The organism is Amycolatopsis sp. WAC 01376 (assembly GCF_003947415.1).
In the GTDB taxonomy this organism is placed as follows: Bacteria; Actinomycetota; Actinomycetes; order Mycobacteriales; family Pseudonocardiaceae; genus Amycolatopsis.
The window spans coordinates 1-111827 of the sequence record NZ_QHKL01000004.1 but is presented as its reverse complement, the minus strand read 5'-3'; the positions used below and the strand labels follow the sequence as shown (position 1 = coordinate 111827).

The 111827-nt window shown below is 69.1% G+C and carries 112 protein-coding genes (1 of these 112 running past the window's edge); 71 read left to right on the top strand and 41 right to left on the bottom strand.

The features are described from left to right. Positions 1–639: the 3' portion of an alpha/beta fold hydrolase gene (locus tag DMH03_RS23290; protein WP_125794140.1), read on the top strand. Its footprint begins 246 nt before the window's first position; 639 of the gene's 885 nt are visible here — the last part of the coding sequence; its start codon lies beyond the left edge, outside the window; its stop codon occupies positions 637–639. Beyond that, positions 636–1256, top strand: a complete 621-nt coding sequence (locus tag DMH03_RS23285) for a VC0807 family protein (RefSeq protein WP_125794139.1) — start codon at positions 636–638, stop codon at positions 1254–1256. Before DMH03_RS23290 ends, DMH03_RS23285 begins: the two co-directional genes overlap by 4 nt. A gap of 4 nt (positions 1257–1260) precedes the next feature. Here the strand turns inward: DMH03_RS23285 and DMH03_RS23280 are convergent, their stop codons facing one another. Continuing rightward, entirely contained in the window at positions 1261–2058 is a 798-nt protein-coding gene (locus DMH03_RS23280; protein ID WP_125794138.1) for a hypothetical protein, read from the bottom strand. A 134-nt stretch (positions 2059–2192) separates the two neighbouring features. Here DMH03_RS23280 and DMH03_RS23275 point away from each other — a divergent pair, with 134 nt between their 5' ends. From DMH03_RS23275 to mshC, 3 genes are all read left to right on the top strand, one after another. Further along, on the top strand, positions 2193–3590 hold the full coding sequence (locus DMH03_RS23275) for a sigma 54-interacting transcriptional regulator (RefSeq protein ID WP_125794137.1): 1398 nt from the start codon (positions 2193–2195) through the stop codon (positions 3588–3590). Further along, positions 3587–5545 carry a VWA domain-containing protein gene (locus DMH03_RS23270; RefSeq protein ID WP_125794136.1) on the top strand — a complete coding sequence of 653 codons (1959 nt, stop codon included), beginning with the start codon at positions 3587–3589 and terminating at the stop codon, positions 5543–5545. Before DMH03_RS23275 ends, DMH03_RS23270 begins: the two co-directional genes overlap by 4 nt. 220 nt (positions 5546–5765) lie before the next feature. After that, entirely contained in the window at positions 5766–7004 is a 1239-nt protein-coding gene (mshC, locus tag DMH03_RS23265) for a cysteine--1-D-myo-inosityl 2-amino-2-deoxy-alpha-D-glucopyranoside ligase (protein ID WP_125794135.1), read from the top strand. 72 nt (positions 7005–7076) lie between these two features. On the opposite strand, the gene DMH03_RS23260 is transcribed toward mshC, so the two are convergent. Both DMH03_RS23260 and DMH03_RS23255 read right to left on the bottom strand, forming a co-directional pair. Beyond that, positions 7077–8684, bottom strand: a complete 1608-nt coding sequence (locus DMH03_RS23260) for an ABC-F family ATP-binding cassette domain-containing protein (protein WP_125794134.1) — start codon at positions 8682–8684, stop codon at positions 7077–7079. A gap of 153 nt (positions 8685–8837) precedes the next feature. After that, on the bottom strand, positions 8838–9314 hold the full coding sequence (locus DMH03_RS23255; protein WP_125794133.1) for a MarR family winged helix-turn-helix transcriptional regulator: 477 nt from the start codon (positions 9312–9314) through the stop codon (positions 8838–8840). A 154-nt stretch (positions 9315–9468) separates the two neighbouring features. Here DMH03_RS23255 and DMH03_RS23250 point away from each other — a divergent pair, with 154 nt between their 5' ends. The 3 genes from DMH03_RS23250 to DMH03_RS23240 are packed head-to-tail and all read left to right on the top strand — an operon-like array spanning position 9469 to position 12122. Continuing rightward, positions 9469–10047, top strand: a complete 579-nt coding sequence (locus DMH03_RS23250; protein ID WP_125794132.1) for a helix-turn-helix transcriptional regulator — start codon at positions 9469–9471, stop codon at positions 10045–10047. Continuing rightward, positions 10044–11282, top strand: coding sequence for an MFS transporter (locus DMH03_RS23245; RefSeq protein WP_125794131.1), 1239 nt, complete (start codon positions 10044–10046; stop codon positions 11280–11282). Before DMH03_RS23250 ends, DMH03_RS23245 begins: the two co-directional genes overlap by 4 nt. A 15-nt stretch (positions 11283–11297) precedes the next feature. Further along, positions 11298–12122 carry a metallophosphoesterase gene (locus DMH03_RS23240; protein WP_125794130.1) on the top strand — a complete coding sequence of 275 codons (825 nt, stop codon included), beginning with the start codon at positions 11298–11300 and terminating at the stop codon, positions 12120–12122. Positions 12123–12314: 192 nt separating this feature from the next. Here the strand turns inward: DMH03_RS23240 and DMH03_RS23235 are convergent, their stop codons facing one another. Continuing rightward, the gene (locus tag DMH03_RS23235; protein WP_125794129.1) at positions 12315–13214 is read right to left on the bottom strand and encodes a PAC2 family protein; all 900 of its coding nucleotides are present in this window, start codon (positions 13212–13214) and stop codon (positions 12315–12317) included. Between the two features lie 178 nt (positions 13215–13392). On the opposite strand from DMH03_RS23235, the gene DMH03_RS23230 reads away from it, so the two are divergent. The 5 genes from DMH03_RS23230 to hisG all read left to right on the top strand — a co-directional run bounded on the left by DMH03_RS23230 (position 13393) and on the right by hisG (position 17313). Continuing rightward, on the top strand, positions 13393–14073 hold the full coding sequence (locus DMH03_RS23230; protein ID WP_125794128.1) for an HAD family phosphatase: 681 nt from the start codon (positions 13393–13395) through the stop codon (positions 14071–14073). A gap of 56 nt (positions 14074–14129) precedes the next feature. Next, positions 14130–15593 (top strand): DNA-3-methyladenine glycosylase 2 family protein, encoded by a 1464-nt coding sequence (locus DMH03_RS23225; protein ID WP_125794127.1) that lies wholly within the window; start codon positions 14130–14132, stop codon positions 15591–15593. A 14-nt stretch (positions 15594–15607) separates the two neighbouring features. Continuing rightward, entirely contained in the window at positions 15608–16099 is a 492-nt protein-coding gene (locus DMH03_RS23220; RefSeq protein ID WP_125794126.1) for a methylated-DNA--[protein]-cysteine S-methyltransferase, read from the top strand. Positions 16100–16171: 72 nt separating this feature from the next. Then, on the top strand, positions 16172–16435 hold the full coding sequence (locus tag DMH03_RS23215; RefSeq protein ID WP_007035378.1) for a phosphoribosyl-ATP diphosphatase: 264 nt from the start codon (positions 16172–16174) through the stop codon (positions 16433–16435). Between the two features lie 32 nt (positions 16436–16467). After that, entirely contained in the window at positions 16468–17313 is an 846-nt protein-coding gene (gene hisG, locus DMH03_RS23210; RefSeq protein WP_125794125.1) for an ATP phosphoribosyltransferase, read from the top strand. Between the two features lie 66 nt (positions 17314–17379). Here hisG and DMH03_RS23205 read toward each other — a convergent pair whose 3' ends face one another. From DMH03_RS23205 to DMH03_RS23195, 3 genes are all read right to left on the bottom strand, one after another. Further along, positions 17380–18315, bottom strand: a complete 936-nt coding sequence (locus DMH03_RS23205; RefSeq protein ID WP_125794124.1) for a ParA family protein — start codon at positions 18313–18315, stop codon at positions 17380–17382. A 67-nt stretch (positions 18316–18382) separates the two neighbouring features. Beyond that, complete coding sequence (locus DMH03_RS23200; protein ID WP_125794123.1) at positions 18383–19168, bottom strand: thioesterase family protein; 786 nt, start codon at positions 19166–19168, stop codon at positions 18383–18385. A 9-nt stretch (positions 19169–19177) separates the two neighbouring features. After that, positions 19178–20071 carry a RecB family exonuclease gene (locus tag DMH03_RS23195; RefSeq protein WP_007035382.1) on the bottom strand — a complete coding sequence of 298 codons (894 nt, stop codon included), beginning with the start codon at positions 20069–20071 and terminating at the stop codon, positions 19178–19180. A gap of 128 nt (positions 20072–20199) precedes the next feature. Between DMH03_RS23195 and DMH03_RS23190 the strand changes: the two genes are divergently transcribed. Then, on the top strand, positions 20200–21351 hold the full coding sequence (locus tag DMH03_RS23190) for a M50 family metallopeptidase (protein ID WP_125794122.1): 1152 nt from the start codon (positions 20200–20202) through the stop codon (positions 21349–21351). A gap of 102 nt (positions 21352–21453) precedes the next feature. After that, positions 21454–22278, top strand: a complete 825-nt coding sequence (locus DMH03_RS23185; protein ID WP_125794121.1) for a tRNA (adenine-N1)-methyltransferase — start codon at positions 21454–21456, stop codon at positions 22276–22278. A 262-nt stretch (positions 22279–22540) separates the two neighbouring features. Here DMH03_RS23185 and DMH03_RS23180 read toward each other — a convergent pair whose 3' ends face one another. Then, positions 22541–22996 carry a hypothetical protein gene (locus DMH03_RS23180; RefSeq protein ID WP_125794120.1) on the bottom strand — a complete coding sequence of 152 codons (456 nt, stop codon included), beginning with the start codon at positions 22994–22996 and terminating at the stop codon, positions 22541–22543. 7 nt (positions 22997–23003) lie between these two features. Further along, positions 23004–23825: a hypothetical protein gene (locus DMH03_RS23175; RefSeq protein WP_125794119.1), complete on the bottom strand. Its 822-nt coding sequence runs from the start codon at positions 23823–23825 to the stop codon at positions 23004–23006. A gap of 362 nt (positions 23826–24187) precedes the next feature. On the opposite strand from DMH03_RS23175, the gene arc reads away from it, so the two are divergent. Then, the gene (gene arc, locus DMH03_RS23170) at positions 24188–25990 is read left to right on the top strand and encodes a proteasome ATPase (RefSeq protein ID WP_125794118.1); all 1803 of its coding nucleotides are present in this window, start codon (positions 24188–24190) and stop codon (positions 25988–25990) included. A 54-nt stretch (positions 25991–26044) separates the two neighbouring features. On the opposite strand, the gene DMH03_RS23165 is transcribed toward arc, so the two are convergent. Then, positions 26045–26956 (bottom strand): DMT family transporter, encoded by a 912-nt coding sequence (locus tag DMH03_RS23165; protein ID WP_125794117.1) that lies wholly within the window; start codon positions 26954–26956, stop codon positions 26045–26047. Positions 26957–27098: 142 nt separating this feature from the next. On the opposite strand from DMH03_RS23165, the gene DMH03_RS23160 reads away from it, so the two are divergent. Genes DMH03_RS23160 through DMH03_RS23150 form a run of 3 tightly spaced genes read left to right on the top strand, consistent with a single transcriptional unit; the run spans position 27099 to position 29054 of the window. Further along, on the top strand, positions 27099–27443 hold the full coding sequence (locus tag DMH03_RS23160) for a hypothetical protein (protein ID WP_125794116.1): 345 nt from the start codon (positions 27099–27101) through the stop codon (positions 27441–27443). Further along, a complete protein-coding gene (locus tag DMH03_RS23155) occupies positions 27440–28393 on the top strand; it encodes an aldo/keto reductase (RefSeq protein ID WP_125794115.1) in 954 nt (317 codons plus the stop codon). The genes DMH03_RS23160 and DMH03_RS23155 overlap by 4 nt, the downstream gene beginning before the upstream one ends. A 55-nt stretch (positions 28394–28448) precedes the next feature. Next, positions 28449–29054, top strand: coding sequence for a hypothetical protein (locus tag DMH03_RS23150; RefSeq protein ID WP_125790000.1), 606 nt, complete (start codon positions 28449–28451; stop codon positions 29052–29054). On the opposite strand, the gene DMH03_RS23145 is transcribed toward DMH03_RS23150, so the two are convergent. Beyond that, positions 29051–29566 carry an NUDIX domain-containing protein gene (locus DMH03_RS23145; RefSeq protein ID WP_125794114.1) on the bottom strand — a complete coding sequence of 172 codons (516 nt, stop codon included), beginning with the start codon at positions 29564–29566 and terminating at the stop codon, positions 29051–29053. The two genes, DMH03_RS23150 and DMH03_RS23145, sit on opposite strands and share 4 nt — an antisense overlap. A gap of 43 nt (positions 29567–29609) precedes the next feature. Here DMH03_RS23145 and dop point away from each other — a divergent pair, with 43 nt between their 5' ends. The 4 genes from dop to prcA all read left to right on the top strand — a co-directional run bounded on the left by dop (position 29610) and on the right by prcA (position 33112). Further along, positions 29610–31112, top strand: a complete 1503-nt coding sequence (dop, locus tag DMH03_RS23140; protein ID WP_076161912.1) for a depupylase/deamidase Dop — start codon at positions 29610–29612, stop codon at positions 31110–31112. A gap of 97 nt (positions 31113–31209) precedes the next feature. Then, the gene (locus DMH03_RS23135) at positions 31210–31404 is read left to right on the top strand and encodes a ubiquitin-like protein Pup (RefSeq protein WP_037319666.1); all 195 of its coding nucleotides are present in this window, start codon (positions 31210–31212) and stop codon (positions 31402–31404) included. A gap of 73 nt (positions 31405–31477) precedes the next feature. Continuing rightward, complete coding sequence (prcB, locus tag DMH03_RS23130) at positions 31478–32314, top strand: proteasome subunit beta (protein WP_125794113.1); 837 nt, start codon at positions 31478–31480, stop codon at positions 32312–32314. Positions 32315–32365: 51 nt separating this feature from the next. Further along, positions 32366–33112 (top strand): proteasome subunit alpha, encoded by a 747-nt coding sequence (prcA, locus tag DMH03_RS23125; protein WP_125794112.1) that lies wholly within the window; start codon positions 32366–32368, stop codon positions 33110–33112. Positions 33113–33434: 322 nt separating this feature from the next. On the opposite strand, the gene DMH03_RS23120 is transcribed toward prcA, so the two are convergent. Then, complete coding sequence (locus tag DMH03_RS23120) at positions 33435–34073, bottom strand: RICIN domain-containing protein (RefSeq protein ID WP_125794111.1); 639 nt, start codon at positions 34071–34073, stop codon at positions 33435–33437. A 284-nt stretch (positions 34074–34357) separates the two neighbouring features. Here DMH03_RS23120 and DMH03_RS23115 point away from each other — a divergent pair, with 284 nt between their 5' ends. Continuing rightward, a complete protein-coding gene (locus DMH03_RS23115) occupies positions 34358–35332 on the top strand; it encodes a helix-turn-helix transcriptional regulator (RefSeq protein WP_125794110.1) in 975 nt (324 codons plus the stop codon). Here DMH03_RS23115 and DMH03_RS23110 read toward each other — a convergent pair. After that, positions 35329–36807 carry a bifunctional phosphatase PAP2/diacylglycerol kinase family protein gene (locus tag DMH03_RS23110; RefSeq protein WP_125794109.1) on the bottom strand — a complete coding sequence of 493 codons (1479 nt, stop codon included), beginning with the start codon at positions 36805–36807 and terminating at the stop codon, positions 35329–35331. The genes DMH03_RS23115 and DMH03_RS23110 overlap by 4 nt on opposite strands. Before the next feature lie 147 nt (positions 36808–36954). Between DMH03_RS23110 and pafA the strand changes: the two genes are divergently transcribed. The 8 genes from pafA to DMH03_RS23070 all read left to right on the top strand — a co-directional run bounded on the left by pafA (position 36955) and on the right by DMH03_RS23070 (position 43195). Continuing rightward, the gene (gene pafA / locus DMH03_RS23105) at positions 36955–38313 is read left to right on the top strand and encodes a Pup--protein ligase (RefSeq protein ID WP_037319655.1); all 1359 of its coding nucleotides are present in this window, start codon (positions 36955–36957) and stop codon (positions 38311–38313) included. 89 nt (positions 38314–38402) lie between these two features. Next, positions 38403–39125, top strand: a complete 723-nt coding sequence (locus DMH03_RS23100; RefSeq protein WP_125794108.1) for a YbaB/EbfC family nucleoid-associated protein — start codon at positions 38403–38405, stop codon at positions 39123–39125. Further along, positions 39125–39448, top strand: coding sequence for a hypothetical protein (locus DMH03_RS23095; RefSeq protein WP_125794107.1), 324 nt, complete (start codon positions 39125–39127; stop codon positions 39446–39448). The genes DMH03_RS23100 and DMH03_RS23095 overlap by 1 nt, the downstream gene beginning before the upstream one ends. Positions 39449–39472: 24 nt before the next feature. Beyond that, positions 39473–40231: a hypothetical protein gene (locus tag DMH03_RS23090; RefSeq protein WP_125794106.1), complete on the top strand. Its 759-nt coding sequence runs from the start codon at positions 39473–39475 to the stop codon at positions 40229–40231. Then, positions 40228–40788, top strand: coding sequence for a hypothetical protein (locus tag DMH03_RS23085; RefSeq protein WP_233611600.1), 561 nt, complete (start codon positions 40228–40230; stop codon positions 40786–40788). Before DMH03_RS23090 ends, DMH03_RS23085 begins: the two co-directional genes overlap by 4 nt. 74 nt (positions 40789–40862) lie before the next feature. Continuing rightward, complete coding sequence (locus DMH03_RS23080) at positions 40863–41906, top strand: oxidoreductase (RefSeq protein ID WP_125794105.1); 1044 nt, start codon at positions 40863–40865, stop codon at positions 41904–41906. A 12-nt stretch (positions 41907–41918) separates the two neighbouring features. Continuing rightward, entirely contained in the window at positions 41919–42260 is a 342-nt protein-coding gene (locus tag DMH03_RS23075) for a helix-turn-helix transcriptional regulator (RefSeq protein WP_125794104.1), read from the top strand. 71 nt (positions 42261–42331) lie between these two features. Next, positions 42332–43195: a TIGR03620 family F420-dependent LLM class oxidoreductase gene (locus DMH03_RS23070; protein ID WP_125794103.1), complete on the top strand. Its 864-nt coding sequence runs from the start codon at positions 42332–42334 to the stop codon at positions 43193–43195. Here DMH03_RS23070 and DMH03_RS23065 read toward each other — a convergent pair. From DMH03_RS23065 to DMH03_RS23055, 3 genes are all read right to left on the bottom strand, one after another. After that, complete coding sequence (locus DMH03_RS23065; RefSeq protein ID WP_125794102.1) at positions 43192–43890, bottom strand: SDR family oxidoreductase; 699 nt, start codon at positions 43888–43890, stop codon at positions 43192–43194. The two genes, DMH03_RS23070 and DMH03_RS23065, sit on opposite strands and share 4 nt — an antisense overlap. A 160-nt stretch (positions 43891–44050) precedes the next feature. Next, positions 44051–44500: an SRPBCC family protein gene (locus DMH03_RS23060; RefSeq protein WP_125794101.1), complete on the bottom strand. Its 450-nt coding sequence runs from the start codon at positions 44498–44500 to the stop codon at positions 44051–44053. Between the two features lie 37 nt (positions 44501–44537). Then, entirely contained in the window at positions 44538–45476 is a 939-nt protein-coding gene (locus tag DMH03_RS23055) for an NADP-dependent oxidoreductase (RefSeq protein WP_125794100.1), read from the bottom strand. 103 nt (positions 45477–45579) lie between these two features. Between DMH03_RS23055 and DMH03_RS23050 the strand changes: the two genes are divergently transcribed. The 7 genes from DMH03_RS23050 to DMH03_RS23020 all read left to right on the top strand — a co-directional run bounded on the left by DMH03_RS23050 (position 45580) and on the right by DMH03_RS23020 (position 50532). Continuing rightward, positions 45580–46011, top strand: a complete 432-nt coding sequence (locus DMH03_RS23050) for a helix-turn-helix domain-containing protein (RefSeq protein ID WP_125794099.1) — start codon at positions 45580–45582, stop codon at positions 46009–46011. A 9-nt stretch (positions 46012–46020) separates the two neighbouring features. Then, positions 46021–47001, top strand: a complete 981-nt coding sequence (locus DMH03_RS23045) for a YafY family protein (RefSeq protein ID WP_125794098.1) — start codon at positions 46021–46023, stop codon at positions 46999–47001. Beyond that, positions 46998–47975, top strand: a complete 978-nt coding sequence (locus tag DMH03_RS23040) for a YafY family protein (protein ID WP_125794097.1) — start codon at positions 46998–47000, stop codon at positions 47973–47975. The genes DMH03_RS23045 and DMH03_RS23040 overlap by 4 nt, the downstream gene beginning before the upstream one ends. 9 nt (positions 47976–47984) lie before the next feature. Beyond that, positions 47985–48194: a bacteriophage holin gene (locus DMH03_RS23035; RefSeq protein WP_125787713.1), complete on the top strand. Its 210-nt coding sequence runs from the start codon at positions 47985–47987 to the stop codon at positions 48192–48194. Between the two features lie 38 nt (positions 48195–48232). Continuing rightward, entirely contained in the window at positions 48233–48565 is a 333-nt protein-coding gene (gene tatA, locus DMH03_RS23030; RefSeq protein WP_125794096.1) for a Sec-independent protein translocase subunit TatA, read from the top strand. A gap of 112 nt (positions 48566–48677) precedes the next feature. Next, the gene (tatC, locus tag DMH03_RS23025) at positions 48678–49649 is read left to right on the top strand and encodes a twin-arginine translocase subunit TatC (RefSeq protein WP_125794095.1); all 972 of its coding nucleotides are present in this window, start codon (positions 48678–48680) and stop codon (positions 49647–49649) included. 7 nt (positions 49650–49656) lie between these two features. Beyond that, on the top strand, positions 49657–50532 hold the full coding sequence (locus DMH03_RS23020) for a diacylglycerol kinase family protein (RefSeq protein ID WP_125794094.1): 876 nt from the start codon (positions 49657–49659) through the stop codon (positions 50530–50532). Here the strand turns inward: DMH03_RS23020 and DMH03_RS23015 are convergent. Next, complete coding sequence (locus DMH03_RS23015; RefSeq protein ID WP_125794093.1) at positions 50516–51103, bottom strand: hypothetical protein; 588 nt, start codon at positions 51101–51103, stop codon at positions 50516–50518. The genes DMH03_RS23020 and DMH03_RS23015 overlap by 17 nt on opposite strands. A 112-nt stretch (positions 51104–51215) precedes the next feature. Between DMH03_RS23015 and DMH03_RS23010 the strand changes: the two genes are divergently transcribed. The 5 genes from DMH03_RS23010 to DMH03_RS22985 all read left to right on the top strand — a co-directional run bounded on the left by DMH03_RS23010 (position 51216) and on the right by DMH03_RS22985 (position 58213). Beyond that, on the top strand, positions 51216–53993 hold the full coding sequence (locus DMH03_RS23010) for an RNA helicase (protein WP_125794092.1): 2778 nt from the start codon (positions 51216–51218) through the stop codon (positions 53991–53993). 498 nt (positions 53994–54491) lie between these two features. Then, on the top strand, positions 54492–55274 hold the full coding sequence (locus tag DMH03_RS23000) for a DUF4333 domain-containing protein (protein WP_125794090.1): 783 nt from the start codon (positions 54492–54494) through the stop codon (positions 55272–55274). 41 nt (positions 55275–55315) lie between these two features. Further along, positions 55316–56515 (top strand): GNAT family N-acetyltransferase, encoded by a 1200-nt coding sequence (locus tag DMH03_RS22995; protein WP_125794089.1) that lies wholly within the window; start codon positions 55316–55318, stop codon positions 56513–56515. Positions 56516–56549: 34 nt separating this feature from the next. Beyond that, entirely contained in the window at positions 56550–56948 is a 399-nt protein-coding gene (locus DMH03_RS22990; protein ID WP_125794088.1) for a DUF4333 domain-containing protein, read from the top strand. 44 nt (positions 56949–56992) lie between these two features. Beyond that, positions 56993–58213, top strand: a complete 1221-nt coding sequence (locus tag DMH03_RS22985) for a GNAT family N-acetyltransferase (protein ID WP_125794087.1) — start codon at positions 56993–56995, stop codon at positions 58211–58213. A gap of 500 nt (positions 58214–58713) precedes the next feature. Here DMH03_RS22985 and DMH03_RS22980 read toward each other — a convergent pair whose 3' ends face one another. The 3 genes from DMH03_RS22980 to DMH03_RS22970 form a co-directional block, all read right to left on the bottom strand. Beyond that, positions 58714–59700, bottom strand: a complete 987-nt coding sequence (locus tag DMH03_RS22980; protein WP_125794086.1) for a pirin family protein — start codon at positions 59698–59700, stop codon at positions 58714–58716. Next, positions 59697–60641 (bottom strand): 5'-3' exonuclease, encoded by a 945-nt coding sequence (locus tag DMH03_RS22975; RefSeq protein ID WP_125794085.1) that lies wholly within the window; start codon positions 60639–60641, stop codon positions 59697–59699. The genes DMH03_RS22980 and DMH03_RS22975 overlap by 4 nt, the downstream gene beginning before the upstream one ends. Positions 60642–60717: 76 nt before the next feature. After that, positions 60718–61254, bottom strand: coding sequence for an NADPH-dependent FMN reductase (locus DMH03_RS22970; RefSeq protein WP_125787725.1), 537 nt, complete (start codon positions 61252–61254; stop codon positions 60718–60720). Positions 61255–61371: 117 nt separating this feature from the next. Between DMH03_RS22970 and DMH03_RS22965 the strand changes: the two genes are divergently transcribed. Genes DMH03_RS22965 through DMH03_RS22940 form a run of 6 tightly spaced genes read left to right on the top strand, consistent with a single transcriptional unit; the run spans position 61372 to position 65359 of the window. After that, positions 61372–61950, top strand: a complete 579-nt coding sequence (locus tag DMH03_RS22965; protein WP_125794084.1) for a transcriptional regulator — start codon at positions 61372–61374, stop codon at positions 61948–61950. Beyond that, positions 61947–63197 carry an MFS transporter gene (locus DMH03_RS22960; protein WP_125794083.1) on the top strand — a complete coding sequence of 417 codons (1251 nt, stop codon included), beginning with the start codon at positions 61947–61949 and terminating at the stop codon, positions 63195–63197. Before DMH03_RS22965 ends, DMH03_RS22960 begins: the two co-directional genes overlap by 4 nt. 10 nt (positions 63198–63207) lie before the next feature. Further along, positions 63208–64350: a Xaa-Pro peptidase family protein gene (locus DMH03_RS22955; RefSeq protein WP_125794082.1), complete on the top strand. Its 1143-nt coding sequence runs from the start codon at positions 63208–63210 to the stop codon at positions 64348–64350. Further along, entirely contained in the window at positions 64347–64799 is a 453-nt protein-coding gene (locus DMH03_RS22950; protein WP_125787729.1) for an Lrp/AsnC family transcriptional regulator, read from the top strand. Before DMH03_RS22955 ends, DMH03_RS22950 begins: the two co-directional genes overlap by 4 nt. A gap of 46 nt (positions 64800–64845) precedes the next feature. Next, the gene (locus DMH03_RS22945) at positions 64846–65073 is read left to right on the top strand and encodes a hypothetical protein (RefSeq protein ID WP_076166772.1); all 228 of its coding nucleotides are present in this window, start codon (positions 64846–64848) and stop codon (positions 65071–65073) included. Next, on the top strand, positions 65060–65359 hold the full coding sequence (locus DMH03_RS22940; RefSeq protein ID WP_005150941.1) for a hypothetical protein: 300 nt from the start codon (positions 65060–65062) through the stop codon (positions 65357–65359). Before DMH03_RS22945 ends, DMH03_RS22940 begins: the two co-directional genes overlap by 14 nt. A 278-nt stretch (positions 65360–65637) precedes the next feature. Here DMH03_RS22940 and DMH03_RS22935 read toward each other — a convergent pair whose 3' ends face one another. Together DMH03_RS22935 and ovoA are read right to left on the bottom strand one after the other, a co-directional pair. Further along, positions 65638–66711, bottom strand: a complete 1074-nt coding sequence (locus DMH03_RS22935) for a GDSL-type esterase/lipase family protein (RefSeq protein ID WP_125794081.1) — start codon at positions 66709–66711, stop codon at positions 65638–65640. Positions 66712–66877: 166 nt separating this feature from the next. Continuing rightward, a complete protein-coding gene (gene ovoA / locus DMH03_RS22930) occupies positions 66878–69148 on the bottom strand; it encodes a 5-histidylcysteine sulfoxide synthase (RefSeq protein ID WP_125794080.1) in 2271 nt (756 codons plus the stop codon). Positions 69149–69347: 199 nt separating this feature from the next. Here ovoA and DMH03_RS22925 point away from each other — a divergent pair, with 199 nt between their 5' ends. Together DMH03_RS22925 and DMH03_RS22920 are read left to right on the top strand one after the other, a co-directional pair. Then, on the top strand, positions 69348–70625 hold the full coding sequence (locus tag DMH03_RS22925) for an ATP-grasp domain-containing protein (protein WP_125794079.1): 1278 nt from the start codon (positions 69348–69350) through the stop codon (positions 70623–70625). Continuing rightward, positions 70622–71833, top strand: a complete 1212-nt coding sequence (locus DMH03_RS22920; RefSeq protein WP_125794078.1) for an MFS transporter — start codon at positions 70622–70624, stop codon at positions 71831–71833. The genes DMH03_RS22925 and DMH03_RS22920 overlap by 4 nt, the downstream gene beginning before the upstream one ends. Before the next feature lie 6 nt (positions 71834–71839). Here DMH03_RS22920 and DMH03_RS22915 read toward each other — a convergent pair whose 3' ends face one another. The 4 genes from DMH03_RS22915 to DMH03_RS22900 all read right to left on the bottom strand — a co-directional run bounded on the left by DMH03_RS22915 (position 71840) and on the right by DMH03_RS22900 (position 75519). Next, positions 71840–72466 (bottom strand): maleylpyruvate isomerase family mycothiol-dependent enzyme, encoded by a 627-nt coding sequence (locus tag DMH03_RS22915; protein ID WP_125794077.1) that lies wholly within the window; start codon positions 72464–72466, stop codon positions 71840–71842. Between the two features lie 151 nt (positions 72467–72617). Next, positions 72618–74051, bottom strand: a complete 1434-nt coding sequence (locus DMH03_RS22910; RefSeq protein ID WP_125794076.1) for a M20/M25/M40 family metallo-hydrolase — start codon at positions 74049–74051, stop codon at positions 72618–72620. Between the two features lies 1 nt (position 74052). Continuing rightward, positions 74053–74880 carry a M55 family metallopeptidase gene (locus tag DMH03_RS22905; RefSeq protein ID WP_125794075.1) on the bottom strand — a complete coding sequence of 276 codons (828 nt, stop codon included), beginning with the start codon at positions 74878–74880 and terminating at the stop codon, positions 74053–74055. A 42-nt stretch (positions 74881–74922) separates the two neighbouring features. Further along, on the bottom strand, positions 74923–75519 hold the full coding sequence (locus DMH03_RS22900; protein ID WP_233611599.1) for a hypothetical protein: 597 nt from the start codon (positions 75517–75519) through the stop codon (positions 74923–74925). Positions 75520–75802: 283 nt separating this feature from the next. Here DMH03_RS22900 and abc-f point away from each other — a divergent pair, with 283 nt between their 5' ends. Further along, positions 75803–77425 (top strand): ribosomal protection-like ABC-F family protein, encoded by a 1623-nt coding sequence (abc-f, locus tag DMH03_RS22895; protein ID WP_125794073.1) that lies wholly within the window; start codon positions 75803–75805, stop codon positions 77423–77425. Here abc-f and DMH03_RS22890 read toward each other — a convergent pair. Continuing rightward, a complete protein-coding gene (locus tag DMH03_RS22890) occupies positions 77409–78674 on the bottom strand; it encodes a family 1 glycosylhydrolase (protein ID WP_125794072.1) in 1266 nt (421 codons plus the stop codon). The two genes, abc-f and DMH03_RS22890, sit on opposite strands and share 17 nt — an antisense overlap. Before the next feature lie 181 nt (positions 78675–78855). On the opposite strand from DMH03_RS22890, the gene DMH03_RS22885 reads away from it, so the two are divergent. Further along, positions 78856–79701, top strand: a complete 846-nt coding sequence (locus DMH03_RS22885; RefSeq protein WP_125794071.1) for an LLM class flavin-dependent oxidoreductase — start codon at positions 78856–78858, stop codon at positions 79699–79701. A gap of 390 nt (positions 79702–80091) precedes the next feature. Beyond that, positions 80092–80667, top strand: a complete 576-nt coding sequence (locus tag DMH03_RS22880) for a CGNR zinc finger domain-containing protein (RefSeq protein WP_125794070.1) — start codon at positions 80092–80094, stop codon at positions 80665–80667. On the opposite strand, the gene DMH03_RS22875 is transcribed toward DMH03_RS22880, so the two are convergent. Next, positions 80656–81408, bottom strand: coding sequence for a PIG-L deacetylase family protein (locus DMH03_RS22875; protein ID WP_233611598.1), 753 nt, complete (start codon positions 81406–81408; stop codon positions 80656–80658). The two genes, DMH03_RS22880 and DMH03_RS22875, sit on opposite strands and share 12 nt — an antisense overlap. A gap of 177 nt (positions 81409–81585) precedes the next feature. On the opposite strand from DMH03_RS22875, the gene DMH03_RS22870 reads away from it, so the two are divergent. After that, complete coding sequence (locus DMH03_RS22870; protein ID WP_125794068.1) at positions 81586–82665, top strand: glycoside hydrolase family 5 protein; 1080 nt, start codon at positions 81586–81588, stop codon at positions 82663–82665. Positions 82666–82737: 72 nt separating this feature from the next. On the opposite strand, the gene sigJ is transcribed toward DMH03_RS22870, so the two are convergent. The 4 genes from sigJ to DMH03_RS22850 form a co-directional block, all read right to left on the bottom strand. Next, entirely contained in the window at positions 82738–83625 is an 888-nt protein-coding gene (sigJ, locus tag DMH03_RS22865; protein ID WP_125794067.1) for an RNA polymerase sigma factor SigJ, read from the bottom strand. A gap of 65 nt (positions 83626–83690) precedes the next feature. After that, entirely contained in the window at positions 83691–85037 is a 1347-nt protein-coding gene (locus DMH03_RS22860) for an FtsX-like permease family protein (RefSeq protein ID WP_125794066.1), read from the bottom strand. A 93-nt stretch (positions 85038–85130) separates the two neighbouring features. Beyond that, entirely contained in the window at positions 85131–86165 is a 1035-nt protein-coding gene (locus DMH03_RS22855) for a (4Fe-4S)-binding protein (protein WP_125794065.1), read from the bottom strand. Beyond that, positions 86162–87343, bottom strand: a complete 1182-nt coding sequence (locus DMH03_RS22850; protein WP_125794064.1) for a thiolase family protein — start codon at positions 87341–87343, stop codon at positions 86162–86164. Before DMH03_RS22850 ends, DMH03_RS22855 begins: the two co-directional genes overlap by 4 nt. A gap of 89 nt (positions 87344–87432) precedes the next feature. On the opposite strand from DMH03_RS22850, the gene DMH03_RS22845 reads away from it, so the two are divergent. Beyond that, positions 87433–87867 (top strand): helix-turn-helix domain-containing protein, encoded by a 435-nt coding sequence (locus DMH03_RS22845; protein ID WP_125794063.1) that lies wholly within the window; start codon positions 87433–87435, stop codon positions 87865–87867. Positions 87868–87940: 73 nt separating this feature from the next. Here the strand turns inward: DMH03_RS22845 and DMH03_RS22840 are convergent, their stop codons facing one another. Together DMH03_RS22840 and DMH03_RS22835 are read right to left on the bottom strand one after the other, a co-directional pair. Continuing rightward, the gene (locus DMH03_RS22840; RefSeq protein WP_125794062.1) at positions 87941–88519 is read right to left on the bottom strand and encodes a DUF2867 domain-containing protein; all 579 of its coding nucleotides are present in this window, start codon (positions 88517–88519) and stop codon (positions 87941–87943) included. Further along, entirely contained in the window at positions 88516–88800 is a 285-nt protein-coding gene (locus DMH03_RS22835) for an antibiotic biosynthesis monooxygenase (RefSeq protein WP_125794061.1), read from the bottom strand. The genes DMH03_RS22840 and DMH03_RS22835 overlap by 4 nt, the downstream gene beginning before the upstream one ends. 93 nt (positions 88801–88893) lie before the next feature. Between DMH03_RS22835 and DMH03_RS22830 the strand changes: the two genes are divergently transcribed. Then, positions 88894–89460, top strand: coding sequence for a TetR/AcrR family transcriptional regulator (locus DMH03_RS22830; protein ID WP_125794060.1), 567 nt, complete (start codon positions 88894–88896; stop codon positions 89458–89460). Positions 89461–89501: 41 nt separating this feature from the next. Continuing rightward, positions 89502–90461: a prolyl aminopeptidase gene (gene pip, locus DMH03_RS22825; RefSeq protein WP_370310847.1), complete on the top strand. Its 960-nt coding sequence runs from the start codon at positions 89502–89504 to the stop codon at positions 90459–90461. A gap of 497 nt (positions 90462–90958) precedes the next feature. Here the strand turns inward: pip and DMH03_RS42365 are convergent, their stop codons facing one another. The 3 genes from DMH03_RS42365 to DMH03_RS22815 are packed head-to-tail and all read right to left on the bottom strand — an operon-like array spanning position 90959 to position 92687. After that, positions 90959–91105 carry a hypothetical protein gene (locus DMH03_RS42365; RefSeq protein ID WP_020635224.1) on the bottom strand — a complete coding sequence of 49 codons (147 nt, stop codon included), beginning with the start codon at positions 91103–91105 and terminating at the stop codon, positions 90959–90961. Continuing rightward, positions 91102–92325 carry a hypothetical protein gene (locus tag DMH03_RS22820; protein WP_125794059.1) on the bottom strand — a complete coding sequence of 408 codons (1224 nt, stop codon included), beginning with the start codon at positions 92323–92325 and terminating at the stop codon, positions 91102–91104. The genes DMH03_RS42365 and DMH03_RS22820 overlap by 4 nt, the downstream gene beginning before the upstream one ends. Further along, complete coding sequence (locus tag DMH03_RS22815; RefSeq protein WP_125794058.1) at positions 92322–92687, bottom strand: hypothetical protein; 366 nt, start codon at positions 92685–92687, stop codon at positions 92322–92324. Before DMH03_RS22815 ends, DMH03_RS22820 begins: the two co-directional genes overlap by 4 nt. Positions 92688–92798: 111 nt before the next feature. Between DMH03_RS22815 and DMH03_RS22810 the strand changes: the two genes are divergently transcribed. The 6 genes from DMH03_RS22810 to mptB all read left to right on the top strand — a co-directional run bounded on the left by DMH03_RS22810 (position 92799) and on the right by mptB (position 101950). Further along, on the top strand, positions 92799–94589 hold the full coding sequence (locus DMH03_RS22810) for a hypothetical protein (RefSeq protein ID WP_233611597.1): 1791 nt from the start codon (positions 92799–92801) through the stop codon (positions 94587–94589). A gap of 290 nt (positions 94590–94879) precedes the next feature. Further along, on the top strand, positions 94880–96766 hold the full coding sequence (locus tag DMH03_RS22805) for an ABC transporter substrate-binding protein (protein ID WP_233611596.1): 1887 nt from the start codon (positions 94880–94882) through the stop codon (positions 96764–96766). Positions 96767–96772: 6 nt separating this feature from the next. After that, positions 96773–97804 carry an ABC transporter permease gene (locus DMH03_RS22800; protein WP_125794055.1) on the top strand — a complete coding sequence of 344 codons (1032 nt, stop codon included), beginning with the start codon at positions 96773–96775 and terminating at the stop codon, positions 97802–97804. Beyond that, positions 97801–98706, top strand: a complete 906-nt coding sequence (locus DMH03_RS22795; RefSeq protein ID WP_125794054.1) for an ABC transporter permease — start codon at positions 97801–97803, stop codon at positions 98704–98706. The genes DMH03_RS22800 and DMH03_RS22795 overlap by 4 nt, the downstream gene beginning before the upstream one ends. Further along, positions 98703–100373: an ABC transporter ATP-binding protein gene (gene nikE, locus DMH03_RS22790; protein ID WP_125794053.1), complete on the top strand. Its 1671-nt coding sequence runs from the start codon at positions 98703–98705 to the stop codon at positions 100371–100373. The genes DMH03_RS22795 and nikE overlap by 4 nt, the downstream gene beginning before the upstream one ends. Before the next feature lie 14 nt (positions 100374–100387). Further along, complete coding sequence (gene mptB / locus DMH03_RS22785; protein WP_125794052.1) at positions 100388–101950, top strand: polyprenol phosphomannose-dependent alpha 1,6 mannosyltransferase MptB; 1563 nt, start codon at positions 100388–100390, stop codon at positions 101948–101950. Positions 101951–102254: 304 nt separating this feature from the next. Here the strand turns inward: mptB and DMH03_RS22780 are convergent, their stop codons facing one another. From DMH03_RS22780 to DMH03_RS22765, 4 genes are read right to left on the bottom strand one after another with little or no spacing between them, the layout of a single operon-like run. Beyond that, positions 102255–102671, bottom strand: a complete 417-nt coding sequence (locus DMH03_RS22780; protein WP_125794051.1) for a TIGR03668 family PPOX class F420-dependent oxidoreductase — start codon at positions 102669–102671, stop codon at positions 102255–102257. Between the two features lie 13 nt (positions 102672–102684). Further along, complete coding sequence (locus DMH03_RS22775) at positions 102685–103311, bottom strand: bifunctional 2-polyprenyl-6-hydroxyphenol methylase/3-demethylubiquinol 3-O-methyltransferase UbiG (RefSeq protein WP_125794050.1); 627 nt, start codon at positions 103309–103311, stop codon at positions 102685–102687. Between the two features lie 48 nt (positions 103312–103359). Next, positions 103360–104247, bottom strand: a complete 888-nt coding sequence (locus DMH03_RS22770) for an LD-carboxypeptidase (RefSeq protein WP_125794049.1) — start codon at positions 104245–104247, stop codon at positions 103360–103362. Further along, positions 104244–106184 carry a prolyl oligopeptidase family serine peptidase gene (locus tag DMH03_RS22765; RefSeq protein WP_125794048.1) on the bottom strand — a complete coding sequence of 647 codons (1941 nt, stop codon included), beginning with the start codon at positions 106182–106184 and terminating at the stop codon, positions 104244–104246. The genes DMH03_RS22770 and DMH03_RS22765 overlap by 4 nt, the downstream gene beginning before the upstream one ends. A gap of 121 nt (positions 106185–106305) precedes the next feature. Here DMH03_RS22765 and DMH03_RS22760 point away from each other — a divergent pair, with 121 nt between their 5' ends. From DMH03_RS22760 to DMH03_RS22735, 6 genes are all read left to right on the top strand, one after another. Further along, the gene (locus DMH03_RS22760; RefSeq protein WP_125678033.1) at positions 106306–106881 is read left to right on the top strand and encodes a DUF3090 domain-containing protein; all 576 of its coding nucleotides are present in this window, start codon (positions 106306–106308) and stop codon (positions 106879–106881) included. Between the two features lie 4 nt (positions 106882–106885). Continuing rightward, a complete protein-coding gene (locus tag DMH03_RS22755) occupies positions 106886–107668 on the top strand; it encodes an SCO1664 family protein (protein ID WP_125794047.1) in 783 nt (260 codons plus the stop codon). After that, a complete protein-coding gene (locus DMH03_RS22750; protein ID WP_125794046.1) occupies positions 107653–108552 on the top strand; it encodes an aminoglycoside phosphotransferase family protein in 900 nt (299 codons plus the stop codon). Before DMH03_RS22755 ends, DMH03_RS22750 begins: the two co-directional genes overlap by 16 nt. Before the next feature lie 50 nt (positions 108553–108602). After that, on the top strand, positions 108603–109418 hold the full coding sequence (locus DMH03_RS22745; RefSeq protein WP_125787763.1) for a DUF3097 domain-containing protein: 816 nt from the start codon (positions 108603–108605) through the stop codon (positions 109416–109418). A gap of 95 nt (positions 109419–109513) precedes the next feature. Further along, on the top strand, positions 109514–109945 hold the full coding sequence (locus tag DMH03_RS22740; protein WP_125787764.1) for an NfeD family protein: 432 nt from the start codon (positions 109514–109516) through the stop codon (positions 109943–109945). 58 nt (positions 109946–110003) lie between these two features. After that, positions 110004–111329 (top strand): SPFH domain-containing protein, encoded by a 1326-nt coding sequence (locus DMH03_RS22735; RefSeq protein ID WP_199749020.1) that lies wholly within the window; start codon positions 110004–110006, stop codon positions 111327–111329. Positions 111330–111827: the final 498 nt, after the last annotated feature.

Genomic DNA, 111827 nt, shown 5'->3' with positions numbered 1-111827 from the left:
GCGGTCGACCTCATCGGCGAACCCGGCCGCAGTGAACAGACCGCCCCGATCCGGGACGGTGTGGACCAAGCCGCTTGGCTGAGTACGGTGCTCGCGGAACTCGACCTGGCGGCGGTGCACCTGATCGGGTACTCCTTCGGTGGCTGGCTCGCGGCCAACCTCGCCGCGCGGGCGCCGGAGCGGCTGAGGTCGCTCACGCTGATCGACCCGGTGCTGACGTTCGGCGGGCTGACCGCGGGACTTGTCGTCCGCGCCACGCTCACCGCTATTCCCGGCGTCAACCGATGGGCCCGGCCGTCGTTCCTGCACTGGATCTCCGGTGGTGCGGAGGTCGACACCACGGATCCGGTCGCGCGGGTGATCGACGAAGGAATGCGGACCTACCGCATCGCCCTGCCGTCACCCAGGTTGATCACCGACGCGCAGTTGCGCTCACTGCGGATGCCCGTGCTGGCCCTGATCGCCGGGCGCAGCGTCATTCACCACCCGGACCGCGCGGCCGCGCGGGCTCGCGAGCTTCTGCCGCGGGGCCAGGTCGAACTGTGGCCGTCGGCGACCCACGCCATCGCGGGCGAAGCGGCGGACGAAGTCAACGCACGGATCCTGGCGTTTCTGGCGGCAGAGGAAACACCGTCGTGACCGGGCACGGCAGGAATCCGACGCTCTCCTTGCTGCTCTGGGATGTCGCGCTCCCGTTGGCCGCGTACTACGGGCTCCGGCTCGCCGGGCAGAGCGAGCAGGTCTCCTTGCTGGCCGGGGCGGTGGTGGCCGCGGCCCGGATCGCCTGGGTCGCCGTCCGCGACCGGTCCTTCGACGGCTTCGCCGCGTTGCTGGCAGGCGTGCTCGGGGTCGGGCTCGTGCTCTCACTGGTCAGCGGTGACGCGAAATTCCTGTTGCTCAAGGAATCCTTCGCCACCGCGACCGCCTCGATCGTGCTGCTGGTGAGCTGCTTCAGCCGCACGCCCATGGTGCTCGTCGCCGTGCGGGCCGGGTCCAACGCGGCCAAACGCGCTGAAATCGACCGCCTCACCGCCGAGGTGCCCGCTTTCCGCCGGGCGTTCACCCGGATGTCGGCGGTGTGGGGAGTGGCGCTGCTGCTGGAGGCCGCGGTCCGTGTGCCGCTGGTCTACACCCTTTCGGCGGACGTGATGAACGCGCTCAGCGTGGTCCTGCTGATCGCGGTCATCGGCGGGCTTTCGCTGTGGTCCGTCCGGTATGCCGAGAAGATCCAGAAAAAGCACTCCGTGACCACGTGAACGGCTACGGGTGCCTGTCCGCCTGCTCGGCGAACTCCCGCACCGCTTCGTTGATCGCCGCGCACCTCGCGTTGCGGACGGCTTCGGTCAGCGGCCGCAAGGCCTCCGCCCGCCGAAGTGCCGCCGACGCGGAGAGCGCGCCGCCCGGATCGTCGGATTCGGCGATGGCGAGGATCGCCGCGATCTCCTGGGATCGCTGGAGCACTCGCAGTGCCCGGCCGGGCATCCCGGCGGGCCAGGGCGCGTCGGTGGCCGCCCGCAGCCGGGCCGAGAGTTCCGCCCGCACCCCCGGCCGTTCGCTGGCGACGTCCAGGGTCTGGAGCGCGCCCGCACTCGCGCGGATCGCGTCGGTCAGGCCGTGCTCGGCCTCGCCGAGCGGGCGGTACTCGAGGACACCCGGCGTGGGCACCGAGTACACGGTCCACCGCATGAGACCTTCGGCGATGGCCTCGGGGACGACGCCGTAGCCGAGATCCGGCAACAGGACGGCCTCGCCGGTCCGAAGCGCGGCCTCGGTGAACTGCCCGCCGCCGCCCAGCCCCCGCACGTCGCCGGGCACCGGGAGCAGCAAGTGCATGCTCTTGGCGCCTTGCGCGCGCAGGGCGAGCAGCAGCTGGACCGGGGTCGCCGCCCGGTTGAACGCGAGCGGCAGGTCGAACGCCTCGGCGGCCGCCGCGTCCGCGGCGACGAAATCGTGGGCTTCGCCCCAGACCTGAAGGGCGTCAAGGATGTCGTCGGAGGCGGCGGCTCCGTTCAGCCACGCCGAAGACCAGACCGCGAGGGTCGCACTAGGACGGCACACTGGACTGATTTTAGTCGTGCTTCCGGCGAAACCCGGAAATGGGCGCGTTATCGAGGGGGAGGGCAGGTGAACGCGCCGGAGCTGGAGTTGCTTCACGTCGACAGAGGCCACGGTCGCGACGTAGCGTCGAACGGGTGAACGATGTTCCCGCAAACCTGCCCCGGACCGCCGGGGACCTCCGCGCGGCGGGTCACCTGCCGCGGTCGGTCAAACAAGAACTGCACGACAACCTGCTCGCCAAGCTCCGCGCCGGGGAAGACGCCTGGCCCGGGATCGTCGGGTTCTCGCGCACCGTGCTGCCGCAGCTGGAACGCGCGCTGCTGGCCGGGCACGATGTCGTCCTGCTCGGCGAACGCGGCCAAGGCAAGACCCGGCTGCTGCGCACCCTCGCGGGACTTCTCGACGAATGGACGCCCGTCATCGAGGGGGCCGAGCTGGCCGAGCATCCGCTCGACCCGATCACCCCGGAATCGCGCCGTCGCGCCGCCGAACTCGGTGATGCCCTGCCGGTGACTTGGCGCCACCGGGACGAGCGCTACACGGAGAAACTGGCCACACCGGACACCTCGGTCGGTGACCTGATCGGCGACGTCGACCCGGTGAAGGTCGCCGAAGGCCGCAGCCTCGGCGATCCCGAGACCATCCACTTCGGACTCGTCCCGCGTGCCCACCGCGGCATCGTGGCGATCAACGAGCTGCCGGACCTCGCCGAGCGCATCCAGGTCGCGTTGCTGAACGTGATGGAGGAGCGCGACATCCAGGTGCGCGGCTACACCCTGCGCCTGCCGCTGGACGTGCTGCTGGTGTCGACGGCCAACCCGGAGGACTACACCAACCGCGGCCGCATCATCACCCCGCTCAAGGACCGGTTCGGCGCCGAGATCCGGACGCACTACCCGCTCGACGTCGAGTCGGAGATCGCCGTCGTCCGGCAGGAGGCGCATCTGGTCGCCGAGGTCGGCGAGCCGCTGCTGGAGGTGCTGGCCCGGTTCGTGCGGAACCTGCGCGAGTCGCCGGTGATCGACCAGCGATCGGGCGTCTCGGCCCGGTTCGCCGTCGCGGCGGCGGAAACGGTCGGCGCGGCGGCACTGCGCCGGTCCGCGCTGACCGGCGAGGAACCCGCCGTGGCGCGTCCGGTCGACCTCGACGCGGTGCCCGCCGTCCTGCGGGGCAAGCTCGAATTCGAGCCGGGCGAGGAGGGCCGCGAGACCGAGCATCTCGTGCACCTGCTGCGCCGGGCGGTCGCGGAGACGGCCCGTTCGCGGTTCGCCGGTCTGGACCTGCTGCCGCTGGCCGACGCCGTCGAGTCCGGGCATCTGGTCTCCACCGGGGAACGCGTGCCCGGCAAGGACGTCCTCGCCGCGCTGCCGGAGCTGCCAGTGCTCCACGACGTCGCCGCGCGCGCCGGCGTCGGCCCGGACGAACCGGCGGGGCGGATCGCGGCCGCGGTCGAACTGGCGCTGGAATCCCTGTTCCTGTCGAGGAAACTCGCCAAGGACTCCGACGACGGCACGACCGTCTACGGCCGATGAGCGCCGCCCCGGAGGGCTACTCGTACGGGCCGTGGCACGACGGTCCGGATCCGCTGGCGCCGCCGGCGGATCTGCGGGACGCGCTCGACGAGATCGGCCGCGACGTCATGGCGGGCGCTTCGCCCCGGTCCGCGCTGGAAGAGCTGTTGCGGCGCGGCACCCCGCGCACCGCCGGGCTCGACGAACTGACCCGGCGGCTCTGGCAGCGCCGGTCGGAGATCCAGCGGCGGCACCGGCTGGACGGCACCCTCCAGGAGGTCCAGCGGCTGCTCGACCAGGCACTGGAGGCCGAACGGCGCGAGCTGTTCCCCGATCCGGACGACGACGCCCGCTTCCGTGAGGCTCAGCTGGACGCGTTGCCGCCGGGGACGGCGGCGGCCGTACGCGAACTCGCCGAGTACGACTGGCGCTCGCGGGAGGGCAGGGAGAACTACGAGAAGATCCGTGACCTGCTCGGCCGTGAGCTGCTGGATTCCCGCTTCGAGGGGATGAAGGAGGCGTTGCGGAACGCCGGACCGGAAGAGGCCGAGCGGGCCAACCGGATGCTCGCCGACCTCAACGACCTGCTGGCCGCGCACGCACAGGGCCGCGAGGACGTCCCGGAGCGGTTCGCGGAGTTCATGCGCGAGCACGGCGAATTCTTCCCGGAGAACCCGAAGAACGTCGAAGAACTGATCGACGTCCTCGCCGCTCGTGCCGCGGCCGCGCAGCGGATGCTCAACTCGATGACCCCGGAGCAACGGGCCGAACTGGCCGAACTGTCGCAGCAGGCGTTCGGCGACCCCCGGCTCGCGCAGCAGCTGTCCACTTTGGACGCCCAGCTGCGCGCGCTGCGGCCCGGCGAGGACTGGACGTCTTCGGAACGGTTCCGGGGCGACGATCCCTTGGGCCTCGGTGAGGGTGCCCGCGCGATGTCCGATCTCGCCGAACTGGACGCGCTGGCCGAACAGCTCGGCCAGTCCTATCCCGGCGCGCGGCTGGAGGACATCGACGTCGAGGCTCTCGAACGCCAGCTCGGACCGGACGCCGGAGTTGACGCGCGGCGGCTGTCGGAGCTGGAACGCGAGCTCCGGCGGCAAGGTCTCTTCGAACGTGCCCCCGATGGCACGCTTCGCTTGTCTCCCAAGGCTTTGCGGCGACTCGGAGAGACGGCGCTCGCCGACGTCGTGAACGCGCTGCGCGGCAAGACGGGCCAACGGGAAACCGAGTCCGCCGGCGCCGCGGGCGAGCCGACCGGTGCGACCAGGCCGTGGCGGTTCGGGGACATGCAGCCATGGGATGTCTCCAGGACGGTCCGCAACTCGGTCCTGCGCTCGGTTTCGGTGGGGGAGCGGCTGGTCCGGATGGACGTCTCCGACGTCGAGGTAATCGAAACCGAGCATCGGTCGAGGGCTGCGGTGGCGTTGCTCGTGGATACCTCGTGGTCGATGGTGCAGGAGGGCCGCTGGCTGCCGATGAAGCGGACGGCGCTCGCACTGCACCAGCTGATCAGCACCCGGTTCCGCAACGACGCCCTCCAGCTGATCACCTTCGGCCGCTACGCGACATCGGTCGAACTGGCCGAACTCGTCGGGCTGGAGGGCGCTTGGGAGCAGGGCACCAACGCCCACCACGCCCTGCTGCTGGCCGGACGGCATCTGCGGCGGCATCCCGACGCGCAGCCGGTGGTCCTGATGGTCACCGACGGTGAGCCGACGGCGCATCTCGAACCCGACGGTTCGGCGGAGTTCGACTACCCGCCCCAGCCCAGGACGCTGCTCAAGACGCTGTCCGAAGTGGACCGGATGGCGAAGCTGGGCGCGTCGGTGACGGTGTTCCGGCTCGGGGACGACCCGCGCCTGACGGAGTTCGTCGACCTCATCGCGCGGCGCTCTGGCGGCCGCGTCGTCGCTCCGGATCTGGACGGGCTCGGCGCCGCCCTGGTCGGCGACTACCTGCGGGTCAGGAAGCGGTAGTGAGGGGTGGGTCGCGGTGGTCGTGAGTGGCGATTCGGGTTAGAACCCGAATCGCCACTCACGACCACCTGTACCTGCCGCGAACTCGGCCGTACGCGACCGAACCGGTCCAGCTCGGCTACCTGGTGCGGGAGCCGAGGACCAGCGGATTCGGTTACTCCGGCCGTGTCCGGCTCCCACCGGACGGGAACGGCGTGGCGGCTCCGCTTACAGTCGGGGTATGCAGACTTGGTCATCGGTCGACGTGCCCCGTATCCCCGGCACCCCCCGTCCGCTGCGGCTCCACGACACGGCGACGGGGCAGATTCGCCCCACGGCGCCCGGGTCGACCGCCCGGATGTACGTCTGCGGCATCACGCCGTACGACGCGACCCATCTGGGGCACGCCGCCACGTATCTGACATTCGACCTGGTGAACCGCCTGTGGCGGGACGCCGGGCACGACGTCCACTACGTGCAGAACGTGACGGACATCGACGAACCCCTGTTGGAGCGAGCGGAGCGGGACAAGGACGACTGGGTCGTCCTCGGCATGCGCGAGACGGCGCTGTTCCGTGAGGACATGACCGCGTTGCGGGTGCTGCCGCCGCGGCAGTTCGTCGGGGCCGTCGAGAGCATCCCGGAGATCGTCGAGGTCATCGCCAAGCTGCTGTCGAACGGCAGCGCGTACCGCGCCGACGACGCGGAGTACCCGGACATCTACTTCGCCCACAACGCGACCGGGCACTTCGGGTCCGAGTCGAACTACGACGCCGAGACCATGGCCAAGTTCTTCGCCGAACGCGGTGGCGACCCGGATCGCCCCGGCAAGCAGCATCCGCTCGACGCGTTGCTGTGGCGGATGGCGCGGCCGGGCGAGCCGTCGTGGGAGTCCGAACTGGGCGCGGGGCGGCCGGGCTGGCACATCGAGTGCAGCGCGATCGCGGTCAACCGGCTCGGCCTCGGCTTCGACGTCCAGGGCGGCGGCTCGGATCTGATCTTCCCCCACCACGAGTACAGCGCCGCGCACGCGGAGGCCGTCGCGGGGGACCGGCCGTTCGCGCGGCATTACGTGCACGCCGGGATGATCGGCCTCGACGGCGAGAAGATGTCGAAGTCGCGCGGGAATCTCGTGTTCGTCTCGCGGCTGCGTGCCGACAAGGTCGACCCCGGCGTGATCCGGCTCGCGCTGTTCGCCGGGCACTACCGCGAGGACCGGCCGTGGACGGAGCAGTTGCGCACGGACGCCGAAGCGCGCCTCGCGCGCTGGCGCGAGGCCGTCTCCATCGGCACGGGTCCGTCGGCGGAGGACACCGTCGCGCGACTGCGTGACCACCTCACCGACGACCTCGACACGCCCAAGGCACTCGCGGCCGTCGACGCCTGGGCGGAGCAGGCGCTGAACCGGTCCGGCACCGACCCGGCGGCTCCCGGCCTGATCCGGAACGCCGTCGACGCGCTGCTCGGCATCGAGCTCTGAGGAACGTCATGAAAGGGTCGTTCAGGACATCTTTTGTCCTGAACGACCCTTTCATGACATCCGTATAACGCCCTACACGGCGACGCGACCGGCCTCCAGCCGGAGGTGGTCACCGGCCCAATCGCGCCGCAGCCACCGATCATGCGACGCGATGACGACGGCACCCGGCGCGGAATCGAGCGCGGTGAACAGCTCCTCGGCCAACGTGAGCGAGATGTGGTTCGTCGGCTCGTCCAGCAGGAGCACCTCCGGCGGATCGGCGATCAGCAACGCCAGCGCGAGCCGCCGCCGCTGCCCGACCGACAGCGCGCCCACCCGGGTCCCGAGATCGCGCGGAGCCAGCAGGCCGAGGCCGCGCAACGGGGGAGCGTCCTCGCCGAGGGCTTCGGCGTAGGTCCGCTGCGCGGTCTTCTCGGGCTCGGCGAACGCGACGTCCTGAGCCAGCATGCCGATCCGTACGCCGCGTCCGGATAGGACGGTCCCGGAGTCCGGCGTCAGCGAGCCGGCGAGGACGGACAGCAGCGTCGATTTCCCGGCGCCGTTCCCGCCGGTGATCAGCAGCCTCGACGTCGTCGTGACGTCCAGTGTCGCCAGCCGCAGCCGTCCGGCGATCTCGATGTCCCGCACCGAGATGGCCGTCTTGTCCTCGCCGGGTTCGCCGGTCAGGCCGCCCTGGAACCGCAGCGGCGCGGGCGGCTTCCGCACCTGGTCGCGTTCCAGTTCGTCCAGCCGCAACTGGGCGTTGCGGACCCGGCGCGAGATCTGCTTCTGCACCCTCCCGGTCTTGAAGTCGTAGAGCATCTTGGCGTTGTCGCGCTGCGGCCGGTTGTGCGCGACGGCGCGCGCGGTGACGGCCACCGATTCGCGCAGTTCCTTGAGCTCGTCCTGCTCTTCGGCGTAACGCTGTTCCCAGCGCGCCCGTTCGACCCGTTTCTGGTCCAGGTAGTCGGAATAGGTGCCGCCGTACCGGGTCGGGCCGCCCAGCGCCGGGTCGAGGTCGACGATGTCGGTGCACACCGCGTCGAGGAAAACGCGATCGTGCGACGACAGCACGAGGACACCGGTCAGCGACGCGAGATGCTGTTCCAGGAACTCCATCGCGGCGTCGTCGAGGTGGTTCGTCGGCTCGTCCAGGATGAGCGTGCCCGGCCGCCGGATCAGCAGCGCCGCGAGGCCGAGCCTCGATCGTTGCCCGCCCGACAGGGTGCCCAGTTCGCGCGCCGGGTCGATCCCGGCGAGCCCCAGACCCGCGCAGACGATCTCGGCCCGTCGGTCGGCGTCCCAGAGGTCGTGCGCCTGGGCCCATTCCAGGACGGTCCCGTACTCGTCGAGCACGGCGGCGTCGTCCGGATGCCGAGCGAGCGCTTCGGTCAGTTCGTCGAGTCTCGCCGACGCTTGCCGGATTTCGGCGAGCGCGTCGTCGATGACGTTGGAGAACCGCGCGGTCAGCGCGAAAGGCAGCTCCTGCAAGAGGAATCCGAGGTCGTCGCCTCGCAGTACCTCGCCGGCGTCGGGCTCTTCGACCCCGGCCAGCAAGCGCAGGAGCGTGGACTTGCCGACGCCGTTCTCGCCGACCAGGCCGAGCCGCTGCCCGGCCGAAGCCGTCAGGTTCACGCCGTCGAGCACGACGCGGGCACCGTAGGAGTGGACGAGGTCCTTGGCGATCAGGGAAAGAGACATACGACATCACCGTGCTTCTTCGGACATGAGTGATCCCTGCCGGGCCTCGTGGCTTACGGGAGCAGTGCTCGACCGAAGCCGCCTCGGAGCGGGGAAGGTGCGATGTCAGTTGTCCATGATGCGAACAGTCTAACGCAACCTATGTAGCATTAGTCAACCCCTCTTTTCGGGGAAGTCGGATCGCAGCCGCGCGGCCTCTTGTTCGGCGAACGCGCGCCCGTCGGTCATGACGCCGAGAAGCGCGGCGAGCTGGCGCCGGTCGAGCCTGCCGAGGCGGTCGCCGAAGAACCGGGCCATGGGGGAGTAGAGGTCGGCGACGTCGTCGAGCCGGTCGGGCAGCGGACGGATCGCGATCCGGCGGCGGTCCGCGGGATCGGGGACGCGCTCGACCAGCCGCTGCGCCTCCATCCGGTCGAGCATCCGGGTCACCGCGCCGGTGGTCATGCCGAGTGCTCGCGCCAGCCCGGTCGGCGAGGTCGCGGCGCCGCTGATGACGAGCTGGAGCCCGTGCAGCTCGGTGGCGCTGATCCCGAGCCGCTCCGCCATGGCCGTCTGGAACAGGACGGTCGCGCTGACGAACCGGGGGATCTCCAAAGCCGCCGCGGTGGCGAGTTCTCGCTGGTCGGGCATGTGCTTCCTCGAGTCAGTAGTTGACCTGTGCAGTTACTGTCGTGTGCAGCAACTGCCTGGACAAGGGTATCCGGGGACTCGCTTGACATCCCGCCGGCCACCTGCGAATCTGAAAGAGAACTTTCGAAAGAAGTCTTTCAGATTGGATCGGGTGATGGCCGGGTTGCCGCCGCGCAAGCGGATCGAAGACGTCGAGCTGATGCGAGCGCTGGCGCATCCGCTGCGTTCGGCGCTGGTGGACCACCTCATGGCGGTCGGTCCGCGGACCGCGAGCGAATGCGCGGCGGCCGTCGGGTCGACCGCCTCCAACTGCAGCTGGCATCTCCGTCAGCTCGCCCAGCACGGCCTCGTGGAACGCGTCGAGGGGGAGGACGGCCGCGAGCGGCCATGGCGGGCGTGTCAGGTCGGCATCGAGTTCGGCGACGACCCGGAGCTGCACGGGGCGCAACTGGCGGTCGTGGGCACCACTCTCGCGCGGGAGAAGGAGCTGACCGAGCGCTATCTCGACGCCGCCGACCGGCTCGACAAGGAGTGGCGGGACGCGTCCGGGATCAACAACTACTCGCTGCGGGTGACCGCGGCGGAGCTGGACGAGCTGGTGCGGGGGATCGACGCGCTCGTGCGGCCCTACGTCGGCGCGATCCGCGAAGACGCTCCCGCGGAGGCCCTCCCGGTCCACTTGGGACTGCGGGCGTTCCTTCGCATCGACGCCGAGGGGAAGCCGAGCAGATGAAACCGTTGAGGGAACCCGCCTTCGCGCGGTTGTGGATCGCCGCCTTCTTCTCCGAGACCGCCGAGTGGATGCTGCAGATCGCGTTGCCGGTGTTCGTCTTCCAGGCGACGGGTTCGGCGGCCACCACGGCGTTGAGCATCGTCCTCGGCCTGGTGCCCGCGGTGCTGCTCAGCCCGGTCGCCGGCGTGATCGCGGACCGCTGGAACCGGCGGCTGGTGCTGTGCGTGGTGTGCGCGGGCCAGGCGTTCGTGGCGCTGCCGCTGCTGTTCGTCGCGTCCGGCGGCCCGGTGTACGTGATCTATGCGGTCATGGCCGCGCAAGCTGGGCTGGCTTCGCTGTTCGAGCCCGCCCGCAACGCGCTCGTGCCCGAACTGGTCGCTCCCGAGGAACTGATCGGCGCCAACGGCCTCATGAGCATCAACGGGAGCGTCGCACGGCTCGCCGGCGGCTGGGCGGGCGGTCTTCTGCTCGGATTCGGCGGCCTGGGCTGGGTCGTGGTGGCTTATCTCGGCGTGCTGGTGATCGGTTCGGCCCTGCTGGCGCGCCCGTTTCCGCGCGTCGCCGTGCCCAAACCGGCAGGACCGCACGAACCGGTGTTGCGAGCGTGGATCGACGGGCTTCGCGAGATCGGCCGCGAAGGACGCCTTCGCCTCGCAGGTGTCGTCGTCGTGCTGACGTCACTGGCGCAAGGGATGTTCCTGGTCCTCTTCGTGGTCTTCGTGCTCGACATCCTCGACGGCACCGAAGGCGACGTCGGCCTGCTTCGCGGTGTACAGGCGCTCGGCGGGTTGGTTGCGGGATTCGCCGTCGCCACCGTCGCCCGCAAGGTCGCGCCCGCCGCCTTGCTCGGCTGGGGCGGACTTGCGCTCGGTCTGCTGTCGGCGGTGATCTGGAACCTGCCGGCACTGACCACGTCTCTGGGTGTCTTCATCGGGCTCTTCGGCCTGGTCGGCGCCCCTGGAGTGCTCGCCGGCTCCGGGCTGCTCTCACTGGTCCAGACGACCGCGTCCCCCGAACGGTCCGGCCGCGTGCTGAGCACCGTGTTCGCCGGCACGGCGGGCTTCACGGCGCTGGGCGCGCTGCTGACGGGCGCGCTGGTGAACGTGCTGGGCACCGGAGTGCTGCTGAACGTCCAGGCGGGTCTGCACACCATCTCGGCGTTGGTCGTGCTGGGCGTGTCGGCGTCGGGCCGGCCGCGTCGTGACGCGGTTTCGGTGATTCCCCGGTCCGGGTGAAGCTACGGTGGTGGAGTGCCGCATCTCTTCGCCACCAGCGACCTCCACGTCACCCATGAGGGCAACGCCCCGCTCGTCGACGAGGTCGTCCCCCGGACCCCGGACGATTGGCTGCTCGTGGTCGGTGACGTCGCCGAACGCGCCGAATCGGTGATCGGGGTGCTCAAGACCCTGCGTGAACGTTTCGCGAAGGTCGTCTGGGTCCCCGGTAACCACGAGCTGTGGACCACCCAGAAGGATGAATGTCAGCTGCGAGGCCAGGCGCGCTACGAGCATCTGGTCGAGCGCTGCCGCGAGATCGACGTCCTCACCCCGGAGGATCCGTACCCGGTGTGGGAACACCAGGACAAGCCGCTGACGATCGCCCCGCTGTTCGTGCTGTACGACTACAGCTGGCGGACCCCCGCGGCCGAGGGGCTGCCGATGCTGGCCGCCATCGAGCAGGCGCGCGAGGCGGGCGTGCTGTGCACGGACGAGTTCTTCCTGCACCCCGACCCGTACCCCAGCAGGCAGGCCTGGTGCGCCGACCGGGTGAAGATCAGCACGGAACGGCTGGAGGCGATCCCCGAGGACCACGGGACGATCCTCATGTCGCACTGGCCGCTGCACCGCCACCCGACCGAGCCGCTGTACTTCCCGGAGTTCGCGCTGTGGTGCGGGACGACCGAGACCGAGGACTGGCACCTGCGCTTCCGGGCGGACGTCGCCGTCTACGGGCACCTGCACATCCCGCGCTCGACCGAGGCGGACGGCGTGCGGTTCGAAGAGGTCTCGCTCGGTTATCCGCGGGAGTGGCGGAAGCGGGCGCGGGGTCCGATCCCGCTGCGGCGCATCTTCTGAGCGGTCGCCCGGATGCTATGAACGGTCCGTTACTTGCAAAATTTGCAAGTAACGGACCGTTCATAGCGCTTGAGGGGGCTGGCAGCTTCACCCGTGGCGAGTGAGTCCCGGATGTCATGAAAGGGTCGTTCCTGACGAAAAACGTCAGGAACGACCCTTTCATGACACTTGCGGCAGGGCGGTGCCGCGAGCTCAGCCCCGTCCGGGACCGTCCTGACCCGGGCGCCGCCGCCGCAGGTACCGCTCGAACTCGGCCGCGATCTTGTCCCCGCTCACATCGTCCAGCGTGAACTCGGTCTCCGCGTCACCGCGTTCCTCGAGCCCCCGGACGTACTCGCTGATCTCTTCGTCCTCTTCGGCCATCTCGGTGACCGTTCGCTGCCACTCCTCGGCCTGCTCGGGAAGCGCGCCGAGCGGGATCTCGACGTCGAGGACGTCCTCGAGTTTGTGCAGCAGCGCGAGGGTGGCCTTGGGCGACGGCGGGTGCGAGACGTAGTGCGGCACCGCCGCCCAGATCGACACCGCCGGGACGCCCGCCTGCACGCAGTAGTCCTGCAGGACGCCGACGATGCCGGTCGGCCCCTGGTAGTTGTTCAGCTCCAGGCCGAACTGCGAAGCGGTGTCCTTGTCGTACGCCGTCCCGGTGACCGGGACGGGCCGGGTGTGCGCGGTGTCGGCCAGGAGTGCGCCGAGGGTGACGACGGTGGCGACGTCCAGTTGCTGGATGTACTCCAGCAGTTCGGCGCAGAAAGCACGCCAGCGCATATTCGGTTCGGGCCCTTGGACCAGCACGATGTCCCTGCTGATGCCCTCCGGACGGCACACCGAGAGCCGCGTGGTCGGCCAGTCGACCCTTCGGGTGACGCCGTCCACCATGCGTACGGTCGGTCTGCTGACCTGGAAGTCGTAGTACTCGTCAGGACTCAGCTCGCTCAGCGGGGTCGCATCCCAGTTGAGCTGGAGATGCTCGACCGCCCGGCTGGCCGCGTCACCTGCGTCGTTCCATCCTTCGAAGGCGACGATCATGATCGGCTTTGGGTCATCCGGTTGGTCGCGGCCGGGCCGCTGGGTCTCGTCGACGGGCTCACTCACCGGACCAGCCTACGACCAGGCGGCCGTGCGCCGTTGGGCATGTCCGATGGCGTTTCGCCGCGACGAAACGCGCGGAGCCGACGCAATACGACATTTCGGGCAGCGACCGCGGCACCGACGTGAATCCGTCTCGGCTACCGTGGGTCCCGGAAGGTGCATCCGATCGTGAGGGGGAGCCGTGACCGAACCGTCCACACCGGACGGACTCGCCGCCGTGCTGTGGGATATGGACGGCACGCTGGTCGACTCGGAGAAGCTGTGGGACGTCGCGCTCTACGAGGCCGTCGAAACCCTCGGCGGCACACTGACCGAGGAACAGCGCCTGAGTCTCGTCGGGTCCAATATGGACGACACGGCCGCGTTCCTGCTCGAAGTGTGCGCCAAACCCGTCACCCCGGAGTCGATCGCGGAGATGGGGGAGTGGATCCGCGCCCGCACGGCCAACCTCTTCGACGGCCCGCTTCCGTGGCGCCCCGGTGCGCAGGAGCTGCTCGAACTGTTGCGGGCCAACGGCGTTCCGATGGCGCTGGTCACCTCCACCGAACGGTCGCTGACCGAACTCGCGCTCAACACCATCGGCCGCGAGTACTTCGCCGCCACCGTCTGCGGTGACGAGGTCGATGGTCTGAACAAGCCGGACGCCAGGCCGTATCAGCTGGCCACGGAGTTGCTGGGAGTACCGGCTTCCCGATGCGTCGCGATCGAGGATTCCCCGCCGGGCGCGGCTTCCGCGGCCGCGGCGGGCTGCACGGTGGTGGTGATCCCGAACGACGTCGACGTCGAACCGGGAGAGCGGCGCGTGTTCCGTTCCTCGCTGGTCGGTCTCGACGTGCCCGCGCTCACCGCGCTCCTGCCCTGACCGCCATGTCGCATTTCCGCTAGACCGCGGCCCGTGCGGTCGGTGATGCTGACCGGGTGCATGAGGATTTCGAGCGCTGTGTCCGCGCGGTCCAGGCGAAGGACGCCCGGTTCGACGGCTGGTTCTTCACCGCCGTCCTGACGACGCGGATCTACTGCCGGGCGAGCTGCCCGGTCGTCCCGCCCAAACCGGAGAACATGACGTTCTATCCGAGCGCGGCCGCCGCGCAGGAGGCCGGATTCCGCGCCTGCAAACGGTGCCGACCGGACGCCAGCCCCGGTTCGCCGCGGTGGAACGAGCGCGCGGACCTGGTGGCCAGGGCGATGCGGCTGATCGCCGACGGCGTCGTCGACACCGACGGGGTCAGCGGCTTGGCCGCACGGCTCGGCTACAGCGTCCGGCAGGTGGAACGGCATGTGCGTGCCGAACTGGGCGCGGGCCCGCTCAGCCTCGCCCGTGCGCAACGGGCGCAGACGGCGCGCCTGCTGATCGAGACGACCGGCCTGTCGATGATCGACGTCGCCCTCGCGGCGGGGTTCGGCAGCGTCCGCACCTTCAACGACACCGTCCGCGAGGTCTTCGCGTTGTCTCCGACCGAACTGCGGGCCCGGGGCCGCACCGAGCCGTCGACCGCGCCCGGGACGCTGAACCTCCGCCTGCCGTATCGGAAGCCGCTGTTCCCGGACAACCTCTTCGGCCATCTGGTCGCGACCGGTGTCCCCGGCGTCGAGGAATGGCGCGACGGCGCGTATCGCCGGACGCTGCGGCTCCCGCACGGCCCCGCCATCGTCGCCCTCAAACCGGAAGACGGCTACATCGGCTGCCGTCTCACGCTCTCGGACCTGCGTGACCTCTCGACCGCGATCAGCCGATGCCGCCGCCTGCTCGATCTCGACGCCGACCCGGTCGCGGTCGACGACGCGCTGGCCGCGGACCGGCTGCTCGGGCCGCTCGTGGCCGCCGCACCCGGCAGGCGGGTGCCGAGGACGGTCGACGGCGACGAATTCGCCGTCCGGGCCGTGCTGGGACAGCAGGTGTCCACCGCCGCCGCCCGCACCCACGCCGCCCGGCTGGTCCTCGCGCACGGCGAACCCGTCGACGATCCGGACGGTGGCCTCACCCACGTGTTCCCGGACGCCACCGCCCTCGCGGAGATCGACCCGGAAAGCCTCGCGATGCCGCAGAGCCGCAAGCGGACCCTGCTCGGCCTCATCGCCGAACTGAACGACGGCGGACTCGACCTCAGCGCGGGAAGTGACTGGCAGCAGGCCCGGGAGAGACTGCACGCGCTGCCCGGCTTCGGCCCGTGGACCGTCGAGAGCATCGCGATGCGTTCGCTCGGCGACCCGGACGCCTTCCTCCCGACCGACCTCGGCGTCAAGATCGCCGCGAAAGGGCTCGGGCTCGGTCCGGCCGCGTTCGCCGCGCACGCCGAACAGTGGCGCCCGTGGCGCGCCTACGCCGTTCAACACCTCTGGGCGACCGGAGATCACCCGATCAACCGGCTGCCCGCCGCCTGAGTTCGAGGAGCGCCATGCGCACGCACACCGTCATCGACAGCCCGTACGACAAGCTGACCCTGGTCGCGGACGGCGAAAGCCTCTGCGGCCTGTACATGGTCCAGCAGCGGCACCGTCCGGTCGAGGAGAGCTTCGGCCATCCGGATCCGGGCTCGCCGATCTTCGTCGACACCGAGAAGCAGCTGAAGGAGTACTTCGCCGGCCAGCGGAAGGACTTCGATCTCCCGCTGAGCTTCGGCGGCACCACGTTCCAGCGGATGGTCTGGGAAGGGCTGCTCGGGATCCCGTATGGCGAGACGGTCTCCTACGGTCAGCTCGCCGACCGGCTCGGCAAGCCCACCGCGTCGCGCGCGGTCGGGCTCGCGAACGGGAAGAACCCGATCAGCATCATCGTGCCGTGTCATCGCGTGATCGGCTCCAACGGCGATCTCACCGGTTACGGCGGCGGTGTCGCACGGAAGCGGCACCTGCTCGACTTCGAACGCGGCGGCTCGGTGCTGTTCTGAAGTGTGACGCGACCGGCACCACACCGGCCCGGGGCAGCGCGACGCGGGCGCGGATGGAAGGATCTCCAGACTGTGAAGACCTTCGATGAGCTGTTCGCCGAGCTTGCCGAGCGCGCCCGTACGCGCCCCGACGGTTCCGGCACCGTCGCCGCGCTGGACGCGGGAGTGCACGCCCAGGGCAAGAAGGTGCTCGAAGAGGCGGGCGAAGTGTGGATCGCCGCCGAGCACGAATCCGACGACAGGCTCGCTGAGGAGATTTCACAGCTGCTGTACCGCGTACAGGTGCTCATGCTCGGCCGAGGACTGTCGACAGAGGACGTGTACCGGTACCTGTGACGCGTTCGCGTCCGGAGAACCAAGGAGAGACAATGCTGCGTGTCGCCGTGCCGAACAAGGGAGCCCTCGCCGCCGCCGCGTCGGAGATGCTCGGAGAGGCCGGCTACCGCAAGCGACATGAGGCCCGCGACCTGACCGTGCTGGACACGGTCAACGAGGTCGAGTTCTTCTTCTTGCGCCCCAAGGACATCGCGATCTACGTCGGATCCGGCGAACTGGATCTCGGCATCACCGGCCGCGACCTCGCGCTCGACTCCGGTGCCCCGGTCGAGGAGATCCTCGGCCTCGGCTTCGGCGGTTCCACGTTCCGGTACGCCGCACCGGCGGGCCGGGACTGGAAGGCGCAGGACCTGCAGGGCAAGCGGCTCGCGACGTCGTACCCGCGGCTCGTCCGCGAGAACCTGAAGCAGCACGGGGTCGAGGCTGAGGTCATCCGCCTCGACGGTGCCGTCGAGATCTCGATCCAGCTCGGCGTTGCCGACGCCATCGCGGACGTCGTCGAGTCCGGACGTTCGTTGCGCCAGCACAACCTCGTGGCCTTCGGGGACCCGATCTGCGTGTCCGAGGCGGTGCTGCTGCAGCGCGCGGGCACCGAGCACACCCGGCCCAAGGACCAGCTGAAGGCGCGGTTGCAGGGTGTCGTGTTCGCCCAGCACTACATGATGCTGGACTACGACTGCCCGCGTCCGCTGCTCGACGCGGCCATCGCGATTACGCCGGGTCTTGAGTCGCCGACCGTCGCGCCGCTGGCGGATGAGGACTGGGTGGCCGTGCGCGCGATGGTGCCGCGCAAGGAGGTCAACCGGATCATGGACGAACTCGCCGAAACCGGCGCCAAGGCCGTGCTGGCTTCGGACATCCGGGCCTGCCGCCTCTGACCCTGGATGCCATGAACGGTCCGTTCCTTGCAAAATTTGCAAGGAACGGACCGTTCATGGCGTTGGTCAGCGGGGCCGGTTCGGTTTTTTGGGCATGAGGTCGTAGAGCTTCTTGCGCGTCCCGTTGTCCTTCGCGCTGCGGGTCACCGACACCTCGGTGATGAAATCCTCGAAGACGAAGTCCTCGTCCGCCGGCACGATCGCCGCGGCCGGATGGTTCCGCAGGTAGCCGTCCAGCGTCTCCGCGATCTCCCGGAACGACAGCGCCTGCAAGGTTTCCGGCGCGTACGTCGTCACGGGCACGCCGTGCGCCGCGGCCTCGTTCATCACGACGCCGAGCGGCACGTGCGACAGCATCGGGATCCCGAAGGTGTACAGCTCCTGCAACGCCGCCGCCGCGTAGTGCGAGATCGGACGGCGGTACAGGCCCGGCACTAGGCCGTAGTAGGCGATCGGCGGACGGCCGACGGTCTGTTCGACGTAACGCACCTGGTCCGAAAGCAGGCGCAGCGCGCGAATGCTCGTCCGGTCCGGCTGCACCGGCACGAGGATCCCGTGCGAAGCGGCCAGCGCGTTGTTGGTCAGCACGTCGAGCGCGGGCGGGCAGTCGATGATGACGTGGTCGTAGTTCGCGAACTGGATGACCCTGGCCAGCTGCCAGCCGGGGACGCGGAACTGGTCCAGCCGCCGGATCAGGTCGAACATGCCCGGCGACGTCGGGATGACGTCGAACGCCCCGCCCCGCCCGAGGTTGCTGCGCGGATGCCGGACGGCGAGCTCTTCGATCGGCCCCTTCCACACCTTGGTCAAGGCTTTCGCCAGGCTGGGCATGTTCGGGGGCACCTCGTCCAGCCCGAGGAGTTCGGTGGTCGCGTGGCCCTGTGGGTCGAGGTCGATCAGCAGCACCCGGCGGCCGCGTTCGGCCAGTGCGGCCGCCGCGCCCACGCTGAGTGAGGTCTTGCCGACCCCGCCTTTCTGGTTGACCACCGAGGTGATCTGCATGCCGAAGCGCTCCCTGCGTCTGTTGTTCCGGGAAGGCTATTGGAAACGGGCTCGGAAAGCGCGTCTATCAGCCCGCCTGTCGCGGCCGCACCAGCAACGCCTGGGCTCCCGAAGCGATCGGGCCGGAGGCGTCGTGCAGGGTGGTCGTCGCCGTGCCGATCCCGTTCGGGCCGACCAGCGTCGCCGCGTCGACGCCGATCCAGTCGCCCAGCGGCGGGCGGCGGAGGTGCACCGTCAGCTCCGAGTTGATGAACCACCACTCGCGCGGGTCGAGGAAGTTCGAGATCCCGTTGCCGGAGTCCGCCAGGACGAACAGCCGCTGCAGCGCGCTCGGCTTCTCCCCGTCGACGAGGGCGACACGCTGACGGCCCCAGACGGTCGCCGGCCCGGGCGTGTCCAGCGCGCCGCTGACCCGCCGCCATTCGACGGCGTCGAGGTACCCGCCGTGCCAGCTTTCCGGCCAGCTCGACGTGGGCAGGCCGTCCGGCGACGGCAGCGGGGGACCTTCGGGAGTGGCCACCGCGGTGGTGTCCGAGGTCGCGATCCGCCACGCCGCGGCACGGGCGACGACTCGCTCGCCGTGGGAGAGCTCGGCCTCCAGCCACTCGACCGACCGGCCCGGTCGCTTCACCGAAGCTCGCACCGAAAGCTCTTTGAGCGGCGCGGGACCGAGGATCTCGACCGTCACTCGCGCCAGCTGGCTCGCGTGCGGCGCGTCGAGCTCTTCGAGCGCGCGGACCAGCAACGCCGAGGGCGGCCCGAAGTGCTGCGCGTCCGGCGTCCACGGGCCGGCGGTGTGCGGGGTCGGGAGGAAGACGCCGTCGCCTGACGGCACGTAGAAGGCTTCTGTCACAAAGCCAGCCTAATCCGCACGGTCCAAAACGGACTCTTCACCGGGGTCCGGCTCCGGCCAGCCGGGATACGGCGGGGGAGTGCCGCCGTACTGCGGGCACAGCGCCTGGTGATCGCACCACGCGCAGAGTTTGCTCGGGTTGGGCCGGAAATCGCCGGTCTTGCCCGCTTTGAGGATCGCCTGCCAGATCGCTTCCAGCGTGCGCTCGAAGCGGATCAGCTCGCCCTCGTCGGGCGTGTAGGCCAGGGACTGCCCGTCGGTGAGGTACATCAGTTTCAGCTGGCGCGGTACGACACCGCGAAGCCGCCAAAGGACCACGGCGTAGAACTTCATCTGGAACATCGCCTTGGCCTCGCCGATTTCACGGGGCGCGGCGCCGGTCTTGTAGTCGACGACGCGGATCTCACCGGTCGGCGCCACGTCCAGCCTGTCGACGTAGCCCCGGAGCAGCACCCCGGAGCCCAGCTCGATCTCGACGTGCAGCTCGCACGCTTCGGGCTCCAGCCGACGCGGATCTTCGAGGCCGAAGTAGGTGTCGACCAGTTGCTCCGCCGAGGAGAGCCACGAGGTGACGGCCTCGGGATCCTCCTGGTCGAACAGCTCGATCCACTCCGGACGTTCCGCGGAGAGGTCCTCCCATGCCGGCGCGAGCAGTTCCTTGGCCTGCGGCGGTGTGCGATCGGCCTGCGGGAGGGAGAACAGCCGCTCCAGCACGGAATGCACCAGCGTGCCGCGGAGCTGGGCCTTCGTCGGGATCTCGGGGAGTCTGTCGACCGCGCGGAAGCGGTAGAGCAGCGGGCACTGTTTGAAGTCGCTGGCACGCGACGGGGACAGGGCCGGCCGACGGCGCGGGACTTCGGCGCCGGGCGGCGGATCGGCGGTGACCGTGTCGGTGTCGGGCATGGGACGAGGGTATCGCCGGGCACCGACAGTTCTCCGACCGCAACGCACCGGAGCGGCATGACCGACACCACCCGGACGGGAAGGGCGGGTTACCGGCACCCCACACCTGGGCATCTACGCTCTCATCCATGGCGGTGACGGGTGAGCAGGGCCCGCCTCGACGAGGCGTGGCACCAGAGGGTGGTCTCCTGCTGTTCCGCGTCTCCGGGATCCCGGTGCTGCTGGCCCCTTCGTGGTGGATCGGCTCCCTGATCATCGTGGTGCTCTACACGCCGCTGGTCGGCAGGCTCTTGCCGGGCGCGACGACCTTGACCTCCTGGCTGCTGGCGGCCGCGTTCGCGGTCCTTCTCGGACTTTCGGTGCTCGCGCACGAACTCGGGCACTGCCTGGTCGCGCTGCGCCTCGGCATCCCGGTCCGGCGGCTGCGCCTCTTTCTGCTCGGCGGGCTCTCCGAGGTCGCCAGGACACCCCGTCAGCCGCGGCAGGAAGGGCTCGTCGCCGCCGCGGGGCCGGTGGTTTCGTTACTGCTCGGCGGTTTCTGCGCGCTGCTCATGTTCGCCGTCCCGCCGGAAAGCGCGGCATGGCTGCTCATCGCCGAATGCGCCGTCGCGAACTTCGCCGTCGGGATCTTCAATCTTCTTCCCGGGCTCCCGCTCGACGGCGGCCGTCTGGTCCGCGCCGGGGTCTGGGCGGCGACGGGCCACCGGGAGAAGGGCACGCGGGCGGCGGTCGTCGGTGGCGGCCTCGTCGCGGCGGGACTGGTCGTCTGGGCGCTGTGGGGGCTGGCGGCGGGCAGCGAAGACCGCTGGCTCCGGCTCGGCGTCTGCGTCGTGACGGCGTGGTTCGTGATCCTCGGCGCACGAAGCGAACTCGCCGCCGAAACACGTCGAGGCTGGCCCGAAGGCGTGCGGTTGAGCGAACTCGTCCGGCCCGTTCTCCAGCTTCCCGCGGAAAGTCCCGTCTCGGACGCGCTGGCCGCTTCGGCAGGCCGTGGGGTGGTCCTGGTGCGTGCCGACGGCGTCGCGGCCGGGCTGCTCGACGAGACGGCCGCCGCGCAACTGGCCGGGACGTCACCACACGCGCCCGCGGAGATGGCGGCGGAACCGATCCGCGCCGACACGGTGCTGCTTTCCTCGGAGTCGGGGGAGGAGATCGCCGAGCGGGTCCGGGAAACCGCCGCGTGGCAGTTCCTCGTCGTGGACGACGAAGGCAGGCCCGCGGGGGTGCTCCGGCGCGAGGACCTGCGTGCCGCGATGACCCGGAGCCGACCCCCGGCGTAGCGGGGCGCGGCCACCTGCGAGGATCGGTCGTCCCGTCCGAGGCACTCTTTCCCGCCGAGGACGCATGGGCTCAGCAGTTGTTCGCGCGCGTGTGGAGGTTCAGTGTCGGTCCGTGGGCCGTTTCGTATTGGTGACCGGGTTCAGCTGACCGACTCCAAGGGGCGGCACTACACCATGGTCCTCGCCGAGGGGCAGCAGTATCACACCCATCGCGGCGCGCTGGCGCACGACGACGTGATCGGGGCGCAGGAGGGTTCGGTCGTCACTTCTGCGGGCGGCAGCCACTATCTGGCGCTTCGCCCGCTGCTTCCGGACTACGTGTTGTCGATGCCGCGTGGCGCGCAGGTGATCTACCCGAAGGACGCCGCGCAGATCGTGATGTGGGGCGACATCTTCCCGGGAGCACGGGTGCTCGAGGCGGGCGCCGGCTCCGGCGCGCTGACCTGTTCGCTGCTTCGGGCGGTCGGTTCGGAGGGCACCGTGCAGTCCTACGAGATCCGGGACGACCACGCCGAACACGCCGAGCGGAACGTCGAAAAGTTCTTCGGCCACAAACCGGACAACTGGTCGCTCACGGTAGCGGACCTGTCGACGCACACCGGCGAGGTCGACCGGGTCGTCCTCGACATGCTGGCGCCATGGGACCAGCTCGAGACGGTCGCCGCGCATCTGGTGCCCGGAGGCGTGCTGACGGCTTATGTGGCGACGGTCACACAGCTTTCGCGGATCACGGAAGCCTTGCGGGACCAGCAGTGCTGGACCGAGCCGGAATCGTTCGAGACACTCATGCGGCCCTGGCACGTCGTGAGCCTCGCGGTGCGGCCGGATCACCGGATGGTCGCGCACACCGCGTTCCTGCTGACAGCACGCCGTCTGGCCGACGGGACCGTGTCGCCGCGGGTCCACCGCCGCTCCGGCAAGGGCTAGCCGCTCAGGTTGGTCGCCTGCATCCACCAGAAGCCGAATCGCCACTCGCGGCCACCGGGACCAGCCAGCCGCCGGTTCTTGCTCCCTGAAGTACATGAAGGCCCCCTTCACTGCGCTAGACGCAATGAAGGGGGCCTTCATGTACTCGGCAAGGCGCGATGCCACATGTTGTCGCGCTTGGCTGTCCGTGAAGGCCCCCTTGAGGGACCCAGAGTCCCTCAAGGAGGCCTTCACGGACCAAAGACCCGGCTATCGGCGCGAGTCAGGGCACGCACCATTTGCCGTCGCGTTTCTTGAGCGGGAACGGCGTGTCCTTCTGACCGCCCGCGCCCTCGACGTGCACGGTCACGGTCGCGGAGTCGCCCCTCACCGCGGGCGGGTCGGGGACGGTGGCCGAAACCTTGCCCGCCGCCTCCCACTTCCGCTTGAGCTCGGCCAGATCGGCCGAGGACTGCTGGACGCAGGTGAGCTTGCCGAACGCCGTCGCGTCGTGGTTGACGATGGCCGCGGCGATCGCCTTGCCGACGACCTCGACCGCGGCCACGTCCGGATCCACCGGGACCGGACGGGACGAGCTCGGCTGTGGCGAGGGCGTGACGGTGGTCGACGCGGCCGGGCCGGAGCCGGATGGGGCCACCAGCAGCAGCCCCACCACAACCCCGGCCACGACCGCGCCGAAAACCACCGCGGCGGCGGTCAGCTTGTGGCTCACCGTCACCGGTGGGTCACTTCTTGTCGGCCTTGATGTCCTTGAGGCACCACAGTTCCGACTCCTTGGCCGCGGTGATGGTGCCTTCCGCCATCTTGGTGCCCTGGGTCGCGCGGTAACGGCCGGTCGCCCGGTCGCCGCTTTCCTTGGCGGGCTCGGTGATCTCGAGCTTGATGGGGTCGAGCGGCTTGCCCTCGTCCTTGGTGTTCTCGCTGCGGCAGATCAGGTCGAGGAACGCCTTCTTGTCACCCGCGCTGTAAGAGGTCGCCGCACTTTCGAAGACCTCTTGAGGCGTGGCCTTCCCGCCGGGCGCCGGACCGGAGCTCTTGGTCGCCGACGTGCTCGGCGAGCTGGACTTGCTCCGGGTCGAGCTCGGCTTCTGCGACGACGAGGCCGGAGCCTCCGACGGGGCCGCGCTGCTGGCAGGCGGCGCGGCGGTCGGGTTGTCGTCACCGGAGTTCAGCGCGATGACGAGGGCGGTGACACCACCGCCGACCAGCACGACCGCGCCGATCGCGATGCCGACGATCAGGCCCGTCTTCTTTTTCTTGGGCGGCTCGCCGCCGTACCCGCCGCCTTCCTGCGGGTACGCGTTGTAGCCGCCCTGCTGCCCGTAGGGATCCGGCTGGCCGAACTGCTGCGTGCCGCCCGGGTATCCCTGCTGGGGCTGCGGTCCGCTCTGCGGATAGCCACCTTGCTGCTGGCCGTACGGGTCCTGGCCGTACTGGCCACCCCCGGGGTATCCCTGCTGCGGCTGGGGGCCGCTCTGCGGGTACCCGCCCTGCTGGCCGTACGGATCTTGTCCGTAGCCGCCGGGCTGTTGCGGCGGGTAAGTCATGGCTGTTGCCCCCTAGCTGTTCTGCGAAAATGCTCAACACGACGCGCCGGTCGACCTCCCCGGCGAACGTCGCCCGATGCTAGCCATCGACCCGGATCGCCGCTCGATTAGGGCCGAACTGATACCGGAAACCCGTTTGCACCCGGACGGAGCCGGGTATTCCGCCGCAGGTCAGGGTAGGTGGACGGATTGTGACCATGGGAGTGTCGGACCCGGCACCGGGATGGCCCCTTGCGCGTGGTGAAGGTACGTGCTGCGGGATCGTCCGGAACGCGACGCGCCGATCTTGTGATGCGGAAAGGCCTTTTATTGTCGGTGATCGCCGGTACCGTGGAATGAAAAGCACTCCGAGGAGGTGCCCGATGCATCATGACCTTCCCGGAGGTCGGCGCGAGGAGGCCGACCCTTCAGAAACGACCGGAGCCGAGATCACGTCCGACGAGCAGGCACGTCAAGTTCGCTTCCTCGAGGAGGAAGTCGCCCTGCTGCGCCGGAAGCTCACCGATTCGCCACGTCAGAACCGAGTGCTGGAGCAGCGACTCGCCGAGGCGTCGGAACGAGTGAGCCAACTCACGGAACGCAACACGAAACTGGTCGAGACGCTCCGCGAGGCGCGTGGCCAGTTGCTCGCGTTGCGGGAGGAGGTCGACAGGCTGGCCCAGCCTCCGAGCGGTTACGGCGTGTTCGTGACCGCGTACGAGGACAACACGGTGGATGTGTTCACCGCGGGCCGCAAGATGCGGGTCTCGGTCTCACCCGCGGTCGAGGTGTCATCGCTGCAGCGCGGACAGGCGTTGCGGCTCAACGAGGCGCTCACCGTCGTCGAAGGCGGCGACTTCGAGCGGATCGGTGAGGTCTGCGCGTTGCGCGAGGTGCTGGCCCCGGACGTCGAGGGCGACAGCCTTCGTGCGCTCGTGGTCGGGCACGCGGACGAGGAGCGGGTCGTCCTGCTCTCCGATCCGCTGGCCGAACAGCCCCTCAAGCCGGGCGATTCCCTGCTGGTCGACTCGAAAGCCGGCTATGCCTACGAGCGCGTGCCGAAGGCGGAGGTCGAGGATCTCGTGCTGGAGGAGGTGCCCGACGTCCAATACGAGGACATCGGTGGCCTCACCCGGCAGATCGAGCAGATCCGTGACGCCGTCGAGCTTCCGTTCCTGCACGCGGATCTCTACCAGGAGTACCAGTTGCGCCCGCCGAAGGGCGTGCTGCTCTACGGGCCTCCTGGCTGCGGTAAGACCCTCATCGCCAAGGCGGTGGCCAACTCGCTCGCCAAGAAGGTCGCGGAAGCCCGTGGCGACAAGGCGGACGGGAAGTCCTACTTCCTGAACATCAAGGGTCCGGAGCTGCTGAACAAGTTCGTCGGGGAGACCGAGCGGCATATCCGCCTGATCTTCCAGCGGGCTCGGGAAAAGGCCTCCGAAGGCACCCCGGTGATCGTGTTCTTCGACGAGATGGACTCGATCTTCCGCACCCGCGGTTCGGGCGTGTCCTCCGACGTGGAGACCACGATCGTCCCGCAGCTGCTCTCGGAGATCGACGGTGTCGAGGGCCTGGAGAACGTCATCGTCATCGGCGCCTCCAACCGTGAAGACATGATCGACCCGGCGATCCTGCGGCCGGGCCGGCTCGACGTCAAGATCAAGATCGAGCGTCCGGACGCCGAAGGCGCGAAGGACATCTTCTCCAAGTACCTGTCCGATGGCCTGCCGATCCACGCGGACGACCTCGCCGAGTTCGGCGGGGACCGCAGGGCGACGTTCGACGCGATGATCCAGCACACGGTCGAGCGGATGTACGAGGAGACGGACGAGAACCGGTTCCTCGAGGTCACCTACGCCAACGGTGACAAGGAAGTCCTGTACTTCCGCGACTTCAACTCGGGCGCGATGATCCAGAACATCGTGGACCGGGCGAAGAAGTCGGCGATCAAGTCGGTGCTGGAGACCCAGCAGCCCGGCCTGCGCGTGCAGCATCTGCTGGACGCGATCGTCGACGAGTTCGCGGAGAACGAGGACCTGCCCAACACCACCAACCCGGACGACTGGGCCCGGATCTCCGGCAAGAAGGGCGAGCGGATCGTCTACATCCGCACGCTCGTCACCGGCAAGAACCAGGATTCGGGGCGGGCGATCGACACCGCCACGAACACCGGTCAGTACCTGTAAGGCAAGCCGAAAGGGCCCTTCGCCGCAGCGCATGCGGCGAAGGGCCCTTTCGCGTCACACGGGGACGGATTCCCGGACCTTCTTGCGCACGCTCAGCCGTCCGTGCGCGGCCAGGATGCCGAGGACGACGAGCAGTGCGCCGACGGGCTGGTTCCACGCCAAGGGTTCGTCGAGGACCAGGACACCGAGGAGCACACCGACGACGGGTGTGAGGTAGGTCACGGCAGACGCGTTCGACGCGCCCCACGCCGCGATGATCGACGCGTTCCAGGAGTAGGCGAGCCCGGTGCCCAGCGCGCCGAGCGCGATCATGCTGAGGATGATCGGCGTGTCGAGGCGCACCGGCGTCGTCGCGATGAACGGCGCGAGCAGCAGCATCACGACGGCGCCGCAACAGACCTGTCCGAGTGCGACGGTCGGCGCGTCGAGGTTCCGCCAGGAGATGAACCGTCGCACGTAGACGAACGAGATCCCGTAACAGGTCGTCGCGCCGAGGCACGCCAGTTGCGCGGTCAGTTCGTGGGAGATGTCGATCCCTTGCCAGACCCCGACGATGGTGAGCACGCCGAGGAAGCCGAGGATCAGGCCGGCCGTCCGGGCCTTCGTGAACCGTTCCGACGGCAGGGCCGCGGCGGCGATGAGCATGGTGATCAGCGGGGTCGTCGCGTTGAAGATACTGGCGAGCCCGGACGAGATGTACTGCTCGGCCCAGGAGAACAGCAGGAACGGGATCACGCACAGCAGCACGGAGACCACCGCGAGATGGCCCCAGAGCGCCGGATCACGGGGGAGTGGCTTGCGGCGCCATGCGGCGATGGCGATCAGGGCCACCGCGCCGAGGCAGATGCGCGAAAGCGCCACCTGAGCGGGCGACAGGCCGGTGAGGCCGATCTTGATGAACAGAAAACTCGCGCCCCACACGATCGCGAGTGCCGCGAACCGGATCGCGATACTGAAACGTCCCAATTGTCCTTCTCCCGAGTTCGCGTCTTCCGGCTCAGTGAATCGGGAATCCACTGTGTACTCCAGCGGTTTTCGGACGATGTGTCCCACGCCTCCGCGTGGCGGTCCCGCGCGCCGCGCGTATAACGACCTATACTCATCGGCCGTGAGCGAATCCGCTGGGCGCCCGCGCGCGCCGATCACCGAGGCCGATGTCCTGGCGTGGCTGGAAACGACGGCGGCCGCCGTACGAGCGGGGGACGTGAGCGCCCCCGAACTCATCGAGATCCTGGGGGAGCTGCGCCGCGCCTCCGCGGCCTGCGCCGACGCGTCCGACTGGGCACTGCTCGCGGCCAGGGAGGAAGGCGCCAGCCTCCGTCAGATCGCGCCCGTCTTCGGCAAGGGTTACGTTCGAGCCCCGGCGGCCCGCCTCGAAAAGCTCCATCGGCAGGCGCAGAACTCGAGCCAGTGGCTCGCGATCCTCCGCCACAAGAACGAAGGAGCCCGGTGACAGCCTCGGAAACCCATGTCGGCGACCGGATCGCCGTCGGACTGGCAGCGCTCGGCAGGCCCGCGTACATCAACCTCGGCCCGGCCGACGCGCTGCCGCCCGGACGCGAGTTCGAGGCGATGCGCGCGGCGACCTACGACGTACTGGACGACGCGTACCGCGCGGGCGTCCGGTGGATCGATGTCGCCCGTTCGTATGGTTCCTCGGAGGAGTTCCTCGCCGGTTGGCTCGCCGATCGCGCCCCCGCGGACGTGACGGTGTCGAGCAAATGGGGCTACCGCTACGTAGGGGAGTGGAAGCTCGACGCGGAGGTGCACGAGGTCAAGGAGCACACCGCGGCGCGGTTCGGCGAGCAGTGGGCGGAAACCGTTGACCTGCTGGGTAAAGCGGTCTCCCTCTACCAAGTCCACTCGCTCACTGTGGACAGTCCGCTGTTCGGCGACGACCGGCTGATCGGCGCGCTGGCCGAACTCGCCGCCGACGGTGTCCCGGTGGGGTTCTCCACCTCCGGCCCCGCGCAGGCCGACGCGGTCCGCCGGGCGTTCGAGCTGGAGGTCTCCGGAACGCCGGTCTTCAGTGCCGTGCAGTCGACGTGGAACCTGCTCGAGCCCTCCGTCGGCCCGGCGCTCGCGGAAGCGCACGCCGCCGGGAAACGGTTGCTGGTCAAGGAAACCGTCGCGAACGGACGGTTGGTGGTCGAGCCGCCGCCACCGCTCGCGCGGATCGCGAGGGAGCACGGGGCCGGTCCGGACGCGGTGGCGATCGCGGCCGTGCTGGCGCAGGACTGGCGGCCGGTCGCGGTCATCGGCCCGTCGAGTACCGCCCAGCTCGCGGAGAATCTCCTTGCCACGCAGGTGAAGCCGACCGCGGACGAACTCGCGGAGCTGGCCGCGCTCGCGGAAGAACCGGTCGCCTACTGGCGGCACCGGTCCTGCCTCGGCTGGCATTGAGGGGCTGGACTACTCTCGCGGCAAACGTCTGGCGGGTCACCGGGGAGGCTTGAGGGTGCGTCATCGGCAGGTGCTCGCGGTGGCGACGGTCGCGCTGTTCGGTTTGTCGGGCTGCGCGGACCGCCCCAACGACCTCGACACCTATTACGACGACCCGGCACCGACGCCCACGGTCGAACCCGCGCAACCGTCGGTGAAGCCGCAGGCCGCGCCGGTGCCGCCGTCTTCGACCCGGGCTCCGGTCCCCGCCGCCGTTTCCGCGGCGCTGCTGACCGACGAGGACGTCGTCGAGGAAGAAGTCGTCCCCGGTGAGAGCAAGGTGTCCGGCTGTCTGACCGGACTCACCCGTGCCACGAGCCGCTCGGCGACGTGGTCGTATCCGAGCGGCTCGACGCTGGAGCACCAGGTCACCGAGTACACCGACCGTGACGCCTCGGACGTCGTCGCCCAGGCGGACTGCGAAGGCAAGAAGCTCACGCTGACGAAGCAAGCCGGCGTCGAGATCCAGCGTGCCTGGTGCGAGGGCACGACGTGCACGGTGTTGCTCGCCAAGGGGAAGCTCGTCTCCGCCCTCAGCGTGACGGCCGGAACCGAGGCGCGGGCGACGGACGCGGCGAAGCGGCTGTTGCCGATCGTCGCGCAGCGCCTCCGTTCGGCCTAGGCGCCTTCTCGCCGGAACCACTCCAGCGCGCCGAGACGGCCGTCCGGGATGAACCGGCTCTCCGGATCGTCGAGCCACGAACGCAACTCGGCCAGTGTCAGCCAACGTCCTTCCACGACTTCGGACGGTTGGTGGACGAAGGGGCCGTCCCAGCGCGTTTCGAACGCGAAGTTGTGGCAGCGGATCGTGTCGTCGTCGGTGACATGGACGAAAAGCGGCCACAGTTCCACTCCGTGCACACCCAGTTCTTCGGCGAGTTCCCGGCGCGCGCACTCCTCCGGTGTCTCACCCGCCGCGACGATGCCGCCCGCCCAGCAGTCCCAAGTGGAGGGATAGACGTCCTTCGTGGGAGTGCGCAAGTGCACGTAAACGGAACCTCCGTCACTCGAACGGACCAACACCACGCCCGCCGCGTGCCACAGCCCCTCGGCGCGGACCCGGGACCGGGTGGCCGCTCCCACCGCGGTTCCGTCGAGGTCATAGAGCGCAACGAGTTCGTCACTGCCTGACATGGGGGGCATCGTCGCACGGCCCCGACCCCGTAGGGTGGTGGGTATGCGGCGGATCATGGGAACCGAAGTCGAGTACGGCATCGCGGTGCCGGGCGACGCGACGGCGAACCCGGTACTCACCTCGACCCAGGTCGTGCTGGCCTACGCGGCCGCGGCCGACATCCCGCGGGCCAGGCGGGCACGGTGGGACTACGAGGTGGAATCGCCACTGCGGGACGCCCGCGGGTTCGACCTGACCGGCCCGAGCGGCCCCGGGCACGACCCGGACGTCGAGGACCTCGGCGCGGCGAATGTCATCCTGACCAACGGGGCGCGGCTGTACGTCGACCACGCGCACCCGGAGTACTCGGCGCCCGAGGTGACGAACGCGCGCGACGCGGTCATCTGGGACAAGGCGGGCGAACGGGTCATGGAGGAGGCGGCGCGCAAGGCCGCCACCGTTCCCGGTCAGCCGCCTTTGCAGTTGTACAAGAACAACGTCGACGGCAAGGGCGCGAGCTACGGCACGCACGAGAACTACCTGATGCAGCGCTCGACGCCGTTCACCGCGGTGATCGCGGGGCTGACGCCGTTCTTCGCGTCCCGGCAGGTGATGACCGGTTCGGGACGGGTCGGTGTCGGGCAGCAGAGCGAGGAAGCCGGTTTCCAGCTCTCGCAGCGCTCCGACTACATCGAGGTCGAGGTCGGCCTGGAGACGACGCTCAAACGCGGGATCATCAACACCCGCGACGAGCCGCACGCCGACGCGGACAAGTACCGCCGTCTGCACGTCATCATCGGCGACGCGAACCTGGCCGAGTACTCCACGTACCTCAAGGTCGGCACGACGGCGCTCGTGCTGGACCTGATCGAGGCGGGCATCCGGTTCGACGACCTGAAGCTGGACGAGCCGGTGCGGGCCGTGCACCAGATCAGCCACGACCCGACGCTGAAGGCGAAGGTGTCGCTGGCCAACGGGCGCAAGTACACCGGGCTGGACCTCCAGTTCGCCTATCACGAGATCGCGTCGGCGAACCTGGAGCGCACCGGCGCGGACGAGGCCTCCAAGGAGGTCCTGCGGGTCTGGGGCGAGATCCTGGACGCACTGGCGCGGGACCCCCAGGAATGCGCGGACAGGCTGGACTGGCCGGCGAAGCTGCGGTTGCTCGAGGGCTACCGCGCGCGGGACCAGCTGGCCTGGGGCGCGCCGCGGTTGCGGCTGGTCGACCTGCAGTACTCGGATGTCCGCTTGGACAAGGGCCTGTACAACAGGCTCGTCACCAGGGGTTCGATGAAGCGTCTGGTGACCGAGGAGGAGGTGCTGGAGGCGGTCACGACGCCACCTTCGGACACCAGGGCCTATTTCCGGGGCCGCGCGCTGGAGAAGTACGCCAGCTCCATCGCCGCGGCGTCGTGGGATTCGGTCATCTTCGACGTCGGCAGGGAATCGCTGGTGCGGATCCCGACGTTGGAGCCGTTGCGGGGCACGAAGGCCCACGTGGGGAAGTTGCTGGACGACTCCGCGACCGCCGAGGAGCTGGTGGAGGCGCTCACCGGTTCGGACTAGCGGGATTTCCTTTCATCGGGGTTAAGCGATCACGGATCCCACGGAATGTCGGGACCGCTGGGTAGGCTAGGAAACATCGGCCACACCGGGAGGCGAGATGGCTCAGGAAAAGATCGAAAAGCACGGCGGCGGCGACTCGGACGAAGAGTTCGAGGACGGCGGTCCGGCGGGTCAGGAACGGCGCGAGAAGCTCGGCGAGGACGTCGACACGATCCTCGACGAGATCGACGACGTGCTCGAGGAGAACGCCGAGGACTTCGTCCGCGCCTACGTGCAAAAGGGCGGCGAGTAACTCGTCTTCCGGCGGCCAGGGCGGCCGCCTGTGCGGAGCCGGCGGATCACACAGATTGGAACTTTGAGCACGTATGGAACACACCTCGGGTAAGTCGGCGCTGCCCGCCGCGTACTTCTCGTCGGCGACCTCGTCGTTCTCGGACTTCCTTCGGGCGCAGGCGCCCGAGCTGCTCCCGGAGCGGCGGGTCTCGGCCGGGGCGGGCGGGCTGGACGCCCCGCACGGGACGACGATCGTCGCGGTCAAGTTCGCGGGTGGGGTGCTGATCGCCGGTGACCGGCGGGCCACGTCGGGCAATCTGATCGCTTCGCGCGACATGGAGAAGGTGCATCTCACCGACGAGTACTCTGCGGTGGGCATCGCGGGCTCTGCCGGGCTCGCGATCGAGATGGTGCGGCTGTACGCGGTCGAACTGGCGCACTACGAGAAGATCGAGGGTGTTTCGCTCTCGCTCGACGGCAAGACGAACAAGCTCGCCGGGCTGGTGAAGTCCAATCTGGAGATGGCGATGGCGGGGCTGGCCGTGCTGCCGTTGTTCGTCGGGTACGACCTCGACGCGGAGGACGCGAAGCACGCGGGCCGGATCGTCTCGTACGACGCGACCGGCGGACGTTACGAGGAGAGCGCCGGCTACCACGCCATCGGCTCGGGATCGCTGTTCGCGAAGGGCTCGCTGAAGAAGCTGTACGACCCGGACGCGGACGTCGAAGCCGCGATCCGGACGGCGGTGGAGGCGTTGTACGACGCGGCGGACGACGACACCGCGACCGGCGGCCCGGATCTGGTACGCCGGATCTTCCCGACGATCGTGACGGTCACCGCGGAGCAGGGTGCGGTGGCGGTGCCGCTCGAGAAGACGACCGCGGTGGCCGAGGCCATCGTGGCCGCACGAGCCGAGCGCGGGCGCTAGCCCTCTCCCTGTCCCCTTCCCGATGAGAGCCCGAAAGAGCGGAGCACCACAGTGACGATGCCGTTGTACGCCTCTCCCGAGCAGCTGATGCGGGAGCGTTCCGAGATCGCGCGCAAGGGCATCGCGCGTGGCCGGAGCGTGGTCGTGCTCAAGTACCGCGGTGGCGTGCTGTTCGTGGCCGAGAACCCCTCGGCGACGTTGCACAAGGTGTCGGAGATCTACGACCGGATCGGTTTCGCGGCCGTGGGCCGCTACAGCGAGTTCGAGAACCTCCGCGTCGCCGGCATCCGGCACGCGGACCTGAAGGGCTACCAGTACGACCGGCGGGACGTCAGCGCGCGTGCGCTGGCGAACGCGTATGCCGCGACGCTGGGCAGCATCTTCACCGAGCAGCTGAAGCCGTTCGAGGTGGAGGTCTGCGTAGCCGAGGTCGGCGCGACCGCGGACGAGGACCAGCTGTACCGGTTGACCTACGACGGTTCGATCTTCGACGAGCCGAAGTTCGTCGTGATGGGCGGCCAGGCCGACACGCTCACCACGAAGCTCAAGGACAGCTACGAGCCGGACATGGAGCTGGAAGCGGCGCTCGGCGTCGCGGTGAAGGCGTTGCGCGCCAACACCCCCACGCCCACGAACGGCGACTCGGACCCGGTGAAGCTCGAGGTCGCCGTGCTGGAGCGGGATCGGCGCGGACGTAAGTTCCGCCGGGTGGCCGGTGCCGCGCTCGACGCGCTTCTGCCCCCCGAGCCGGAGGAGCCCGCGGAGGACGAAGCCGAGGGCGAGTCCAAGAAGGACTGAGTCTCAAGTACAGGAAGGCCCCCTCCCTTGCGCTGGACGCAAGGGAGGGGGCCTTCCTGTACTTCCGGAGGCGCGGTACACAGTGGACGCGACGCGGGCTCCTCGTGGCTACGCGTGAAGGCTCCCCATCCAGTGCTCCCAATGGCACATTGGGGACGCTCAGTGTCCCCAATGCCACATTGGGAGCACCGTCGCCTCCCCAGCGGAAGGAAGTGGGCCTTCCTGTGGCCGAAACGCAGTGAAGGCCTCCTTCCCTACCTTGAGAGTAGGGAAGGAGGCCTTCACGACGTCAGGTCGCGTCGGTCAAGCGACCGGTTCGGCCTCAGGCGGGGCCGTTGCCCCACCACTGGCTGCGGCTACCGGCGATGAAGCTCCACAGCTGGAGCCGCGTGCCGTTGCTGGCCGAGTTGCCCTCCGCGGTCAGGTAACGGCCGCTGCTCGGGTTCTGGAAGCGGACGTAACCCTCGGGGTTGACGGTGCCGCCCCACCACTGGTTCTTGGCACCGGCGATGAAGTCCCAAAGCTGGACGATGGTGCCGTTCTTGTTGATGCTGTTGAGGTCCGCGTCCAGGTAGCGGCCGCTGGCCACGTTCTGGAAGCGGGTGTAGCCCTCGGGGTTGTCGGTGATGTAGAACGCCTGGTGGTCCGCGTCGAAGTTGCAGTCCCAGAGCTGCATCCTGGTGCCGTTGCGGTTGATGGTGTTCAGGTCGGCGTCCCAGCACTTGTTCGTGTCGAGCCCGGACGGGATGAGGAACATGTCCGCGTCGGCGATGCCGGCGGCCTGCGTGCGCGCGCCGGTGGAGGTGCGCTTCACCGGGATGAGCTTCATCCCGTGCACGCTGACCGTCTTGAACCCGTCGCCGGTGGGCTGCGGGGCCGCGGTGGCGGCGGGTGCGGTGACCAGGGTCAGGACACCCGCGGCGGCGGCGATGATTCCCGCGAGGCGCTTCATTTTCGTCATTTATTCCCCTTTATGGAAAGCGTTTTCTCCCAGTGAGGTGAAGGGAAAGGCAGCCGTCGTCCGGCCGCGATGAAATCGCGGCCCGAAGGCACTGCCGGTGAATCCCCCTCGTGGAAGGCTCCGCGTAAACCCCCGAGAAGCGGGCCTTCTCCGAACATCATTCAGGTCTGAACCACGGCCGTCGAGGAGATTTCCGGGAGCGGCAATACGGCAGTTCAGCGATGTAACGGAATGACCTGGTTCGCGATCACACGGCGACGACTTCGAGCAAGGCGAGGCTATCCGTGCGAATCGAGCTGACGTTGCAGGACCTGACGCGCGTCCGGCTCGCGCCCGAAGCGGATCCCTTGGCCGAGCTGGTTTCCAGTCTTCAGATCCTGCAGCGGCGCGACGCGGGCTCGGCGTTGTTCAACCGGTGGCGGCACCGTGTCCGGCTCGGGCTGGTGGAGTCGGCTTCGGTGCTGCTGTGGTTGTGCCGCCCGTACGCGCCGATTCCGGCGTTTCTCGTTCCGGAAGCCGACGAAGCCGGTTTGGAGGCGGGGCTCGCGGAGATCGCCCGGACCGACTCGGTCAGCTTGAAGTCGGCGTTGCGCGATGTCGCGGTGAATCGGGAGCTGCCCGCCTGGGCGGCGGGATTGCCGGATGGGGACACCGCCGGGCTGCCGAAGCTCGTCCAGGCGATGCAGGACTACTTCGACCTCTCGCTGGCGCCGGGATGGGAAGCGGCGCGGGCCCAGGTGGACGCGGATCGGGGGATGCGTGCGCAGCTGATGCTGAACGAAGGGGTGGACGCGGCGCTGACGAGCCTGCGGCCGCTGGTGCGCTGGTCGTCCCCGGTACTGGAGGTCGGCGACGGGATCGTCGGCTCCTGCGGCGCGGACGGCGCCGGGCTGATGATCTCGCCAACGTATTTCGCGGTGTGCCCGGTGGTCGTCCCGGCGACGGGCCGGGGGCCCGTCCGGCTGCTTTACCCGTCGGTGCGGCAGGCGGCCCAATCGACCGGGTACGGCCGCGACGTACGAAGATCGCCGGACACCGCTCTGGCCGACCTGCTGGGGCCGACCAGAGCGGCGACGTTGGCTGTCCTCGCCGTCGGCTGCAGCACTTCGGAGCTGGCCGCCCGGCTCGGCGTGACGCCGTCGGCGGTCAGCAAGCACACCTCCGTGTTGCGGCGCGCGGGGCTGATCACCACCGAACGTGACCGCAACGCGGTGCTGCACTCGCTGACGCCGCTGGGCAGCGCCATGCTGGACGCTTAGAGCCGGTAGATGGTGAGCGCGCTGGGCCGCGACCGGAAGCGGAAGTCGTTGCCGAGCGGGCCGACCTCGCCGTCGGTGGCGACGCGGCGGTTGCCGTCGAGCAGCCGGACGTGCAGCTCCGGGACGTCGAGTTCCTGATAGACGTGGCTGGCGTTGAGGCTGTTCGTGATCGTGGCGAGGATGAACCGCGCCCGCGAGTACGGCACGTCGGCCCGCAGGTAGCGGACGTCGAGAAGGCCGGTGTCGAGCGCCGGGCGGCGAGACGGCGCGAGCCCCTTGGGCGAGTAGGTGCCGTTGCCCACGAACAGCAGCCAGATGCTGGTGTGCTTGCCGTTGAGGGTCACTTCGAGTGGTTTCGCGCGCCGGAGGGTGCGGGCGAGCGCGATCGCCGCGGACGGCCACTTCGGATGCCGCTTCTGCAGCCTTTCCCGGATTCGGACCATTTCCGGGTAGCCGCCGAGGCTGGCTGTGTTCACGAAGTAACGGTGGTCGTCGCCGTCGTTGATCTCGACCTCGCCGAGGTCGACGCCGACGGCGTTGCCCGCTTCGGTGGCGGCGTCCGCGTCGGGCATCGAGCGCATGCCGACGTCGCGGGCGAAGTGGTTGAGGGTGCCGGCCGGAATGAGCGCGAGCGGCAGGTCGTGGTCGGACGCGACGGCGGCCACCGCGGCGACCGTCCCGTCACCGCCGGCGACACCGAGTGCGCGCACGGTGTTGTCGCGGGCGGCGATCTCCTCGCAGAGCTGCTCGCGCAGATCCCGTTTCGCGTCGGGGTACAGGATGGTGGCCTTGGGCCAGGCGAAGCGGGCTTCCTCGGTCGGGTCCTGGCCGTCGATCCCCGAATGCGGGTTGACCAGGACGAGCATGTCCTCCCCGTCGCGCATCTCCGGCGCTTCGGCGGTGTGCGCGGTGCGGCCGGGGACGTCGGGGTGCAGCGGCCACCAGTGCCGCGTCAGCAGGCCGGCGCCGATGCCGATGCCGATGCCCACGCCGACGTCGCTGGGCCAGTGGACGCCCGTGTGGACTCGGGAATAGGCCACGGCGGCGGCCAGCGGGACGAGTGCTGCGCCGGTCTTGGGCGATTCCATCGCGACGGCCGTGACGAAGGCCGCCGCCGACGCCGAGTGTCCGGACGGGAACGACGACGAGGTCGGCCGCCGGACGAGGCGCCGGTGGATCGGCACTTCTTCGGCCGCGGGACGGCGGCGGGGGAACAGCGGCTTGCCGATCAGGTTCGCCGCGGCGCTGGCCCCGGCGATGGCCGCCACGCCGCGGAGCGCACCCCGGCGCGTCGGCCCCTTCTTCGCCGCGAGCGCGACCGCGACACACCACCAAAGCTTGGATTTGTCCGCACTTTTGGAGAGCGAGGTGATCACGTCGTCGGCCCGCGTCCTCGGGAGCGCGGCGCTTCGGGCCATCAGCCTCCGGTCGGTCCGTCCGACCTTGCGGAAAGGGCGTTTGAGCTGCTTTAACACGGATTCACCGCTTCCGGGTCGGGACGTCATGCGCGTGATACCCGATCGGGACTTCCCGCACACCTTTCACCGAATGCAACGTACCGACCGCGTGTCGCCGCCCGAACGGCGCACCGTCACCGGGCCCTCACCGCCTACTCTGGTGGAATGCAGCGGCGGATCTTTGGCATCGAGACCGAGTTCGGGGTCACGTGCACCTTTCACGGGCAACGCAGGCTCTCCCCGGACGAAGTGGCGCGTTACCTGTTTCGGCGTGTCGTGTCCTGGGGGCGTTCGTCGAACGTCTTCCTGTCGAACGGCTCGCGGCTCTACCTCGACGTGGGCTCCCACCCGGAGTACGCGACGGCCGAATGCGACGACCTCGTCCAGCTCGTCACCCACGACAAGGCCGGGGAGCGCATCCTCGAGGACCTCCTGGTCGACGCCGAGCGGCGGCTGGCGGACGAGGGCATCGGCGGCGACATCTTCCTGTTCAAGAACAACACCGACTCGGCGGGCAACTCCTACGGCTGCCATGAGAACTACCTCGTGACCCGTGCCGGGGAGTTCTCCCGGATCGCCGACGTGCTGCTGCCGTTCCTGGTGACCCGGCAGCTGATCTGCGGCGCGGGCAAGGTGCTGCAGACGCCGCGCGGCGCGGTGTACTGCCTGTCCCAGCGAGCGGAACACATCTGGGAAGGCGTCTCCAGCGCCACCACGCGCTCGCGGCCGATCATCAACACGCGCGACGAGCCGCACGCCGACGCCGAACGCTACCGGCGCCTGCACGTGATCGTCGGCGACTCCAACATGGCCGAACCGACCACGATGCTCAAGGTCGGCTCGGCGCATCTGGTGCTGGAGATGATCGAGGCGGGTGTCCAGTTCCGCGACTTCACCCTGGACAACCCGATAAGGGCCATCCGCGAGATCAGCCACGACCTCACCGGCCGCCGCCAGGTGCGGCTCGCCGGCGGCCGCGAGGCGTCCGCGCTCGACATCCAGCGCGAGTACCACGCACGCGCCGTCCAGCACGTCAAGGAAACCGGTTCGTCGCCGCAGTCCGAGCGCGTCGTGGAGCTGTGGGGCCGGGCGCTGGAGGCGGTCGAGCAGCAGGACTTCAGCAAGATCGACACCGAGATCGACTGGGCGATCAAGCACCGGCTGGTCGAGCGCTACCGCAACAAGCACGACCTCGACCTGTCGAGCCCGCGGATCGCCCAGCTCGACCTGGCCTACCACGACATCCGGCGCGGCCGCGGCATCTTCGACCTGTTGCAGCGGAAGGGCCTCGTGCGGCGGGTCACCGACGACGGCGAGATCGAACTGGCCAAGGACACCCCGCCGCAGACCACGCGCGCGAAGCTGCGCGGCGACTTCATCGCCGCCGCGCAGGCCGCCGGGCGTGACTTCACCGTGGACTGGGTGCACCTCAAGCTGAACGACCAGGCGCAGCGGACCGTGCTGTGCAAGGACCCGTTCCGTTCGGTGGACGAACGGGTCGAAAGGCTCATTTCCTCGCTCTGATCGACCCCCGGCTCAGAGCCGGCCGACACGCGATCATCACTCCAGGTACCGTGGAGGTCGCTGTGGGTTCTGAGCCGGGGAGGGCGAGGATGGACGACGAGCGGTGGGCGTTCGAGGAAGAGCTGGAACAGGACGACGATCCACCGAGGTCGTCCGCCGCTGAACCGGTTCCCGAAGCCGACCGGATCGCCGGGCTGGATCAGGACGGTGTCGTCACCGTGTTCGTCTCACCGGATGCGGACGTCCTCGCGGTGACTCTCTCTCCGGAGTGGAAACGGTCGGTCGATCCACGCGGGCTGCACAGCGCTGTGGCAGCGGCGGCGAACGCCGCCACCATCGCGGCCTTGGGCAGGCAGGTGGACGACGTCGCCCGCAACCCGCCCGCCATGCCGACCTTCGGCGCGACACCCGCGTCCCTCGCCGACGAGTCACCCCTCGGCACACAGGACATGCTTCGCCTCGTGGAAGCCGCGACCGCCGAGCTGGCACAGTTCACTCAGCGGGCCGCCGAGGTCGTCGACCGCCGCATCACCGCCGAGAGCGGTGGTGGCCATGTCCGTGGTTCCGTGACCAATGGGCAGATCGTCGACGTGGAAATCGACCAGTCCTGGGTGACGCAGGTCCGGACGGGCGAGATCGAGAGCGAACTCCTCGACGTGCTTCGCCGGCTTCGCGGGGCCAGTGCTCCGCCGGGCCCCACTGGCGGCCCGCAAGGTCCCGCGATCGCCGAGATCATGGGTCTGCTCTTCGACCCGCACCGGATGGCGCGCCGCGTCGGTCTCGAACCGTCGATCAGCAAGGAGCAGCCGTAATGGCGGACGACTACGACCTCGCGCTGGCGCTGGACGCACTTCGTTCGGACGCGGACGTGTGGGACAGGGCCGCGGACGATCTCGCCGCTCCTCGTGCGGCGATCGATCCGCTGGGTCTCGGACCCGGCGACGTCATGTCATACGCGGCGGCGAAGGGACTCGACAAGCAGTACAACCAGGCCCGCGCCCTCATCCAGGACATGATCGACCAAGCGGGAAGCAACTTCCGTGCGCTGTCCACCTCCTTGCGCGCGGCCGCCGATCGGTACGCCCACGACGAGGACCAGCACGCGCTCGACATCGATCGCGCCGGCCGCGGCTAGCGACACATCCGAGGGGAATCCACCATGACGGCCGCTGGAGCGAATCCGGTCATCGATCAGTCGATGGAAAAGCTTCGTGAAATCGAAGACAAGATCCGTGAGTTGTTCGACCAGGTGAACAGCGTGATGAGCTGGGTGCCGGACATCTTCTCGGACCTGATCGAACCCGTCCGCCGGGTCATGAACGAGCTCAACCAGAAGGTGACCGAGCTATGGGACGCGACCAAGAAGTTCGTCACGGACCGTGGAGATCCCGCCAAGCTGAGGCAAGTGGCCGCCGAGTGGTCGGATCGGATCGGTAGCGGTATCGGCGAGATCGCCGGCTCGGTATCGCTGGACAAGCTCAAGACGAACATCGAGTGGAGTGGCAAGGCGGCCGAGACATACAAGGTCACGGTGCCCGCTCAGGTCGCGGGGCTGAACTCGCTCAAGGATCTGGGGTTACAGATCCGGAACTCGCTCGTCAACCTCGCCAATGGTCTGGAGAGTTTCTGGATTCAGATATATGGAACCCTTTCGGCTTTGGGTATCGCTGTCACCGTGGCCATCGTCAGTGCCATCAGCGTTGTCGGCATCCCGGCCGCGGTCGTGATTCTGATCGGCGTTATCGGTGCCGGTATCGCGTCGATCTTCACCACCATCAGCGCGGTGGATTCACTCACCAACAGCATCGGGGTGGAACAAACCGCTATTGAGGACAAGGTGAACTCGCTCGGCGCCACGTGGCCAAGGACCAACACGGAATCGATGTCGCATTCATCGGACTGGAAGCGGCAACCGTGACCTACCCGACCGTGTGGCCGACGGAGCCCTATCGTCGTCTCCCGCCCGCGATGATCGGCACCATTCGCGAAATCGCCACCAGTCTCGGGATCGGAACGGGTGCCGTCGGCATCGCCATGGTGGTGGTCATCCAGATCGCGGGGCGTATTCTTCCGACGTCGAGTGACGGCGCCAATGTCGTCACCATGGGAATGGCCACTTTCGCGGCAGTTGCGTTGTTGTTGTCGGGTATCGCCATGATGACGGCACGGTCGCTCGTGAGAACCGGCAGCGTGGAGACGAAAGGCGCCATCCTCCTGCGAGGAGTCGAGGCGGGGTTGTGCGGCGGTGCCCTTTTCGCGACGGCGATCTTCTTGATCTTTTATGTTTCCCGTGTCGCCGCATCCGGTCAATACGACCCCCAGGACAGAATCGAGGTGACGCCCGGCATCGTGATGTACACGCTCCTGCCGGTTCTCGCTCTGATCCTCACGATCGTCAACGTCGTCGTCGCTCACCGATTGCTCTTCCCGACGGTCGAGAAGGTGCGGAAGCATCTTGAGCGGGAGTCCGGCTGAGTCGGGTCTCGCCAGGTCGACGTCGAGCGGACTAGGGTTGCCCGCGGTTCTTCGACCGAGGGAGAGGTGCGCCGATGCGCCGTGCGTTGCTGGTCCTGCTGGGAGCGGTCGTCCCGTTGGCGTTCACCGGAATCGCGCAAGCCGCGCCGGAATGTCCGGAGCCGAGGTGGACGGAGACCCCGACCGGTACGGAGTCGCAACTGCGCGGACTCGCCGCGGTGGACTCGCGTACGGCGTGGGTCAGCGGGAGCGGGGGCACCATCCTGCGCACCACCGACCGCGGTCGCACCTGGAAGCCGGTCGCCCCGGCGGGCACCGAGGCGCTCGACTTCCGCGACATCGAGGCCTTCGACGCCGACCACGCCGTCGCCCTGTCCATCGGGCCCGGCGACACGTCCCGGATCTATCGCACCGACGACGGCGGCAAGCGCTGGCGACTGTCCTTCCAGAACAGTGACCCGGCCGCCTTCTACGACTGCGTCGCGTTCTTCGACCATCGGCGAGGCCTGGCGATGAGCGATCCGGTGGACGGCAAGTTCCGGTTGCAGTCCACTTCGGACGGCGGGCGGACCTGGCAGCCCGTGCCGTCCGCGGGGATGGTCCCCGCGCTCGACGGCGAGTTCGGGTTCGCCGCCAGCGGCCAGTGCCTCACCACCTCGGGCCCGCGTGACGCCTGGATCGCGACCGGCGGTGGCGCTCGCGCGCGGGTCCTGCACTCCGGCGACGGCGGGAAGACCTGGGAGGCCGCGGACACCCCGTTGCCCAGTGGCGCCTCCGCCGGGGTTTTCTCGGTGACGTTCCGGGACCCGCGGCACGGCGTGGCCATCGGTGGCGACTACGCGGCACCGAACGCGCCGGGTCCGGCGGTCGCGCTGAGCGCCGACAGGGGACGCACGTGGCGGACGCCGTCCGAGGCGCCGGTCGGCTACCGCTCCGGGCTGGCCTGGCTGGGGAACACGGTCATCGCCGTCGGTCCAGGCGGGAGCGATCTGAGCCCGGACGGCGGGCGGCACTGGAAGTCGTTCGACACCGGATCGCTGGACTCGGTCGACTGCGCGCGAGGCGCGTGCTGGGCGAGCGGGGCGAAGGGCAGGGCTGCCCGGCTCGGCGGGGTTTAAGCTCGAAGGATCATGACCGCACAAGCCGAACCCGTCCCGGAGACCACCGAGCATCTCGTCGAGGTGTTGAAGGCGCTCGCGAACCCGATCCGCCTCCAGGTGCTCGGGTGGCTGCGCGAACCGGACCGGCACTTCTCGCCGGAAAACGCGATCGCCGACCAGAACGAGGTCGGCGTCTGCGTCAGTCATCTCCAGGCGAAGCTGGGGCTCGCGCAATCCACCGTGTCGGCGTACATGGCGTTGCTGCAGCGCGCCGGACTCGTCCGGTCCACCCGCGTGGGGAAGTGGACGCACTACCGCCGTGACGAACAGCGGATCGCGCAGCTCGTCGACCTGCTGGGACGCTCCATCTGAGCTCTGCCGCGTACAACATATCGAATATCTGCGATACTTCGATATGTTGTACGCGACCTGAGGAGAGACAGATGGAACTGGGGCGTTTCGGGATCTGGACGTTCGACTTCGAAGACCAGCCCGCGAGCGTGCTGCGGGATTCGGTGCGGGAGCTGGAAGAACTCGGCTGGCCGTCGATCTGGATCCCGGAACGGGACGGGCGGGAAGCCCTGACCCACGCCGGATTCCTGCTCGCGTCCACCGAACGCATGGCTGTGGTCAACGGGATCGCGCGGATCGGCTCCCGCGGTGCGCGCTGGACCCGCGGCGCCGCGCTCCTGCTGGCCGACGCCTATCCGGGCAGGCACGTCCTGGGGCTCGGCTTCGGTGGCGCGCGTCCCGGCGTCAAGCCGCTGGAGGCCATGAACGACTACCTCGACGAACTCGACACGGTCACGAGCGCCAACCCGTTGCCCGCCGTGCCGATCCGGCGGTTGCTGGCCGCGTACGGGCCGAAGATGCTCGAACTGGCCCGAGACCGGTCCGAGGGCGCGCACACCTATCACGTGCCGGTGTCGCATACCGCCCAGGCGAGGGAAGTGCTGGGGGAGAAGGCCTTCCTCGGCGTCGAGCACGCCGTGCTCTTCGAAACCGACCCGGGCAAGGCACGCGGGATCGCTCGCGAGCATCTGCACGGCTACCTGAGGTCGGAGTACAACGTCGCCAAGTTCCTCCGTCTCGGCTACACGGAAGCCGACCTCGACGGTGGCCGCGGCAGCGACCGGCTCGTCGACGATCTCGTGTTCTGGGGCGACCTCGACACCGTCACCGCGAAACTGCGCGGCCATCTCGACGCGGGCGCCGACCACGTCGGGATCCAGGTCATCGGCGTCGAACCCGGCGAGTCGGCCATGCCGCACTGGCGACGGCTGGCCGAGTCGCTGCTGCCGGGCTAGCGGACCTGCCCGGTCGGGCGGACCACGATCTCGTTGACGTCGACCGAGGGCGGTTGCTCCAGCGCGTAGAGCACCGCCCTCGCGATGTCGTCGGGTTCCAGTTTCGGCTTCGACTTCGAGTCCTCGGGGATCATCGAGGTGTCCACCAAACCCGGCTGCACGACGGTGACCCGGACGCCGGTGCCGACGGCCTCCTCGCGGATCGACCCGGCGAGCCCGGTCACCGCCCATTTCGTCGCCGAGTAGAGGTTTCCCGGCCGGTGGTAGCGCCCGGCGACCGAACCTGTGAGCACGAGGTGCCCCTTCGACTCCGCCAGCGACGGCAGGGTCGCCCGTGCGGTGAGGGCGGTGCCGTAGACGTTCGTCAGCACCATGTCCCGCCACTGCTCGGGGTCCGCGCCGCCGTCGCCGAAAAACGAGACCACGACGCTTTGCCCCGCGTTGGCGAACACCGCGTCCAGCCCGCCGAAGGTGGACTTCACCGTCTCGACCGCGGAGGACAGCGAACCCCAGTCGGTGACGTCGACCGCGAGCGCGAGGGTGCGATCCTCGCCGAACTCGGCGACGAGGGGGAGCAGCGCCTCGCGGTCGCGGGCGAGCAACGCCAGCCGGAACCCGGCCGCGGCCGCCCGGCGTGCGGTGGCCTCGCCGAGACCGCGGGAGGCGCCGGTGATCAGCAGTACTCGATCGTTCATGCCTCCAAACTAGTGTCGCGTGACCCTGCTTGCCTTACGCCGCTGCGGCCCACGCGGCCCCTGGCTGCGTCGGAGAAAAGCCCAAGTACATCCAGTACGAGCTGCTTTTCTCCGACTTGCCAGGAACCACGTGGATCCACAGCGCCGCAAGGCAGCAGGATCACGCGACACTAGGCGGCGTGTACGTCTCCCATTCGGGCACCGGTTCGCCGGTGAGGGAAGCGCCGAGCCGGTCGAGATAGAAGTGCCAGCCCTTGGCGATGTCCGAGGTGTCCCAATCCGGCTTGGGCATCCGGTGCACGAAGTCGAGCACCGTTCCGTCGCCGCGCGGTGTCAGCGTCAGCTCCACCCGCCAGGTCGGCTCGTCGGTGTTGTGCAGATCCATGGCCAGCCGTTTCGGCGGATCGCATTCACGGATGACGGCGGGCGACGGTTCGGAGCCCTCCTCCGCGGTCATCAGCAGCATGATCGTGTTGCCGACCCCTGTTTCGCCCGTCCACGTGCCGATCCAGCGGGCCGTGCGCTCGGATTCGGTGAGTGCCGACCAGACGTCTTCGATCGGGTCCGGGTACTCGCGCCGGAGTTCGAGCCGGGTTTCTTCCTTGTCCATGATGCGAAGATAACCGCAGGCTTAATTAAGCGTCAACTTATTCGTTGGTCAGGACCAGTCGGCCGCGGAGCCCGCCCGTGGCAAGGCGCTCGTGCGCTTTCGCCGCCTCGTCCAAGGGTGACGTGTCGGCGACCCGCAGCGCGAGCGCGCCTTCGTCGACGAGGGCCGCCAGATCGGCCAAGGCGGCGCCGTCCGCGCGGATCCAGACGTGCTCGACCCTGATACCGCGCAAGGGAATCGGGGCCGCTCCGGCCGCGAACACCACGAACCGGCCACGGTTCGCGACGGCGTCCAAGGCTTCGAGTCCGAGCAAGGCGGTGTCGAGTGCCGCATCGACGCCGCCGGGGATCACCGCGCGCACGCGATCGGCCAGGAAGTCGCCGCGAGGCACGAAAATCTCCGCGCCGAACCCTCGTACCAGTGCCTCGTCAGCCGAACCGGCGACCGCCACCACGCGAAAACCGCGGGCCTTGGCCAAGGTGACCGCGTAGCCGCCGACGCCACCCGCCGCACCGGTCACCAGGACCGTCGCAGCCGGTGGCAGGTCGAGCAGATCGAGGGCCTGGACCGCGGTGAGACCGTTCAACGGCAGGGTCGCGGCCTCCACGAGAGACGCCGTCCGCGGGGCGGCGGCGACCGCGTCCGCGTCGAGGACGACGAACTCGGCGTGCGTGCCGAGTGCCGTCGACGGCCGGTCCCGCAGGCCGATCACGGCGTCACCCGTGGCGAATCCGGTGACACCGTCGCCGACCGCGTCGACCGTCCCGGCGACATCCCAGCCGATCCCGATCACTTCACGCGGCGGGATGATCCCCGCCTCGGTCAGAAAACCCGAGCGGGTCGCGGCGTCGACCGGGTTGACCCCGGCCGCGGCCACCTTCACCCGTATCTGACCGGTTCCCGGTACGGGCACCGGGATCTCGGTGAACTCAAGGACTTCCGGACCGCCGAACCGGCGGACCACCACTGCGCGCATCGTTCTCCTCCAAGGGATCGTTCCCCGCGAACGTATGGGGAGTTACTCTCCATCGGGAAGTACGCACCTCGAGGTGCCCAACCCACGCGGAGGTACGCGCACCGTGGTCACGCGCACGGCACAAGAACGGCGGAACGAGGAGAAACGGGCCTACGACGCCTATCTCGCGGCCTGCCCCGCCCGGAAACTGCTCGACGAGGTCTCGGGTAAGTGGGTGAGCCTCGTCCTCGTCGCGCTCGGAGACGGGCCCCAGCGCTACAGCGACCTCTCCCGACGGATCGCCGGCGTCAGCCAGAAGATGCTCACGCAGACCCTGCGGACCCTGGAACGCGACGGCCTGCTGACCCGCACGGTCACCGCTTGCGTGCCGGTGCGGGTGGACTACGAACTGACCGAACTCGGCCGGAGCCTCCGGCAACTGCTGGCCGGGATCAAGGACTGGGCCGAGACGCGCTTCGACGAGGTCGAGACCGCCAGGGATCGTTACGACGCGCGATCGGCGGCTGTCACCATCGGGCCGGACGGCGCGGGCTAGGGTAGCCGGGTGTCCACCGCTCGCGCCGAACGTCTGGTCAACCTGGTTCTGGCCCTCCTGTCCACTCGGCAGTACCTCACCGCCGAGCGGATCCGGGGCATCGTGCCCGGGTACGCCGACGCGGCCAGCGACGAGGCGTACTTCCGGATGTTCGAGCGCGACAAGACCGAACTGCGTGAACTCGGCATCCCGCTGGAGACCGGCCGCAATTCCGCGTTCGACGCGATCGACGGCTACCGCATCGCGCGGCGCGACTACGAACTCGGTGAAATCGACCTCGCGCCCGACGAGGCGACCGCGGTCGGCCTCGCCGTCCGGCTCTGGGATTCCCCGGAACTGACCGGTGAGGCCCAAGGCGCGCTGGTGAAGCTCCGCGCCGCGGGCGTCGAGGTCGACGATCACGCCCCGACGGTCGTCGAGCCCCGCGTCCGCGCCGAACCGGCGTTCGGTCCGTTGCTCGCCGCCGTCCAGGCCGGGCAGGCGGTGCGGTTCGAGTACCGCCGCAGCGGTTCGGCCGAACGCAAGATCCGCACCCTCGAACCGTGGGGCGTGGTGTCGTGGCGGGGCCGGTGGTACGTCGTCGGGCACGACAGGGATCGCGGCGCGTCCCGCTGCTTCCGGCTATCGCGCGTGACAGGGAAGGTCGATGCTTTCGGACCGCCCGGCGTCGTCGAGCGTCCGGAAGGGATCAACCTGCTGCGGATGGTCTCCGCCAGCAGCAGTGAGGACCCGTCCGCCGTGACCACGGCCAGTGTCTGGGTCGCCGACGGCAGGGCCGCAGGGGTCCGCCGCCGCGGCCGGGTGGTCGGCCGCAGCGACGCAGGGGGAGAAGAAGGCGACCTCGTGGAGATCGAGCTGTACTACCCCGAATCCGCCGCCGACTGGCTCACCGCCCACGGCCCGGACGTCCTCGTTCTCGAACCCGAGGTCCTCGCGAAGTCCGTCTTCAGCCGCCTCGAGGCCATCGCGCACGCCGGCGGTGCCCGATGAGCGCCACCGGACGGATGCCGCGGCTGCTCGCGCTCGTGCCGTACCTGCTCGCCAGGCCCGGGATCAAGATCGACGACGCCGCCCACGACTTCGACGTCACGCCCAAGCAGCTGCGCAAGGACCTCGAACTGCTGTGGATGTGCGGGCTGCCCGGCTACGGCCCCGGCGACCTGATCGACCTCTCCTTCGAGGGCGACACGATCGTCGTCACGCACGACGCCGGCATGAACCGCCCGCTGCGGCTCACCGGCGGCGAGGCGACGGCCATGCTCGTCGCGCTGCGGGCGCTGGCCGAGACGCCCGGCGTGGTCGACGCCGACGCGGTCCGCCGCGCCATCGCGAAGATCGAGGTCGCCGCGGGGCAGGCCCAGCCGTCGGGGATCGTCGTCGGCGGGGGAGTGCGGGAAGGCAAGAAGACCGCCGGCACCCGCGAAGCCGTCCGGGCCGCTCTCACCGCGAAGCGCGCGTTGCGGATCCGGTACTACACGGCGTCGAAGGACGCGATCACCGAACGCACCGTCGATCCGATGCGGCTGCTGATCGTGCAGGCGGTCGGCTACCTCGAAGCGTGGTGCCGCCGGGCCGAGGATGTCCGGCTGTTCCGCCTCGACCGTATCGACGAGCTCACCGTGCTCGACGAACCCGCCGTCCCGCCGGCACACGCGCGGCCCACTGACATTTCCGATGGTGTTTTTCGACCGCGTCCCGATCAGCAGGAAGCCGTCCTCGTCCTCGACCCCGACACACGCTGGGTAGCCGAGTACTACCCCTGCGAGGAACTCGACGAGCTCGACGGCGGACGGCTGCGGATCCGGATGCGCTACGCCGACGATTCCTGGATGGTCCGGCTGATCCTCGGTCTGGGCGGAGACGCGCACGTCGAAAGCCCGGCCGCGCTCGGCGAGGCAGTTCGTCGACGCGCGGCCGACGCGCTGGCCCGGGCTCGTCACCTAACGTCAACCTACGAGCAGTAGGGTGACGCCGTGTCGTACCTGCCGAGCATCGCGCTCGCCGTCGCCGGGCTGCTCCTGCTCTTTGTTCTGCTCATCAAATTACGCAGAGTCTTGCGCGTGCTCACCCATACGATGAGCATGGTGGCTACGAACACCCGAAAACGGACAGGGCTCCTTCGCGCCCGGTCGGCCGCGCTCCGCGTGGCGATCGCGGAACGACGTGGGCTCGAAGACCGGTAACATCACACCTGAGAGACTCGAGAAGGAGGCCGCAAACGATGAACGCGCTGCAGCCGTGGCACATCATCATCCTGGTGCTCGTCGTTGTCCTGCTGTTCGGCGCCAAGAGGCTTCCGGACGCCGCGCGGTCCATCGGCAAGTCCATGAAGATCTTCAAGGCCGAGACCAAGGACATGGCCGGGGACAAGGACAAGGCCGCCGAGACCGAAGAGGTCGAGACCAAGCAGCTGCCGCAGGCCACCACGCCCGCGCCTGCCGCGAACGCGGCGGACAAGCAGGTCGCCGACCTCCAGCGTCAGCTCGACGAGCTCAAGAAGCAGCAGGCCGCCACGCCCGCTCCGGCCGAGCAGGCGCAGAAGAACGCCAGCTGAGCCGAGGTCTCGGTAAGCCAGCTTCCAGCCAGCCCAGCGGAGCCTGTTCGCGGATGAGCGCGCCGAAGTCGCGGCGCGCTCATGGTGGACCCTGACGAGAACGGACTGTCCAGTGGCGGATTCCGCCTCCGGTGAGGAGCGCCGCGGCACGAAGCGGCGCAAGCGCAGCCGTCGGAGCAATCCCGACGGCACGATGACGCTCATCGAGCACATCTACGAGTTCCGGCGCCGTCTGGGCTTCGCGCTGCTCGCCATCCTGGCGGGCGGGATCATCGGTTTCCTCTGGTTCCAGACCAGGGTGGGCCCGATCCCGTCGCTGGGTGACATCATGACCGGCCCGTATTGCGGCATCCCTTGGGAGCGCAGGCTTGGAGCCAAGGCGGACGGTCCCTGTCAGCTGCTCCAGACGGTCCCGTTCGAAGCCTTCATGATCCAGCTGAAGGTCGGTATCGCCGCGGGCGCGGTGCTGCTGGCGCCGCTGTGGCTCTATCAGATCTGGGCGTTCATCGCGCCCGGCCTCTACTCGAAGGAGCGCAAGTACGCGCTCACCTTCGTCTTCTTCGCGTCGATCCTCTTCGCCACCGGCGCCGTGCTCGCGTACCTGCTCATCCCGCACGCTCTCGAGCTGCTGATGAACTTCGGTGGCGACCAGTTCATCACCGCGCTCACCGGTGACAAGTACATCTCGTTCATCCTGTCGCTGCTGCTGATCTTCGGCGTCAGTTTCGAGCTGCCGCTGTTCGTGGTGATGCTGAACCGCGTCGGTGTCCTGAAGTACCAGATGCTGAAGAAATGGCGCCGCGGCCTGATCATGGTCGTGTTCGTCTTCGCCGCCTTCGCGACGCCCGGTTCGGACCCGTTCTCGATGATCGCACTGGCGGGCGCGCTGGTGGTCCTGCTGGAGATGTCGATCCAGATCGCGCGTTTCCACGACCGCAAGCTCGACAAGGAACGCGGCACCGAGGGCTGGGACCAGCTCGACGACGACGAGGCCGCGCCGTTCGACTACACGCCGAGCAAGCTCGACGAGGAGCCGTCGGCCGCCACGAACGGCAAGCGCACCAGCACCGACGACGTCACCTGAGCCGGGGATGCACGCGGCACTGGCCGTCCACCCCGCCTCCGGTAACGGGGCCGCTGGTCGGCTGATGGAGTCGGTCGCGGCGCGGCTGCGGCCCGTCGTGGACCGGCTCGACGTCCTCGTCGCCGACACGGTCGAGGAATCCCGCGCGCTGATGACCGACTCGCGCGCGGCCGGGCTGGACGTCCTCGTCGTACTCGGCGGCGATGGCGCGGCCCATCAGGGCGTCCAGTTCTGCGCCGAATCCGGCGTCGCCCTCGGGCTCGTGCCCGCGGGCACCGGCAACGACTTCGCCAGGGCACTCGAGATCCCCGAACGGCCGCATGCCGCCGCGGATCTCGCCGCCAGGCGGATCGTGGAGGGGAAACGACGGAGGATCGACCTCGGCCGGGCCGGTGGCGAATGGTTCGCCACGGTTCTGTGCTCCGGCTTCGACGCGCTGGTCACCGAACGCGCCAACCGGCTGACCTGGCCTCGCGGCCCGCGCCGCTACGACGTCGCGATCCTGGCCGAACTCGCCGCGTTCCGGCCCCGCCCGGTCGTGCTCCGCACCGACGTCGAGACGATCGAACTCGACGCCACCATGATCGCCGTCGGCAACACCCCGTACTACGGCGGCGGCATGCCGATCTGTCCCGGCGCGGACCCCGAAGACGGCCTGTTCGACGTCACGGTCGTCGGGAACGCGACCAGGCGCGACCTCATCCGCATGCTGCCCGGCGTCCGCTCCGGGCAGCACTTGGCCCATCCGGCGGTGCGGACCCTCAAGGCCGGTCAGATCCACCTGGCGGGCAGCGATCTGCCCGTCTACGCCGACGGCGAGCCGCTCGGACGACCGCCGATCGACATCACCTGCGTCCCCGGTGCGCTCACCGTCCTCGGATGAGCCCCGCGTAGTCGCCTGCGCGCCACACCTGTCCGCGGAACGTCGCGGCCGACATCAGTTCGCCACGCGGGAAGAACACGCCGCCACAGCGATGGCAGAACCACGCCTGCCGCCAGTACGCGAGCGCGTCCGGGATCCCTCGCCGGATCCGCGCGTTGCGCCGCAGCCTGAGCACGAACAGCACGGCGAACAGCGCGACGAGCGCGAAGGCCCCGAACGGGAAGATCCAGGCGCCGATGGCCGCACCGACGCGGCCGCCCGCGGTCGGAGCGGGGTTCTCGGCGAGTACGTCGGTGGCGAACGCGACGAACACGAACGCGGGGATCAGCATCACCAGCGCGAGCGTCAGGAAGCATCCGCCGCCGCGAAGCACCGGATACGGGTTGAGCGATGCCGCGGTCGCGGTCACCGACACGCCGGTGTGCGTCGTCGCGGTGTAGACCACGCCGTCGCCCGCCGGGATGGCCGTCATGCCGCCTTGCACCCGGTAGGTGGTCTGGCCGCTCTGGAACACCGCCGGCACACTCTGCACCTGGTCGACCTGCGCGCAGTGCGGGCAAGCGATCTCCATGGCGTCCCCTCTCGATCTCGGATCCCGCCCTTGGATGACACAGGCGCCGCGACCGTTCCCGAGATCGTCACACCGAGTGCGAACTGTCGGTGGGGTATGGAACCCTGACGAAGTGGTCAATAGCCCTCCTCAGACCCCGGCCGAGGCATACGCCGCCTCCCAGCGCCGCGGCCGGTACCCCCAGCTGACCCGCTTCGCGGCGGAATCGTCGTTCGAATTCGACGACTTCCAGGTCCGCGGCTGCGAGGCGCTCGAAGACGGTCACGGCGTGCTCGTCTGCGCGCCCACCGGCGCCGGGAAGACCGTGGTCGGCGAGTTCGCGGTGCACCTCGCCCTCGCCGAGGGCCGCAAATGCTTCTACACGACACCCATCAAGGCGTTGTCGAACCAGAAGTACGCCGACCTCGTCGCCCGCGACGGCGCCGACGCCGTCGGCCTGCTGACCGGTGACACTTCGATCAACGGCAACGCGCAGGTCGTGGTCATGACCACCGAAGTCCTGCGCAACATGCTCTACGCCGGATCCTCGACCATCGGCGAACTCGCGTACGTGGTGATGGACGAGGTCCACTACCTCGCCGACCGGTTCCGCGGCGCGGTCTGGGAAGAGGTCATCCTCCACCTGCCCGAGCACGTCCGCGTCGTCGGCCTGTCGGCCACGGTGAGCAACGCCGAGGAGTTCGGCGAATGGCTCGTCGAGGTCCGCGGCGACACGTCCGTCGTCGTTGACGAGCACCGCCCCGTGCCGCTGTGGCAGCACATGCTGGTCGGCAACCGGCTGCTGGATCTGTTCGCCGGCCAGGAGGAGAACGCGCCGGGCGCCGAACTGCGGATCAACCCCAGCCTGCTTCGCCGCACGGAGGAGATCGGCGGGCGTTTCGCCCCGGCAGGGTTGCGCGGGCCGAGAGGCCGGCGAGGCGGGCCGTCGCGGATGCCGAGGTACCGGCCGCCGTCCCGCACCGACACGGTCGAGCGGCTGGACAACGCCGGCCTGCTGCCCGCGATCGTGTTCATCTTCTCCCGCGCCGGCTGCGACGCGGCCGTCGGCCAGTGCGTCCGATCCGGCCTGCGGCTCAACGGTCCCGAAGAGGTCGAGAAGGTCCGCCGCATCGTCGCCGAGCGCACCAAGGACCTGCCCGAAGGTGACCTCGGCGTCCTCGGCTTCTGGGAATGGCGTGAGGCGCTCGAACGCGGTATCGCCGGGCACCACGCCGGGCTGCTCCCAGCGTTCAAGGAGACCGTCGAGGAGCTGTTCGTCCAGGGCCTCGTGAAGGTCGTCTTCGCCACCGAGACGCTCGCGCTCGGCATCAACATGCCCGCACGCACCGTGGTGCTGGAACGGCTCGTGAAGTACAACGGCGAGGCGCACGTCGACCTGACGCCGGGGGAGTACACGCAGCTCACCGGGCGAGCGGGGCGGCGCGGCATCGACGTCGAAGGCCACGCCGTCGTTGCCTGGCAGCCGGGGATCGACCCGAAGCAGGTCGGCGGGCTGGCCTCGACCAGGACGTACCCGCTGCGGTCGTCCTTCCGGCCCGGCTACAACATGGCGGTGAACCTGGTCGCCCAGGTCGGCGCCGAGGCGGCCCGTGACCTGCTGGAACAGTCGTTCGCGCAGTTCCAGGCCGACCGGTCGGTGGTCGGGACGGCGCGGCGGATCGAGCGGAACAAGGAGGCCCTGCGGGGCTACACCTCCGCCATCACCGGCGATTTCGACGAGATGCTGGAGTACGTCGATCTGCGCGCGAAGATCTCCGCCCGGGAGAAGGCACTCTCGCGGCAGAACACCTCCGCTCGCCGGGCAGGCACCGCCGAGTCGCTGGAGAAGCTCCGCAAGGGCGACGTCATCGCCGTGCCCGCGGGACGCCGCGCGGGGCTCGCGGTCGTCGTCGACCCGGGGCTCGACCCGATCCGCGAACCGCGGCCCGTCGTGGTCACCGAGGACCGCTGGTCCGGCCCGCTCTCGGTCTCCGACTTCCCGGCGCCGGTGGAGGCGCTGGGGAACATCAAGCTGCCGAAGCACATCGAGCTGCGTTCGCCCAAGACCCGTCGTGACATCGCCGCGAGTCTGCGCAGCGCGGGAATCTCCTTGCCTGGCAGGCAAAAACGACGCGCCGGGGCCAATGAGGACGGTGAGCTGGCCGCGTTGCGGCGTGCGCTGCGCGCGCATCCCTGCCACGGCCTGGCCGAACGTGAGGCGAACCTGCGCTGGGTCGAGCGGTACCAGCGGCTCACCGCCGAGACGGAGCAACTGGAACGCAAGGTCGCCGCGACCACGCATTCGCTCGCGCGCGCCTTCGACCGCATCCTGCGGCTGCTCGGCGAACGCGGCTACCTCGGCCCCGAGTCGAAGGGCGACGGCGAGAACCGCGTCACCGAACACGGCAAGCGGCTCACCCGCCTCTACAGCGAGTCCGACCTGCTCGCCGCCGAATGCATCCGGCACGACGTGTGGAAGGGCCTCACCCCGCCCGAACTCGCGGCGGTCGTCTCGACGCTGGTCTTCGAGGCGCGCCGGGACACCGCAGGGGAGCCTCGCCTGCCACTGGGCAAGGTGGTCGACGCCTGGCAGGCGACCACGCGCCTATGGATGGAGCTCACCGAGGACGAGCGGCGTCACAAGCTGGACCGCACCCGCGAGCCCGACGCCGGTTTCGCCTGGCCCGTCTACCGGTGGGCCCGCGGCGAGTCGCTGGAGAAGGTCCTCACCGCCGCCGAAGCGAACGGGCAGGAGCTGTCCGCGGGCGACTTCGTGCGGTGGTCGCGGCAGGTCATCGACCTGCTGGACCAGATCCGCGACGTCCTCGGGAAGGCGGATCCGGTCGGCGCGGCCGCTTCGGACGCGGTGAAGGCTCTGCGGCGCGGGGTCGTGGCGGCCGGCGGCGCGTGACCTGGGTCGCGAGTGTGTCATAGGTACGTACTGGCGATCGGATGGGATTGGCCACGGGCCGGTCCGTGAAGGCCTCCTTGCCTACCCTGAGGGTAGGGAAGGAGGCCCTCACTACCTTGCTGAAGGCCTCGTTCGCCTCACAGGCACCAGCAGTCACAGCAGTCGCAACGGCTAGGCGAGGAAGGGCTCGGTAACGAGCGGGTCCCCGGACCGAACGCCCACCCCGCCCCCGCCACGGTGAGAAAGCCACTTCCACAACGTTGAAGGTTGCGAAAATGGCTTTCGCGACACGACAGCTTTGCCCTCGGCTCAAGAGAATCGTCCTTGAGGGTTGGGCCGACCGGCGGAGTGGCCGCGCCGCCGGTGTGAGCACGGTCGCGGCCAGTTGCCCCGACACCACCCGCGAACAGTGGGCAGGGGTGCCAACCTGTGGTTGGATCGCCCACGACGGTCAGCGATCCGGCCGGTCACGATGGCGGAACAGGCGGAGGCGAAACGATGAGCACGCCGTATGGCGGCAACGACCCGCAGCAGCAGCCCCAGTGGGGGCAGCAGCCGGGCTACGGGCAACAGCCGGGCGGCACTCAACCGCCGAGCGGCCCGCAGCAGCAACCGCAGTGGGGCCAGCAGCCGCAGCACGACCCGTCGCAGACCCAGCAGCAACAGCCCCAATGGGGTCAGCAGCCCGCGCCCTACGACCCGGCCCAGCAGCAGCCGGGATATCCGCAGCAGCCCGGTCACGACCCTTCGCAGACGCAGCAACAGCAGCCTCAGTGGGGTCAGCAGCAGCAATACGGCCAGCAGCCGGGTTATCCGCAGAGCGGGCCCCAGCAGCAGCCGGGCTACCCCCAGAGCGGTCCGCAGCAGCAGCCGCAGTACGGGCAGCAGCCCGGCCAGTACGACTATGGCCAGAGCCAGTTCCAGGGCACCCAGGGCGAGGCGCAGGACAAGCCGAAGTCCAAGAAGGGCCTATTCATCGGGATCGGCGCGCTCGTGGTGATCATCGCGGCGGTCGGCATCCTCGGGTTCGTCACCCCCGGCTGGTTCAACACCCAGGTCTTCAACAACACGCAGATGCAGACCGACGTGCAGAAGCTGCTCACCGAGACCTACGGGATCAAGGAGATCAGCGCGGTCACCTGCCCCGCCGGTCAGGAGGTCAAGGACGGGGTGAAGTTCACCTGCACTGCCACGATCGAGGGCAAGCCGCAGGAGGTGCCGATCACCGTCAAGGGTGACACCGGCAACTACGAGGTCTCGCCGCCCGCCGTCACCAAATAAACGACGGGCGCCGGGCACGGTCGTTCCTGCATGATCGGATCATGAGCGACTTTTCCGTGCGGCCGCTGCGGTCCGACGAAGACCGTGCCGCGACCGATCTGTTCCGGCGTGCCTTGCACGTCAAGGAGATGACCGACGAGGAGTGGTCGGCCGCCGACGGGTCCTTCCAGCCGGACCGCGGTTTTGGTGCGTTCGACCCGGAGCTGATCGGCACCGCCCGGTCCTTCGACTCGGAAGTGACGCTGCCCGGCGGCGGCACCACGCCGCTCGCCGCGGTCAGCCTCGTCGGCGTCCGCGCCGACCGCACCCGCCGTGGCGTGCTGACGGCGTTGATGCGCGCCCAGTTCGAGGATTTCGCCGCTCGCGGCATCCCCGCTGCGATGCTGCACGCTTCCGAAGGCGCGATCTATGGACGGTTCGGCTACGGCATCGCGGCGAGGGGCAAGTCGATCGAGATCGACCGGAACCGTGCCCGGTTCCGCCCCGAGGTACCGACGGGAGGGCAGATTTCCCTGCTGGGCCTGGAAAGCACGATCGAGCAATGGCCGTCGCTCTTCGACGCCCTTCCTCGCACCCGGCCAGGCATGATCGCGCGGAGCCCGAATCTGTGGCCGGGCTACGTCCGGGAGGTGCGCCGGGCGACCACGCCGATCGCGACCGCCGTGCACCAGGGCCCGGACGGGACCGACGGCTACGTCACCTACACCGTCGAGAGGGCCCATTTCGGGGCCCCGGCGCAGTTGAAGATCCAGTCCTTCAACTACGCGAACCCCGACGCGTTCGCCGGGTTGTGGCGTCACCTGCTGTCTGTGGACCTGGTCGACCGCATCACCGCGGAGAAACGGCCGCTCGACGAACCGGTCGAGTTGCTGTTCACGGACCCGCGGCACACCCTCGTGCAGAAGGTCCAGGACGAGGGCTGGCTCCGGCTGGTGGACGTCGCCGCGATGCTCGACGCCCGCACGTATCGGGGCGAGCCGATCGTCATCGAAGTCATCGACCCGCTCCTGGAGCACAACTCCGGCCGTTACCGCCTTTCCGAGGACGGCGCCGCCCGCACCACCGACCCGGCGGATCTCGAACTGCACGCCGACACCCTGTCGATGGTGTACCTCGGCGGCTGGCGCCCATCGGATCTCGCGGCCGCCGGACGCGTCCGCGCCACCGGCGAGACCGCACTGGAGCGGGCGGACCTGCTGTTCGGCACGCGAGTGAATCCCTGGTGCGGTACGTTCTTCTGACGTTGGATGATCACACCGGTGGGGGTGGAGAAGCGTGAGCAGGCGAGCCGTCGCGACGGTCGGTCTGTGTGGTGCCGCTTTCGTCGTACTGGCGGCGTGTTCGGACACCCCGGCGCCCGCGCCGGCGACGAAGACCGTCACGGTCCCGCCGACGACGAGCGCCTCTTCGAGCGCGTCCGGCACGTCGGGCGGTTCGTCCTCCACCGTTCCGGGCAGGGTCTTCGACCCGAGGACCATGCAGGCGGACGTGCGGAAGATCCTGACCGAGACCTATCAGGTGAGCGAGGTCGGCGACGTGCTGTGCCCGCCGAACCAGACGGTCAAGGACGGAAGCACGTTCACCTGCACCGTTCAGGTCGGCGGCGAGGGCAAGACCGTCACGATCACCGTCACCGGTGACGACGGCCGCTACGAAGTCGGCGCGCCGGCCTGAAAACCGGTTGGGTTCGCCGGGACCGGACGGCAGGATCTTCCGCTATGAGCGAATTCTCTGTGCGTGCGGTGGCCGAAGGTGAACAACGGGCCTGCCTCGAAGTCCTGGCGGAGTCCTTGCACGGCAGGCCCGCTTCGGACGAGGTCTGGGCGAAGATGGCTCCGTCCTGGCCCGCCGCCGGGAAATTCGCCGCGTTCGACGACCACGGCACCCCGGTGGGGATCGCCAGCTCCTTCGACGTCGAGCTCACCGTCCCCGGTGGACAGAAGCTCGTCACGGCGGCCGTCGACGGGATCGGTGTCCGCGCGGACTGGACCCGCCGCGGGATCCTCACCTCGATGATGGCGGTTCAGCTGGAGGACTTCGCGGCACGCGGTGTTCCCCTGGCCGCGCTGCACGCGTCGGAAGCCGTGATCTACGGCCGCTTCGGTTACGGCGCGGCCACTTTCGGCAAGGGCGTTTCCGTCGAACGTCCACGCGCCCGGCTCCGTGACGGTGTGGGGCGGGAAGGGGTGGTCAGGTTCGTCACCCCTGCCGAGGCCGTGGAGCGTGTTCCCGCGCTGTACAACGGCTTCGAGGGAACGCAGCCGGGGTTCGTCGCCCGGCCGGCGCACTGGTGGCCGGGCTTCTTCGATCGGGTGGTCACCGGGAACGACGGCTATCGCGTCGCGATCCACAGTGGACCGGACGGGGACGACGGTTTCGTCGTCTACCAGACCATCGACGTGCGCGACCGGCAGGCGCCGGAACGCGGAGCGATCCTGGAGATCAGGGAACTCCACGCCGCCACGCCGGCGGCTTGGGCGGGACTGTGGCGGTTCCTGCTGTCGATCGACCTGGTTTCGGCCGTCACCGGACGCGTCCGCCCGATGGACGAGCCGATCGCCGGACTGCTCACCGACCCGCGTGCGGTGAACACCATCGAGGTCATCGACGACCTGTGGCTACGACTCGTCGACGTCTCCGCCGCGCTGCGGGCACGCACTTACGGCACCGCCGAACCCGTGGTGCTCGAAGTGCTCGACAAGCAGCTTCCGGACAACAGCGGCCGCTACGTCGTCGGCCCGGACGGCGCGGAGCGGACGACCGCCGACGCCGACCTGCGGCTGGACGTCGCCGCCTTGTCGTCGCTGTACCTCGGCCACGGTCTCTTCGGTGATCTGGCGTTGTCGGGCCGTGTCGAGGTGGTGGACGAGGCGGCGGTCGCCCGGGCCGACGCGCTGTTCCACACCGCGCGGCCGCCGTGGTGCGGAACGTTCTTCTAGGCTCCCAAGTACATGAAGGCCCCCTTCCTGTACCTAGGCGCCCGGGCCCCGGCAAAGTCGCATAACTGCTGGTCGGCTCCGCCGCTGGAGCGGGACAAGGTGAACGTGCCGTGGTGGATCCGACAGGAGCGGGCTCCCGCAAGGAGCCTCACCCGACTCTTGACTGTCCACAAGGGACACTTTGCGAGGGAAAGGTGCCCGATTTGGGTGACTTGCGCGGTTTCGCGAGGGGGTCGTGAGTGATTTTTGTCGTTCTAACCCTCATTGCCACTCACGACCCCCGCGTGAAGCCGCACATAGCGGCATCAATCGGACACGCAATCGCCCGGCGGTGTCCCTTGTGGACACTGAAGCCCCGCCGGCGTCCAGAATCAAGCCCCACCACCGGCACGTGCGGCCCCGTGACAGTGCAGGAATAGTCGCCTGACCTGCAAGATCTCGACTTTGCCGGGACCCTGACCTAGGCGCAAGAAAGGGGGCCTTCATGTGCTTGGGCGTCGCTAGGCCGGGTTGCGACGAGGTTTGATCCGCACCTGCGGCAGCGTGGGTGCGGGCAACCACGCCGTCGTGCCCTGGTAGCCCTCCACCCGGCCGAACCGGTCCGCCTGTGCCTGCCACGCCTCGCGGTACTCGGCGATCTCGTCGTGGCTGCGCCCCACGAAGTTCCACCACATGACGAGTTCCTCGGTGAACGGAGTCCCACCCAGCAGGAGCACCCGCGCCGGTTCTGTGCCGGGGTTCGTCAACTCCAGCCGTCCGGCGCCGGGCGCGAGGTAGGCGAGTTCGCCGGTGCCCAGTGCGGCTCCCGCGACGGTGACGGAGCCGACGTCCTGCAGGACACCGTATTCGAAGGCCGGGTCGACGTCGAGGGACAGGGTCGCTCCGGGCTCCACGGTGAGCTCGGCGCCCAGCAGGGGGGTGAACACCGGGACCGGCGAGGTGGTTCCGGCGAGGCTGCCGAGAAAGACGCGTGCGGTGGCTCCGGGCAGCCGGAGCAACGGCGGCGCGTAGTGGCGGAAATCCCGCGCGGTGTCGCGGTGTTCGTCCGGCAGCGCGATCCACAGCTGGACGCCGTGCAGCATCGCAGTGTCCGGTGTGGACACTGTGGCGACTGTGGCGACTTCGGAGTGCGCGATACCGTGGCCGGCGGTCATCAGGTTGAGTTCACCCGGCCGGACCATGGCCCGCGTGCCGATGCTGTCGCGATGCTCGATCTCGCCGCTGAACAGCCAGCTCGCGGTCTGCAATCCGGTGTGCGGATGCGGCGCGACGTCCATCCCGCCGGAGTCCGAAACGTCCTGGGGGCCGTAGTGGTCGGCGAAACACCACGCGCCGATCAGCGATCGCTGCCGTTGCGGAAGTGTCCGGCGGACCCGGATCGCGCGCGGGCCGCCGAGCGGGACGTCGCGCGGGGTCAGCACGGTGACACCTTCGCCCGGCCGCTCTCGGCACAGCAGCTCGGCCGGGTCGGCCTCGGTGTTGCTCACGGCTTGGGGAGCGCGGCCAGCAGGCGCTCCACCGAACGGCCGAGATTCCAGCGCTCCGCCAGTTCCGCGACCTTGTCCGGGTCGGCGGGCTCGGACGGGACGGTGTCCGGACGGGACTGTTCGACCGGCGCGTCGGCCGCGACCCGGACGACGGTCGGCGCGACCGCGAGGTAGTCGGCGGCGTCGCTCAGCCGCAACCGCGTCTTGAGCGGCACCCGCGAGTCGCCGGCGGTGGACGCCTCGACGAGCTCCTGCAGCGAACCGAACTGGGTGATCAGCTTCGCGGCCGTCTTCTCGCCGATCCCGGCGACACCCGGCAACCCGTCCGACGGGTCTCCGCGCAGCGCGGCCATGTCGGCGTATCCGGGGCCGGCGTTCGCGGCCGGGATCCCGTACTTCTCGGCGAGTTCGTTCGGGCCGAGGATCTCGGCCTTGTTCCAGCCCTTGCCGACGTAGATGACCACGGTGGACGTCGGTTCGTGCCGGACCAGCTGGAACAGGTCGCGATCACCGGTGATCACCTCGACGGGGGAGTTCTGCTCGCGGATCGCGAGCGCGCCGATGACGTCGTCGGCCTCGTATCCGGCCGCTTCGGCCGTCGCGAGCCCGAAGGCCTCCAGCAGTTCCAGGATGATCGGCACCTGCGGAGTGAGCGTGTCCGGCACCTCTTCGACGTCGCTGCCCTCCGGGATCTCCTCCGCCACCCGGTGCGCCTTGTAGCTGGGCAGCAGATCGGTGCGGAACTTCGGCCGCCAGTCCGCGTCCAGGCAGGCCACGAGCCGTGCGGGGCGCCGGTCGACGAGGATCCGCGCGACGGTGTCGGTGAACCCGCGCACGGCGTTGACCGGCGTCCCGTCGGGGGCGGTCATCGACTCGGGCAGTGCGTAGAACGAGCGGAAGTAGAGGCTCGCGGAATCGAGGAGAGCGAGTGGTCCGGTCACGCGGACAGCCTGCCATGTCCCGGCCCGGATGTCCGTGAAGGACCCGACCCCCAGCCGAGTCCTCCACGGATACCGGTCAAGCCGCGTACGGCCGCACCTGGCGTGCGTCGCGCAGGGCGTTGGCCCACCAGTTCAGCTGATTCAGCAGTGTGGTGGCCGCGATGGAGGCGCCCTCGAAGTCGTCGTGCTCACCGTCCGGGCCGAAGTGGTTCCAGGCGTAAGGGAAGCTGACGGTCTCGCGGATCGTCGCGGCGTGGAGTTCGGCGAAGACCGGGCGCAGGTGCTCCACCGCACGCAGGCCGCCGGAGATTCCGCCGTAGGAAACGAAGGCGACGGGCTTCCCGTGCCATTCGGGGCCGGTGGCGTCGAGCGCGGTCTTGAGCGGGCCGGGGTAGCTGTGGTTGTACTCGGGGACGATCACGACGACGGCGTCCGCGGCTGCGACGCCGGGGGAGAGATCGCCGGGGGCTTCGGCCAGATCGATGACGGACAGGGTGACGTCGTCGCGCTGTTTCGCGCGGTCGAGGAACCAGTTCGCGACGACGGGAGCGAAGCGGCCCTCGCGGACGCTGCTGATCACGACGGCTAGTTGGTAAGGCGAGTTCGTAGTCATGCCAAGACCGTAAAACCTGCACTTAACTTGAAGTCAAACTCCAGAATCCCCGAATATCGGGGCTTAATCGCAGAGGACTCTTTGCAAAGAATTCTCTGCGGTTGTAGCGTGGAAGGCATGGGGAAGAGCGAGAGGTATCTCGCGCGGGTCGACGGCCGCGTTCTGCGGGCGCTGTCGCACCCACTGCGCGTCAAGATCCTGGAGTTGCTGCGAGAGGACGGTCCGGCGACGGCGTCCGGGCTGGCGAAGCGAGCAGGGGAGAGCTCCGGGACCACGAGCTGGCATCTGCGTCAGCTGGCCGAATCCGGGCTGATCGCGGAGGACACCGAACGCGGCAGCAGGCGCGACAGGTGGTGGAAGGCGCTGCACGAGGGGGACCGGATGCGCGCCCGGGACTTCATCGACGATCCCGATCTCGCCGGCCCCTTCAATGCCTACGCCCACACGATGGTCGAGCGGCGCTACGCCGCTGAAGCGCAATTCGTCGCCGAAGTGCGGGACTGGGCTGACGAGTGGATCGACAAGGTCGCCTTCGACGACTCGCAGCTCTCGCTCACGCCGGACGAGGCCGCCGCGCTGAGCGACGAGATCCTCGAAGTGGTCGACCGCTACCGCCGTCCGGAGAAGGACGGCGACACCCAGGTTCGCGTGCATTGGGCGGCTTTCCCGAGGAAATCGCGGCCGGAGACGCCATGAGCCGGATGCCACTGGGGGCCTTGGTCGTGGCTTCGGGGGTCTCCTCGGCCGGGGTGATGATGACGTTGCTCGCGATTCCCTGGTTCGTGCTGCAGAGCACGGGCAGCGGTACCAAGACCGGCCTCGTCACCGCGGCCGAAGTGCTGGGCCTGATGGTCGCCGCGTTGCTGGGCGGGCCGATCGTGGACCGGGTCGGCACGCGCCGCGCCAGCGTCGGCGCGGATCTGCTGACCACCGTCACGGTGCTCCTGATCCCGCTCGCGATGGGCACGACAGGGCTCAGCCTGCCCGGACTGATCGTGCTGTCGTTCGTGATGGGTGTTTCCCGCGGTCCCGCCGACACGGCGAAGCAGGTGCTGCTCCCCGGCGTCGCCGAACTCGGCGATGTCCGCGTGAGCAGGGCGGCGAGCGCCGTCGAAGCGGCGATGAGGACCGGCCGGATGGTGGGCGGCCCCGCCGCCGGCGCGCTGATCGCGCTGATCGGGCCGATGCCGGTGCTGTTCGTCGACGCGGGCGCGCTCCTGCTGTCCTCGGCGCTGGTGTTCGCGCTGATCCCGGTCGAGGCCGGCCCGCCGAGGCCGCCGTCGGGCGGCTACCTCAAGCAACTGCGCGAAGGCCTCGGGTACGTCAAACGCGACGCGGTATTGCGCGCGGTGGTCGGCATGCTGATGCTCACCAACAGCCTCGACTTCGGGCTGCTCGGTGTCCTTTATCCGGCCTACGGCGACCAGGTCCTGCACAGCACGGCGCTCATCGGCGCCATGATCACCGCGGTCGCGGCGGGTGCGCTGCTCGGTTCGGCGATCTACGGCTGGATCGGCCACCGGTTCTCCCGGCGGACGGCGATCCTCGTCGCCGTCGGAATCGAAGGCGCGCCGAGATTCGCCTTGCTCGCGCTGGAGCCGACGCCGGTCGTGCTGCTCGCGGGCTTGGCGGTCGCCGGGATCGGGGCGGGCGCGCTCAACCCGATCGTGCTCCCGGTGGTCTACGAACGGGTTCCGGAGGCTGTGCGGGGTCGCGTGCTCAGCCTTCTCGTGGGCGGGGTGCTCGCCGCGATGCCGCTCGGCTCGATGGCGGCAGGGTTGCTGCTGGACGGGATCGGGCTCGTCGGTGCGCTCTCCGTGTTCGGTGGCCTGTACCTGATCGCCGGTACCTTCCCGGCGATCTTCCGGGTTTGGCGCGGGCTCGACGATCCCGCCCCGATCGGGGATGACCGGCCGGTGAACCAAGGGGCGCGGACCGACTAGGCTCGGCGTCATGTCGCGCCGTTCCCTGCACAACCCAGCCCCCGACGCCGCCAGTCTCCGCGCCCGCCTCGACCGGGCCCGCGCCGCCGCGGCCGCCGCGGACACCGACGCCCTGCTGATCGCACCCGGCTCGGACCTGCGCTACCTCATCGGCCAGGCCGGGGGCTCCTTCGAACGGCTGACCACGCTGGTGATCCCGGCCGACGGCGTCCCGGCCCTGGTGCTGCCGAAGCTTGAGGCGCCCGGTTACGCCGACGTCCCCGCCGACGAACTCGGCATCGAGATCGTCACCTGGGTCGACGGTGACAACGCCTACGAGCTGGTCGCCGACAGGCTGGGCAAGCCAGGCCGCGTGGCGGTCAGCGACTTCACCCCGGCGCTGCACGTGCTCGCCTTCCGCGGAGCGCTCGGCGACGCCGAGCAGACGCTGGCCGGGCCGATCGTGCGCGAACTGCGGATGCGCAAGGACGCCGCCGAGATCCAGGCGCTGCGCGACGCGGGCGCGGCGATCGACCGCGTGCACGCCCGCGTGCACGAATGGCTGCGCCCCGGCCGCACCGAGGCCGAGGTCGGCGCGGACATCACCGCCGCGATCGTCGAAGAGGGCCACACACACGCCGACTTCGTGATCGTCGGCTCGGGCCCCAACGGCGCCAGCCCGCACCACGACGTCTCCGAGCGGGTGATCGAGCGCGGCGACGTCGTCGTGGTCGACATCGGCGGGCCGATCGCCGAGGGCTACAACTCCGACTCCACCCGCACGTACGCGGTCGGCGAGCCGCGCGACGCCGACGTCGCCGAGACGTACGCGGTCCTGCAGCGGGCACAGCAGGCCGCCGTCGACGCCGTCCGCCCCGGCGTCACCGCCGAGTCGATCGACGCCGCCGCGCGCGACATCATCGCCGAGGCCGGTTACGGCGAGTTCTTCATCCACCGCACCGGCCACGGCATCGGCCTCGACGTGCACGAGGAGCCCTACATCATCAAGGGCAACGCGCTGCCGCTCGAGCCAGGCATGGCCTTCAGCGTCGAGCCCGGCATCTACCAGCCCGGCCGCTGGGGTGCCCGCATCGAGGACATCGTCGTGGTCACCGAGGACGGCGTGGAGCCGGTCAACCAGCGTCCGCACGACTTGATCGTGCTCGACGCATGACGGGTGGTCTGGAGCCGCTGGATCAGGCCATCGTCCAGGAGCTGGCCGCGGACGGACGGCGCAGTTTCACCGATCTGGCCGAGCGGGTCGGCCTGTCGGTGTCGGCGGTGCACCAGCGGGTGCGGCGCCTGGAGCAGCGCGGGGTCATCCTCGGGTACACCGCGCGGCTCGACGGCGAGCAGATCGGCCTCCCGCTCACGGCGCTGATCTCGCTGACCCCGAACGATCCGGCAGCCCCGGACGACTATCCGCAGCGTCTGGAGCACATCAAGGAGATCGAGTCCTGCTACTCGGTCGCCGGGGACGAGTCGTACATCCTCCTGGTCAGGGTGGCGTCGCCGCTCGGCCTGGAGGACCTGCTCCGCCGGATCCGCGAGTCCGCCAAGGTCTCGACGCGGACCACGGTGGTGCTGTCGACGCCGTTCGAGGGCCGTTCTCCCACCCTGTGAAACCGGAAAACGGGTGGGCTTGCGCGGCGCTGGTACGATAAAAGGTATGGCAACACGTAAGGTCACACTCTCACTCGACAGTGGTGCGCTCGAGTTCGCCGAGCGGGCCGCCAAAGCACACGGGATCTCGGTCTCGTCGTGGTTGTCCAAGGCGGCCCGCAGGGAAGCCGTCCGCACCGGATACACCCCGCAGCGCGCCCCGGTCGCACCGTCCGCCGAATCGGACGAGGCCGAGCTGACAGCCGCGGAGAAGGATCTGCGTGCACAGGGGTGAAGTCTGGACGTACCACCCCCCGACCGAACCGGCACGGCAGCGCACCGTCGTACTGCTGTCCTCGGACGGGGTGAACGAATCCGAGCGGCCGTGGCTGCTCGGCACCGAACTGCTGGACCGTGACCCGCAGGACATCCTCGGCGTCGCCGTCGACGCGCGTTATTGGGTCTCCACGCTGAACCTCACGCGCCTGTACCGGCCGTGGTTCGACGAGAAGATCGCGGAGATCGACCAAGAGGTCCAGGAGCGCATCGACATCGCGTTGCGCGCCGCCCTCGACCTCTAGCCGGCTAGCGCCTGTTTCCTATTAAGGGGGTAAGGCGAACGTGGCGTGGCCGGAGTTGGCGGCTGGGGCGGGACTGGCCGAAGAGACGCCTTCCTGACTGTGCATGAGGGACATTTCCGAGGTGTCAGTGTCCGAGTTGGGCGAGTTGTGCGGTTTGGGGAGGAGGTCGTGAGTGGTAAAGAGGGTTAGAACGCTACTTGCCACTCACGACCCCTTTGCGGCCAGCCCGGAACCACGCTTGGGCGCGAAGACCGCGAACTTGGCTTAGGAAACGCGCGCTAACGAGCGATCACCTCGGGAGCGGCGTGCAGTTTGCCGTCGGGGCCCGAGAGGCACGACGCGTTGCCGTCGCGCGCGGCGAGGAACTCGTTGAGGCAGTTCGCGATCTGCACGTGCCCGTTCGCGTTGGGGTGGAACGACTCCTGCAACGCGTGGCTCGCACGGTCCACCTGGCCGAGGTCGCGCAGCTGCAGGGTCAGCCTGCTGAACCACTCGTTCGCCGGGTCGCTGCTGCATGCCTCATGGCCGGCGCCCGCCCGCGAGAGGTCGAGGAACCGCGCGCTGGTCGCCCTCGACGCCTGCTTCAGCCCGTCCGACAGGATGGGGACGCCGTCGCGGCGCATCCACTCCAGATCCTCCGTGCGGAACGGGCAGCCGTTGAGGCTGCGCAGTGCCTCCGGGATCTGGGGGCCGACCGGCGAGGCGTACGACATCAGCACGAGCTGGTAGTCCGCCGGGACGTAACCGGCCTGCGCCAGCACCTTCTTGACGTCGGCGACGGCGTTGGTCACCTTCGGCACCATGGCGTCCACTTTGGACTTCCAGGTGGTGCGAAGCGCCGTGTTGCACGGCGGATTCTCCGGGGAGAACCAGGCCTTGAAGCATTCGTTGACCTGAGCGGAGAACTTCGGCTCGTCGTTCGCGCCGATCGCGATCACCACCGCGGCGACCCGGTGGTCCTTGATCAGGTTCGCCAGCTGCTGCGCCTGCGACGGCTCGGTCCACTGCTTGGCCTCGCCGAGGGCGATCTGCTCCGAGGGCGCCCCCGAACACGCGAGGTTCACCCGCGCGGTGACGTCGGGGATCTTGATCTGCTCGACGAAGGCGTTGGGGGAGCGGTGGCACCAGTTGCCGCCCTGCCCGTTGGTGGTGGGCGTGTAGTCGCCCGCGCCCTCGCCGGAAACGGTGCTGTCGCCGATGGAGACGACCGTCAGCGGCCCCGTTCCCGGTGGGCCTTGGCGCGGGGACGGCTGCCCTGGGCGGCTTTCCGACCCGGTAAAGGCAATGAACCCGACGAGAACCACCACGAACGTGAGCGCGAGAGCACCCCACCACCACCGGAAACGTCGCATCGTCACCGGATTCTACGGACATGTGGCCCGACAGGGTGATCTTGGCCGTGTGACGGTCGCGATGCCGGGCCATCATCGCCGGTCCGGAGCACGGGTATGGACGGGTCCGTGAAGGCCTCCTTGACGGACTCTGGGTCCCTCAAGGAGGCCTTCACGGACCGTCCGATCAGCGCTTGCGCCAGATGGAGACCTCCAGGTCGGTGATCTCGTACCGGCGGCCGTCGGCCCGGGTCAGGCTCGGCTCCGTGCTTTCCGACAGCAGCTCGAACGCCGCGCCGAGGACGTTCGCGAGCTCGGCGGCCGACGCCCGCGGAAGTGCCACGAGCAGCAGCCCTCCGGCGCGCAGGAAGTTCTCCGAGCCGACGAGCGGGCGCAGGTAGCCCGCCGCACCACCGAGCCGGTCGAAGGCGTCCGCCACGACCACGCCGTCGAACGTGCCCAGCGCGGCCGGCGGACGGCCGGACTCGGCGAGGGTGAACGAGACGCTGCCGTCCGGCGCGATCGACGGCCGACGCGCGTGCAGTTCCCCGCGCCCCGGCACCCGGTAGCCGACATCCCAGCCCTCGGCCAGCCGGTCCGCCGCCGCGACGAACATCGGCCGGTCGTCCAGGCCGACGACCTCGATCGGCCGCTCGGCCAGTGAGAACGCCAACCCGCCCGCCGCGGTGGCGAGATCCGCGACGCGGCGCAACTCGACCCCGGCTTCGGCCGCGGCCTGGGTGAACCTCCTGGCCAGTCGGTCCGGATACCCCGCGGTTGTGGCCAGTGGATGCCCGGCTCGGCCGAAGGCCTGTTCGGCGGTGCCGTACTGGCCGAGCAACGCCCGGTCGAGCTCCGCCCGCGCATCACCGTCCAGAGTGGACTCCGGCGCCACGACCAGCCGGATCCCCGCCTGCTGCAGGAAATGAGGCCGGTAGAAGTGCCGCGCCCAGATGCTGCCCAGCTCGCCGGTGCTGATGTACGCGCCACCGACGATCAGCTGATGCTGCCCGCCGAAACTGGGTACCGAGAAGTCCTCGTAGTACGGGTGCGGGGTGAAGCCTTCGAGCGGGTTGAAGGTGTCTTCGCTCCACGTCCACAGGTTGCCGGCGGCGTCGTGCAGGCCCTGCGACGTCGTCGGCGAGTGGTCGACGGGGCCCTCCGAACCCCAGGCCAGACCGAGGTTGATCCCGGCATCGCGCAGCTGCCCGCCGTCGAGCCGCATGACCACGTCGTCCTCGACGCCAGGACGCTCCGGCAGGTCGCGCAGCAGGAAGTACTCCGCCTCGGTCGGCAGCCGGTATTCCCGTCCGTCCTTTTCGGACCGCCAGGCGGCGAAGGCCTTGGCCTCGTGGTAATTCACCACCACCGGCCAGTCCCACGGCATGTCGATCTCGTCGAACAGCGTGCGCAGCCGGAACGCGTGCAGCCCGGTCGGACCGGTCGGCACCCAGAAACGCGGCCACTTGGTGTTGCGGAAGCGGCGCCACGCCTCGCCCTCGGCCGACCACAACTCCGGCCGGCGATAACCGCCGTCGGCGACGAACCCGTGGAACTCGCCGTTGCTCACCAGGCAGCGGGCCGCTTCGAAGTCCGGCAGCTCCTGACGGCGTGAGCCGTACGCGCTGTCCCAGCCGTAGGACGGGAAGGACAGCGGCTTGCCCAGCTGAGCCGTGCGCCCGGGCACGGTGACGGTGCCGTTGGCTGGCACGGAACCGGGTTCGGGCTTGCCGGACTCGGTGGTGCGGCGCAGTGGTGACGGCGACGGCCAAGCGGCCGGCCGTTCCACGAGGCTGGAACGCATTTCGCGGACCAGGACCGAACTGGTCTCCAGGTGGATGCGATCGTGCTCGATGGACAGCAACAGCGCCCAGGCCTGGTCGTCCATCGTCACCGGCCGCCCGAGGTCGGGGGCGAACGGCGTGGTCTCGATGATGCCGACGACCGTCCGGTACACCTCGGCCCGGTAGTCCTTCACCTCCGAAACCGACGGCCACACCATGTCGTTCTTCGACATGTCGTCCCACGAGTTCTCGTCGACACCCATTTCCAGGACGTGTTCGAGATAGGCGTCGATCGGCGCGTCCAGCAGGCCGGCGACCCGCAACTTGTTGACGTACAGCGCGGTCGTGTGGCCGTAGTAGAAGACCATCGGATGCCGCAGGTTGTGGTCCGGCGGGCGGTAGAACGCCTCCGCGCCTTTCAACCCGGCGAACATCACCTCGTGCAAGGTCCAGGCGTTGTCGAAGTAGTCCAGCACCTCTTCGCGGCTGCATACGGACAGGTCGGGCAACGGCAGCGCGCTGATCTCGCCGGATTCGGCGACACCCGGGCATCGGCCGGGCTCCGGGCGGATCCCGGTGTACCACCACTGTGGATCACGGGCCCCGTTCAACCGTTCGTCGGCGTGCTTTACCGCATTTCTCTCCCAAGGTTCCATGGTGACCGTCGGCGTCATCTGACCTCACTTCGGATCGGGCACTGGGGGCGGGTGCCGAAACCGTCGCATCTCCGAAAAGGTCATTTCCTCTCCTTTCGTGCTTTGAATCGCTTTCCGGAAGACGTCCGGCGCGGGATCGCAATCGGGGAGATGCCCGTTGATCACGGCGGATGAGACCGTCGGTGTTCCGAATCCCACCGGTTGAGGGGTGAAAGGCTTGTCGACGAAGCCCTGTGTCGTGCTCGTGGACACCTACGAAACGGCCGATCACGGGTTGCCGCAGACCGCCCGGCACATCGCGCCGACGTTCCTGGCGCTGGGCGCCGAATGTGTGCGCGTGCAGAGCGCGCCCGACGCGCCCGGGCAGTACCGGAAGTCCTCACCGACCATGAGCAACTATCGCGAGAACATCGTCCACGACGGCGATCTCGCGAAGACGCTGGACGCGCTGGCCGTGCACGAGCCGGTCGCGGTCGTGGCCGGTGGCGAATACGCGGTCGCCTTCACCGACGAACTCAGCGAAGCGCTGGGCGTTCCGTCGAACGGCACCGCGCTTTCCCTTGCCAGACGGGACAAGTCCGCCATGGGCGAGGCCGTCGCCGCGGCAGGGCTGCCCGTCGCACGGCAGTTGCTGACCGCGGACGAGGCCGAACTCGCCGCATGGCACCGAGAAGTGGGCGGGCGGATCGTCGTCAAGCCGAACCGCAGCGCGGGCGGCGACGGGGTGTCCTTTTGCGACACTCCGGAGCGGTCGGCCGAGGCGCTGCGCACGATCACCGGCCGCCAGAACGTGTTCTCCGAGGACAACGATTTCGTCATCGCGCAGGAGTACCTCGCCGGCAGTGAGTACATGGTCAACACGGTGAGCATGGACGGCCTGCACCAGGTGTGCGACATCTGGAAGAGCTCGCGTTTCGCCATCAACGGGGTGTCCGACCTGCTCGGCGCCTGCCAGATCGTGCCGAGGCGCGGGCCGGGCCACGACGAACTGGTGAATTACGCGTTCGCGGTACTCGACGCGCTGGGTATCCGGCACGGCGCCGCGCACGTCGAGATCAAGCGGACCCCACAGGGCCCACGGCTGATCGAGGTCGGTTCGCGGCTCTCGGGCGGCGACCTGCCGCATCTGGCGCGGCTCGCGATCGGCGAGTCCCAGCTGGACTGGATGGCCGACGCGGTGTTGCGGCCGGAGCGGTTCCGCGAGCGGTGGGGCGAGGACTACCGGATCCGGCGCCACTACGCCTGGTCCGCGCTGCTCTCACCGGTCGAAGGCACGCTCCGCCGGTACACCGCGCTCGGCGAGATCGAGCGGCTGGAGAGCTTCCACGAGATGTTCGTGCTGACCCGGCCGGGGAAGCCGTTGCGCCGCACCGTCGACGACACGACGTTCCCGGTGGTCGTCACGTTCATGCACGAGATCGAGGAGTACGTCCTGCGCGACCTCGGCACGCTGCGGTACCTCGATGGCGTCGGCTGCTACGAGCTCGAACGGTGACGGCGCAGGGGTTCTTCCGGACGCGGCTCGGCGGGCTGCCCAAGTCGTTCTGGGTGCTGTGGACGGGAACGCTCGTCAACCGGCTCGGCACGATGGTCTTGCCGTTCCTGGCGCTGTACCTGACCAGTGATCGCGGCCTTTCGGTGGCGACGGCGGGAACGGTGCTGGCGCTGCTCGGCATCGGCCAGGTGTTCTCGCAGCTCATCGGCGGCCTGCTGGCCGACCGTATCGGCAGGCGGGCGACACTGACCGGCGGCATGCTCGCCACCGGCGCGATCATGCTGGTACTGGGTTACGTCGAGCGCCTCGAACTGATCGCGGTCGCCGCGTTCCTGCTCGGGCTGGCACTCGACGTGTTCCGCCCGGCCACCCAGTCGATCGTGGCGGATCTGGTGCCCGGAGCCGATCGCACGCGGGCCTTCGGGCTGCTGCTGTGGGCGATCAACCTCGGCTTCTCGATCGCGATGGTGCTGGGCGGCACGATGGCCCGTGCCGGTTTCACGACGCTGTTCTGGGTGGACGCGGCGACGTGCGTGGTGTTCGGCCTGCTGGTCTGGCGAGCGGTTCCCGAGACACGCGGTGGCGGCCGATCGCGGGAGCCGGGTGGCTTCTCCGTCGTCCTGCGCGACCGGGTCATGGCCGGGCTGATGCTCATCTCGCTGGTGGTCGCGTTCGTGTTCCTGCAGAGCCTGGCCACATTGCCGCTGGCGATGCGAGAGGACGGGCTTTCGCCCGCGGGGTTCGGACTGGTGATGGCGGTCAACGGCGTCGTCATCGTGGTCGTGCAACCACTGGTGGGTCACCGGCTGGGCCGTTGGGATCCTTCGCGGGTGCTCACCTTCGGGATCCTGTTGACGGGTTTGGGTTTCGGCGCCACGGCCTTCGCGTCGACGACGCTGGTGTACGCCGCGTGCGCCGTGGTGTGGACGCTCGGCGAGATCGTGATCCAGTCGGTGGGTGTCGCGATCGTGGCGGAGCTCGCCCCGCCGCATCTGCGCGGCCGGTACAACGGCGCCTATGGCACGGCGGCCGGCCTCGCCGCTTTCGTCGCCCCGCTCGGCGGCACGCAGCTGCTGGTACTGGGCGCGCCCGTGTTGTGGACGGTCTGCTTCGGGCTGTGCCTGGCCGCGGCCGTGGGACAGTTGTTGCTCGGCAACGCCGTCCGTCGCCGGATGGCCTATGCACCTGTTCCCGTGGCGGTCGGCTGACTCGGTCTATCCGTCCATTCTGGACGCGAGGATCGCCGCGCCGGGCCCGGACACCTCGTCGAGCGCCACGACCCTCCCGGCGATCGCCAGCAGGAGCGCCTCGCCGGGACCACGGAGTTCCGGTCCGGATCCGGCCGACCAGTCGAGGTCGGTGGCGACGAGCCGGAGCCCGCGCGCCCGCCGGTTGGCCTTGATCGGCGGGGCATAGCGGGCGAAGGCCAACGCGTGGCGCAGCCGGTCCGGCGGCACGTCGCGGGGAAGCCCCAGCGGCCGCCGGATGTCCTGCTGATGGATGAGCCCGTCGAGCAGCGCCACCCGTCCGCCGAACGCGGCGGTCAGGCCGCGGGGTTCGAGATGGTCCTCGAACCTCGCGATCAGTTCTTCAGGCGTCCGGCCGGGCTTTCGCGCGACACCGAGCGCGTTGATCCGATCCAGTCGCAGCCTTCCGCGGACGGCCTGGCCGACGACGTCGCGCAGGCGCAGGGTGTCGTAGTCGACGACGTGGGTGACCACCTCCCGGACCGACCACTCCGCACACAACGTCGGTGCGTCCCACTGCTCGGGGGACAGCGAGCGCAGGAACGCGGCGAAGTCCGCCCGTTCGTTCCGTGCGAGTCGCAGGACGGATTTCACCGGTGGCCTCCTGGGTCACTTGTGGTCGAGCCACCCGCAAACGTAGTAGGCGGTGTCCTCGTTCCGCTCGGCAGTTCGCGTGATCAGACGGCGAACTCGCGTGATTGGGAAGCGATCTCGCGTGATTGGAGGCGGAACTCGGCCGGGTGGGTCAGCAGGTGGCCAGGAAGTGCCGCAGCACCCGCGTGCCGAACCGCAGTCCTTCTACCGGGACCCGTTCGTCCACACCGTGCGCCATCGCCCGGTAGGGGAAGCCTTCCGGCAGCCACAGCGGGGCGAAGCCGTAGCAGTCGATCCCGAGCGGGCTGAACGCCTTCGCGTCCGTTCCGCCGCCCATGCAGTAGGGGACCACGACGGCTTCGGGGTCTTCCGCGCGCAAAGCGCCCGCCATCGCGTCGAACCACGGCGAATCCACCGGCGCCTGGACCGGCGGCTGGTGCGCGACGAACTCGCGGGTGACGCCCTCGCCGAGCATCGCGTCGACCTCGGCGAGCAGTTCCGGTTCGGTGCCGGGGAGGACGCGGACGTCCACCTGGGCCTCGGCCGAAGTCGGGATCACGTTCACCTTGTAACCGGCGTCGAGCATGGTGGGCGTCGTGCTGTTGCGGACGGTCGGCACCACCAGTGCCCCGGCCGGCCCGAGGCGCGCGATCGTTCCGTCCACATCGGACAGATCGACCGGGACGCCGAGCGCCTCCCCGGTGCGTTCCAGGAACGCTCGCGCCGTCGGGGTCAGCCGGATCGGCCAGCGGTGCGCGGCGAGCTTGCCGAGCGCCGTGACCAGCCGGGTGACCGCGTTCTCGTCGTTGGGGCGCGATCCGTGCCCCGCGCGGCCCTTGGCGGTGAGCCGCAGATGCGCGGTACCGCGTTCGGCCGTCGCCACCGGGTAAAGCCGCACGGTCCGGCCGTCGGCGGCGGGAACGTGGTAGGAGTACCCGCCCGACTCGCTGATCGCGGCCGCGCAGCCGTCGAACAGGTCCCGGTGCGTCGCGGCGAGCCAGTGCGCGCCGTACTCGCCCTTGTCCTCCTCGTCGGCCACGAACGCCAGGACGATGTCACGCCGCGGGCGGACGCCGGCGGCCAGGGCGGCGAGCACCATCGCACAGAAGTCCTTCATGTCGACGGCGCCGCGGCCCCAGAGGAAGCCGTCGCGGACCTCGCCCGAGAACGGGTCCACCGACCAGTCGGCCGCGTCGGCGGGGACGACGTCGAGATGGCCCTGCACGAGGAGCGCCGGCAGGCTCGGGTCGGTGCCGGGGACCCGGGCGATCACGTTCGCGCGCCGGGGCGCGGACTCGATGATCTTCGCGCCGATCCCGAGCCCGGAAAGCAGCGTCGCCACGTACTCGGCGGCTTCGCGCTCGCCTTCGGAGTCCCCGTCGCCCCGGTTCGTGGTGTCGAACCGGATCAGCCGCGAGCAGACTTCGACAACATCCATCTCAGCGTTGTCTTCGGAACCCGCGGCCGCGATCACGTCGCCCGGCCGGTCAGCGTGGACGGCGCCCTGCCGCCGCGCCGGCGGGGCCTTCGGCCCGGCGGGTTCGTTGTCGAGAGGTCGGTCGTGAACCTCGCTTCGCGATTCCATGTCAGCCATAGATACCCTGCACCGCCCCGGCCGCGATCGCCGTCACGATCTTGAACGCCTTCATCGCTTCGGTCATGTCCGGCGCGTCGAAGCCGACCCGCCGTACGCCGATCTGTTCCACCGTCGGGATCACCGCCGCCGCCTGCGCGAGATGGCTCGCGTCGAACTCGACCTCGATCCGGTGCGGGGTGGTGAACCGTTCGACCCGGCCCGCCCGGTTCATCGCGTCCGCCGCGGCCGAGGACAGCAGTTCGGCGGTCCTCACGGGCGGCAGGCAGATCGCGGCGTAGCGGCTGACGCACTCCTTCACCGTGACCAGTTCGGCCTCCGGCGCGTAATCCTGGGCGTCGTCGCAGGCCTTGTCGTCACCGGAGACGACCAGCACCGGGACGCCGTACTCGGCGGCCATCGCGGCGTTGAGCCTGCCTTCGCTGGCGGGGACGTCGTCGAGCCACACGCCGGTGATCTGATTCTCCAGGTACGTGTGGGAAAGCACGCCGTCGAAACCGGCGCCGGCGTGGTAGCCGAGGAAGACGACGCCGTCCACGCCGGTGTCGATGCCCTGCATCATCGAAAGCGGTTTGTGCCTGCCGGTGAGCATGCGCGCCCGGCCGTCGAGGTCTTCGAGCAGGAGGTTCCGCTGGGACGAATGCGCCTCGTTGACCAGAACGTCGGTGGCGCCGGCGTCGAAGAGGCCCGCGATGGTGGCGTTGACGTCACCGGTGAACAGGCGCCGGAATCGTTGCCACTGCTCGGTGCCGGGGATGACGTCCTCGGTCCAGGTGACGCCGGTGGCGCCCTCCATGTCCGCCGAGATCATGATGCGCATGCGGGGCAGACTAGCCGAGGTTCTTTGCCCTCGCCGCCGGGATCACGGCCAAGAACCGGAACGCGGGTAGACCGCCCAGGCGCGCTCCCACGCCGCGAACCGATGCCGGTCGAGCACCAGCCGGACGACCCGGTGCAACAGGATCAGCGAGCCGACCACCGCGAACCAGAGCCAGAGTCCGACGAGCACGGAATCGAACACGGCCGTCGACGCGGTCCTCGGTGCGGCGGTGAGGGCACCGCGGGCGTCGATCCAGATCGGCACGGCCGTTCCGGCGGGGCTGCCCGGCGTGGCGAGGACACCGCCGGTGTGCCGCACGCCGCGCGAGTCGGTCCAGGTCGCCTCGGTGGTCGGGTCGTCGGTCCCGACGCTTTCGCTGTCGACGATGCGGACGGGTGCGGCCTTCAGCAGGTACGCGGTGGTGGCCTGACGTCCGGCCGAGTCGACGGCGGCCGCGGCGACCTGCCTGCCATGGTTGGCCGAACCGGCGGCGGCCGCGACCGGGACGGCGAGCAGCGCCGCGAGGATGACGAGTTTGAGGAGAAGGGCTTCGAATCGGTCTGAGCCACGGGCGAGCGAGTTGTGACCAGGGAAGAGCCGTCGCCTGAATCGGGCGATCGGACCGCTGGACCCGTGCACGAGGAACCCCATTCCCTCAGACCGCGAAAACCTCCATCTTCGATTCTCGGTCACCGGGGCGCCGCTGTCGCGGTATGGGGACACAGACCACTCTGTGAACCCGTACACAACCTTTAATTCGTTTTACCCGTCCGGGTTCCCCGGCTACCGTCTTTGCCATGGGGATTTTCTTCAACCTGTGATTCTCGTCTTCGACGCGGCCCTGGCGTAGAGCCTTCGCTCCGCCGGGCCGCGTCCTTCCGCACGCGCTCTTCTTCCTTCGAGAATCCAGGAGGACGCCCCTATGCGTACCCCGTGCCGAAATCCCGGGACACAACTCGTGCTCTCCGGTGTCACCAAGCGTTTCGACGACCATGTCGTACTCGATCAGGTCTCCTTCAGTGTCAAACCGGGGGAGAAGGCGGGCGTCATCGGCGACAACGGTTCGGGTAAGTCCACTCTCCTGAGGCTGATCGCCGGCCGCGACCGGGCGGACAACGGCACGGTGACCGTCACCGCGCCCGGAGGTGCCGGCTACCTTCCGCAGACCTTGGAACTGCCCGGCACCGCCACGGTCGGCGACGCGATCGACCTCGCGCTGGCCGACATCCGGGAACTCGAATCCCGGCTGCGGGCGGCCGAGACGTCGCTCGAGACCGCCGAAGACCTCGCTGCCTACGGTGACCTCATCACCGCCTACGAAGCCCGCGGCGGTTATGAGGCCGACGCCAGGGTGGAGGTCGCCCTGCACGGGCTCGGGCAGCCGGGCCTCGATCGCGGCCGCGCGCTGGGCAGCCTGTCCGGCGGGCAGCGGTCCCGGCTGGCGCTCGCGGCCACCTTGGCCGCGTCACCCGAACTGCTGTTGCTGGACGAGCCGACCAACGATCTCGACGACGAAGCCGTCGCCTGGCTGGAGAATCATCTCCGCGGGCATCGCGGCAGGATCGTCGCGATCACCCACGACCGGATGTTCCTCAGCCGGGTCACCACCACCATCCTCGAGGTCGACGCCGATCGCCGGACCGTGCACCGGCACGGCAACGGTTACGCGGGTTACCTCGCCGCGAAGGAGGCCGCGCGGTCCCGGTGGGTCCGGGAGTACGAGGAGTGGCGGCTGGAGAAAGCCCGCTACGAACGGCTGGCGGACGTCAACATCGACCGGTTCTCGGCGATTCCGCGCAAGGCCCCGGCGGCGTTCAGCGGGGCCGGCGCGTTCCGGGCCCGCTCGCGGGCACACGGGGCGATGAGCCGGATCCGCTCGGCCCGCGAGCGGATCCAGCGGCTCGACGCCGACGCGGTCCCGCCTCCGCCGCAGCCGCTCCGGTTCAGCGCGCGGATCGCCGCGGGGGAGGCGGAAACCGATCAGTACGTGGTGAAGGTCGACGACGTGTCGGTCGACGGCCGTCTGCCGCGGACGTCGCTCAGCGTGCTGCCCGGCGAACGGATCCTCGTGACCGGGCCCAACGGGGCGGGCAAGACGACCCTGATGCGGGTGCTCGCCGGGGAACTGGCGCCGTCGACGGGATCGGCGGAGCGCGCGGGCAGGATCGGGTTCCTGCATCAGAACGGCGGGCTCGCAGGCGACGCCCGAACCGTCTTGGCGGTCTTCGCGGGTGACAGTGACGAGGACGAGGCGGCCGAGAGGTTGCTGTCGCTGGGCCTGTTCCGGGCGCCGGATCTGCGCAAGCCGGTGCGGGAGCTGTCCGTCGGGCAGCGGCGCAGGCTGGAACTGGCCAGGCTGGTGACGGCCAGGACCGACCTGCTGCTGCTCGACGAGCCGACCAACCACCTCGCCCCGGATCTCGTGGAGGAGATGGAACAGGCGCTCGCGGAGTACTCCGGCGCGCTCGTGGTCGTCACCCACGACCGGCGGATGCGGCGGACCTTCGAGGGCAGGCGGCTCGAACTGGTCACTTCAGCGGCATGAGCGGTCCGTCCACTTTGGCCGGATTGAGACAGCTGTTCAGTCCGTCCACGAGGGAACAGGTCCCTGGCCCGCGCTTGAGCCGGTAGCCCTGCGGCACGCCACCCGCCGTCACCAGACCCTGGTACGCGGGAACGGCGTCCGTGGGGCGCCGGGTCAGCGCGGGATCGGTGAGAGCGTCCACTGTGTACAGCCCGAACCGGGCACGGTAGCTGCCCCATTCGTAGTTGTCGGTGAGGCTCCAGTAGTTGTAGCCGATGAGGTTCATCCCGTCGGCCTTCGCCCGCTGGAGCCAGTACACGGTGTCGCGGACGTGATCGCCGCGGCTGTAGTCCGCGTCGCGGGGTTTGCCGTTGTCGGTCGCCATGCCGTTTTCGACGATGTACAGAGGCAGGCGCGGGAACCGGTCGTGGTAGCTGCGCAGCGCGTAGTAGATGCCTTCGGGCTGGAGCTTCACGTCCCAGAACTTGTCGCTGGCGGCGGCGAACACCGTCCAGTTGTCGATGCTGAGGCCGTAGTAGTAGTCGATGCCGATGAAGTCGAGCTTGTCCTTGACCTGGTCGAGGAAGAACCAGTCGGCCATCCCGTTGACCCCGGTGATGTAGGCCTGATTGCTGGTGACCTTCGAGGTCGGATCGAGTTCGTGGATCAGGTCGTAGGCCCGCCGGTGCGCCTGGACGACGTTGGACTGCGCCGCGAAGTACCGCGTGGCGTTCAGCGCGCCGACCTTCTGTTCGTTCTTGAGGAAGATGAGCGGCTCGTTGAACGTCACCCAAAGGACGCCCTGACCGGCGTAGCGCTGGACGATCGTCCGGCTGAATTCCAGCCACGCGTCGGCGGTCCGCGTCTCCGCCCAGCCGCCCTGATCGAGCGCCCACCCCGGATAGACCCAGTGGTTGAGCGTGATCATCGGGGTCATGCCCGCGGCCCGGACCTGCCGGAGCACGTCGTCGTAGAAGGCCAGTTCGGTCTCGTCCCACCGGCCAGGCGAGGGTTCGACGCGAGCCCACTCGACACCGAAGCGATAGGTGTTGACGCCGAGCCCGGCCGCGAGGCGGATGTCGTCGGCGTAGCGGTGCCGGAAGTCCACGGAGTCGCGGTACTCGTCGACGCCGTCCTTGCCCGCGGAACGGTCCACGAACCGCTTCCAGTTGCTGTCGGGCGCGCTGCCTTCGGACTGGTAGCCCGAAGACGCGACGCCCCAGTAGAAGTCCCGGGACCAGTCGTCATCCTGCGATGCGGACGCGTTCACGGCCGAAAGTGTCGCGCATAGTGAGACGGCGACCACCGAGGACAACACCCGGCGTAACCTTCTCCGATGCTCCGGCCACTTCGTCGATCGTTCACCGGTGTCCGCCATCTTCCGGACGCTAACGTGAGTGAACGGCGTAAACAAGAGGCCGTCCGGGGGCTTCGACGATGACGTTGGGGAGATGATCGACTTGACCGGCAGCACGGTCCGACACGCCGTCTATCTGCCGCCTTTCGGCCCGTTCGGTGAGCCGGGAGTGCTCGTCGACCTCGCCGTGCGCGCGGAGGCGGCGGGCTGGGACGGGTTCTTCCTGTGGGACCACGTGGTCGCGGACACCATGCCCATCGCCGACCCGTGGACGACACTCGGCGCGATCGCGCACGCCACCAGCCGCCTGCTGTTCGGCCCGATGATCACACCGCCCGCCCGGCGCCGCCCGTGGGTGGTCGCCCGGCACGCGTCGACGGTCAGCAGGCTTTCCGGCGGGCGGCTGATCCTCGGCACCGGGCTCGGCTCGGACGAATCCGGTGACTTCAGCCGGTTCGGCGAGCAGACCGACCTCCTGACCCGATCGGCGATGTTCGACGAAGGCCTCGACGTCATCCGCGCGATCTGGTCCGGCAGGCGGTTCGACCACGACGGCGCGCACTACCAGGTCGCCCTCGCCGAGGCGCCGCCCGAGCCGTTCCCGATCCCGATCTGGGTGGCGAGCTCGACCGACAACCCGCGCGTCGTCCGGCGGGCGGCGTTGTGCGACGGGATCTTCCCGAACCCCGAGGACCACACGCCGACCGCCGAAGAGATCGCGGAGACCCACCGCGCGCTCCGCCTCGCCGGACTGGAACCGGGACGTCCCTTCGACGTCGCGGTCGCCGGGAACGCGAGCCCGGCGTGGGAGGAACCCATCAAGGTCGATCTGCCGGCTCTGGGGCAGGCCGGGATGACCTGGTGGATGGAGTCGCTGATGCATCTCGACCCGCTGGAGCTTTCGCAGAAGATCGTGGACGCCGGTCCGCCTCGGTGGTGACACGGCCGCTCGGGTGGCTCCTTCAGCGCTTCCGATGGGCCGGCCGTCGACCTCTGATGTCGTGAAGGGTCCCTTTGAGACCTTCATCGTCTCAAAGGGACCCTTCACGACATTCCCACGAAAACTCACGTGAGCGCCTGGAGTTCTTCATGTACTGGGGAAGGTGTGAAGGTCGAGTTTCCTCGGCTGAGCCGAGGGAAGGGGGACTTCACGCGCAGCCGTTGTGACTGCTGGTTCCTATGGGGCCCATCTGTCCACAGTGGACTGACACTCGGCCTTCCGTCGGATTCCGTTGCTCCGAAAGACTTCACCGCCCTTGTGGTGGCGCGAGCCTTTGGTAGCGTCACCGCGGGCGTCCTGCGAACCAGTGACGCGCGGGGGAGGGATCGAATGGCCGATGAGCTGGACGGGCACCACGCGATGCGGCTGGAAGCCGGGGTCGCGCTGATCAACGCGCTGACCGGAAAGCACGTGCACGGCAGGCCGAAACCCGCGCTCGGCGGTCGCGATCTGGTTCGTGCGGCCGCCGAAGCGGTCGGCGACACCGGGAACGGCCGCGTCGACCTGTCCAGTGCGGAGAGGCTGCGAAATCTCGCGTCCCGGTTGCGGGAGATCATCGAGTCGCTCTCCAGGCGCGAGCACGACGAGGCGGCCGGGTTGCTCAACCGGATGCTCGCCGACAGCAGGGCGCGTCCGTCGTTGCACCGCCACGGCGACCAATCGTGGCACCTGCATTTCCACGGCCCCGAAGCCGACCTCGTCCAGCAGTGGACGGCCGGGCTCGCGGTGGCGGTGGCGGCGGCGTTCGGCGAGCACATCCCGCATCGCGTCGGGCTGTGCGCGGCGCCGCGGTGCGATCAGGTGTACATCGACGCGAGCCAGGCGCAGATCAAACGGTTCTGTGGCCTGGCCTGCCAGAACCGGGTGAAGGCCGCCGCGTATCGCGCCCGCCGGTCAGGGGCGTGAGCCGCGCGGCGTCGCGTCGATGTACCACTCGCGGCTGAACGCGAGGCCGAAGAGCGGCGCCGGAAGCCGGGTGATGACCCGCATCAGCGGCGCGAGCCTGCCGGTTCCCTTCACCTGGGTGGAATGCGCGGCGATCGCGGCCTGCTTCTGGCGCGCGAAGCGCCGGACGTCGAAGGTGTGGGTGATCTCGGACCGGGCGCTGTAGGCGCGGAGAAGCCTGTCGACGTCGTAGCGGAACGGGATCCGGGACAGGCGCACGATCCGCACCAGGCGCGCGACGGCGTCGCGGGGGATCGTGGCCTCCAGCAGCCGGACGTCGCCGGCGAGTTCCGCCGCACGTTTGCCGACCTGGTGCACCTTGACGTGGTCGCGGTGGCCGTAGCCGCCGTTGCGGTCGTAGCTCAGCAGCACGGAAGCCTTCTCCTCGCGCAGGATCGCCACGAGCCGCGCGGCCGCTTCGTCGGTGCTCGCGCGGACGAAGCGGACCCAGCCCGGCGGGTCCGGGTAGAGGATCGCGCCGTGGCCACTGCCGGCGTATCCGAGGTGTACGACCCGCGCGACGCCCAGCACCGTCGCGCTTGCCTCGAGTTCGGCGCGGCGCGACGGGTCCGGGCCTTTCATGCCGATGGTGGCGACCACGAGTACGACTCGGTGCCCGTCCGCGGCGGCGCGGGCGAGGGTGCCGCCGGTCAGCAGTGCTTCGTCGTCCGGATGGGCGTGGAAGGCCACGATGGTGGTCACGCTCCGATCATGCCGGAGGTCGTCGAAACAGTGGGTGGTCAAGTCTTGACCGTCCGTCGATCTCGTGGGTAATCTCTCCTTTACTTTCCAATAGTAAGGAAAGTTTCCTATTTAATCCCGCCGCCCTGACCGTCGGCACGCCAACGCGGGCGTCGTCGACGCGAGAGGAGAAGCCGAATGCGTTGGGACAAGATCCGTCTCCGGGTGACGGCCGCACTGGCCGCCGGACTGCTGGCGCCGGTCGCCGCCGCGAGTACCTCGATGGCGACCGAGACCGGCACAGCACCCGCAACGCAGGCAGCCGCCGCGCTGCCGCCGGGCAGCCCGGCGGCGATCAACGGACAGCTGAAGGTCTGCGGCCTCCAGCTCTGCAACTCCGCCGGCAAGCCGATCCAGCTCCGTGGCATGAGCACCCACGGGATCCAGTGGTTCAGCCAGTGCGTGAAGACCGCTTCGCTCGACGCGCTGGCCAACGACTGGAAGGCCGACGTCCTCCGGATCTCGATGTACATCCAGGAAGGCGGCTACGAGACCAACCCGCGCAAGTTCACCGACATGGTGCACGGGTACATCGAGGAAGCCACCAAACGCGGGATGTACGCCCTGGTCGACTGGCACCAGCTCACGCCCGGCGATCCGAACGCGAACCTGAGCCGCGCCAAGACGTTCTTCACCGAGATCGCCCAGCGGCACAAGGACAAGACCAACATCATCTACGACATCGCCAACGAGCCCAACAACGTCAGCTGGGACCGCGTCCGCAGCTACGCGGAGCAGATGATCCCGGTCATCCGCGCCCAGGACTCCGACGGCGTCGTGCTCGTCGGCACCCACGGCTGGGGCTCGCTCGGCATCTCCGACGGCCGCAACGAGACCGACATCATCAACAACCCGGTGCGCGCCACCAACTTCATGTACACGTTCCACTTCTACGCGGCGTCGCACAAAACCGAGTACTTCAACGCGCTGAGCCGGGCCGCGAGCAAGATCCCGCTGTTCGTGACCGAGTTCGGCACCCAGACCGCCAGCGGTGACGGCGGGAACGACTTCACCAACTCCCAGAAGTACCTGGACTTCCTGGCGTCGAAGAAGATCAGCTGGACCAACTGGAACTTCTCCGACGACAGCCGTTCGGGCGCGGTGTTCAAGCCGGGCACCTGCTCGGGCAGCTCGTTCACCGGCACGGCTCCGCTGAAGCCCGCCGGCGTCTGGATCCGGGACCGCATCCGCACCGCGGACAACTTCCCGACCTCCTGATCCCGGCAGCGCGCACGTCAGGAAAGGGTCGTTCAGGACAAAAAATGTCCTGAACGACCCTTTCCTGACACATCAGCCGAGTGGTTCGAAATCCAGCGCGGCGAGGCGGTCCGGGTCGGCGAGGATCTCGATCGCCGCGATCTTCCCGTCCACGACGGTGAAGGCGAAGACCGTCGTCGGGACGCCGTCCTTGGTGACGACCATCCCGGCCGCGCCGTTGACCAGTGCGGGGCGCGGTACCCCACCGGCGCCCGTCGACCGGAACATGAGCGCCTGGCTCGCGACCGTGGCCGCGCCGCGCACGAAACGCGTGACACCGGCCGGGGCCGCGCCGCCCTCGGCACGGAGGATGACGTCCGGGTCGAGCACCGAGACCAGCGCGTCGAAATCGCCGTCCCGCGCGGCGGCGAAGAACGCGTCGACGACTGCCCGCTGACGGCTCAGGTCCGCGTCCGGGACCGTCGGCGAGCCCTGCAGGCGGCGGCGCGCGCGGCTGGCGAGCTGCCGGGTCGCCGCGGAGGACCGGCCCACGATCGGCGCGATCTCGTCGAACGGCAGGGCGAACATGTCGTGCAGCACGAACGCGAGCCGTTCGGCGGGGTCCAGGGTGTCGAGGACGACCAGGAGCGCCAAGCCGACCGAGTCCGCCAGCAGGGCCTGGTGTTCCGGGTCGATCCCGTCCTCACGGCCGATGATCGGGTCGGGGAGCTGCGCGCCGACCGGGTCTTCGCGCCGTGACTTGCGTGAGCGCAGCATGTCGAGGCAGATCCGGCCGACGACGGTGGTCAGCCAGCCGCCGAGATTGTCCACGTCACCGGACTCCGACCGGCTCAGCCGCAACCAGGCCTCTTGCACGGCGTCGTCCGCTTCGCTGAGCGAACCGAGCATCCGGTACGCCACCGCCCTCAGATGCGTCCGATGCCCCTCGAAGCGTCGTGCCAGCCAGTCGTGTTCGTCCACGGTCCCCATCCTTCATCGATCAGTCGTAACCCTGACGCGTGGGGGAGCGGAGATGTGACAGCCCTTCAGCCGCGGGCGGCGGTTCGGATCGCCGGGGCGCGCATCGCCGTCGCCGCCGCGCCCAGGTGCGAACCGAGGGTCGAGGTCACCGCGACGGCGACGATGACGAGATAGGCGCCGATCGTCGCGTCCGGTACGGGACCGCCGGTCCTGGCGACGCTGTAGGGGATCACGGTGACGGCCGCGGCGAGCGAGCCGAACAGCACGCCGACCGCCGCCAGGACGGTGCCTTCGGTGCCGACGAGCCGCAGGACCTGCGACGGTGTCGAACCGATGAGCCGCTGTTGACCGAACTCCCGGCGGCGTCCGGCGATCGCGGCCACGACGGTGTTCACCAGCATCACGGCGGCGAACAGCGCGATCATGCCGACGACGACGTAGTTCAGGGTCTCGATACTGCTCGCGATCTCGACCGGTGCGATGACGGCGGCGTTCTCGACGGCCTGCATGTACAGCGTCCCGGTCGCGATCCCGGTGAACAGGATGATCGGCACCAGCACACCGGCCATTTGGCGGCTTCGGACACGAAGGTGCGCCGCCGTGAGGTGACCGCTGACGCCCGCGCGTCGCAGCGGAGCGGCCAGCACGGCTGCGATGGGGCCGAGCAGCGCGGGGGCGAGGAGTGCCAACCCGATCGCGGCGAGGATCGCGCCCTGGCCGCCGACCGCCATCAGCGCGGGTTCCGTCCCGGTGAACACGGTCATCGTCACCACACCGCAGCCGAGCCCGGCGGCCAGCACGATCGCGGCGCCGACCACCCGGAGCCGGCTGGTCCGCCGGGTGTCGACGCCCGCCTCGCGGATCGCCTCCACCGCTCCGCGCCGGGTCACCTGTCGCGCGGCGACCGTCCCTGCCACCAGCGCCGCGAGAAGCGTGATGCCGGTGCCCATCGAGACCGCGATCGGGCCGAACCGCGCCTCGAGCCCGGCCGGTACGCGGCCCGTGTCACCGAGCAGCGCGACCAGCCACCGTCCGGCGAAGACCGACGGCACGACGGCCGTGGCCGCGGCGAGGACCGCGACGGCCGCCGCTTCACCGACGATCATCCGGCCGATCTGCGACGGCGTCGCGCCGACACTCTTCAGCAACGCCAGCTCCGGGGCGCGTTGCCGGATCAGCAGAGAGAGCGTCGAAAGCGTCGCGAACAGGACGATCACCAGGCCCCAGCCACCGACGACGCTCGCCATGATCGGCAGCGTCTTCGCGGTCTCCGGTCCGGCGGCGGTGCGAGTGTCCAGGAGGGACGCGAACGTCATCAGAATCGTGGCACCGAAGAACAGCGCGACGAAACTCGCGATGAATCCGGTGGTACGACGGCGGAGCGACGAGAACGCCAGCTTGGTCGCGATCATGCGGAAGGTCCTCCCCAGGCTTAGCCGCCAGGTTAGGGAGACCGGCCGTCACCGGACAGGGGACAGGCCCCCGAGCGCGAGGTAGGGGCGGCCCTACCGCCGCGGGTAGCCGCCGTCGACCTCCTTCACCGGCTTGTGCGGGAACCGGCGTTCGGCGTAGGCCTTCGCCGGTGAACCTTCCTGCACGTACAGCGTCTCCACCTTGTCCTGCAACGGTTTCACCACGGTGCCGAGGAAGCCGCGGCGGTCGTCGAGATACGGTCCGAGCACGTCTTCACCCGCCGGGCAGACGGCCATGCAGTACGCGGCCTTGTAGTTCGGCTTGAACGCGAGGCTCTGCCACATCGACACGTTCTCCGAGTCGGTCACCCTGGACCTGAAGTCGGCGGCGTCTTCGCTGTCGGCCACGGTCTGCGCCCAGTCGGTGAAGCCGCTCATGAACTCGCGGTAGTTGTGCGTCGAACAGGCTAGGAAGTCGAACTCGCCGGTCTTCGAGATCGCCCCGATCGGGCAAGCCGCGACGCACAGCTTGCACTCCAGGCAGGGGTTGTAGTCGAGGGGCTCGCCGTGGGCGGACACCTCGGCGTCCACGAGCAACGTCGCGAGGAGCACGAAGTTGCCGAACTTCGGATGGATCACGTTGCGGTGCAGCCCCATGGCGCCGAGTCCGGCCGCGACGGCGACCGTCTTGTGCGCGACCACCCAGATCCGGCCGGGATAGTGCTCCATCTCCATCGGGAACGTCGCCGACGGGTTGATCGCGCGGTATCCGGCGTCCTGCAGTGCCCGGACGATCGTGTGCCCGGCCTCGTTGATGATCTCGCCACCACGGTGGAACTCCTGGTTGGCGACGCTGCGGGCGGGGGAGCGGACGTCGTCGCGGTTCATCCGCACCACGAGCGAGACCAGGGTCTTGGTGCCGGGGAGCGCGCGCAGGACGTGTTCACGTTCGCCCGCAAGATCCGGATGGTCGAGCGGGACGGCCGCCGCGTCGTCGGCACCGGCGGCGAGGCAGATCTCCTTGAGCCAGCCGGCGTCGATCACCGGTGACGGCCTGTCCCGCGGTTTGGCGAGCACCGCCCGTACCGACGGGTGGCTCGCCAGTTTCTTGGGAAGCCGGTCGGTCACAACGCCTCCAGGATGGTCGCGTTGGCCTGGCCGCCGCCTTCGCACATCGCCTGCAGGCCGTAGCGGGCGCCGTGGTGGTGCAGCGCGTTGACCAGCGTGCCCATCAGCCGGGTGCCGCTCGCGCCGAGCGGATGACCCAGCGCGATCGCCCCGCCGTGGACGTTGACCTTGGCCGGGTCGGCCCCGGTCTCCTGCTGCCACGCCAGCACGACACTGGCGAACGCCTCGTTGATCTCGAACAGGTCGATGTCCGCGAGGCGCAGACCGGCGCGCCGCAAGACCTTCTCCGTCGCCGGGATGACGCCGGTGAGCATGAGCAGCGGGTCGGAGCCGGTGACGGCGAAACTGTGCAGCCGGGCGCGCGGCCGCAGCCCCAGTCTGGCGGCGGTCTCGCTGGAAGTGATGAGCACGGCGGAGGCGCCGTCGTTGATCGGGCTGCTGTTGCCCGCGGTCACCGACCAGTCGATCTGCGGGAATCTTTCCGAGATCCCCTCGTCCTGGAACGCGGGGCGCAGCTTGGCCAGCGTTTCGAGGTCGGTGCCCGGCCGGACGGACTCGTCGGTGGACACCAGGCCCGACGGGGTCTCGATCGGCACGATCTGGCTCGCGAACCGGCCGAGCGCGTGCGCCCGCGCCGCCTTCCGGTGCGAGGACACCGCGAACTCGTCCATCGCGCCGCGGCTGAGCGACCACTTCGCGGCGATGAGTTCGGCGCTGATCCCTTGCGGCACCAGGCCTTCCGGATAGCGCTCGGCGACGCCGGGGCCGAGCGGATCGGTGCCGGGCAGCACGTTCGACCACATCGGGACGCGGCTCATGGACTCGACACCGCAGGCGATGACGACGTCGTACGCGCCGGCCATCACGCCCTGTGCGGCGAAATGCACGGCCTGCTGGCTGCTCCCGCACTGCCGGTCGACGGTGGTCGCGGGCACGGACTCGGGCAGCCCGGCCGCGAGTGCCGCCCACCGCGTGACGTTCTGGGCCTGTTCGCCGACCTGGTCGACCGCGCCGCCGATGACGTCGTCGATCAGCGCCGGGTCGAGGCCGTTGCGCTGGACGAGCGCGCGCAGCGTGTGGGCGAGCAACTGGACGGGATGGACCCCGTGCAGGGCGCCACCGGGCTTGCCCTTGCCGATCGGGGTACGGACGGCGTCGACGATGACCGCGTCGTGCACGGCTGCCTCCAGTAGTGAGTTGGAACCTCCAACTCACTCTGGCACCGAGTGGGTTGGAAATCAAGACTCACTGGGTTTACGCTGGCCGCATGACCGAAGGACCGAGGGACTGCTCGATCGCCAACGCGATGGAGGTGATCGGGGAGCGCTGGAGCCTGCTCGCGCTGCGCGAGGTGTTCTTCGGGGCGCGGCGGTTCGACCAGATCGTCCGCAACACCGGGGCGAGCCGGGACATCCTGACCGCGCGGCTGCGCAAGCTCGTCGAGGCGGGAATCCTCGAAAAACGGCTCTACGAGGAGCATCCGCCGCGCTACGAGTACGTGCTCACCGAGGCGGGGCACGGGCTCAACCACGTGCTGCTGAACCTCATGGCGTGGGGCGACCGGTACGTCACGGACGGGCCGCCGCCGACGGTGTGGCGCCATTCGTGCGGCGAGGTCCTCGCACCGGAGACCGTCTGCGCGCACTGCCAGGAACCGGTGCGGGAGAAGGACATGACGCTCGTGCGGAGCAGCCGGCGATGACGCGTGTCCGGCTGTCCGTGAAGGCCTCCTTGAGGGACCCAGAGTCCCTCAAGGAGGCCTTCACGGACCTTCGCTAACCGCGGTTCCGCCATTCCCGCGCGATCATCCGCATGAGCGCCGGGTAGATGATCAGGTACCGGAACGGCTTGATGAATCCCATGTACGCCCGGCCGAACAGGCCGTTGGGTTTGACCAGCACCGCCATCTGACCGCGATACCCGCCCCGCCCGTCTTCGACCCACGCGATGTGCAGGACGCCGTGCATGGTCCCGTTCGCCATTTCGGCGGCGAATTCGTCTTCGAGCCGGTACACCGGAGTGAACGGCGACCAGTCTTCGTCCGGCCCGGTCGGTGTGTCGCGGAGGTCTTCCGGCAGTTCGGCGCGGAGTGATCCCACCCGGGTGTCGAGGCCGGCGGTCCGCTTGTCCAGGCCGAACAGTCCGCCGAGTTTCCAGCGCAGCGCCCACAACGCCCGGACGGGCAGTGGTGCCCCGTTCGGGAAATCGCCCGACGAGAACTGCTTCACCAGCTTGGCGAAGTCGTCCGGACCGCCGGGTGTTTCCAGCGCCCAGACGTCTTCGAGGTCGAAGTCCCCGGCGATTTCGTGGATCCGCCAGGAGTGGGTGGTGTGCGCCGTGTTCGCGAGTTTCATGCCGACACCAGCTGGACGATCTCGCGTGGCCGGACTTCGCGGTCGTCGAAGGCGACGTCCACGTCCGCCGAGCCCAGAGCCTGCATCGAGGCCGCCTGTGCCGCCTCGGATTCCCACCGCACGATCGAGACCACGGCGTCTCCGGCGGCGGTCACCCAGCATTCGGCTGCGAGGCAGCCCGGAGTGGAGCGCAGGACGGCGGCGACTCGCTGGACGCGCGAGACGAAATCGTCGTGATGATCGGTGTGCGGGTAGTGCGTGGCCACGAATCCGACAGTCATCGTCGTTGTTCCTCCCAGTGAACTTCCGCCATCTATACGGTAGCGTATATATCGTCGTCGAGGTGCTGGAGTGACGGGAGATACGGTGATCGCATGGCCGCCGAAACCCGGACCCCGCCGAGCGCCTGGATCGACGCGGGGCTGCACGCCCTCGCCGCCGGAGGTCCCGGCGCCGTCCGTGTCGAGGCGCTCGCGAAAGCGCTCGGCGTCACGAAAGGCGGGTTCTACGGCCATTTCGCCGATCGGGACACGCTACTGGAGGAAATGCTCGCCACCTGGGAGCGGATGAGCACCGACCTGCTGTTCGAGAGCGTCGAGCGCGAAGGCGGCGACGCCAGGGCCAAGATCCGGCGAGCCGGACTGCTCGCCGCGGACCGGCTGCTGCCGATCGACCTCGCGATCAGGGATTGGGCCCGGCGCGACCAGGCGGTGGCCGAACGGCTCCGGCGGGTCGACAACCAGCGGATGGATTACCTGCGTTCCCTCATGCGCGAGATCTTCGCCGACGAGGACGAGGTCGAAGCCCGGTGCCTGCTCGCGTTCTCGCTCCTGATCGGCAAGCACTTCATGGCCGCCGACCACAACGGCCGCACCCGGGACGAGGTCACCGAGTTGGCGGGGGCGTTGCTTCTCGGTGGCAAGCCCGGCCAACACGGCTGAGGGTGTGTCTGAAGCGTCGTCTCGTCCGTGAACTGCGCTACGTGTCCGACGATAGGTCCATGTACCCGGAGATCGAGCCCTACGCGTCAGGCCACCTGAACACCGGTGACGGCAACCTCGTGTATTGGGAGGAATGCGGCAACCCTGACGGCAAGCCCGTGGTTTTCCTGCACGGCGGCCCTGGCGGCGGCTGCTCACCGTCGCACCGCCGGCTGTTCGACCCGTCCGCCTATCGGATCGTCCTGTTCGACCAGCGTGGCTGCGGGCGGTCGTTGCCGCACGCCTCCGCGTCGGGCGATCTTTCGTCGAACACGACCTGGCATCTCGTCGATGACATCGAGCGACTGCGGCAGTCGCTGGGCATCTCGCGGTGGCAGGTGTTCGGCGGGTCCTGGGGATCGACGTTGGCGCTGGCGTATGCCGAGAAGCACCCTGAACGCGTGTCGGAGTTGGTGCTGCGCGGGGTCTTCACGCTGCGTTCGTCCGAATTGAATTGGTACTACCGGGGTGGCGCGGCGAACGTCTTTCCGGACTTGTGGGAGAAATTCATGGCGCCGATCGCGAAGCTCGACGGGGATCCCGTGGAGCTGTACGCGAAGCTGCTCGCCGACCCCGACCCCCGGGTGCACGGGCAGGCCGCTGTCGCGTGGAGCACCTGGGAGGCCGCGACGACGACGCTGCTTCCCCGGCCCGAACTGGTGGCGGAATTCGCCTCGCCGGAATTCGCCCTGGCGTTCGCGCGGATCGAGAACCATTACTTCGTGAACAACGGGTGGCTCGAAGAAGGACAGCTGATCCGGGACGCCGCCGCCTTGAAGGACGTTCCCGGCGTGATCGTGCAGGGGCGGTACGACCTTGCCACGCCCATGGTCTCCGCGTGGGACCTGCACAAGGCATGGCCGGATTCGGAACTGGTGATCGTGCCGGATGCCGGGCACGTGTACGACGAACCCGGCATCCTGGCCGCGTTGCTGGCGGCGACGGATCGGTTCCGTGACTAGTCCGCCTGTTTCCTGTTGAGGGGTAAGGCGAACGTGGGGTGGCCGGAGTTGGCGGCTGGGGCGGGACTGGCCGAAGAGTCGCCTTCCTGACAGTGCATTAGGGACATTTTCCGAGGTGTCAGTGTCCGAGTTGGGCGAGTTGTGCGGTTTGGGGAGGGGGTCGTGAGTGGTAAAGAGGGTTAGAACGCTACTTGCCACTCACGACCCCTCTACCTAAACGGGCATATGCCTTAAAGTGGACATTTCGTCGTTGGGAAGCGTCTCTTGTGGACACTCAGGTCCTGTCGGCCAGCGCGGAACCACGCTTGGGCGCGAAGACCGCGAACTTGGCTTATGAAACGCGCGCTAGGCCGTTTCCTGCAAGTCATGTTCGCGGTCCCCGTGTGGATTTTGGTGCGTTGGATGACCCGAAATCCACACACCCCTCACTCGACACCAAAGGTCCCCCGCTCCCTTTCCGCAGGTCAGCACACCAGGCGATACTCACAGGACACGGCCTAGTCGTCGTCCTCTTCGGGGGTCGTCGGAACCTGTTTGCGCGCGACGTAGATGAGCAGCCCGATGATCACCACGGGGCCGACGAAGATGAGGATCTCGTCCCAGCCGCCCTGGTGCATCATCATCACCCGCGCCGCGATGGTCATGAGCCGGACACCAGTGCGATCCCGAGCGCGGTGTAGCCGATCATCAGCGCCAGCATGGGGTACTGGCCCACCTTGACGTAGTTCGCACGCAGCACACCGACGGAACGGTCATGCGCCGAGGTTACGGCCAGCACGTGCCCCGCGACGATTCCGGCGATCTGCACCAGCGCGATCACGCCGGTCGAGACGACCGTGTAGTCGATCGCGCGGCCGAAGCCCTGCTGCCCGGAGAACACGGCGAACGAGAAATAGTGCGCGACCGTGTAGCCGACCATGATCGGGATCAGGGATGGCGCGAACGCGGGATACGGGTCGAAACCCCGGCGCAGATACGGCCTGGTCAGGCTGATCGCGCCCGCGTAGGCGCCGTATGTGAGCGCGATACAGGCCGCGAGCCCGGCGGTGCCCCCGAGGACGCCGGCGTCCAGGGACGTCCAGAACGGGAGCCGGGTCAGGCCGTCGAACGCCGTCGAGCCGAGCACCACCAGTACCAGCGCGGTCAGCCAGGGCGCGGGGGATATAGCGACCAGCCCGTCCAGCGGATTCCGGACCACGAGCCGCCCGTCACTGCGCCTGCCGAACGGGGACAAGGCCGCGATCAGGCGCGCGTAGACCTCGAAAGCGTCACCGCGGTCGAACCATCGCGGACCGTAGACCACGCCGAGAGCAATGTGTATAACGGCATACACGGTGCAGAAAAGAGCGATCGCTCGCGGCGAATCCGAATGCGGGAACACCAGTTCCAGCCAGAGAAACGCCAGGAGGCCGACGATCGCGGGCAGGTAGCCCGGCCGGTCCGGGAGTTCGCGATGCCGTGCGGGGATCAGCGACGCGACCGTCCTCAGTGGATTCAGTCGCCGCCAGACCGGGCCGAACAGGAGCGAAAGCGGAACCAATCCCACCCAGAACCAGACGTAGAACCACGCTGGAGCCGGGTTGTCGGCCGAACTGCCGGGACCGGCCCACGCCATCGCGAGGAAACCCGCGAACAGCAGCACGCCGGCCACGCGTAACGCGACCCGCGAGAACGCGCTGTCGACGAACCGCTGCAGTAGGAGGGGGAGTGCACGGCCGGCGTCGGCGCCGCGGAGCTTTGGTTCCTTCCAGAACACGGTGAGCGCGAAGAAGGAGACGACGACGGCCGCCGCTCCCGCGTAGAGCGCGAGCCACAGCGGCACCGGCAGATCGGACCGGCCGCCGAGACCGTGCGCCAGGATCATCCGCTGACCCGGAGCTTGGTCACCGCCGCGCCGCTCTTGTGCAGTTCCACCTCGAAGATCCCGTCGATGTTCGCGGTGAAGGAGACCGTTCCCGGAACTCCGGGGGCCAATTGGGCGGCCTTGTCGTAGCCGTGGACGTGCAGTTCGTCCGCCTGATCGGAGGTGACCTCGAGCGCGACGTTCTCGCCGGTCCGCACCGCGACCTCCTCCGGGCCCGCCGTGCGCTTGCCCTCGGTGATCGAGAACTTCACCGTCCGGGTGCCGGTGCCCGGCGACGGTTCGGAACCGGTCGATCCCGAACAGCCGGTCACGGCCAGCAGCGCGGCCACGGTGATCCCGCAGATCCCGCCGATCCTCCGCATCGAGGTTCCTCCAAGTCGTACGCCCCGGCTTGCCTGGCCGGAACCATGCCTCTATCGTGTTACCCCAAGGTAACAGTTACTCAGGTTAGCAGGAAGGCGAGAACGGTGTTCATGGCTCAGGAGAGCCCGCCTGCCGGCGGCGCGCAATTCGGGCAGATCGTCATCGCGGGCCTGATGTTCACCGCGGTCTTCCTGCCCTTGGCCCTTTTCGTGCTCCGCGAACGCGCGGGGAAGCGGACCGTCATCGGCCGCGTCGCCGACTGGATGGGTGACTTCAGCGGTCTGCCGCGCTGGGCGGCACTGCCGATGTTCGTCGCGTTCCTCTCCGGGATGTCGGCGCTGATCGGCGTCTATTGGGACGTGCCGATCCACATGGAGCTCGGCCGCGACGAAGGCCCGCTGGCGAACCCGTCGCACTTCCCGATCTACTTCGGACTGATGGGCATCTTCGCCAGCGGCGTGCTCAGCGCGACACTGGCGACGAAGGACCTGCCCAAGCGCACGTTCAAGATCGGCCCGCACTGGCGGGCGCCGATGGGGTCCATCCAGATGATGGCGACCGGTCTGGTCGGTATCGCGGGATTCCCGCTCGACGACGTCTGGCACCGGCTGTTCGGCCAGGACGTCACCGAATGGGGGCCGACGCACGTACTGATGATCGGTGGCGGCGTCTGCGTGGTGCTGGGGCTGCAATTGCTGCTCGGCGAAGCGCGACAGGCCGGCGCGACCGGACCGGTCGTGCGCCTGCTCGGCCCGGTGCTCGCCGGTGCCTGGATGATGGGTGCTTCGGCGTTCCTCATGGAGTTCGACCTCGGCGTCCCGCAGTTCCCGATGCTGTCGCAGGTCGTGCTCGTCGGTCTGATCGGCGCCTGGACGCTGACCTGCGGGCGGCTGTCCTGGGGACCCGGCGGCGCGCTGATCGTCCTCGCGGTCTTCCTCGTCTCCCGTGCTTCGTTCACCGTCATCCCGCTGTTCGCCGATCTGCACGTGGCCTCGTTGCTGCCGTACGCCGCCGAAGCGGTGATCATCGAGGTCGTCGCGCTGGCGATGCGGAGCCGTCAGGGCTACACCTTCGCCGTTGTCGCCGGTCTGCTCGTGGGGACGGCCGGGATGCTCGCCGAGGCGGCGTTCACCCAGTGGCTGATGCCGAACCCTTGGCCGGCGGCCCATTTGCCGTTGTTCGTCCTGTTCGGGACCGGCGCCGCACTGGCGGGTGCGTTCATCGGTGTCTGGCAGTACCAGCGGGTGGAGGAGACGGCGACGTTGGTGCCCGCGGCGGGCCCCCGGCACGCCGTCGGACTCGTCGGCGCGCTGGGGGCGGTCGCCCTGATGTCGGCCGTCGCCGTCCCGCAAGATCCGGATGCCGGATTCACCGCCGACGTCCGGCTGACCGAGGCCGCGGCCGGGCTGCCGATCTCGAACCCGCACGGCGGTGGCACGCCCCGCTGGGTCGACGCGACCGTCACGATCTCCCGTCCCGACCTCGCCGACGACGCCGTGTGGCTGAACGGTTTCGCTTGGCAGGGCGGCGACTTCTTCACCGCGCCGCTGGAGAAGATCGGCGACGGGGTGTATCGCACGGTCCAACCGCTGCCGGTGTTCGGTCAGTGGAAGACCGGGATCCGCGTGCACGTCCCGAACCGGGTGATGGGGCTCGCCCCGATCTACGCGCCCGCCGACCCGGCCGCGGACGCCCCGGCGATCGACGCGGCGTCCGGTACCCGCCCGTTCATGTCCGAGATCGAGTTCCTGCAACGGGAACGGAAGTCGGAGACGCCGGCCGTACTGTGGACCGTCGCGTACGTGACCGTCGGGCTCATCTTCGCCGGCATGTGGATGCTGTTCGCGTGGCTCTACGCGGCCGCCGCCACCGCGCGGCGGCGTGAGGTTCCCGTCGGCTGACGCCTCGCGTTTCGTCCTCTGGATGCGGTAGTTGCATGCGCAAGTACCGCATCCAGAGGACGAATCGCTTTGCTCGCACTTCGTCGCACGTATCGATTGAGCATCATCGGGCGCAAGCGTTCTGCAAGCACGGTTCCCTTGAATACCCAGGACACTGCACGTGTCGCCGTCTCGCGCGCCGAAACGGTGACTCACCGCAACGTCGGCGAGACGTAAAGTAGCTGTCGACCACGCGACGGCATCCGCCGTGCACGATCGGTGTTGGCGAGTCATTGCGCGGTTACCGCGATATGTGGTTACTTTTCCGCCTCGGGGGTTGGGTTACAGCGAGTTTCGATGGGGTGGTCTTCGTGCGCACTGAGCGTTTTCCGAAGCGACTACGTGGTCTTCGCGTAGTCGCGGTCCTTGCCGCTTCGGCGGTCGCGACGGTTCCTTTCGTGCCTGTCGCGGCGGCACAGCAGCAGGGCAAGGTCCTCCGGGTGGCGCTCACGACCGGCATCGACCACCTGAATCCCTTCACCGCTCAGCTGGCGGCGTCGACGCAGGTCGGCCGGTTCAACTACGAGTTCCTCACCTTGCCTTCGGCTGAGGACACCCAGCCCACGGGCGGCATCGCCGAATCCTGGAAGACCTCGGACGACAAGCTCACCTGGACCTTCGCCATCCGTCAGGGGATGAAGTGGTCCGACGGCAAGCCGATCACCGCGCAGGACCCCGCGTACACCTTCCAGCGGATGCTCGACGACGAGAACGCCCGCACCGCGAACGGCAGCTACGTCACCAACTTCGAGTCGGTGTCCGCGCCGGACGACAAGACGCTCGTCATCAAGACCAAGGCCCCGCAGGCGAGCATGACCTCGCTCGACGTCCCGATCGTGCCCAAGCACATCTGGGAGCCGATCAAGGACCTCAACGCCCCCTCGACCGACGAGATGGCCGTCGTCGGCGTCGGCAGCGGACCGTATCTGGTGACCGAGTACAAGAAGAACGAGTTCGTGAAGTTCAAGGCGAACAAGGACTACTGGCGTGGCGCGCCCAAGGTCGACGAACTGCAGCTGCTGCAGTTCAAGGACGCCGAGGCCGCGGTCAACGCGCTGAAGCAGGGTGAGGTCGACGTCATCAACCGGCTCACGCCGACGCAGTTCGACGCGCTCAAGGGCGAGAAGAACATCACCACGAACAAGGCGCCGGGCCGCCGGTACAACGAGCTCATCATCAACTTCGGCGTCAAGAACGTCGTCGACCAGCCGATCGGTGACGGCAACCCGATTCTGAAGGACAACCGGGTCCGCAAGGCGATCGCGCAGGCGATCGACACGGAGACCATCGTCCAGAAGGTGATGAACGGCTACGGCCAGCCCGGCACCGGTGTCGTGCCCGCGATCTACAAGGCCTACACCTGGACCCCGTCCGACACGGAGAAGACCAAGTTCGACATCGCGGCCGCGAACACCACCCTCGACCAGGCGGGTTATGCCAAGGGCGCGGACGGCATCCGCGTCGCCCCCGGCGGCGCGAAGCTGGAGTTCCGGCTCGCCGGCCACGCGAACCGGCCGTTCGACCAGCGTGTCGCGCAGTTCGTCAGCGGCTGGCTCAAGGACATCGGCATCGGTGTCAAACAGGAACTCGTCTCCGACGACGAGATGGACGACCGCACCACCGCGGGCAACTACGACCTCGCGATCTCCGGCTACGGCACCTCTCCCGACCCGGACTACGCCCTCAGCCTGAACACCTGCGCCGGCCGGCCGAACGCGGAGGGCAACGGTGGCAGCTCGTCGACGTTCTTCTGCGACCCGCGCTACGAAGACCTGTACAAGAAGCAGCTGACCGAGTTCGACCCGGCCAAGCGCGCCGAGCTCGTCAAGCAGGCCCAGGCCGTGCTGGCCGGCGAGTACGTCGACGTCGTCCTCGACTACGACAACGTGCTCGAGGCCTACCGCTCGGACAAGTTCTCCTCGTTCACCAAGCAGCCGCAGCCCGACGGCGCGATTCTCGAGCAGTCCGGCTACTGGGGCGTTTACGGCGCCACTCCGGCCGACGCGGCAGCGCCGGGCGCGGAGGAAAGCAGCAACACCGGACTGTGGATCGGCATCGGCGCGGTCGTGCTCGTGGTGCTCGTCGGCGGCGGCGTGCACGGCGGGCGGCGCGGCAAGTCGGCCGACGACCGGGAGTAGAGCTCGTTGACCGAAGCACTCAGTTCCCTCGACCAGACCCCGGCGCTCGTCGATCCCGACGAGCGCCGGGGCGGGACCGGCACCGCCCGGTTCGTGCTCTCCAAGATCGGCGGCGCGCTGGCGAGCCTCGCGCTCGTCGTCGTGCTGGGGTTCTTCCTGTTCCGGACACTGCCCGGCGATCCCGTGCGGTTCATGGTCCGCGACCGGCCGACCGACCCGAAGATGATGGCCGAGCTGCGCGAGCAGATGGGCGTCGACAAGCCGCTGCTGCAACAGTTCTGGGACTACGTCGTCGGCCTGCTCCAGGGCGACATGGGGGTCTCGTACCTGCAGCGGCGCCCGGTCTTCGACATGGTCGGTGAGCGGTTGTGGCCGACGATCCTGCTCGTCGGCAGCGCGACCGTGCTCGCGGTGATGCTCGGCCTGTGGCTCGGCATCCGCGCGGGCTGGCGGCGGGGGAGCAGGTTCGACAAGGTCCAAACAGGACTCGCGCTGACGCTGTGGTCGGTACCGCAGTTCTGGCTCGGGCTCATGTTGCTGGTGGCCAGCAACGGTCTCTTCCCGAGCCGTGGCATGCATTCCCCGGATGTCGCGCCGGGCTTCTTCAGCGAAGGGCTCGACGTTCTCCACCATCTGGTGCTGCCGTGCGTGACCCTGCTGGTGGTGTTCTACGCGCAGTACATGCTGGTCATGCGGTCGTCCCTGATCGGCGAGATGAATGCGGACTACCTCACCACCGCGCGGGCCAAGGGGCTGCGCGACGACCTCGTGCGCAAGCGGCACGCCGTGCCCAACGCCCTGCTGCCGACGGTGACACTGGTCTTCATGCAGTTCGGGATGGTCGTCTCGGGTGCGGTCTCGGTGGAGGCCGTGTTCAGCTGGCCGGGGCTCGGGCAGCTGCTCTACGAAGCGCTCCGCGGGCCTGATCTGCCTGTCCTGCAAGGAGTCTTCGTCATCCTCGCGGGTGCGGTGGTGCTGATGAACCTGCTCGCGGAGTTGCTCTACCGCGTGCTCGACCCCAGGGTGCGGACGGCATGACCACAGCGGAAAAACCCGGTTCGATCGTCTGGCGCCGCCGTCGTGAGTCGGTGGCGAAGCGCTGGCACGAGTTCACGACGAACAAGGCGGGCGTCTTCGGGCTGGCCTTCCTCGGCCTCATCACGCTGCTGGCCATCCTCGCGCCGGTGATCTCGGATGAGTCCGGCCTCGACGTCACCAAGGCCGAAGGCGGTTCGCTGGAACCGCCCAGCGGCGAGTTCTGGCTGGGCACCGACATCGACGGCCGTTCGGTGCTGCTGATGACGTTCTGGGGCGCGCGGATCTCGCTGCTCACCGGCTTCTCGGCGGCGTTCCTCTCGGTGCTGATCGGCACCGTCATCGGGATCGCGGCCGCGCATTTCGGCGGCTGGCTGTCCGGGCTGTTGCTGCGGTTCACGGACTTCTTCCTGGTGCTGCCGTCGCTCGTCCTCGCCGTGGCGCTCGCCTCGGTGCTGGATCAGGGCACGATGACGGTGATCATCGCCATCGGCGTCACCGCCTGGCCCAGCACCGCGCGCCTGGTCCGCGCGCAGACCCTCACGATCGAGGGCCGCCCGTACATCGAGCGCGCGAAAGCGCTCGGCGGCGGCCACCTGCACATCGTCGGCAAGCACGTCCTTCCCGGCGTCATGCCGCTCGTGCTGGCCAACACCACGCTCGTCGTGGGCAACGCGGTCATCGCGGACGCGACACTGGCGTTCCTCGGCGTCGGCAACCCGAACACCGTCTCCTGGGGAGCCATGCTGCAGACCGCCTTGAACAACGGCGCGATCAGCAAGGGCGCCTGGTGGAACCTGCTTCCGCCGGGTATCGCGATCGTCGTGGTCGTTCTCGCCTTCACCCTCGTCGGACGCGCGCTGGAGACAGTGCTGAACCCGCGCTTGAAGGGACAGCACTCATGAGCCCCTTGCTGGAACTGAAGAACCTCGGCGTCACCTACGCCACCGGAAGCGGTGAGGTCGCTGCCGTGCGCGGCGTCAGCCTCGTGCTCGAACCCGGCGACACCCTCGGGGTGGCGGGGGAGTCGGGGTCGGGGAAGTCGACCGTCGCGATGAGCGTCCTGCGGTTGCTCCCGCGGTCGGCCAAGGTCAGCGGAGAAATCCTGCTGGACGGCGAAGACGTCACGGCCATGAAGTGGGGCAGGCTGCGCGCGGTGCGCTGGGCCGAGGCCTCGGTCGTGTTCCAGGGCGCGATGCACGCGCTCAACCCGGTCCGCCGGATCGGCGAGCAGATCGCCGAGCCGATCCGCCTGCACCCGCCCGGCGGCAAGGCGCTGTCGGACGGTGAGATCAACGCCAAGGTCAAGGAACTGCTCGAACAGGTCGACCTGCCGCCCGGCCGCGCCGGGGCGTACCCGCACGAGCTGTCCGGCGGCCAGAAACAGCGCGTCATGATCGCGATGGCACTCGCCTGCTCACCGCGGCTGATCATCGCGGACGAGCCGACCACCGCGCTCGACGTCGTCGTCCAGGCACAGGTGCTCGACCTGCTGGGCAGGCTGGTCGCCGAACAGGGGATCGGGTTGATCATGATCAGCCACGACCTGTCGGTGCTCGCCGCGACCTGCCGCCGGATCGCGGTGATGTACGACGGCGAGATCGTCGAGGAACGGCCGAGCGCGGAGCTGATGGGCGCACCGCGGCACGAGCACAGCAAGGCGCTGGCGGCCGCGTTCCCGACCGTCGGCGACCCGGTGTCGCGGTTCGCGCCCGCCACCAGCACACCCTTGCCGCCGGAACCGGAACGCGTCGGTGACCAGCCCGCGCTGCTGGAGGCCGAGGACCTGCGCGTCAGCTTCCGCGACCGCACCGGCAAGCGGATCAACGCCGTCGCCGGCGTGAGCCTCCAGGTGCGGAAGGACGAGATCGTCGCGCTCGTCGGCCAGTCCGGCTCTGGCAAGACGACACTGGCCAGGACACTGCTCGGGCTGCAGAAACCCGACTCCGGCGCGGTGCGGTACGCCGGGAAACCGGTCCCGCTCGGCGGCGCCGGGCTCAAGGCGTACCGGCGGCAGGTTCAGCTCGTGCTGCAGGACCCGACGAGCGCGCTGAACCCGAACCACACGGTGTACGAGGCCGTCGCGGAAGGCCCCCGCATCCACGGAATGGCCGCGAACGAGCACGAGCTCGTCATCAAGGCCCTCGAAGCGGCCGAACTGCGGCCCGCGGAGAAGTTCCTCGACCGGCTCCCGCACGAGCTGTCCGGCGGGCAGCGGCAGCGGGTCGTCATCGCGGGCGCGCTCGCGCTGGACCCCGGCGTGATCGTCGCCGACGAACCGGTGGCCTCACTCGACGCTTCGGTGCGAGGGGAGATCCTCGCGCTGTTGCTGCGCCTGCGACGTGAGCTGGGTCTCGCCGGGCTCGTGATCACCCACGACCTCGGGCTGGCCTGGAACATCGCCGACCGGGTCGCGGTGATGTATCGCGGGGAACTGGTGGAGGTCGGTACCGTGGAAGAGGTCCTGCTGGACCCGAAACACGACTACACGAAGTCGCTGCTCGCGGCGTTGCCCGGTGGTACCGCGCGGGAAACACCCATTGCCGCGCACACGCACAGGCGCGGTGTGTAACCTCCAATCTCGAAATGGCGACCACGACAGACTCCCCGCAGACGCCCTCGGCCGGTTCCCTCGGCGAGCGGCTCCGGGTGCCTTCCCGGTTCCCGTACCGCACCATCGCGATGGGAACCATCGGCAGCACGCTGCTGATGCTGGCGGCGCTCGGCGCCGGCGGCATCCTCATCCGTGACCCGATCCTGGGGCACGGACCGTTGTCGTGGATCCGGTACGGCCACGGCCGCATCCTCGCCAACGCGATGCTCTACACGGGCTTCGGGCTGATCATCTGGGCGTGGGTCCGGCTGGGCCGCTACGCGCTCGCAGGCCGGATCGGCAGCCGTCCGATCGTGATCGCCGCCGCCTGCTGGATGGCGCCTCTGCTGGTCTCGCCGCCGCTGTTCACCCGCGACGTCTTCTCCTACCTCGCGCAGGGCGCTCAGCTCCTCAACGGGCTCGACCCGTACGCCAACGGCCCGGCCGAGCTGGTCGTGCTGCCGGACGTCGTGCAGAACGTGCACCCGCTGTGGCAGACCACGCCCGCGCCGTACGGCCCGCTGTTCCTGCTGATCGCCAAGTGGATCGTCTCGGTCACCGGCAACGACATGATCGCCGGTGTCATCGCGACCCGCCTGGTCCTGATGATCGGCCTGGTCGGGATGCTGTGGTCGCTGCCGCGGCTGGTCAAGCACCTCGGCGGCAAGCTGCCGATCACCCTGTGGCTCGCCATCGCCAGCCCGATGACGGTCATCCACCTCGTCGGCGGCCCGCACAACGACCTGCTGATGCTGGGCTTCCTCACCGTCGGCGTGCTGGCCGCGCTGGAGCGCAAACACGTCGTCGCGATCGTCCTGGTCACCGTCGGCATGCTGATCAAACCCACCGCGGCGTGGGCGCTGCCGTTCCTGGTCTGGGTGTGGGCGAACCACCTGCCCGGCGACCGGAAGGTGGTCAACTTCTTCCGCGCTGGCGCCGCCTCGGTCGGGATCTTCCTGCCGGTGTTCGTCGCGGGCACGTGGCTGTCGCTCGGCTCGGTCAACCTCGGCTGGCTGACCGGCCTCAAGGCGCCGACGCTGATCGCGAACTGGATGAACTTCCCGACCGGGATCGGCGAGATCTTCTACTCGCTGGTGAACCTGGTGATCGACGTCGAGGTCTCGCCGTTCGTCACCGTGTTCCGGGCGATCGCGATGGTCGGCCTGTTCGTCTTCGCCGGCCGCCAATGGTGGCTCGCCCGCAACGGCGGCAACCCGGCGATCCACCGGATGGCGATCGTCCTGCTGGCCGGCGCGATCGTCCCGCCGCCCTCACTGCCGTGGTACCTGACCTGGGGTTTCGTGGTCCTGTCCGCGTTCGAGTGGCGCCGCCGGAACCTCGCGGTCGTCGTCGCGGTGTCGGTGTTCGTGACACTGGTCTACTACCCGACAGGGGAGCAGGCGCTGTACGACTGGTGGTTCATGGCGGGCGTCGTCGCGGCGAGCGTGTACGCGGCCGCGTCGCTGCTGCGGCCGGATCCGCTGGGCATCGTCTCGGCTTGGCGGGGGAGGCCGGTGGAGCAGTTCCTGCCCGCCGAGGCTCCTCGCTCCTCCTGATTTTCGGTACATGAAGGCCCCCTTGCTTGCGCTAGACGCAAGGAAGGGGGCTTTCATGTACTTGGGCACGGACGCCGCAGTCGAGAAGGGCGAGTTCCTCGGCTGAGCCGCGTGAAGGGGGCCTTCACGCGGTCAAGTTGTGACTCCTGAGGCGAGCTAGCGGTCCGTGAAGGCCCCCTTCACGGACCCAGAGTCCCTCAAGGAGGCCTTCACGGACTTGACCCGGCCACCAAAGTGTATAATGACCTATACGGCACGGCGATGGCGTTGTTGCCGCACAGCGGCAACAACGCCAAAAGAAGGCTCAAGAAGCCCGCCACCCACTCCAGGAGTGGACCAGCGTGCTCACCACGGCATGCGGAGCGGGTTGCTCCTCGTACTGCGGATACTTCTCCCGCAGCAGCCGCACCGGCAGCGCCTGCTCGTCGGGATCGGTCAGTACCCGGGCGACACCGTCCGCCCGGGCCCACCACAGCCCGGTCCAGTCCTCGGCATAGTGGTCGGTCAGGAAGCTGACCACCGGGTTCTCGGCGATGTTCTTCAGTCGCCGCAACGCCGTGGTGCTCTTCGGCTTGTGATCGATCGCGAACGCGACCGAGTCGCCTTCGACGACGAACGTCACCGGCACCAGATGCGGCACGCCGTCCGAGCCCGTCGTCGCGAGCCTCGCTATCCGCTCGCCTTCGAACCGTGACCGGGCTTCCGCAGGCGTCATCCGCATATGGCGACGGTACCTAGCCCGAGCGTCGCACGCGGAGCACGTTGTCCGAACGCGTTCCGTGCTGTCCTTCCGGCCCCGGGAAATCGTGCGTGATCAGTTCTTGCCGCTCCACGGTCCACTCACCGTCGGCCAGCGCCAGCGTTTCGAGGACCTCGGCCGTCGTCGGGAAGTGGGCGTGCTTGTGCGGCGGCTCTTCCATCCACGTCGGCCAGCCCGCGTGGCCGGCGACCACCAGGGTGCCGCCCGGGGCGACGACCAGGCCGGCGCGGCGGAGTGCCTTGTCCCGCTCGCCGTCCACCTCGACGGGGGAGTGGAAGAACTGCGCGGAAACGAGGTCGAAGCGCCCCTCCGGGAACGACTTCGCCAGGTCGTGACGTTCCCAGACGATGCCTTCGACGCCGGCCTCGGCCGCGTGCCCGGCGGCGCGTTCGAGCGCGACCTCCGAGATGTCGACGGCGGTGACGCGCCAACCCTGCTGGGCGAGCCAGATGGCGTCGCCGCCTTCGCCGCAGCCGAGATCGAGTGCCGTGCCCGGGGTGAGCGAGGCGACCTCGTTCACCAGGATCGGGTTCGCCTTACCGCTCCAGACCTGCTCTTTGTCGCGATAGAAGTCTTCCCAGAACTGTTGTGTGGAATCCATGTCCGAAAGATGCCCTCGATTCGACCAAAGGCGCAAGTTCCGTTGCCGTTATGGCAAAACCTGGAGGGTGCCCGCGTCCGCGTCGAGAGTGGCCCGCGCACCGAGGGGGATGGTCGGTGACGCGGGGACGTGCCCGACGCCGAATTCCCAGGCCATGGGCACGCCGAGGGGTCCGAGACGGTCGAGCATCAGGGCTCGGATCGCCTCGGGCTCACCGCAGGACTTCCACGAACCCAGCACGAAGCCGCGGACGCCGTCGAGCCAGCCGGAACGGAGCAACTGCGTGAGCATCCGATCGATCCGGTAGAGGCTCTCGGTGACGTCCTCCAACACCACGATCGCGTCGCGGGCCGAGCCTTGTTCCGGAGTGCCGAGGCTCGAGGCCAGCAGGGCGAGGTTGCCTCCGACCAGCGTGCCGGTCGCGGTGCCCGGCACCAGCGGTGACGACGTCGGCGAAGCGATCGTCCGTACGGAGTCCGGCTCGAACAACGAAAGCCGCAAGTGTTCGGCGGCGACCGCGTCGAACAGCGTGGTCGCGGGCATGGGCGAGAACAGCGTCTCCAGTCCCAAGTGGACGTTCACGGCCAGGTGCAGTGCCGTCACGTCGCTCGACCCGGCGAACATCTTGGGCCCGGCCGTCCGCAGCGCCGCCCAGTCGACGAGGTCGAGCATCCGCTGTGAGCCGTAGCCGCCGCGAGCGGCGAGGACGCAGGTCACCCCGGGGTCCAGCCAGGCGCGGGTGAACTCGGCGGCCCGTGCCTCGTCGGATGCCGACAGGTAGCCGGTGGACGCCGCGCGGACGCACTCGCCGACGTGGACTTCGACGCCCCAGCCGCGGAGGACCGGCAGGGCCTTCTCGACCAGATCCGCCGGGACCGGACCCGCCGGGGCGACCAGGGCGATCGTGTCGCCCGGCCGCGTCTTCGCCGGCCTCATCGGCTCAGCCGGAGCTTCGGCACGCCGGGCGTCTCGAAGCCGAAGACCTGACCGTAGAACGACAACTCCGCTTCCAGTGCGGCCACGATCGTCTCCGCCTTCCGGAAACCGTGCTGTTCGCCTTCGAACCTCAGGTAGGCGTGCTCGATGCCGCGCCCCGCCAGCTCGGCCACGAACCGATCCGCCTGCTCCGGCGGGCAGATCTCGTCCTCCAAGCCCTGCAAGAACAACAACGGGCCCGCGAGGGTGCCCGCGTTGTTGATCGGCGACCGGTCCCGATAGCGCTGTTCGCAGTCCGGCAGCGGCCCGACCAGCCCGTCGAGGTAGCGGGACTCGAAGTCGTGCGTCTCACCGCCGTCACCGGTCCACTGGCCGAGGTCGAGGATCGGGTACATCACGGTGCCCGCGCGGTAGGTCGTCGTGGTGGTCAGCGAGGCGGCGGAGGTGTACCCACCGGCGCTGCCGCCGCGGATCGCCAGCCTGTCGCCGTCGACGGTGCCTTCGGCGGCGAGGGACTCGGCGACGGTGACACAGTCCGCGACGTCGACGACGCCCCACTGTTCCCGCAGCCGTTCGCGGTAGGCGCGGCCGTATCCGGTCGAGCCGCCGTAGTTCACCGTGACGACGGCGATCCCGCGGCTGGTGAAGTACGCGATCTCGTAGTCGAGCACCGCGCTGTCCCGGCCGGTCGGTCCGCCGTGCGGGTACACGAACAGCGGCGGACGTTCGCCGTGCGGCGCGGTGAAGTCGGCGTTCGCGGGCAGATAGACGAAAGCCGGGATCTGGTCGCCGTCGTCGGTCTTGAAGATCCGCTCCACCGGTGTCGACAGGTAGGCGGGCGACGGCGGTTCGGGCGCCGGCGCGAGTTCGGTGACCGTCCCGGCTTCAAGATCGACCTTCACGACGGCGCCTTCGCGTGCCGGGCCTGCCGCGACGCCGACCACGCAGCCGTCGTGGGCGGCGAAACCGTTGGTGGACCACGCGGTGAGGTCGGCGGCGGCCGCCACCGGGGTCACTTGCCGCGTCGTCTCGTCGAGGACGGCGAGCTTGCCCGAGGCGATGACGGCGAACTTGCCGTCCCCGAGCGGCGTGAACCAGCGGGCGCCGAGTTTCCACTGCGCACCGCCGATCTCCTGCTCCAACGGTGCGACGTTCGTGATGACGCCGTCGAGCCCGACGCGGTGCAGATTCCACCAGCCGTCCGGGTCGAGCAGCGCCAGCAGACTGTCCGCCGTCTCCCATTCGACCTGGCAGACGGAGATGTCCGCCGCGCCGGCGAGGACGCGGTGGGGCCCGAAGGTGCCGTCCTCGCGGAGTTCGGCGACGCACAGTTCCGTGCCGTCCCAAGGCATCGCGGGATGGTTCCAGCCGATCCACGCCGCACGCGTGCCGTCGGGGGAGAGCTGCGGCGCGGTGAGGAAGTGGTGACTGGCCGTCAACACCCGTTCCGGGCCGCCGTCGAGAGGAACGGCGATGAGGTCGCGGGCGATGTCGACGCGCCGGGGGCCGGTGCTGCGTTCGCGTACCAGCCACACTTCGCCGGTCCGGCCGGGCCGCAGGTCGCTGTAGCGGATCTGGTGCCGGGTGGCCGGTTCCGGGGTGAGCGGAGTCGTCACGCCGGTGGTCAGGTCGCGGTGGTAGACGCGCTGATCGGCCCAGTGGGTGAAGACCAGGTCGTCGCCGAGGACGAGCCAGGGACGGCCGCCGTACTCGTGGACCCGGTTCCTGACGTTCCACGGAGCGGGAAGGACGTCTTCGACCGTGCCGTCGGCGCGGGACCTCACGAGGGTCACGCGGCCGCCCTCACCGGTTCTCGCTTCGGCCCACCACACCTCGTTTCCCGCCGTTCCGAGCCATTGCGCGCTGACTCCCGAGGCCGCGACATCGGCGGCCGACAGGGGAGACGTCCAGGTGCCGTAAGGGGCGATCTCAACCACAGGGGAAGACTAGGTTCGTCCCTTTGCCGATGACGGCCCGGGGCGCGGCGGTTTCGCCCTCGGCTGAACCTTGGGGCGGCGGATGCCGATCATGGGGCCGTGGCCTAGGGTCAATGGTGCCATGTCTCGCGTAATCCACGTCTTCCGCCAGCCCGACCGGTTCGTCGCAGGAACCGTCGGTGAGCCCGGCGACCGCACGTTCTACCTCCAGGCGTCCGAGGACGTCCGCACGATCAGTGTGACGATCGAAAAACAGCAGGTCGTGGTCTTGGCCGAAAGGCTCGGCTCGCTGCTGGAAGAGGTCGCCAGCCGGTTCGGCGCGGACGTACCGGACGACGCGCCCGACGAGCTCCTCGACGTCGACCCCCTCACGGTTCCGGTCGAGGAGGAGTTCCGCGTCGGCACCATGGGTCTCGGCTGGGACGCGGAGAGCAGCGCCGTCGTCATCGAACTGCTCGCGATGACGGAAGGCGAGGTGGACGAAACGGTCGTTCTGGACGACACCGAAGAAGGTCCGGACGCCGTCCGTGTCTTCCTGAGCCCTGGCGCGGCGCGCGCTTTCGCGGAGCGAGCGGACCGGGTGGTCAACGCCGGCCGCAAGCCGTGCCCGCTGTGCGCCGAGCCGCTCGACCCGGCGGGCCACATCTGCCCGCGGCAGAACGGGTACCGGCGCGACGTCGACGTCCTCGAGGACTGACCGGGTGACGGAGACTTCGCGGGAGCTGGTGACGCGCGGCAAGATCGACGTCGAAGGCAGGCTCGTCGACGCCTCCAACGTCACGCTCTTCTGCACGATCGAACTCGACGGCGTCACCGGCAACGTCGTGTACAAACCGGTGTCGGGTGAGCGACCGTTGTGGGATTTCCCGGACGGGACGCTCGCCGGCCGCGAGGTCGCGACGGCCATGGTCGCCGACGCCTCGGGGCTCGGCGCGATCCCGCCCACGGTGCTGCGCGACGGGCCGTTCGGGCCCGGCATGGTGCAGCTGTGGATCGAGACCACCGACGAGGAACTGGTCGACGTCCGCTCCCCGGACAACCTGCCGGACGACTGGCGCGTCGTGCTGCACGCACACGACCGCGACGGTGAACCCGCGGTGCTCGCGCACGCGGACCGGCCGGGGATGCGGGAACTCGCCCTGCTCGACATCGTGGTCAACAACACCGACCGCAAGGGCGGCCACGTGCTCGCCGGTGCCGACGGCCGGATCTACGGCGTCGACCACGGCATCTGCCTGCACACCGACCCGAAGCTGAGGACGGTGCTCTGGGGCTGGATCGGTGAGCGGCTGAGCGAGGCCGAGGTCGGCGGGCTTCGTGGTCTGCGCGAGCGGCTGGACGGCGAACTCGGCGACGCGCTCGGCGAGCACCTCACGGGTTTCGAGATCCGCGCGCTGGCCGAGCGCACCGACCTGCTTCTGGCGGAGGGTGTCTTCCCGGAGCCCGGCGACGACTGGCGCGCCATCCCGTGGCCGCTGTTCTGAAGGTGCTGGACGATCAGGCCCGCGCACGGCTGATCAAGCGATTCGGCGAAGACGTCACGACCTGGTGCGACGAGTTGCCCGCGCTCGTGGCGCGGCTGGCGGCGCGGTGGGGGCTGACCGTCGTCGATGCGAAGCCGGGCAACACCGGCCGGACCCTGATCTGTGCGGGGGAAGACGGCGCCAAGAAGGTCCTCAAACTCACCCCGGATCGCGCGATCGCCGAGTCCGAGGCCGCCGCGCTCCGGGCGTGGGACGGCTGTTCGCGAGTTGTGCAGGTGCTCGCTGCCGAACTCGCCGACGGGGCGATCCTGCTGGAGGGCATCGATCCCGGCACGCAGCTGCTGGAGGCGGAGGCGAACGTGCCGTGGGCGGAGGTCGGCGATCTGCTGACCCAGATCCATGCGGTGACGCCGCCGCCAGGCTTCTCGACGTTGGAAGACCGGGTCACCTTCATGTACGGCCTCGCCGAGCGAGGGCTGCGCGGATCGGTGGCCGAGTCCACGTTGTCGCTGGAGACGCTCGATCGCGCCCGGCTGCGGGCGCTGGCTCTCGCGACCGACGGGGGAGGGACCGCGATCGTGCACGGTGACCTGCATCCGGGCAACGTCCTCGACGGCGGGCCCGGACGGGGCGCGGTCGCGATCGATCCGCGGCCGAGCGTCGGGGACCCGTTCTTCGATCTGGCCGACTGGGTCACACTGCCGATGCAAGAAGGCGGCACGCTCGAAGACGGCTTCGACGCGATCGCCCCGCACCTTCCCGGATTCGACGCCGGCCGAGTGCGCGCGTGGTGTGTCGCACTCGCGCCGCTGTTCGTGATGCGCCCGCTCGAACGGGGTGAGCGGACCCCGTTCGTCGAAGCGATGCTCCGGTTGGCCGCCTGACCGGCGTGGCGGGGAGACGCCGGCCGCGTGCCCCGATAGCGTCGATCGCCGTGCGCTCCCATTCGTACGACGACGTGCTGTCCGGCCCGCGCAAGCGGAAGATCCCCGAGGTGCCCGCCGAACCCGGGCTCGTGGTCGAAGACCCGGCCAGCGGCTACTGCGGTGCCGTGGTGAAGATCGAGTACGGCAACGTCGTCCTCGAAGACCGGCACGGCAAGCACCGCGTGTTCCCGCTGAATCCCGCGGGTTTCCTGCTCGAAGGCAAACCGGTCACGCTGGTGCCCGCGAAGGCGGCCCCGAAGACCCCGGCCAGGCGGATCTCCGCGTCCGGGTCGGTCCAGGTCCAAGGGCTCAAGGCCCGGGTCGCCCGCGATTCGCGCATCTGGGTGGAGGGCAAGCACGACGCCGAACTCGTCGAACGGGTCTGGGGACACGACCTGCGGGTCGAGGGCGTGGTGGTGGAACCACTCGATGGTGTGGACGTGCTCGCCGATCGCATCGACGAATTCGGCACCGGAACCGGCCGTCGCCTCGGTGTGCTGGTGGACCATCTGGTCGCGGGCAGTAAGGAATCCCGGATCGTCGACGGAATCCGCGACGAGAACGTGCTGATCACCGGGCATCCGTACATCGACATCTGGGAGGCCGTGAAACCCGCGGTCGTCGGAATCCGCGGCTGGCCGAAGATCCCGCGTGGCACGGAGTGGAAACAGGGTGTCTGCGACGCGCTCGGCTGGGGCGAGCCGTGGGAGGGCTGGCAGCGCGTCCTGGCGGCGGTCGGCAGCTACCGGGATCTGGAAACGCCGCTGATCGGAGCGGTGGAGCGGCTCATCGACTTCGTCTCCGACCCGGGCGAGGAGTCCTGAATGACCGGTTTGCGCGAGGTCACTCAAGGTCACGCGTCGGTCACGTCGGTTTCGCTTCTTCGGTATGAATCGGCGCGATCTGGGAGCATGAACGCATGACAGGCGCTCTCATCTGGCTGATCGCCGGGATCCTCTTGATCATCGCCGAGCTGCTCTCGGGTGACCTGTTCCTGCTCATGGTCGGCGCGGGAGCCCTGTTCGGGGCAGGCTCCGCCGCACTGACCGGGAACCCGTTCATCGACGTCGCGGTGTTCGCCGTCGCCTCGGTCGGGATGCTCGCCCTCGTCCGGCCCGCCCTCAAACGCCGGTTCCTCGCGGGACCGGACATCAAGACCAACACCGACGCGCTGATCGGCGCGCGAGCGGTAGTAGTGTCCACAGTGGACGTCGAAGCCGGGCAGGTGAAGCTGGCGGGCGACGTCTGGTCGGCCCGGGCCATGACCGAAGGGGAACCGATCGCCCCGGGGACATCGGTGACGGTCGTCGAGATCTCGGGCGCCACGGCGGTCGTCTCCGCCGAGCTGTGAGCCGGACGGCCGAACAGCAAAGGGTTTCTACGTAAGGGGAAGGTAGTTGTCAGAAACAGTGGTGTTCATCGTCGTCGGATTGCTCGCGTTGTTCGTGGTCGTCGTCGTGGTCAAGGCGATCATGGTGGTGCCGCAGGCGCAGTCCGCTGTGATCGAACGGCTGGGCCGGTTCCGGACGGTGGCTTCTCCCGGCCTGACGTTTCTGGTGCCCTTCCTGGACAAGGTGCGGGCGCGGATCGACCTCCGCGAGCAGGTCGTCTCGTTCCCGCCGCAGCCCGTGATCACCGAGGACAACCTGACCGTGTCGATCGACACGGTCGTGTACTTCCAGGTGACCGACTCGCGCGCCGCGGTCTACGAGATCTCGAACTACATCGTCGGTGTCGAGCAGCTGACCACCACGACACTGCGTAACGTCGTCGGTGGCATGAGCCTCGAGCAGACGCTGACCTCGCGTGACTCGATCAACAGCCAGCTTCGCGGGGTGCTCGACGAGGCCACCGGCCGCTGGGGCATCCGCGTCGCCCGCGTCGAGCTGAAGGCGATCGACCCGCCGCCCTCCATCCAGGACTCGATGGAGAAGCAGATGCGTGCCGACCGTGAGAAGCGCGCGATGATCCTGACCGCCGAAGGTCAGCGGGAATCGGCGATCAAGACCGCGGAAGGTCAGAAGCAGAGCCAGATCCTCGCGGCCGAAGGTGCCAAGCAGGCCGCGATCCTTGGCGCGGAGGCCGAGCGGCAGTCGCGGATCCTGCGGGCGCAGGGTGAACGTGCCGCCCGGTACCTTCAGGCGCAGGGTCAGGCGAAGGCCATCGAGAAGGTCTTCGCGGCGATCAAGGCCGGGCGTCCCACGCCCGAGGTCCTGGCGTACCAGTACCTGCAGACCCTGCCGCAGCTGGCGCAGGGCGACGCGAACAAGGTCTGGATGATCCCGAGCGACTACGGCAAGGCCCTGGAAGGCTTCGCCCGCGCGCTCGGCGCCCCCGGCGACGACGGCGTGTTCCGCTACGAGCCGCCGAAGGAAGAACCGGTCGAGAAGCCGGACCTGGAGGACGAAGAGGTCCAGGGCTGGTTCGACACCTCCAGCGACCCGAAGGTCGCCGAGGCCGTCGCGGCCGCGGAAGCCGTGGCACGCAAGGAAGTTCCGGCGCTGGGTGTCGCGACGCCGCGGCAGGAGCCACCCGCTCCGCGCCAGGTCGCTCCCGAGCCGGAGGCCGCACCGGAGCCTCAGGTTCCGCCGCCCTCCCGGTTGCCGCAGCCGCAGCCGCCCGCCGGTCCGCAGGGTGGCCCGTACCAGGGGCCGCCGTCGCAGGGGCCGGGCAGCGGCCCGTTCCCGCAGCAGGGCCCGTTCGGTGGGCCGCAGGGCGGTCCGGCGCAGCACTGAGTCAGGTCAAGAAAGAGGGCCGTCCCTAGTGGGGCGGCCCTCTTTGTTTGCTTTAGGGGGTTTCGGGCAGTGTGTGGAGGGGGCTTAGTTCACGGACTCGATGACCGCCACGTTCGCCCCATAGGCATCAGCGGTCACAACGGCTGCGCGTGAAGGCCCCCTTCCCTCGGCTCAGCCGAGGAAACTCGACCTTCACACCTTCACCAGTACATGAAGGACACTGGTGCGGAGCCGGTCAAGTTCGTGAGCCGTACGTCTATGCGTCAAATGGACATCCGGTCGCCGGATAGCCGACGACGTCCAGTCCGCCTCACCAGGAGCGTCACCGACCAGCGGTTATGCGACTTTGCCCGGGACCTGGGCTGAAGGTAGTGAGGGCCTCTTGGGTTCACGGGGTCGTTGCAACACCGATTGTGGTCGGAGGTTGTGTTGGCGGGTCGTGTGCCGTTGGTGCGGGATGTGCGGGTGGGGTTCTGGGAGGGGATTCGGGCGGGGCGG

Bases quoted from the DNA above. Each gene is read 5' to 3' on its own strand.
- DMH03_RS22995 (WP_125794089.1), top strand. From the start codon at position 55,316: ATGAGCGACTTTTCCGTGCGGCCGCTGCGGTCCGACGAAGACCGTGCC.
- DMH03_RS23175 (WP_125794119.1), bottom strand. From the start codon at position 23,825: ATGACTTACCCGCCGCAACAGCCCGGCGGCTACGGACAAGATCCGTAC.
- DMH03_RS22950 (WP_125787729.1), top strand. From the start codon at position 64,347: ATGACGGGTGGTCTGGAGCCGCTGGATCAGGCCATCGTCCAGGAGCTG.
- DMH03_RS22795 (WP_125794054.1), top strand. From the start codon at position 97,801: ATGACCACAGCGGAAAAACCCGGTTCGATCGTCTGGCGCCGCCGTCGT.
- DMH03_RS22870 (WP_125794068.1), top strand. From the start codon at position 81,586: ATGCGTTGGGACAAGATCCGTCTCCGGGTGACGGCCGCACTGGCCGCC.
- DMH03_RS23255 (WP_125794133.1), bottom strand. From the start codon at position 9,314: ATGCCCGACCAGCGAGAACTCGCCACCGCGGCGGCTTTGGAGATCCCC.
- DMH03_RS23100 (WP_125794108.1), top strand. From the start codon at position 38,403: ATGGACGACGAGCGGTGGGCGTTCGAGGAAGAGCTGGAACAGGACGAC.
- DMH03_RS23080 (WP_125794105.1), top strand. From the start codon at position 40,863: ATGCGCCGTGCGTTGCTGGTCCTGCTGGGAGCGGTCGTCCCGTTGGCG.
- DMH03_RS22780 (WP_125794051.1), bottom strand. From the start codon at position 102,671: ATGCGGATGACGCCTGCGGAAGCCCGGTCACGGTTCGAAGGCGAGCGG.
- DMH03_RS22910 (WP_125794076.1), bottom strand. From the start codon at position 74,051: ATGGAATCGCGAAGCGAGGTTCACGACCGACCTCTCGACAACGAACCC.
- DMH03_RS23190 (WP_125794122.1), top strand. From the start codon at position 20,200: ATGGCGGTGACGGGTGAGCAGGGCCCGCCTCGACGAGGCGTGGCACCA.
- DMH03_RS22770 (WP_125794049.1), bottom strand. From the start codon at position 104,247: ATGAGGCCGGCGAAGACGCGGCCGGGCGACACGATCGCCCTGGTCGCC.
- hisG (WP_125794125.1), top strand. From the start codon at position 16,468: ATGCTGCGTGTCGCCGTGCCGAACAAGGGAGCCCTCGCCGCCGCCGCG.
- DMH03_RS22880 (WP_125794070.1), top strand. From the start codon at position 80,092: ATGGCCGATGAGCTGGACGGGCACCACGCGATGCGGCTGGAAGCCGGG.
- DMH03_RS42365 (WP_020635224.1), bottom strand. From the start codon at position 91,105: ATGACCATCGCGGCGCGGGTGATGATGATGCACCAGGGCGGCTGGGAC.
- DMH03_RS23000 (WP_125794090.1), top strand. From the start codon at position 54,492: ATGAGCACGCCGTATGGCGGCAACGACCCGCAGCAGCAGCCCCAGTGG.
- DMH03_RS23220 (WP_125794126.1), top strand. From the start codon at position 15,608: ATGCGCACGCACACCGTCATCGACAGCCCGTACGACAAGCTGACCCTG.
- arc (WP_125794118.1), top strand. From the start codon at position 24,188: ATGCATCATGACCTTCCCGGAGGTCGGCGCGAGGAGGCCGACCCTTCA.
- DMH03_RS23195 (WP_007035382.1), bottom strand. From the start codon at position 20,071: ATGCCCGACACCGACACGGTCACCGCCGATCCGCCGCCCGGCGCCGAA.
- DMH03_RS23120 (WP_125794111.1), bottom strand. From the start codon at position 34,073: ATGACGAAAATGAAGCGCCTCGCGGGAATCATCGCCGCCGCCGCGGGT.
- nikE (WP_125794053.1), top strand. From the start codon at position 98,703: ATGAGCCCCTTGCTGGAACTGAAGAACCTCGGCGTCACCTACGCCACC.
- DMH03_RS23070 (WP_125794103.1), top strand. From the start codon at position 42,332: ATGGAACTGGGGCGTTTCGGGATCTGGACGTTCGACTTCGAAGACCAG.
- DMH03_RS23015 (WP_125794093.1), bottom strand. From the start codon at position 51,103: ATGGAGATCGCTTGCCCGCACTGCGCGCAGGTCGACCAGGTGCAGAGT.
- DMH03_RS23270 (WP_125794136.1), top strand. From the start codon at position 3,587: ATGAGCGCCGCCCCGGAGGGCTACTCGTACGGGCCGTGGCACGACGGT.
- DMH03_RS22820 (WP_125794059.1), bottom strand. From the start codon at position 92,325: ATGATCCTGGCGCACGGTCTCGGCGGCCGGTCCGATCTGCCGGTGCCG.
- DMH03_RS22965 (WP_125794084.1), top strand. From the start codon at position 61,372: ATGGGGAAGAGCGAGAGGTATCTCGCGCGGGTCGACGGCCGCGTTCTG.
- DMH03_RS23095 (WP_125794107.1), top strand. From the start codon at position 39,125: ATGGCGGACGACTACGACCTCGCGCTGGCGCTGGACGCACTTCGTTCG.
- DMH03_RS23205 (WP_125794124.1), bottom strand. From the start codon at position 18,315: ATGCAGATCACCTCGGTGGTCAACCAGAAAGGCGGGGTCGGCAAGACC.
- DMH03_RS22835 (WP_125794061.1), bottom strand. From the start codon at position 88,800: ATGACTGTCGGATTCGTGGCCACGCACTACCCGCACACCGATCATCAC.
- DMH03_RS22840 (WP_125794062.1), bottom strand. From the start codon at position 88,519: ATGAAACTCGCGAACACGGCGCACACCACCCACTCCTGGCGGATCCAC.
- DMH03_RS23245 (WP_125794131.1), top strand. From the start codon at position 10,044: ATGAAACCGTTGAGGGAACCCGCCTTCGCGCGGTTGTGGATCGCCGCC.
- DMH03_RS22815 (WP_125794058.1), bottom strand. From the start codon at position 92,687: ATGCGGAGGATCGGCGGGATCTGCGGGATCACCGTGGCCGCGCTGCTG.
- ovoA (WP_125794080.1), bottom strand. From the start codon at position 69,148: ATGACGCCGACGGTCACCATGGAACCTTGGGAGAGAAATGCGGTAAAG.
- DMH03_RS23250 (WP_125794132.1), top strand. From the start codon at position 9,469: ATGGCCGGGTTGCCGCCGCGCAAGCGGATCGAAGACGTCGAGCTGATG.
- dop (WP_076161912.1), top strand. From the start codon at position 29,610: ATGCGGCGGATCATGGGAACCGAAGTCGAGTACGGCATCGCGGTGCCG.
- DMH03_RS22740 (WP_125787764.1), top strand. From the start codon at position 109,514: ATGACAGGCGCTCTCATCTGGCTGATCGCCGGGATCCTCTTGATCATC.
- DMH03_RS22935 (WP_125794081.1), bottom strand. From the start codon at position 66,711: ATGCGACGTTTCCGGTGGTGGTGGGGTGCTCTCGCGCTCACGTTCGTG.
- DMH03_RS22960 (WP_125794083.1), top strand. From the start codon at position 61,947: ATGAGCCGGATGCCACTGGGGGCCTTGGTCGTGGCTTCGGGGGTCTCC.
- DMH03_RS23065 (WP_125794102.1), bottom strand. From the start codon at position 43,890: ATGAACGATCGAGTACTGCTGATCACCGGCGCCTCCCGCGGTCTCGGC.
- DMH03_RS22885 (WP_125794071.1), top strand. From the start codon at position 78,856: ATGATCGACTTGACCGGCAGCACGGTCCGACACGCCGTCTATCTGCCG.
- DMH03_RS22760 (WP_125678033.1), top strand. From the start codon at position 106,306: ATGTCTCGCGTAATCCACGTCTTCCGCCAGCCCGACCGGTTCGTCGCA.
- DMH03_RS23060 (WP_125794101.1), bottom strand. From the start codon at position 44,500: ATGGACAAGGAAGAAACCCGGCTCGAACTCCGGCGCGAGTACCCGGAC.
- DMH03_RS22775 (WP_125794050.1), bottom strand. From the start codon at position 103,311: ATGGATTCCACACAACAGTTCTGGGAAGACTTCTATCGCGACAAAGAG.
- DMH03_RS22805 (WP_233611596.1), top strand. From the start codon at position 94,880: ATGTGGTTACTTTTCCGCCTCGGGGGTTGGGTTACAGCGAGTTTCGAT.
- DMH03_RS22955 (WP_125794082.1), top strand. From the start codon at position 63,208: ATGTCGCGCCGTTCCCTGCACAACCCAGCCCCCGACGCCGCCAGTCTC.
- DMH03_RS22810 (WP_233611597.1), top strand. From the start codon at position 92,799: ATGGCTCAGGAGAGCCCGCCTGCCGGCGGCGCGCAATTCGGGCAGATC.
- DMH03_RS22985 (WP_125794087.1), top strand. From the start codon at position 56,993: ATGAGCGAATTCTCTGTGCGTGCGGTGGCCGAAGGTGAACAACGGGCC.
- DMH03_RS23145 (WP_125794114.1), bottom strand. From the start codon at position 29,566: ATGTCAGGCAGTGACGAACTCGTTGCGCTCTATGACCTCGACGGAACC.
- DMH03_RS22970 (WP_125787725.1), bottom strand. From the start codon at position 61,254: ATGACTACGAACTCGCCTTACCAACTAGCCGTCGTGATCAGCAGCGTC.
- DMH03_RS22905 (WP_125794075.1), bottom strand. From the start codon at position 74,880: ATGCGCATCATGATCTCGGCGGACATGGAGGGCGCCACCGGCGTCACC.
- prcB (WP_125794113.1), top strand. From the start codon at position 31,478: ATGGAACACACCTCGGGTAAGTCGGCGCTGCCCGCCGCGTACTTCTCG.
- DMH03_RS23135 (WP_037319666.1), top strand. From the start codon at position 31,210: ATGGCTCAGGAAAAGATCGAAAAGCACGGCGGCGGCGACTCGGACGAA.
- DMH03_RS22945 (WP_076166772.1), top strand. From the start codon at position 64,846: ATGGCAACACGTAAGGTCACACTCTCACTCGACAGTGGTGCGCTCGAG.
- mptB (WP_125794052.1), top strand. From the start codon at position 100,388: ATGGCGACCACGACAGACTCCCCGCAGACGCCCTCGGCCGGTTCCCTC.
- DMH03_RS23020 (WP_125794094.1), top strand. From the start codon at position 49,657: ATGCACGCGGCACTGGCCGTCCACCCCGCCTCCGGTAACGGGGCCGCT.
- DMH03_RS23055 (WP_125794100.1), bottom strand. From the start codon at position 45,476: ATGCGCGCAGTGGTGGTCCGCCGGTTCGGCGGTCCGGAAGTCCTTGAG.
- mshC (WP_125794135.1), top strand. From the start codon at position 5,766: ATGCAGACTTGGTCATCGGTCGACGTGCCCCGTATCCCCGGCACCCCC.
- DMH03_RS23260 (WP_125794134.1), bottom strand. From the start codon at position 8,684: ATGTCTCTTTCCCTGATCGCCAAGGACCTCGTCCACTCCTACGGTGCC.
- DMH03_RS22830 (WP_125794060.1), top strand. From the start codon at position 88,894: ATGGCCGCCGAAACCCGGACCCCGCCGAGCGCCTGGATCGACGCGGGG.
- pafA (WP_037319655.1), top strand. From the start codon at position 36,955: ATGCAGCGGCGGATCTTTGGCATCGAGACCGAGTTCGGGGTCACGTGC.
- abc-f (WP_125794073.1), top strand. From the start codon at position 75,803: ATGCGTACCCCGTGCCGAAATCCCGGGACACAACTCGTGCTCTCCGGT.
- DMH03_RS23090 (WP_125794106.1), top strand. From the start codon at position 39,473: ATGACGGCCGCTGGAGCGAATCCGGTCATCGATCAGTCGATGGAAAAG.
- tatA (WP_125794096.1), top strand. From the start codon at position 48,233: ATGAACGCGCTGCAGCCGTGGCACATCATCATCCTGGTGCTCGTCGTT.
- DMH03_RS22860 (WP_125794066.1), bottom strand. From the start codon at position 85,037: ATGATCGCGACCAAGCTGGCGTTCTCGTCGCTCCGCCGTCGTACCACC.
- DMH03_RS23040 (WP_125794097.1), top strand. From the start codon at position 46,998: ATGAGCGCCACCGGACGGATGCCGCGGCTGCTCGCGCTCGTGCCGTAC.
- DMH03_RS23075 (WP_125794104.1), top strand. From the start codon at position 41,919: ATGACCGCACAAGCCGAACCCGTCCCGGAGACCACCGAGCATCTCGTC.
- DMH03_RS22845 (WP_125794063.1), top strand. From the start codon at position 87,433: ATGACCGAAGGACCGAGGGACTGCTCGATCGCCAACGCGATGGAGGTG.